This is a genomic window from Streptomyces sp. NPDC107454, assembly GCF_055582885.1.
In genome coordinates, this window is the sequence record NZ_JBVJPA010000003.1 from 168,199 (window position 1) to 281,780 (window position 113,582).

At 71.0% G+C, this 113,582-nt stretch carries 101 protein-coding genes and 1 pseudogene (2 of these 102 only partly in view); 52 read left to right on the forward strand and 50 right to left on the reverse strand.

Going from position 1 to position 113,582, the window contains the following annotated elements:
* Positions 1-254, forward strand: the 3' end of a protein-coding gene (pcaDC, locus tag ACZ69M_RS08395; protein WP_470047808.1) for a bifunctional 3-oxoadipate enol-lactonase/4-carboxymuconolactone decarboxylase PcaDC. Its footprint begins 880 nt before the window's first position; the window shows 254 of its 1,134 coding nt (coding positions 881-1,134); its start codon lies off the left edge, out of view; its stop codon occupies positions 252-254.
* Positions 255-302: 48 nt separating this feature from the next.
* Here the strand turns inward: pcaDC and ACZ69M_RS08400 are convergent, their stop codons facing one another.
* Positions 303-2,984 carry an ATP-binding protein gene (locus tag ACZ69M_RS08400; RefSeq protein ID WP_470047810.1) on the reverse strand — a complete coding sequence of 894 codons (2,682 nt, stop codon included), beginning with the start codon at positions 2,982-2,984 and terminating at the stop codon, positions 303-305.
* A 222-nt stretch (positions 2,985-3,206) separates the two neighbouring features.
* Here ACZ69M_RS08400 and ACZ69M_RS08405 point away from each other — a divergent pair, with 222 nt between their 5' ends.
* The 3 genes from ACZ69M_RS08405 (at position 3,207) to ACZ69M_RS08415 (ending at position 6,835) form a co-directional block, all read left to right on the forward strand.
* On the forward strand, positions 3,207-4,499 hold the full coding sequence (locus tag ACZ69M_RS08405) for an MFS transporter (RefSeq protein ID WP_470047812.1): 1,293 nt from the start codon (positions 3,207-3,209) through the stop codon (positions 4,497-4,499).
* A 4-nt stretch (positions 4,500-4,503) separates the two neighbouring features.
* Positions 4,504-5,658: an anhydro-N-acetylmuramic acid kinase gene (locus ACZ69M_RS08410; RefSeq protein WP_470047813.1), complete on the forward strand. Its 1,155-nt coding sequence runs from the start codon at positions 4,504-4,506 to the stop codon at positions 5,656-5,658.
* 172 nt (positions 5,659-5,830) lie between these two features.
* Positions 5,831-6,835: a DUF2510 domain-containing protein gene (locus ACZ69M_RS08415; protein ID WP_470047815.1), complete on the forward strand. Its 1,005-nt coding sequence runs from the start codon at positions 5,831-5,833 to the stop codon at positions 6,833-6,835.
* Positions 6,836-7,007: 172 nt separating this feature from the next.
* On the opposite strand, the gene ACZ69M_RS08420 is transcribed toward ACZ69M_RS08415, so the two are convergent.
* Positions 7,008-7,622 (reverse strand): TetR/AcrR family transcriptional regulator, encoded by a 615-nt coding sequence (locus ACZ69M_RS08420; RefSeq protein WP_054236092.1) that lies wholly within the window; start codon positions 7,620-7,622, stop codon positions 7,008-7,010.
* A 259-nt stretch (positions 7,623-7,881) separates the two neighbouring features.
* Between ACZ69M_RS08420 and ACZ69M_RS08425 the strand changes: the two genes are divergently transcribed.
* Entirely contained in the window at positions 7,882-8,784 is a 903-nt protein-coding gene (locus ACZ69M_RS08425; RefSeq protein ID WP_470047818.1) for a phosphatase PAP2 family protein, read from the forward strand.
* Entirely contained in the window at positions 8,781-9,740 is a 960-nt protein-coding gene (locus ACZ69M_RS08430) for a DMT family transporter (protein ID WP_470047820.1), read from the forward strand. The genes ACZ69M_RS08425 and ACZ69M_RS08430 overlap by 4 nt, the downstream gene beginning before the upstream one ends.
* Before the next feature lie 124 nt (positions 9,741-9,864).
* On the opposite strand, the gene ACZ69M_RS08435 is transcribed toward ACZ69M_RS08430, so the two are convergent.
* From ACZ69M_RS08435 to ACZ69M_RS08450, 4 genes are all read right to left on the reverse strand, one after another.
* Positions 9,865-10,710, reverse strand: a complete 846-nt coding sequence (locus ACZ69M_RS08435) for an LURP-one-related family protein (protein ID WP_470047822.1) — start codon at positions 10,708-10,710, stop codon at positions 9,865-9,867.
* Between the two features lie 52 nt (positions 10,711-10,762).
* Complete coding sequence (locus ACZ69M_RS08440; protein ID WP_470047824.1) at positions 10,763-12,814, reverse strand: phosphocholine-specific phospholipase C; 2,052 nt, start codon at positions 12,812-12,814, stop codon at positions 10,763-10,765.
* Between the two features lie 204 nt (positions 12,815-13,018).
* Complete coding sequence (locus ACZ69M_RS08445; protein ID WP_470047826.1) at positions 13,019-13,927, reverse strand: hypothetical protein; 909 nt, start codon at positions 13,925-13,927, stop codon at positions 13,019-13,021.
* Positions 13,924-14,328, reverse strand: a complete 405-nt coding sequence (locus tag ACZ69M_RS08450; protein ID WP_470047828.1) for a hypothetical protein — start codon at positions 14,326-14,328, stop codon at positions 13,924-13,926. The genes ACZ69M_RS08445 and ACZ69M_RS08450 overlap by 4 nt, the downstream gene beginning before the upstream one ends.
* A gap of 154 nt (positions 14,329-14,482) precedes the next feature.
* Here ACZ69M_RS08450 and ACZ69M_RS08455 point away from each other — a divergent pair, with 154 nt between their 5' ends.
* Positions 14,483-14,794: a hypothetical protein gene (locus ACZ69M_RS08455; RefSeq protein WP_470047830.1), complete on the forward strand. Its 312-nt coding sequence runs from the start codon at positions 14,483-14,485 to the stop codon at positions 14,792-14,794.
* Entirely contained in the window at positions 14,794-17,643 is a 2,850-nt protein-coding gene (locus ACZ69M_RS08460) for a CHAT domain-containing protein (protein WP_470047832.1), read from the forward strand. Before ACZ69M_RS08455 ends, ACZ69M_RS08460 begins: the two co-directional genes overlap by 1 nt.
* A 48-nt stretch (positions 17,644-17,691) precedes the next feature.
* Here ACZ69M_RS08460 and ACZ69M_RS08465 read toward each other — a convergent pair whose 3' ends face one another.
* From ACZ69M_RS08465 to ACZ69M_RS08485, 5 genes are all read right to left on the reverse strand, one after another.
* Entirely contained in the window at positions 17,692-18,126 is a 435-nt protein-coding gene (locus ACZ69M_RS08465; protein ID WP_470047834.1) for a hypothetical protein, read from the reverse strand.
* A gap of 2 nt (positions 18,127-18,128) precedes the next feature.
* Positions 18,129-18,329, reverse strand: a complete 201-nt coding sequence (locus ACZ69M_RS08470) for a hypothetical protein (protein ID WP_470047836.1) — start codon at positions 18,327-18,329, stop codon at positions 18,129-18,131.
* On the reverse strand, positions 18,326-18,754 hold the full coding sequence (locus ACZ69M_RS08475; RefSeq protein WP_470047837.1) for an ATP-binding protein: 429 nt from the start codon (positions 18,752-18,754) through the stop codon (positions 18,326-18,328). The genes ACZ69M_RS08470 and ACZ69M_RS08475 overlap by 4 nt, the downstream gene beginning before the upstream one ends.
* 336 nt (positions 18,755-19,090) lie before the next feature.
* The gene (locus ACZ69M_RS08480) at positions 19,091-19,876 is read right to left on the reverse strand and encodes a zf-HC2 domain-containing protein (RefSeq protein ID WP_470047839.1); all 786 of its coding nucleotides are present in this window, start codon (positions 19,874-19,876) and stop codon (positions 19,091-19,093) included.
* Positions 19,877-19,901: 25 nt separating this feature from the next.
* Positions 19,902-20,504, reverse strand: a complete 603-nt coding sequence (locus tag ACZ69M_RS08485; protein WP_352047675.1) for a sigma-70 family RNA polymerase sigma factor — start codon at positions 20,502-20,504, stop codon at positions 19,902-19,904.
* 744 nt (positions 20,505-21,248) lie between these two features.
* Between ACZ69M_RS08485 and ACZ69M_RS08490 the strand changes: the two genes are divergently transcribed.
* The 10 genes from ACZ69M_RS08490 to ACZ69M_RS08535 all read left to right on the forward strand — a co-directional run bounded on the left by ACZ69M_RS08490 (position 21,249) and on the right by ACZ69M_RS08535 (position 28,844).
* A complete protein-coding gene (locus ACZ69M_RS08490) occupies positions 21,249-21,542 on the forward strand; it encodes a plastocyanin/azurin family copper-binding protein (RefSeq protein WP_470047841.1) in 294 nt (97 codons plus the stop codon).
* Positions 21,542-22,543, forward strand: coding sequence for a metallophosphoesterase family protein (locus tag ACZ69M_RS08495; RefSeq protein ID WP_470047843.1), 1,002 nt, complete (start codon positions 21,542-21,544; stop codon positions 22,541-22,543). Before ACZ69M_RS08490 ends, ACZ69M_RS08495 begins: the two co-directional genes overlap by 1 nt.
* Positions 22,540-22,989 (forward strand): hypothetical protein, encoded by a 450-nt coding sequence (locus ACZ69M_RS08500; protein ID WP_470047845.1) that lies wholly within the window; start codon positions 22,540-22,542, stop codon positions 22,987-22,989. Before ACZ69M_RS08495 ends, ACZ69M_RS08500 begins: the two co-directional genes overlap by 4 nt.
* Before the next feature lie 128 nt (positions 22,990-23,117).
* Complete coding sequence (locus ACZ69M_RS08505) at positions 23,118-24,182, forward strand: aromatic ring-hydroxylating dioxygenase subunit alpha (RefSeq protein WP_470047847.1); 1,065 nt, start codon at positions 23,118-23,120, stop codon at positions 24,180-24,182.
* Positions 24,179-24,370, forward strand: a complete 192-nt coding sequence (locus ACZ69M_RS08510; RefSeq protein WP_470047849.1) for a hypothetical protein — start codon at positions 24,179-24,181, stop codon at positions 24,368-24,370. Before ACZ69M_RS08505 ends, ACZ69M_RS08510 begins: the two co-directional genes overlap by 4 nt.
* Positions 24,367-25,302, forward strand: coding sequence for a PDR/VanB family oxidoreductase (locus ACZ69M_RS08515; RefSeq protein WP_470047851.1), 936 nt, complete (start codon positions 24,367-24,369; stop codon positions 25,300-25,302). Before ACZ69M_RS08510 ends, ACZ69M_RS08515 begins: the two co-directional genes overlap by 4 nt.
* A 188-nt stretch (positions 25,303-25,490) precedes the next feature.
* Positions 25,491-26,462 (forward strand): ABC transporter substrate-binding protein, encoded by a 972-nt coding sequence (locus ACZ69M_RS08520; RefSeq protein WP_470047853.1) that lies wholly within the window; start codon positions 25,491-25,493, stop codon positions 26,460-26,462.
* Positions 26,459-27,232: an ABC transporter permease gene (locus ACZ69M_RS08525; RefSeq protein WP_470047855.1), complete on the forward strand. Its 774-nt coding sequence runs from the start codon at positions 26,459-26,461 to the stop codon at positions 27,230-27,232. The genes ACZ69M_RS08520 and ACZ69M_RS08525 overlap by 4 nt, the downstream gene beginning before the upstream one ends.
* A complete protein-coding gene (locus ACZ69M_RS08530) occupies positions 27,229-28,008 on the forward strand; it encodes an ABC transporter permease (protein WP_470047857.1) in 780 nt (259 codons plus the stop codon). Before ACZ69M_RS08525 ends, ACZ69M_RS08530 begins: the two co-directional genes overlap by 4 nt.
* Before the next feature lie 20 nt (positions 28,009-28,028).
* A complete protein-coding gene (locus ACZ69M_RS08535) occupies positions 28,029-28,844 on the forward strand; it encodes an ABC transporter ATP-binding protein (RefSeq protein WP_470047859.1) in 816 nt (271 codons plus the stop codon).
* Here the strand turns inward: ACZ69M_RS08535 and ACZ69M_RS08540 are convergent.
* The 13 genes from ACZ69M_RS08540 to ACZ69M_RS08600 form a co-directional block, all read right to left on the reverse strand.
* Entirely contained in the window at positions 28,816-30,969 is a 2,154-nt protein-coding gene (locus tag ACZ69M_RS08540) for a galactose-binding domain-containing protein (protein ID WP_470047861.1), read from the reverse strand. The genes ACZ69M_RS08535 and ACZ69M_RS08540 overlap by 29 nt on opposite strands.
* A 95-nt stretch (positions 30,970-31,064) precedes the next feature.
* On the reverse strand, positions 31,065-32,657 hold the full coding sequence (locus ACZ69M_RS08545) for a glycoside hydrolase family 13 protein (protein WP_470047863.1): 1,593 nt from the start codon (positions 32,655-32,657) through the stop codon (positions 31,065-31,067).
* Between the two features lie 30 nt (positions 32,658-32,687).
* On the reverse strand, positions 32,688-33,569 hold the full coding sequence (locus ACZ69M_RS08550; protein ID WP_470047864.1) for a carbohydrate ABC transporter permease: 882 nt from the start codon (positions 33,567-33,569) through the stop codon (positions 32,688-32,690).
* Positions 33,566-34,537 (reverse strand): carbohydrate ABC transporter permease, encoded by a 972-nt coding sequence (locus ACZ69M_RS08555; protein ID WP_470047866.1) that lies wholly within the window; start codon positions 34,535-34,537, stop codon positions 33,566-33,568. The genes ACZ69M_RS08550 and ACZ69M_RS08555 overlap by 4 nt, the downstream gene beginning before the upstream one ends.
* Before the next feature lie 8 nt (positions 34,538-34,545).
* Positions 34,546-35,895 carry an extracellular solute-binding protein gene (locus tag ACZ69M_RS08560; RefSeq protein ID WP_470047868.1) on the reverse strand — a complete coding sequence of 450 codons (1,350 nt, stop codon included), beginning with the start codon at positions 35,893-35,895 and terminating at the stop codon, positions 34,546-34,548.
* Between the two features lie 158 nt (positions 35,896-36,053).
* On the reverse strand, positions 36,054-37,052 hold the full coding sequence (locus ACZ69M_RS08565) for a LacI family DNA-binding transcriptional regulator (RefSeq protein WP_352047660.1): 999 nt from the start codon (positions 37,050-37,052) through the stop codon (positions 36,054-36,056).
* A gap of 82 nt (positions 37,053-37,134) precedes the next feature.
* Positions 37,135-37,830, reverse strand: a complete 696-nt coding sequence (locus ACZ69M_RS08570) for a GntR family transcriptional regulator (protein WP_470047870.1) — start codon at positions 37,828-37,830, stop codon at positions 37,135-37,137.
* 58 nt (positions 37,831-37,888) lie between these two features.
* Complete coding sequence (locus ACZ69M_RS08575; RefSeq protein WP_470047872.1) at positions 37,889-38,890, reverse strand: proline racemase family protein; 1,002 nt, start codon at positions 38,888-38,890, stop codon at positions 37,889-37,891.
* Positions 38,891-38,948: 58 nt separating this feature from the next.
* Entirely contained in the window at positions 38,949-39,845 is an 897-nt protein-coding gene (locus ACZ69M_RS08580; RefSeq protein WP_470047874.1) for a dihydrodipicolinate synthase family protein, read from the reverse strand.
* A 143-nt stretch (positions 39,846-39,988) separates the two neighbouring features.
* Positions 39,989-41,410, reverse strand: a complete 1,422-nt coding sequence (locus ACZ69M_RS08585; protein WP_470047876.1) for an FAD/NAD(P)-dependent oxidoreductase — start codon at positions 41,408-41,410, stop codon at positions 39,989-39,991.
* Positions 41,400-41,699 carry a (2Fe-2S)-binding protein gene (locus ACZ69M_RS08590; protein ID WP_470047878.1) on the reverse strand — a complete coding sequence of 100 codons (300 nt, stop codon included), beginning with the start codon at positions 41,697-41,699 and terminating at the stop codon, positions 41,400-41,402. The genes ACZ69M_RS08585 and ACZ69M_RS08590 overlap by 11 nt, the downstream gene beginning before the upstream one ends.
* Positions 41,696-42,847, reverse strand: coding sequence for an NAD(P)/FAD-dependent oxidoreductase (locus tag ACZ69M_RS08595; RefSeq protein ID WP_470047879.1), 1,152 nt, complete (start codon positions 42,845-42,847; stop codon positions 41,696-41,698). The genes ACZ69M_RS08590 and ACZ69M_RS08595 overlap by 4 nt, the downstream gene beginning before the upstream one ends.
* A 99-nt stretch (positions 42,848-42,946) precedes the next feature.
* Positions 42,947-43,603: an MmyB family transcriptional regulator gene (locus ACZ69M_RS08600; RefSeq protein ID WP_470047881.1), complete on the reverse strand. Its 657-nt coding sequence runs from the start codon at positions 43,601-43,603 to the stop codon at positions 42,947-42,949.
* A gap of 240 nt (positions 43,604-43,843) precedes the next feature.
* On the opposite strand from ACZ69M_RS08600, the gene ACZ69M_RS08605 reads away from it, so the two are divergent.
* The 4 genes from ACZ69M_RS08605 to ACZ69M_RS08620 are packed head-to-tail and all read left to right on the forward strand — an operon-like array spanning position 43,844 to position 47,713.
* Positions 43,844-44,500: a helix-turn-helix domain-containing protein gene (locus ACZ69M_RS08605; protein WP_470047883.1), complete on the forward strand. Its 657-nt coding sequence runs from the start codon at positions 43,844-43,846 to the stop codon at positions 44,498-44,500.
* Between the two features lie 32 nt (positions 44,501-44,532).
* Positions 44,533-45,063 (forward strand): toxin-antitoxin system, toxin component, encoded by a 531-nt coding sequence (locus ACZ69M_RS08610; RefSeq protein ID WP_382175775.1) that lies wholly within the window; start codon positions 44,533-44,535, stop codon positions 45,061-45,063.
* A gap of 15 nt (positions 45,064-45,078) precedes the next feature.
* Positions 45,079-46,281 (forward strand): MAB_1171c family putative transporter, encoded by a 1,203-nt coding sequence (locus ACZ69M_RS08615; RefSeq protein WP_470047885.1) that lies wholly within the window; start codon positions 45,079-45,081, stop codon positions 46,279-46,281.
* Positions 46,265-47,713 (forward strand): NAD(P)/FAD-dependent oxidoreductase, encoded by a 1,449-nt coding sequence (locus tag ACZ69M_RS08620; protein WP_470047887.1) that lies wholly within the window; start codon positions 46,265-46,267, stop codon positions 47,711-47,713. Before ACZ69M_RS08615 ends, ACZ69M_RS08620 begins: the two co-directional genes overlap by 17 nt.
* A gap of 64 nt (positions 47,714-47,777) precedes the next feature.
* Here ACZ69M_RS08620 and ACZ69M_RS08625 read toward each other — a convergent pair whose 3' ends face one another.
* On the reverse strand, positions 47,778-48,821 hold the full coding sequence (locus ACZ69M_RS08625) for an alpha/beta fold hydrolase (RefSeq protein ID WP_470047889.1): 1,044 nt from the start codon (positions 48,819-48,821) through the stop codon (positions 47,778-47,780).
* A 239-nt stretch (positions 48,822-49,060) separates the two neighbouring features.
* Here ACZ69M_RS08625 and ACZ69M_RS08630 point away from each other — a divergent pair, with 239 nt between their 5' ends.
* Positions 49,061-49,303, forward strand: a complete 243-nt coding sequence (locus ACZ69M_RS08630; protein WP_470047891.1) for a hypothetical protein — start codon at positions 49,061-49,063, stop codon at positions 49,301-49,303.
* Here ACZ69M_RS08630 and ACZ69M_RS08635 read toward each other — a convergent pair.
* The gene (locus ACZ69M_RS08635; RefSeq protein ID WP_470047894.1) at positions 49,300-49,986 is read right to left on the reverse strand and encodes a 4'-phosphopantetheinyl transferase family protein; all 687 of its coding nucleotides are present in this window, start codon (positions 49,984-49,986) and stop codon (positions 49,300-49,302) included. The two genes, ACZ69M_RS08630 and ACZ69M_RS08635, sit on opposite strands and share 4 nt — an antisense overlap.
* Positions 49,934-50,842, reverse strand: coding sequence for a metallophosphoesterase family protein (locus tag ACZ69M_RS08640; RefSeq protein WP_470047896.1), 909 nt, complete (start codon positions 50,840-50,842; stop codon positions 49,934-49,936). The genes ACZ69M_RS08635 and ACZ69M_RS08640 overlap by 53 nt, the downstream gene beginning before the upstream one ends.
* 288 nt (positions 50,843-51,130) lie before the next feature.
* Here ACZ69M_RS08640 and ACZ69M_RS08645 point away from each other — a divergent pair, with 288 nt between their 5' ends.
* Positions 51,131-52,309 carry an ATP-grasp domain-containing protein gene (locus tag ACZ69M_RS08645; RefSeq protein WP_470047898.1) on the forward strand — a complete coding sequence of 393 codons (1,179 nt, stop codon included), beginning with the start codon at positions 51,131-51,133 and terminating at the stop codon, positions 52,307-52,309.
* 146 nt (positions 52,310-52,455) lie between these two features.
* Positions 52,456-54,153, forward strand: a complete 1,698-nt coding sequence (locus ACZ69M_RS08650) for a carbohydrate binding domain-containing protein (protein WP_470047900.1) — start codon at positions 52,456-52,458, stop codon at positions 54,151-54,153.
* A 27-nt stretch (positions 54,154-54,180) separates the two neighbouring features.
* Here the strand turns inward: ACZ69M_RS08650 and ACZ69M_RS08655 are convergent, their stop codons facing one another.
* The 4 genes from ACZ69M_RS08655 to ACZ69M_RS08670 all read right to left on the reverse strand — a co-directional run bounded on the left by ACZ69M_RS08655 (position 54,181) and on the right by ACZ69M_RS08670 (position 60,432).
* On the reverse strand, positions 54,181-55,065 hold the full coding sequence (locus ACZ69M_RS08655; protein WP_470047902.1) for a sulfotransferase family protein: 885 nt from the start codon (positions 55,063-55,065) through the stop codon (positions 54,181-54,183).
* 174 nt (positions 55,066-55,239) lie between these two features.
* Complete coding sequence (locus ACZ69M_RS08660) at positions 55,240-58,287, reverse strand: alpha-mannosidase (RefSeq protein WP_470047904.1); 3,048 nt, start codon at positions 58,285-58,287, stop codon at positions 55,240-55,242.
* A 43-nt stretch (positions 58,288-58,330) separates the two neighbouring features.
* On the reverse strand, positions 58,331-59,668 hold the full coding sequence (locus tag ACZ69M_RS08665; RefSeq protein ID WP_351696338.1) for a 6-phospho-beta-glucosidase: 1,338 nt from the start codon (positions 59,666-59,668) through the stop codon (positions 58,331-58,333).
* Positions 59,665-60,432: a DeoR/GlpR family DNA-binding transcription regulator gene (locus ACZ69M_RS08670; RefSeq protein WP_470047906.1), complete on the reverse strand. Its 768-nt coding sequence runs from the start codon at positions 60,430-60,432 to the stop codon at positions 59,665-59,667. Before ACZ69M_RS08670 ends, ACZ69M_RS08665 begins: the two co-directional genes overlap by 4 nt.
* Before the next feature lie 126 nt (positions 60,433-60,558).
* Here ACZ69M_RS08670 and ACZ69M_RS08675 point away from each other — a divergent pair, with 126 nt between their 5' ends.
* From ACZ69M_RS08675 to ACZ69M_RS08705, 7 genes are all read left to right on the forward strand, one after another.
* Positions 60,559-61,596 (forward strand): carbohydrate kinase family protein, encoded by a 1,038-nt coding sequence (locus tag ACZ69M_RS08675; RefSeq protein WP_470047908.1) that lies wholly within the window; start codon positions 60,559-60,561, stop codon positions 61,594-61,596.
* Between the two features lie 148 nt (positions 61,597-61,744).
* Positions 61,745-63,031 carry an ABC transporter substrate-binding protein gene (locus ACZ69M_RS08680; protein ID WP_470047910.1) on the forward strand — a complete coding sequence of 429 codons (1,287 nt, stop codon included), beginning with the start codon at positions 61,745-61,747 and terminating at the stop codon, positions 63,029-63,031.
* Positions 63,031-63,993: a carbohydrate ABC transporter permease gene (locus tag ACZ69M_RS08685; protein WP_470047912.1), complete on the forward strand. Its 963-nt coding sequence runs from the start codon at positions 63,031-63,033 to the stop codon at positions 63,991-63,993. The genes ACZ69M_RS08680 and ACZ69M_RS08685 overlap by 1 nt, the downstream gene beginning before the upstream one ends.
* A 12-nt stretch (positions 63,994-64,005) precedes the next feature.
* Entirely contained in the window at positions 64,006-64,890 is an 885-nt protein-coding gene (locus ACZ69M_RS08690) for a carbohydrate ABC transporter permease (RefSeq protein ID WP_470047914.1), read from the forward strand.
* The gene (locus ACZ69M_RS08695) at positions 64,890-67,853 is read left to right on the forward strand and encodes a glycoside hydrolase family 2 TIM barrel-domain containing protein (protein WP_470047916.1); all 2,964 of its coding nucleotides are present in this window, start codon (positions 64,890-64,892) and stop codon (positions 67,851-67,853) included. The genes ACZ69M_RS08690 and ACZ69M_RS08695 overlap by 1 nt, the downstream gene beginning before the upstream one ends.
* A gap of 110 nt (positions 67,854-67,963) precedes the next feature.
* Positions 67,964-69,808: a LamG-like jellyroll fold domain-containing protein gene (locus tag ACZ69M_RS08700; protein ID WP_470047918.1), complete on the forward strand. Its 1,845-nt coding sequence runs from the start codon at positions 67,964-67,966 to the stop codon at positions 69,806-69,808.
* A 58-nt stretch (positions 69,809-69,866) separates the two neighbouring features.
* Positions 69,867-71,537, forward strand: a complete 1,671-nt coding sequence (locus tag ACZ69M_RS08705) for a histidinol-phosphatase (RefSeq protein WP_470047920.1) — start codon at positions 69,867-69,869, stop codon at positions 71,535-71,537.
* A gap of 26 nt (positions 71,538-71,563) precedes the next feature.
* Here the strand turns inward: ACZ69M_RS08705 and ACZ69M_RS08710 are convergent, their stop codons facing one another.
* From ACZ69M_RS08710 to ACZ69M_RS08725, 4 genes are read right to left on the reverse strand one after another with little or no spacing between them, the layout of a single operon-like run.
* On the reverse strand, positions 71,564-72,019 hold the full coding sequence (locus tag ACZ69M_RS08710) for a MaoC family dehydratase (RefSeq protein ID WP_470047922.1): 456 nt from the start codon (positions 72,017-72,019) through the stop codon (positions 71,564-71,566).
* Between the two features lie 14 nt (positions 72,020-72,033).
* Positions 72,034-73,542: an o-succinylbenzoate--CoA ligase gene (gene menE, locus ACZ69M_RS08715; RefSeq protein ID WP_470047924.1), complete on the reverse strand. Its 1,509-nt coding sequence runs from the start codon at positions 73,540-73,542 to the stop codon at positions 72,034-72,036.
* A gap of 10 nt (positions 73,543-73,552) precedes the next feature.
* Entirely contained in the window at positions 73,553-74,425 is an 873-nt protein-coding gene (locus ACZ69M_RS08720; protein ID WP_470047926.1) for an amidohydrolase family protein, read from the reverse strand.
* A complete protein-coding gene (locus ACZ69M_RS08725) occupies positions 74,425-75,342 on the reverse strand; it encodes an SDR family NAD(P)-dependent oxidoreductase (RefSeq protein WP_388301798.1) in 918 nt (305 codons plus the stop codon). The genes ACZ69M_RS08720 and ACZ69M_RS08725 overlap by 1 nt, the downstream gene beginning before the upstream one ends.
* A 293-nt stretch (positions 75,343-75,635) precedes the next feature.
* Between ACZ69M_RS08725 and ACZ69M_RS08730 the strand changes: the two genes are divergently transcribed.
* From ACZ69M_RS08730 to ACZ69M_RS08745, 4 genes are all read left to right on the forward strand, one after another.
* The gene (locus ACZ69M_RS08730; protein WP_067361645.1) at positions 75,636-76,064 is read left to right on the forward strand and encodes a MarR family winged helix-turn-helix transcriptional regulator; all 429 of its coding nucleotides are present in this window, start codon (positions 75,636-75,638) and stop codon (positions 76,062-76,064) included.
* Positions 76,061-76,828: an IclR family transcriptional regulator gene (locus ACZ69M_RS08735; RefSeq protein ID WP_352047631.1), complete on the forward strand. Its 768-nt coding sequence runs from the start codon at positions 76,061-76,063 to the stop codon at positions 76,826-76,828. Before ACZ69M_RS08730 ends, ACZ69M_RS08735 begins: the two co-directional genes overlap by 4 nt.
* Positions 76,829-77,018: 190 nt before the next feature.
* On the forward strand, positions 77,019-78,278 hold the full coding sequence (locus tag ACZ69M_RS08740; protein ID WP_470047929.1) for a L,D-transpeptidase: 1,260 nt from the start codon (positions 77,019-77,021) through the stop codon (positions 78,276-78,278).
* 186 nt (positions 78,279-78,464) lie between these two features.
* Positions 78,465-79,850, forward strand: coding sequence for a glycoside hydrolase family 16 protein (locus tag ACZ69M_RS08745; protein ID WP_470047931.1), 1,386 nt, complete (start codon positions 78,465-78,467; stop codon positions 79,848-79,850).
* 85 nt (positions 79,851-79,935) lie between these two features.
* On the opposite strand, the gene ACZ69M_RS08750 is transcribed toward ACZ69M_RS08745, so the two are convergent.
* On the reverse strand, positions 79,936-80,847 hold the full coding sequence (locus tag ACZ69M_RS08750; protein ID WP_470047933.1) for a helix-turn-helix transcriptional regulator: 912 nt from the start codon (positions 80,845-80,847) through the stop codon (positions 79,936-79,938).
* Between the two features lie 146 nt (positions 80,848-80,993).
* Here ACZ69M_RS08750 and tkt point away from each other — a divergent pair, with 146 nt between their 5' ends.
* From tkt to ACZ69M_RS08790, 8 genes are all read left to right on the forward strand, one after another.
* A complete protein-coding gene (tkt, locus tag ACZ69M_RS08755) occupies positions 80,994-83,069 on the forward strand; it encodes a transketolase (RefSeq protein WP_470047935.1) in 2,076 nt (691 codons plus the stop codon).
* Between the two features lie 19 nt (positions 83,070-83,088).
* Entirely contained in the window at positions 83,089-84,234 is a 1,146-nt protein-coding gene (gene tal / locus ACZ69M_RS08760; protein WP_470047937.1) for a transaldolase, read from the forward strand.
* Positions 84,231-85,916 (forward strand): glucose-6-phosphate dehydrogenase, encoded by a 1,686-nt coding sequence (gene zwf, locus ACZ69M_RS08765; RefSeq protein ID WP_470047939.1) that lies wholly within the window; start codon positions 84,231-84,233, stop codon positions 85,914-85,916. The genes tal and zwf overlap by 4 nt, the downstream gene beginning before the upstream one ends.
* Positions 85,913-86,851 carry a glucose-6-phosphate dehydrogenase assembly protein OpcA gene (gene opcA, locus ACZ69M_RS08770; RefSeq protein WP_470047941.1) on the forward strand — a complete coding sequence of 313 codons (939 nt, stop codon included), beginning with the start codon at positions 85,913-85,915 and terminating at the stop codon, positions 86,849-86,851. The genes zwf and opcA overlap by 4 nt, the downstream gene beginning before the upstream one ends.
* Positions 86,844-88,493: a glucose-6-phosphate isomerase gene (gene pgi, locus ACZ69M_RS08775; protein WP_470047943.1), complete on the forward strand. Its 1,650-nt coding sequence runs from the start codon at positions 86,844-86,846 to the stop codon at positions 88,491-88,493. Before opcA ends, pgi begins: the two co-directional genes overlap by 8 nt.
* 5 nt (positions 88,494-88,498) lie before the next feature.
* The gene (gnd, locus tag ACZ69M_RS08780) at positions 88,499-89,377 is read left to right on the forward strand and encodes a phosphogluconate dehydrogenase (NAD(+)-dependent, decarboxylating) (protein ID WP_470047945.1); all 879 of its coding nucleotides are present in this window, start codon (positions 88,499-88,501) and stop codon (positions 89,375-89,377) included.
* A 5-nt stretch (positions 89,378-89,382) separates the two neighbouring features.
* Complete coding sequence (locus ACZ69M_RS08785; RefSeq protein WP_470047947.1) at positions 89,383-89,988, forward strand: histidine phosphatase family protein; 606 nt, start codon at positions 89,383-89,385, stop codon at positions 89,986-89,988.
* An 82-nt stretch (positions 89,989-90,070) separates the two neighbouring features.
* Entirely contained in the window at positions 90,071-90,526 is a 456-nt protein-coding gene (locus ACZ69M_RS08790) for a tellurite resistance TerB family protein (protein ID WP_054234523.1), read from the forward strand.
* A gap of 53 nt (positions 90,527-90,579) precedes the next feature.
* Here ACZ69M_RS08790 and ACZ69M_RS08795 read toward each other — a convergent pair whose 3' ends face one another.
* The 3 genes from ACZ69M_RS08795 to ACZ69M_RS08805 all read right to left on the reverse strand — a co-directional run bounded on the left by ACZ69M_RS08795 (position 90,580) and on the right by ACZ69M_RS08805 (position 94,617).
* Positions 90,580-91,542, reverse strand: coding sequence for a hypothetical protein (locus ACZ69M_RS08795; RefSeq protein ID WP_470047949.1), 963 nt, complete (start codon positions 91,540-91,542; stop codon positions 90,580-90,582).
* 213 nt (positions 91,543-91,755) lie between these two features.
* Entirely contained in the window at positions 91,756-93,558 is a 1,803-nt protein-coding gene (locus tag ACZ69M_RS08800) for a bifunctional sugar phosphate isomerase/epimerase/4-hydroxyphenylpyruvate dioxygenase family protein (protein WP_470047951.1), read from the reverse strand.
* 183 nt (positions 93,559-93,741) lie between these two features.
* Positions 93,742-94,617, reverse strand: a complete 876-nt coding sequence (locus tag ACZ69M_RS08805) for a shikimate dehydrogenase (protein WP_470048382.1) — start codon at positions 94,615-94,617, stop codon at positions 93,742-93,744.
* A gap of 160 nt (positions 94,618-94,777) precedes the next feature.
* Between ACZ69M_RS08805 and ACZ69M_RS08810 the strand changes: the two genes are divergently transcribed.
* Both ACZ69M_RS08810 and ACZ69M_RS08815 read left to right on the forward strand, forming a co-directional pair.
* Positions 94,778-95,443, forward strand: a complete 666-nt coding sequence (locus tag ACZ69M_RS08810; protein WP_075025684.1) for a TetR/AcrR family transcriptional regulator — start codon at positions 94,778-94,780, stop codon at positions 95,441-95,443.
* Between the two features lie 295 nt (positions 95,444-95,738).
* Positions 95,739-97,091: an MFS transporter gene (locus ACZ69M_RS08815; protein WP_470047954.1), complete on the forward strand. Its 1,353-nt coding sequence runs from the start codon at positions 95,739-95,741 to the stop codon at positions 97,089-97,091.
* 158 nt (positions 97,092-97,249) lie between these two features.
* Here ACZ69M_RS08815 and ACZ69M_RS08820 read toward each other — a convergent pair whose 3' ends face one another.
* Positions 97,250-97,690: a PPOX class F420-dependent oxidoreductase gene (locus ACZ69M_RS08820; protein ID WP_470047956.1), complete on the reverse strand. Its 441-nt coding sequence runs from the start codon at positions 97,688-97,690 to the stop codon at positions 97,250-97,252.
* A 99-nt stretch (positions 97,691-97,789) separates the two neighbouring features.
* Between ACZ69M_RS08820 and ACZ69M_RS08825 the strand changes: the two genes are divergently transcribed.
* The 3 genes from ACZ69M_RS08825 to ACZ69M_RS08835 are packed head-to-tail and all read left to right on the forward strand — an operon-like array spanning position 97,790 to position 101,064.
* Positions 97,790-98,368: a TetR/AcrR family transcriptional regulator gene (locus ACZ69M_RS08825; protein WP_470047958.1), complete on the forward strand. Its 579-nt coding sequence runs from the start codon at positions 97,790-97,792 to the stop codon at positions 98,366-98,368.
* Positions 98,365-99,780 carry an MFS transporter gene (locus ACZ69M_RS08830; RefSeq protein ID WP_470047960.1) on the forward strand — a complete coding sequence of 472 codons (1,416 nt, stop codon included), beginning with the start codon at positions 98,365-98,367 and terminating at the stop codon, positions 99,778-99,780. The genes ACZ69M_RS08825 and ACZ69M_RS08830 overlap by 4 nt, the downstream gene beginning before the upstream one ends.
* A gap of 57 nt (positions 99,781-99,837) precedes the next feature.
* Complete coding sequence (locus ACZ69M_RS08835; RefSeq protein ID WP_470047961.1) at positions 99,838-101,064, forward strand: serine hydrolase domain-containing protein; 1,227 nt, start codon at positions 99,838-99,840, stop codon at positions 101,062-101,064.
* A 6-nt stretch (positions 101,065-101,070) separates the two neighbouring features.
* On the opposite strand, the gene ACZ69M_RS08840 is transcribed toward ACZ69M_RS08835, so the two are convergent.
* From ACZ69M_RS08840 to ribA, 5 genes are all read right to left on the reverse strand, one after another.
* On the reverse strand, positions 101,071-102,222 hold the full coding sequence (locus tag ACZ69M_RS08840) for a saccharopine dehydrogenase family protein (RefSeq protein ID WP_470047963.1): 1,152 nt from the start codon (positions 102,220-102,222) through the stop codon (positions 101,071-101,073).
* On the reverse strand, positions 102,215-103,297 hold the full coding sequence (locus ACZ69M_RS08845) for a saccharopine dehydrogenase (RefSeq protein ID WP_470047965.1): 1,083 nt from the start codon (positions 103,295-103,297) through the stop codon (positions 102,215-102,217). Before ACZ69M_RS08845 ends, ACZ69M_RS08840 begins: the two co-directional genes overlap by 8 nt.
* A complete protein-coding gene (locus tag ACZ69M_RS08850; RefSeq protein ID WP_470047967.1) occupies positions 103,294-104,439 on the reverse strand; it encodes an NAD(P)/FAD-dependent oxidoreductase in 1,146 nt (381 codons plus the stop codon). Before ACZ69M_RS08850 ends, ACZ69M_RS08845 begins: the two co-directional genes overlap by 4 nt.
* On the reverse strand, positions 104,436-105,413 hold the full coding sequence (locus tag ACZ69M_RS08855) for an ornithine cyclodeaminase family protein (protein WP_470047969.1): 978 nt from the start codon (positions 105,411-105,413) through the stop codon (positions 104,436-104,438). Before ACZ69M_RS08855 ends, ACZ69M_RS08850 begins: the two co-directional genes overlap by 4 nt.
* Positions 105,414-105,488: 75 nt before the next feature.
* Positions 105,489-106,178 (reverse strand): GTP cyclohydrolase II, encoded by a 690-nt coding sequence (gene ribA, locus ACZ69M_RS08860; RefSeq protein ID WP_470047971.1) that lies wholly within the window; start codon positions 106,176-106,178, stop codon positions 105,489-105,491.
* 49 nt (positions 106,179-106,227) lie between these two features.
* Between ribA and ACZ69M_RS08865 the strand changes: the two genes are divergently transcribed.
* Complete coding sequence (locus ACZ69M_RS08865) at positions 106,228-107,031, forward strand: creatininase family protein (RefSeq protein ID WP_470047973.1); 804 nt, start codon at positions 106,228-106,230, stop codon at positions 107,029-107,031.
* A gap of 125 nt (positions 107,032-107,156) precedes the next feature.
* Here ACZ69M_RS08865 and ACZ69M_RS08870 read toward each other — a convergent pair.
* The 5 genes and pseudogenes from ACZ69M_RS08870 to ACZ69M_RS08890 all read right to left on the reverse strand — a co-directional run.
* A pseudogene (locus ACZ69M_RS08870) lies at positions 107,157-108,275 on the reverse strand (lysylphosphatidylglycerol synthase transmembrane domain-containing protein); the annotation flags it as partial.
* Positions 108,218-109,162 carry a class I SAM-dependent methyltransferase gene (locus ACZ69M_RS08875; protein ID WP_470047975.1) on the reverse strand — a complete coding sequence of 315 codons (945 nt, stop codon included), beginning with the start codon at positions 109,160-109,162 and terminating at the stop codon, positions 108,218-108,220. The pseudogene ACZ69M_RS08870 and the gene ACZ69M_RS08875, both read right to left, overlap by 58 nt.
* A complete protein-coding gene (locus tag ACZ69M_RS08880) occupies positions 109,159-110,382 on the reverse strand; it encodes a glycosyltransferase family 4 protein (protein WP_470047977.1) in 1,224 nt (407 codons plus the stop codon). Before ACZ69M_RS08880 ends, ACZ69M_RS08875 begins: the two co-directional genes overlap by 4 nt.
* A complete protein-coding gene (locus ACZ69M_RS08885; RefSeq protein WP_060900963.1) occupies positions 110,379-110,777 on the reverse strand; it encodes a 6-pyruvoyl trahydropterin synthase family protein in 399 nt (132 codons plus the stop codon). The genes ACZ69M_RS08880 and ACZ69M_RS08885 overlap by 4 nt, the downstream gene beginning before the upstream one ends.
* A gap of 137 nt (positions 110,778-110,914) precedes the next feature.
* Positions 110,915-111,895: a zinc-dependent alcohol dehydrogenase gene (locus ACZ69M_RS08890; protein WP_470047979.1), complete on the reverse strand. Its 981-nt coding sequence runs from the start codon at positions 111,893-111,895 to the stop codon at positions 110,915-110,917.
* A gap of 106 nt (positions 111,896-112,001) precedes the next feature.
* Between ACZ69M_RS08890 and ACZ69M_RS08895 the strand changes: the two genes are divergently transcribed.
* Together ACZ69M_RS08895 and uvrA are read left to right on the forward strand one after the other, a co-directional pair.
* A complete protein-coding gene (locus ACZ69M_RS08895) occupies positions 112,002-112,850 on the forward strand; it encodes a CDP-alcohol phosphatidyltransferase family protein (RefSeq protein ID WP_470047981.1) in 849 nt (282 codons plus the stop codon).
* A 93-nt stretch (positions 112,851-112,943) separates the two neighbouring features.
* A protein-coding gene (gene uvrA / locus ACZ69M_RS08900; protein ID WP_470047983.1) for an excinuclease ABC subunit UvrA crosses the window boundary here: on the forward strand, positions 112,944-113,582 show its 5' end (the start). Its footprint extends 2,202 nt past the window's final position; only the first 639 of its 2,841 coding nucleotides appear in the window; the start codon lies at positions 112,944-112,946; the stop codon falls past the right edge of the window.

A 113,582-nucleotide genomic window follows, 5' to 3' on the forward strand; every position in this document is an offset into this window, starting at 1 on the left:
AGATCTGGACCGATCCGACGCTCTCGCGCCGCGAACGCAGCATGATCACCCTGACCGCGCTGGTCGCACACGGTCACTACGACGAGCTGGCCATGCACGTCCGGGCGGCGCGCCGCAACGGGCTGACCCCGGAGGAGATCGGCGCCGTACTGCTGCAGACGGCCGTGTACTGCGGTGTCCCGGCGGCGAACTCGGCGTTCGCGACGGCTCAGCGGGTGCTCGCCGAGGAGGAGGGCGACGACAGCACAGGGTGACCCTGCCCGTCCGCTCCAAACACCTCGTCCTCGCACCCGGCCCGGCGGCTACCTCAGCCCTCTCCCTGTCGCCAGGACCTCCTCCGCCCTCGCCACCAGCCCGTCCGCCCCGCACGAGCGCGCCAGCGTCAGGCCCTTGCCGAGCTCCGAGACCGAGCGCGCCGCGATGCCGTACTCGACGCGGGCCGCCGCGTGTTCGTACTGGCAGGGCGAGGCCTCCAGGTAGGTGACGGCCTGGGCGGCCAGGCGGACCGCACGCTGGCCCGATTCGAGGGCCGCCGCGCAGCGCAGCGCCTCACCGATCGCGGTGTCCGTGCCGAAGCGCTCGGCCTGGCGGCGGGCGTCGGTGGCCAGTGCGGCGGCGCGGGCCGGGTCGTCCGAGGCGAGCGCGCGGGCGAGGTCGAGCGACCAGGGCGCCATCACCGTGTTGTGGTGCCCGCGCGCGGCGGCGGCCTTCTCGGCGGCCTCGAGTTCGTTGATGCCGTCCTTGACGCGGCCGACGGCCAACAGCAGCCGTCCGCGTACGGAACGGGTGTCGGGCAGCACGATGGTGGACGGGTACGGCGGTGCGAAGCCGTACTGCTCGGCGATCGCCCAGGCCTCCTGGACGTCTCCGCGGGCAAGCAGGGTGTCGACGAGGCCGCAGGTGGCGGACCAGTACAGGGGCAGTCCGCGCCCGACCCGCTCGGCGATGCGCAGCGACTCGCGCAGGGTGGTCTCGGCGTCCCTGAGCCGGCCCCGCCTGCGGTAGGCGAGACCGAGGAAGGCGTGCGCCAGGGCGAGGTGGCCGCCGCTCCATCCGGCACTCGTGTAGGAGCGCAGCGCCTCGGAGAAGAGGCTCTCGGCCCGGTCGAGCCGGTCCGCATAGGCGTACGAACTGCCCAGCATCATGAGGAGTTCGATGCCCCACTCGGTGTCGGTCCAGCCGAGTCCGGGCGCGAGGCGGCCGTTGACGAGGGCACGGTCGCAGAGTTCCACGACCTCCTCCGCGCTCTCGCCGCGGGTCATCGCGTCGAAACCGCGCAGTATCAGCAGGGCGCGCTCGGAGTTGTCGCGTCCGGTGCAGGTCTTGACGAGTTCGGCGAGGCTTCGTGAGCGTCCCGGAACGTGGTCCTCGCCCGCGTGGATGCCCTCCCACATGTAGTGGACGGCCTGAAGCCGCATCCGGGCGGGGCCCACGTCGAGCCGGGCGGCCTCCGCGTCGACCGTGCGGACGGCCTCGTCCAGCTGGTCGTTGTGGACCAGGGCCTGGGAGAGGCGGAAGACGGCGTCCACCCGCAGATCGCCGTCGAGGCCGGACTGGTCGAGCGCGGTGCGCAGATGGCTGATCGTGGTGGCGGGAGCGGTCAGGAGGGTGGCACAGCCCAGTTCGTAGAGCACGCGCGCCTGGACCTCCGGAAGCGGGGGTTCCGCCAGGGCGCGCTCCAGGCAGCGCCTGGCCGCGTCGGGCGCGCCGACGGCGAGGTGTTCGCGGGCGGCCTCGCGCATCTGCTCGACGAGTTCGGGGTCGTCGTCCGGGTGCACTTCGAGGAGGTGGCGGGAGGCGGCAGCGGCTCCGCGGCCCGATTCGGTGACCGCCCAGGCAGCCTGGCCGTGCATCGCGGTGCGCAGCGCGTCGGGGATCGAGCGGTAGACGGCGCTGGCGATGAGGGGGTGTACGAACTCCAGGTCACCGCCAGCCAGTTCGCGGCTCACGGGTTCTGCCGGGGTGAGGATGCGGGCCGCGCCGAGCAGTTCGGCGCAGCGCACGGCCTCGTCGCGCTGCATCCCGGCGAGCTGGGCGGCGAGGTCGAGGGAGATCCCGGTGCCGAGGATCGCGGCCGCCCAGGCGAAGCGGGTGGCGTCGATGCCGAGCCCTTCGAGGCGGGCGACGAGTCCGCGACCGCGTGCCGAGCGGTTCAGGGCGCGCAGTTCGGCGGCCGAGGCCTCGACCGGTTCAAGATCGCTGTCCTGCACCTTGGCGAGCAGTTCGACGGTCTCGTACGGGTTGCCGCCGGTGACCGCCCACACCTCGCGGCAGAACGGGGCGTCCGCGTGCTCCCCGAGCGTGGCGCGGGTCAGTCCGGCGGTGGCGTCGGGTGTCAGCGCGCTGAGCGTGCGGATCGGTCGGGCCGCGGCCGCGACGGCCTCCAGCTGGCGGGCCCGCTCACCGCTGACGTCACCCGGCCTGCGGGCGACCACGACGAGGACGGGCAGGTCGTCGAGGCGCTCGGCGAACGCGACCAGCCACTGCAGGGTCTCCTGGTCGGCCCAGTGCGCGTCGTCGAGGATCAGGACGAGGGGCCACTCGCGCTTGGCCAGCCGCCGCACCGCCGCGACCAGTCCGTCGCACACGCCCTGCGGGTCGGCCTGGCGGTCGCCCGGTTCGGCGATGCCGAGCGCGGGTCCGGCGATGTCGTACCAGTCGCCCAGGTATTCGCGGGCCTCTTCGGGCATCAGCGAGACGATCGCGGGCTGGAGGAGTTGCCGTATGACGTTGAAGGGAACGGAGGTGACGGTCTCGCCGCCGCGGGCCGGCCACACCGTGCAGCCGTGGGCTTCCGCGATCCGGCGCGCCTCGGCGAGCAGCGCGGTCTTGCCGATGCCCGCCTCGCCACTGAACACCAGCAGACTGCCGGAGGACGAGGCGTCCGCGCGCAGGGTTTTGACGGCCTCCACCACGTCGGCGATCTCCGCCTCGCGCTCCCACAGGGAGGACGAGGCGGCCGGTCCCGGCCGTGCCTCCGTCATGCCGCTACCTCCCCAGGTCGCCCGTACGACGTACAGACATCGAGCCTAGCCGTCCGGAAGCCGATGTGGAGGTGGGTCGGCTCACCTGTTGCCGAGACGGGTGACGAGAGGTGTCCGCAGGCGACGCGCCGGGGCGCCGACCAGCCGTGGTGAAAGTTGTCGACAGTCAAAAGACCTGAAAATGGCGCTGATTTTCCAAGGAACAGCGAGGAGGAGGGACCCATGAGCGGCGCCCGCGTGCACGGCTCCGTCCCGCACACCACCGGTCCCCCGCGCGCGCGGCGCGGGGCCCTGCTGGCGGGCTCGGTCGGCAACTTCGTCGAGTGGTACGAGTTCGGGGTCTACGGCTACTTCGCGACCGTCATCGCGGCCCGGTTCTTCACCCCGGAGGGCGGCAGCGAGACCGAGGGGCTGGTGAGGACCTACGCGTCCTTCGCGCTGGCTTTCTTCTTCCGGCCGGTGGGCGCGGCGCTGTTCGGACGGCTCGGCGACCGGATCGGGCGCCGCCCGGTCCTGATCCTGGTGATCGCGCTGATGACGGGCGCCACGACGCTCATCGGCGTGCTGCCGACCTACGCCACGGTCGGTGCCCTCGCGCCGTGGCTGCTGACCGTCCTCCGGGTGGTCCAAGGGCTGTCCGCGGGCGGGGAGTTCGGGGGCGCGGTCTCGGTCATGACGGAGTTCGCGCCGCCGGGCAGGCGGGGGCTGTACGGGTCGTGGCAGTCGTTCACGGTGGCTCTGGGGCTGCTCGGTGGTGCGGGTGTGGCGACTGTGCTGGCGACGGTGCTGACCGAGGGGCAGTTGAGCGACTGGGGCTGGCGGGTGCCGTTCCTGGTGACGCTTCCGCTGGGGCTGGTCGCGCTGTGGCTGCGGCTGCGACTGGAGGAGACGCCCGCCTTCCGGCACGAGAGGAGACGCGAGCGCCCGCCCAGGCGCGAGGTCGCGCGGACCGTCGTCCTCGGAGCGGGACGCGTGATGGGCTGGTCGGCGGCCGGATACACCTTCCTGGTCGTGCTCCCCTCGTACCTCCAGAACACCCTCCACGCCGGCTTCCGGCAGGCGCTGCTCGCCACGGTCCTCGCCAATCTCGGCTTCGCGGCCACGATCGTCCCGGCGGGTCTGCTCAGCGACCGGATCGGGCGGCGCTCCGTGCTGCTCACCGGCGCCGGCCTGGTCGTGCTCCTTTCCGTTCCGCTGCTCAACCTCCTTCAGAACACGGGGACTTCGAACGCCGTGAAGGGTCTCGCCGTGTGCGGGGCGGGTGCCGTCGTCGGGTTGCTGGCGGGACCGGGGCCCGCCATGCTCTCCGAGATGTTCCCCACGAGCGTGCGCCACACCGGCCTGGGACTCGCCTACGCCCTGTCCAATGCCGTGTTCTCGGGCTGCGCGGGCCTCATCATCACCGAGACGATGAAGCGGACCGGAAGCGTGGACATCCCCGCGTACTACGCGGCGGCGACGTGCGCCGTCAGTGCGCTCGCCCTGGCCACGCTCCCCGACAACCGAGGGAGTTGAGCAGGTGCGGGTGATCGGCCTGATGTCCGGGACGTCGTACGACGCGATCGACGCGGCGGCGGCCGAGCTGACCCTCGAGGGTGAGGACCTCACTCTGCGGCCGCTCGGGATGGTCGGTGAGCCGTACGACGGCGCCCTGCGCGAGGCGCTCGCGGCGGCGCTGCCCCCGGCGGCCACCACGCTGGCCGAGGTGTGCCGCCTGGACACCCTGATCGGGCAGGCGTTCGCCGCGGCGGCGGTCCGGGCCGACCGCGAACTGTGCGGCGGCGGAGCCGAGTTGGTCGCCTCGCACGGGCAGACCGTCTACCACTGGGTCGAGGACGGGCGGGCGCACGGCACGCTCCAGCTCGGTCAGCCCGCCTGGATCGCCGAGGCGACCGGGCTGCCGGTGGTCTCCGACTTCCGCCCCAGGGACATCGCCGCCGGCGGCCAGGGCGCGCCCCTGGTGAGCCTGGTCGACCTGCTGTGGCTGCGCGGCAGGGCGGGGACTCCAGTGGCGCTGAACCTCGGCGGCATCGCCAACCTCACCGCGCCGGACGGCACCGCCTTCGACTCCGGGCCCGGGTGCGCCCTCGTCGACGTGGCCGTGCGGGGGTTGACCGGGGGACGTCTGCACTACGACGTGGACGGCGCCCTCGCCGCCCGCGGCACCGTGGACGAGGCGTTGCTGGACCGGCTGCTCGCGGAGCCGTACTACGCGCTGCCCGCGCCCAAGACCACCGGCAAGGAGCTCTTCCACCTCGGCCATCTGCGCGACGCGCTGACCGGATTCGGCACGCTCACCGCCGAGGACGTCATCGCGACCCTCACCCGGCTCACCGCCCGTACGGTCGCCGACGCGGTGCGCTCGGTGGGTGCCACGGAGGTGATCGCGTCCGGCGGCGGCACCCGCAATCCGGCGCTGATGGCGATGCTGGGCGCGGAGCTGCCGGGAGTGCCCGTACGCACGTCCGACGCTCTGGGTCTGCCGGCGGCGGCCAAGGAGGCGTACGCCTTCGCCGTGCTCGGATTCCTGACCCTGCACGGGCTCACGGGCACCGATCCGGTGAGCACCGGGGCCCGGCATCCGAGTGTGCTCGGCTCGATCACGCCGGGGCGCGGCGGGCTGCGGCTGCCGCCGCGGGCGGGAGCGGCGCCGGTGCGACTGGTCCTGGCATGACACCCGCTGGTCCTGGCATGACACCCGCTGGTCGTGGCCTGACGCCCGGTGGTCGTGGCCTGACGCCCGGTGGTCGTGACGAGGCACCCGGCGGCACTTCCGAGGGGTTCTTGAATCGAATCTTCCGGATCCCTCTCATCCGCCTTTCACCCACGGCTCATACGGTGGGTCCATGACGCAGGTGACTCCTCCCGGTTGGTATCCCGACCCGGGGCAGACAAATGACAGTCCCGCCACCGAACGCTGGTGGGACGGCAAGACATGGACGGACCAGACCCGCCCCGTCGGGTCCGCCGCCGCATGGGGTCCCCCGACGCACCCGCCGGCCGCCGGACCGTATCCGGCGCTCGCTCCGGGCGCCCCGCGGCGCGGACTGCGTACCGGCATAGCCGTCGCCGCAGCGATCGCGGTCCTCGCGGGCATCGGGGGCGGGGTGTACGCCCTGACCAAGAGCGACGGCAACGGCGGGAACAGCGCCACTTCCCAGGGCTCCGGCGGACAGAACGGCGGCCAGGGCGGATTCGGCGGCCAGGGCGGCGGCAACGGGGGCCTCGAGGGCGGACCGGGCGGCGGCTCCGGGGGCTCGGGCGGCTCAGGGGGCCAGACCCCGGCACCGGGCCAGTCCGGGCAGCCGCAGCTCGAGGACGGCTACGCCACCGACCTGATCAGCGGCATCAGCGTGCCGGTGCCCGACAACTGGACCGGCGGCAGCACCACGACGGGTGCCGTGCTGTCGACCAAGGACACCTACAAGTGCCCCGGCGACACCTCGCAGGAGTGCCAGCGGGGCGGCGCGTACTCGGCAACCGCCGCAGACCAGAAACTGAAGTCCACCACGGCGGAGGCGGCGGCCAAGGAGGACATCTCCAAGAACGCCGCCGAGTCGTACGGCAAGGGCTACGGCACGATCACCTCGCACACGGAGCTCGCCTCCAAGGCGGTCACCGTGGCCGGCGAGAAGGGCTACCTCGTCCGCTGGAAGGTCGTCACCAGCAAGGGTGACGACGGTTACGTCGAGTCGCTCGTCTTCCCGTCCCCCGCCGACTCCAAGTCACTGATCGTCGTCCGCTTCGGCATCGACGTCAGCTCCAAGGCGCCCAAGGAGTCCGTGATCGACGACATCACCAAGGGCATCAAGGTGGCGTCGGGAGCGGGCGGCAACGGGCAGAACGTCTAGCCCGTAAAACCGTGTAACCCGTAAGTCCGTCCCCCGGACATGGATCGGCCGGGTGGGGTGCCCCTCCGCTCAAGAGGAACCCCACCCGGCCGGGGGTGCGCGCCGCCCCCGTCCCCACGGTGCGGCGCGTGCAGGCCGACGTCCGGTCATCCCGCGGACGGCGACCTGGGTCTCAGGTCAGGCCGAGCGCCGGAATCACGACGGCCTCGACGAATTGTGTGAGATACGCCGCATCGGCGTTCCGCCCTTCCAGCACGGGACGAACCCGCACCACACCGAAGAGCTGCGCCGGGATGAACTCCAGCGCCGGGTGGTCCGCGGCGACCTCGCCGCGGGCGACCCCGCGGGCCAGGATCTCCTTGACCGCGCCGATCTCGGGCTCGACCAGCGCGTCGCGCAACGCCTCCTGCAGTTCCTTGTCCTGGAACACGGCGTGGCCCAGCGCCTGGTGCAGCTGGCTGTCGCGGCCCGACCAGTTCCCCGCGGCCTGCGCCATCGCGCGCAGGTCCCCGGCGAGCGTGCCGGTGTCGATGCCCGAGAAGCGGGGACAGCTGTTGGCGCGCAGGGCTGCGGCCACGAACTGCGGCTTCGTCTTCCACTGGCGGTAGAGCGTGGACTTGCTGCACCGGGTGCTCGCGGCCACGCCCTCCATGGTGAGCGAGTCGTAGCCGCACTCGCGGATCTGCTCGAGCACGGCGTCGTAGAACTCCTGCTCACGCTCGGGCGTGATCTTGGAGCGGCGCGAGGCGACGACCGTCTCCGGTCCGTCCGCGGCCTGCGACGTCATGGCTCATCTCCTCGCTCTTGTGGGTGGCTCGCCTGGTGTTCCGCTTCACACAGTGTATATCGATACGCCACTGTACCGGTACGCGTCCGTATCGGTACAGTGGCGTATCGGAACACCTTCGTATCGGTACACTTCCGTATCGATGAGCCTTGGACAGGACCCACTCCGCTGTCGAGTGAATCTCGAGTGATCGAGTGGATTCTGTCCTGGGCTCACCACGCACCACCCCAAGCAACACCGTCAGCAAAGGGGCCGGGGGATGGAATCCCGAACCGAGCCTGCGGAAGCAGAACCAGAGCCGGCCGCGGCGATACGGCGGCCGTCGCCGCACGACACCGCGGCACGGCCGCCTCTCGTACGTGAGCTCCTGCTCGTCGTGGGGCTCTTCCTCGTCTACAAGGTCGGCAGGCAGCTGGCCGACGGCCACACCGCCGAGGCCTTCCGCAACGCGAACCGCGTGTGGGACTGGGAGCGGACGCTCCACCTGCCGGGCGAAGGCTCCGTACAGGGCGCGCTGCTGCACAGCGACACCCTGGTGCACCTCGCGAACACCTACTACGCGACCGTGCACTTCCCGGCCACCGTGGCCTTCCTGGTCTGGATGTACCTGCGGCGCCCGGTCCACTACGTGTGGGCCCGCCGGGTCCTGGCCGTGGTCACCGCCGCCGCCCTGGCGCTGCACCTCACCTTCCCGCTCGCCCCGCCCCGGCTGCTGGCCGCCGCGGGTCTGGTGGACACCGGACAGGTGTACGGGCCCACCGTCTACGGGGCGCACCCGGCGACCGACGAGATGGCGAACCAGTTCGCGGCGATGCCCTCGCTGCACTTCGGCTGGGCCCTGATGGTGGCGATCGGCCTGATCGCCGCGACCCGCTCCCGTCTGCGCTGGCTGTGGCTGCTGCATCCGCTGCTCACCCTGCTGGTGATCGTCGGTACGGCGAACCACTACTGGCTCGACGCGATCGTGGCGACCGCGCTGCTCGGCATCGCGCTGGCCGTGATCCGTCTGCCGCGCGGAGCCGGGGCGACCGAGGCGCACGGCCTTGCCGCCGCCGCCGACGAGGCATCCGACGAAGCCGACGGAGCAGCCGGGAATTCCGGCGGGGCCGACGGTGCTGGCGAAAAGGAATCCGTACCGGAGCTCGTGGGGGCAAGACGATGAACGCCACACTCGCCGCCGTGGCCCTCTCGCTCTTCTCGGCCGTGGCGTACGCCGCCGCGGCCGTGGCCCAGGAGCGGCTGGCCTCCCGGACGACCGACGCGGGCATGCTGCGACTGCTGGGCAGCGGGGCCTGGTGGTGGACCGTCGTACTGAACGCCTCCGCCGCGCTGTTGCACGTCGCCGCGCTGAAGTACGGCACGCTCACGCTCGTACAGCCGCTCGGCGCGCTCACGCTGGTGGCCGCGGTACCGCTCGGCGCACGGGTCGCCGGACGGCGGGTCAGCGCGGTCGAGTGGCGCGGTACCGCGCTCACCCTGATCGGACTGTCCGCGCTGCTGGTCACGGCGTCCGGGCCCGCGCCCGACGACGTTCTGAGCGTGCCGCAGGCGCTGGGCGTGGCCGCCGCGACGGCCGCCCTGATCGGCCTCCTGTCGCGGCCCGGCGCCCGGCCGGGCCTGCGGCACGCGACCGCCTCCGGGTTCGCCTCGGGTGTCGCCTCCGCTCTGACGCAGACGGTGACCGTGGCCGTGACGGACCGCTCCGGCCCGCTGCTCAGCGCCCAGGTGATCGTGGTGGCCCTGCTCGTCGCCGCCTTCGCGGCGGGCGGACTGCTCCTGTCGCAGATGGCCTACCGGGGTGGTCTCGGCGCCCCGCTCGCCGTCGTGACGCTCGCCAACCCGGTCGCCGCCGCGGCGATAGGCCTCTTCCTGCTCGGGGAGCAGTTGCAGGGCGGCCCGGCCGGCCTGCTGCTGGCGGCCCTGGGCGCGGGCGTGGCGGCGTGGGGCGTGGTGACGCTGTCCCGCTCGGTGCCGGAGCCGGCGCTGCCCGGACCTCTGGTGGACGCCGGGGACGAGCACCCCGTCGCCGCGGTGCTGGCACTGGAGCCCGGATCGGCGGCGTACGAACCCTCGATGCTGCCGAAACAGCCCGGCTCGGGTCAGCTGACGCCCCTGTAGGGCTCCCGCAGGGCTCTGGGAAGGCTCCGGCTCCAGGAGCACGCACGACGACAAGAAGGGTGGCCGCGGAACTCTCCGCGGCCACCCTTCTTGTTGTGCGCCGGTTCAGCTGCTGTGCGCAGGTTCAGCCCAGCCCGCGGGCGTCCTGCTTGAGCGCCGTGTCGACGGTGAGCGCCGTCGCGATGACGAGGCTCAGCAGGGGCTCGGGAAGCTGGTAGTGGATCTGGAGGACGTAGTTGTCCGCCGTGGTGAACATCGTCTTGGCGAGGCCTTCCCAGGTCTTGGTGATCCGGGCGACCTCGTTGTCCGTGTGGTCGACGATGGCGAAGTTCCAGGCGCGCCAGTTCTCCGCCTTGATCGCGCCGACCTGCTGGCCGTTGACGTTGATCGCGAAGTTGATCTTCCCGATCATGTTCTGCTGCACGATCTCGCCGACGGGCTGTCCGTCCGGACGCTCCACGACCACCCGCGACTTGATGAACTTCGCGGGACGCGTGAGCCGCAGCACCGGCTGCCCGTAGGCGTCACGGATCTCCAGCTTGTGCGTCATGTACTGGTCGAGGCTGGAGACGAAGCGGATCGCCTTCTTCAGACCGCTCTGACCGACCTCGACGACCGCGCCGAGCTGGTTGCCCTGCTGGTCCATGACCTTGTACTCGTTGGTCAGCTCGATCAGCTTGGCCTTCTGGTTCACCACCAGGACCGGCTCGGTGAACAGCGTGCCACCACCGGCGCCGCCGCCCGTGACACCCGCCTGCCGCTGCACCTGCTGCTGCACGCGAGGGTCGGGAGCGGCCGCCGGCTGTCCGTACGGCTGCTGGGCCTGCTGCGGAATCGTCGGCCCCGCCGGGGCCGCCTGGTCCGCATTGGTGTGCTCGGTCCACTGCGAGCCGTCCCAGTAACGCAACGTCTGGGGCGCACCGTGCGGATCCGGGTACCAACCTGCAGGAGTGTTCGAATGCGTGGTCACCGGGGCACACTACCGTGAGCCGGCCGGAAATTGACCAGAGCCGAGATATCCATCAGAAGGTGACGATCGCCGGGTCGCTCACACCCGCGTGACCGTTCTCCACATGTCCGGCGAACCGCCTCAGGAACCCCGCGTCCGCCGTGGACACGACGGTCAGGTCGTACCAGCGCCGGCTCGCCCGCAGGTCCACCGTGTGCCGCACGGTCGCGCCCGCCCGCACCTTGAACGAGATCGGCCGCCCTCCGTAGCCGCCCGCGAGCTTGAGCTCGACCGTGCCGGAGCCCTTGTTGGTGAAGGTCAGCTCCACGTTCTCGCCGACGTGGCGTGCGGTGACCTCGGGTCCCGCGGTCTTGCCGGGGCCCTTGAAGACGCGCAGGAAGCCGTTGGGACCGTGCACCGTCAGGTCGTACGAGCCGCCGGAGTACGCCGAGTTCCAGGTGTCGGAGACGGTCTTGCCGGCCTCGGTGGTGTACGTCCAGGGGCCGTCGGCGCGGTTGCCGGAGGTGACGAAGAAGGCGGCGCCGGCCTTGGCACCCGAACCGAAGGTGAGCGTGAACTTCCCGGCCGCCGCGTCCGCCGAACCGTCCACGAGGGGCGCGTACTTGAGCGGGCGGGCCGGGCGCGAACCGCGCTCCTGCCGGGGCAGCACGGGGTTCGCGGGCGGGGTCGGCACATAGTCGGGGTGCCGGTCGTGGTCCGGCGGCTGGTAGCCGTCGGTGTCCGGCAGCACGACCGGCTTGGTGTCCTTGCACGAGAAGTCGAAGGCGGCGGTGAGGTCGCCGCTGATCGCGCGCCGCCAGGGCGAGATGTTGGGCTCGTGCACGCCGAAGCGGCGCTCCATGAACCGGATGATGGAGGTGTGGTCGAGGGTCTCGGAGCAGACGAAACCGCCCTTGCTCCAGGGCGAGACGACGAGCATCGGCACCCGCTGGCCGAGTCCGTACGGTCCCGCGGCACGGCCGGCGTCGCCCTTGTAGAGGTCCGGGCCGACGTCGACCGTGGACTTGCCCTGCGCGTCCGACTGCGGCGGGAACGGCGGCACGAGGTGGTCGAAGAAACCGTCGTTCTCGTCGTAGGTGATGAACAGGGCCGTCTTCGCCCACACCTCGGGGTTGGAGGTCAGCGCGTCCAGGACCTGGGAGATGTACCAAGCACCGTAGTTCGCGGGCCAGTTGGGGTGCTCGGTGAAGGCCTCGGGCGCGACGATCCACGAGACCTCGGGCAGCTTCTTGCCCTTGACGTCGGCCTTCAGCTGGTCGAAGAAGCCCTCGCCCTTGCGGGCGTCGGTGCCGGTGCGGGCCTTGTCGTAGAGCGCGTCACCGGGCTTGGCGTTGCGATACCGGTTGAAGTACAGCAGCGAGTTGTCACCGTAGTTGCCGCGGTAGGCGTCCGGGATCCAGCCCCAGGAGCCGTTCGCGTCGAGGCCGTCACCGACGTCCTGGTAGATCTTCCAGGAGACCCCGGCGGCCTCCAGCCGCTCCGGGTACGTCGTCCAGTCGTAGCCCACCTCGTCGTTGCCGAGGACCGGGCCGCCGCCCTTGCCGTCGTTGCCCGTGTAACCCGTCCACATGTAGTAGCGGTTCGGGTCCGTGGAGCCGATGAACGAGCAGTGGTACGCGTCGCAGATGGTGAACGCGTCGGCGAGCGCGTAGTGGAACGGAATGTCCTCGCGCGTCAGGTACGCCATCGTCGTCGACGACTTGGCGGGCACCCACTTGTCGTACTTGCCCGCGTTGAACGCGGTGTGCCCGTCGCTCCAGCCGTGCGGGAGGTCCTGGATGAACTGCAGGCCCAGGTTGTCGGCGGCGGGACGGAAGGGCAGCACCTCCTTGGTGCCGTCCGACTGGTGCCAGACCGACTTGCCGCTGGGCAGCGTGGACGGGCGGGGGTCACCGAAACCACGGACGCCTCTGAGCGAGCCGAAGTAGTGGTCGAAGGACCGGTTCTCCTGCATCAGCACGACGATGTGCTCGACGTCGTCGATCGTGCCGGACCCGTGGTGCGCGGGCAGGGCGGCGGCGCGCTCGATGCTGTTCGACAGCGCGGTGAACGCCGCGGTACCACCGGCGAGTTGGAGGAAGCGGCGTCGGTTCACTTGAGGCATGACTGAGTGACCTCTTGTCCTGACGTGGTGCTGTGGATGGGACCTGCGCGGGGGGAGTGTTCCAAGAGGAACGAATGTCGGGGAAGACCCCGTGGCGCCGGTGTGACGCACAGGGGTCTGCGATGCGAACACCAGCGCGCGTGCCGTCCGCGCCGATGCGCGGTCCCAGGCGCCCTTGCGAAGAAGGGCGGCCCAGGTCCGGATTCAGGCGCCCTTGCGGAGCAGGGCGGTGATCTCCAGGCCGGTTTCCCGGTCCAGCCTGCCCGGGCAGTCCACGCCCAGCGCGAGGGCCAGGTCACGGCCGTGGAGGTCCACCGTGGACTCGACCAGCTCGGCGAAGGCGTCCATCGCCGCCCGGCCCCGGCGTGCTCCGAGCATCGCCAGGCCGAACGCGATCAGGGCGGACGGCCACCACCAGACGGCGACCAGCAGGTACGGCAGGCTCCATGCGGCGAGGCGGACGGCGTCGTCGTAGACCTCCCGCGCGGTGCGCAGTTCGGTGCGGGTGTCGGCGGACAGGACCAGCCAGAGCCGGGACCAGGCGGAGTCGAGGTCGAGCCGGTAGGCCTGGTGGACGCGCAGGTCGAGGGCGCGGACGCGATCGCCGCTCCAGCAGGGGTGGGCGGGCTCCACCAGGGATGTCCGGTTGCGCACCGCGGCGAGTCGCGCGAGCTCTCGGACCGTGCCGGGGTCGAGGGGCGGCCCCTGCTCGACGGCTCGCGCGTCCACTCGCGCGTAGGCGTCCTCGGCCGCCCGCCACCTCCCTCGCCGACGCTCGGTCAGTCGCCCGCCGAGCGGCCGTACCGGTGCGGGCCAGTCCCCCGTCCAGAGTCGCTCCACCGCCCCGCCGAGCGCCTGGGCGAGGAGGCCGAGCCCGGCCGAGGCGATCACCGTCGCGGAGACCGCCAGCACCACGCCGCCGGTCGACCGGCTCGCGGGATGCCCGGCCAGGTCGTCGAGCGCGCGGGTGACCCGCCCGACGTCGTACCAGTGCGCCTGGCCCAGCAGCCGCCCCGCCCCGGCGACCGCGAGGAACAGCAGCCCCGAGGGGACGAGGTGGGTGAGCCAGCGCGCGGCCAGGTTCTTGCCCAACTCGGCGAGCACGGCGTTCATGACAGCCTGCGGCGGCGCATCGGCTCGCCGTACAGATGGCAGGTCTCCGGCACCGGCTGGTTGCGGGCCGGGGTCCGGCGGTCGCAGCGGCCCCCCGGGCAGACGTTCGCCTCCACCACCGGGTGCCCTTCCACGGCCGCCGGGAGCCCGCCGATGCCCGCGCCCCGGGTGAACGCGCGCAACCCGGCCGCCACCCCGCAACGGCGCAGCAGTCGGTGCAGGGCGGCCTGTGGACCCGCCGGGTCGCCGTTGCCGCGCAGCGCCCCGAGGATCTCCTCCAACTCCGGCCGGCGCTCGGCCGGCACAAAGCCCCTGATCTCGTCCAGCCGGGCGCAGATGACCGACCGCACCGCCCTCGACTCCACGTCCCCGTCGCCGTCTCCGGTGCGGATTTCCGCCATCCTTGCAACCTCCTTACATGGCAACCGAGTTGAGAGGATACTGGGCGATCACCGACGGTCACGGGGGGTGATGGCGATGTTCTGGCGTCGACGCACGCGGGCACGGGGAGCGGAACAGGACGGATCGGACGGACCGCGGTTCACGTTCAGAGTGATGCCCTCGGAGGCCGAGCTGCGCCGGGCGGCCGAGACGGGCGACCCGCAGGCCCTGAACCAGTACGGCATCAAGCTGCGGCTCGACGGGCGCCTCGAGGAGGCCGTCGAAGTACTCACCGCGGCGGCGGAACAGGGCAGCCAGGACGCCACCGCCAATCTCGCCCTGACCCTGCTCTCGCTGGGGCGCGACGACGAGGCCGCCGCATGGTTCGACCGGAACGGGCCGTTGGGCGAAGCGATGGCCCGACGCATCCGCGAAAAACGCGACGAGCGTGACGCTCCGGGCTCCACCGGGCAGCACGGTTCCTGATGTCCGCGCCGCACGACCTGTTCGGCGCACCCGGGTACGAGCAGCTGCTGGCGGTGCTCGGCGCCGCCGAGGAGTCGCACACCCGGTACGAGCGCACCGGCCGGCTCCCGGACCTGGAACGGGCCCTGGTCCTCTTCGACGCCGTGCTCGACAGGACGCAGAACATCGACCTCCGCGGCGCCGCCATGAACGGGGTCGGCACGGTCCTGTGGTCGCGCTACGAACGGTTCGGCGAACCGGCCGACCTGGACGGGGCCATCACCCTGTTCCGCGAGGCCCTGGCCCCGTACGGGGCGGAGGTCACCGTCGCCACGCCCTCCTATTGGACGAACCTCTCCGGCGCGCTGCGGCTGCGGTGGCTGCGCACGCACGACGCCCGGGACCTGACCGCCTCCGTCGACGCGATCCGCACAGCCCTCGACTCGACCTCGGCGCGGCGCTCCAACCGTCTGAACAGCCTGGGCGACGCGCTGCTGAGCCTCCATCACCTGCACGGCGACTCCGCCGCGCTCGCGGAGGCCGTCGAGACCTTCCGGGCGGCGGTGGCCTGCGCCGAGCTGGGCACGGAGGAGCAGACCTGGGCCCGCTCCAACCTCGCCGAGGCGCTGCGTCTGCATCACCACCAGTCCCCCGACGGCGCCCCGGAAGCGCTCGACGAGGCGGCTCTGCTGGCGCGGGCGGTCCTCGCCGCGGTCCCGCGGCGCCATCGGCTGTATCCGCGGTTCCTGTCGAACCTCGCCTCGATCCTGGCCGAGCGCCATCAGACCCGGGCGGACCCCGCCGACCTGCGCGAGGCCGCCAGGGCCGCCCGCCGGGCGGTCGCCGCGACCCCGGCGGGCCATCCCAACCTGGTGCAGCGCAACGCGGTACTGGCGACCGTACGGCGTCTGGAACTGATCGGCGCGACAGATGTCGCCGCGCCCGCACCCGGGGTTCTCGACGGTGGCGGCGGACGCCGTTCGACGCGCCGCGAACGGCGGGCCCTGCGCGCATGGGTCCGGGCCACCGCCGAGGCGTACGCCACCGCCCCCGAAGGGCACGCGCTGCGCGGGCTCGCCCTGCTGAACCACGGTTCCGCCCTGGGCATGCGGGCGGTGACCGAGGGCGATCCGCACTCCCTTGCGGAGGCGATCGGTCTGTACCGGAAGGCCGCGTCCGACCCGACCATGGACGTCAGCGTCCGGGTGGGCTGCGCGCACCTGTGGGCGCTGAGCCTCATCGGCGGCGGCGAGAGCGGCTCGCCCGACGGCCACGCCGCGGCCATGGAGCCGTTCCGGCTCGCGGTCGAACTGCTGCCGCGCACGGCGTCGTACCGCATCGGACGCATGGACCGCGCACGCCAGTTGGGCAGGTTCGCGGGTCTCGCGCAGGACGCGGCGGCCTGCGCGCTGGAGCTGGCCGACCCCGAACTCGCGCTGCGGCTCCTGGAACAGGGCCGTGGCGTGCTGCTCGCCCAGGCCCTCGGCGCCCGCACGGACACCACGGACCTGCTGAGCCGTCTGCCGGACGAACTCGCCGCCGAGTACGCCCGGTTGATCCCCCAGCTGGACCGCCCCGAAGCCGCCGCCTTCATCTCCTCCGGGCCGGCCGGGACCGGCCCCGGCCACCCGGCCCCTGGCACCCCGCTCGCGGGCGAGGACCGGCACGCCCTCGCCGAACGGTGGGACCGGCTCGTGGCGGCGATCCGACGCGAGCCGGGCTTCGGGGACTTCCTGCGACTCCCCCGCACCGCCGAGATGCTCGCCGGACTCGGTGACGAGGGCCCGGTGGTGATGGTCAACATCAGCCCGCTGCGCTGCGACGCGCTCGTCCTGCGCGAGGGACGGGTGCGGTGCGTACCGCTGACGGCGCTCAGCCATGCGGAGGTCGTCCGCCGGGCCGACGCCTTCCTCGTCGCCGTCCGAACGGCGGGCGACGCCGGGCGGCCCTTGTCCCGCCAGCGCGACGCCCAGTCCGAGATCCGGGAGACGCTCGCCTGGCTGTGGACGGCGGTGACCGAACCGGTCCTGGACACGCTCGGGCGCCGCGCCGACGAGGGGCCCGGCGGGGAGTCCCCGGGACGGATGTGGTGGATCCCCACCGGTCCCCTGTCCGCCCTGCCCCTGCACGCGGCCGGGCGCCACGAGAACGACCGCGACAACCTGCTCGACCGTGCCGTCAGCTCGTACGCCCCGACCGTCAACAGCCTCGTCCACGCCCGGCGCCGCCAGAGCGCACGACAGGACCGGCGGCCGACCGTCCCCACGGCCCCCCTGGTGGTCGCCGTGCCGGCGCCGCCGGGCACGGGGCTCGTGCCACTGGAGGGCGCGCGGGCGGAGGCCGCCCTGCTGGCCGCGCGACCGGGCGCCCGTCTGCTCCTGGGCGAGCAGGCGCTACGCCGGACCGTGCTCGACGCGCTCCCCCACCACCCCTGGGTGCACTTCGCCTGCCACGCCGTCGCCGCCGACGGCGGGGCCGCGACCGGCCAGGTCCTGCTGCACGACCACGACACGGCCCCGCTCACCCTCACCGACATCGCCCGGCTCCGGCTCCCGGCCGCGGAGCTGGCGTACCTCTCGGCGTGTGAGACCACCCGTGGCCGCGGCGAGTACGCCGACGAGGCGCTGCACATCACCGGCGCCTTCCACATGGCCGGCTTCACCCACGTCATCGGCACCCTCTGGGGCGTCGACGACGACACCTCCCAAGAGCTCACCGAACGCTTCTACGCGGCCTTCGGCCCTCGGCATCCCTTCCCACGGCACACGGCGTACGCGCTGCACGCCGCGGTACGCGCCCTGCGCGACGCCGACGAGGGCTACCGCCTGAACCCGAGCCTGTGGGCGCCGTACATCCATGTGGGGCCGTAGGCGTATCGGAGGGTCTCGTCGAGGCCAGCGGTCTGTGCGACCTCGACGTCAGCCCGGTCCAGGGCGACTCCCGCATGGGCGCCCGGCGGCCATCCATGCGGCGTACTCCTGGCGGACGTAGCGGCGACGGCCGGGGTCCGGAGTGAGGGCGTCGGGGTGGTGCGGGCCGGCCACCAGGCCGGGATGGCGACGGTCGTACAGCGCGAGCTGTTCGGCGGTCCGTGCGGCGGCGCCGACCGGGCCGGGGCCGGGGTTGTCCAGGGCCATCCGGTCCATGAGCGCAGCCCTGCGCAGCAGCCAGGCGCGTTCGGCGGCCGTCGCGTCGACCGGCGGGCCGGTGACGGTCCGGACTCGGCGGCCGTCGCGTTCGGCTCCGAGGGCGAGCACCTCGTGCATCTCGCGGCGCAGGCCGGGGGCGTACGCGTACGCCTCGTGCGGAGGCGGCGCGTCGATGACCTCGGCGGTATTCGGGGTGACCCTCATCCTCACGCCTCCGCCGGTGCACCGAGTCCGCAGCGTTTGCAGAGCACCGTGTCGTGGTCGTGGTCGCCGTAGTCGAGGGCCGACAGGTTCGCCGGGGAGGGCACGGGCACCTGCGCCGGGCCCAGGCAGCCATCGACGGGGCACGGCTTGTGGGTCGCGAAGGCGCAACCGGTACGGCCATCGGGCGATCCGGTGCCGGTCATGCCGAGCACCTCAGGCAGGCTCGGACTTCGCGGCCGCCGCGCGTCTGGTGGACCTCGGTGGACTGTGCGAGGTGCTCGACGATGCCGGTGCCGCGGCCGTGTTCGTCCGGGGCGATGTCGGGGCGAAGGTGCTCCACGGCCATTCCGGAGTCACGGACCACTATGTGCAACGTGCCGTGGTCGAGGACGAGCAGTAGCGTCATGCGCTCGCGTCCGTACTGGGCGGCGTTGGCGGCGAGTTCGTCGACGATGAGAACGGCGGAGTCCCGTTCGCTCGCCGGAACGCTCCAGGTCTCCAGCAGATCGGCCGCGAAGTGACGAACGGCGGAGACGTGCGCCTCCTGCGCGGGCAGGGTGAGCAGCGCCTGGTGGCGGCGGTTCCGGGTGAGCAGCGAGCTCGGGCGGGGGGAATCGGTTACAAACATGGTCTTCTGACTCTTCTGTGGATGTGCGGAGACCGGAAATGGGGGACCGCCAATGACTTCGAGGGGCGGTCGGTAGGCCGGATCCTGCATAGGAGCGCTCATCCAGTTCCACGGGCGGCGCATGCCGAACGGTTCGAGTCGTTCGCGCCTTTTGCTCAATTTCTTCTGGGTCAGGTCCATGCCGAGGCCAGGCCCTGTTGAGGCCAGGGCATCGCCTTTGACCTCCTCCCGGCGGGGGTTGAGGTGAACGCCGCACCTCCCGGCACACCGTCAGGAGTCGGCTCCGGATACGCAGGGAGCCCGCCCGACGCCACGTCGGGCGGGCTCCGTGCCCCCTCACGCCTGCATCGTGACCAGCTTCTGACCGTTGCCTGCGACGATCTCGAAGTGCTCGATGTCTCCCGGAGACAGGGCGACCGCCCCTGTGATCGTGGTGCCGGGAAGGTACTCGCCCGCCCGCCAGCTGGCGCCGTCCACCCTGGCCCCGCCGGGCCTGACCGCCTGCAGCCGGCAGGTGATTCCGGCCGGCGCCCCCTTGGCGGTGACCTGAAGGACACTGCCCCAGGCAGAGGGCGAGACCTTGACCGAGGCGGTGACGCCGGTGGCCGGATCACTTCCGGAGAAGGTGCGCCAGGCAGTCGGCGCGGTCGGCCCGGGCTGCGTCGCCTGACTGCCCACCGATCCGGTGGCCGCCAGCCAGGTGCCGCCGGCCGCTGCCGCGATGAACGTCAGGGAGGCGGCGGCGCCGGCCAGTTGCAGACGCCAGGTCCTGCGGCGCCGGGCCGCGGCCTGCTGGAGCAGCCTCTCCAGCACACCCGCCCGCGGCACCGCAGGCACGGCGGGCCGTGCGGGCGAGGAACCCTGAGCGCTCTCGGCTGCCCGCGCCACCAGCCGGTCGGCCAGGTCCGCGTCGGCCGCCGGCGCCGTCTCGCCCGCGGCTTCGGCTGCGGTCACCGTCGTCAGCAGCGCGGGCAGTCCCGCCAGCTGGGCGTGTTCGGCCCGGCACTCGGCGCATTCCTCGAGGTGGGCGCGCGCTTGTTCCGTCTCCGCCGGGGACAGCGTGCCCAGGACGTATCCGCCCAGCGCCAGCCGGAGGGCGTCGTGCTCCGCGCTCATGCTCATGGTCGCCACCTCCCGCATGCCACGGTCATGGCTCGATGCCCCGTTCCAGCAGCGCCAGCCGCAGGGCGTGCAGGGCGTAGTACGTCCGCGACTTCACGGTGCCCAGCGGGACGCCCAGCACCCGGGCGGCCTCCGCCATGGTCCGGCCCCGGTAGTAGGTCTCCAGCAGGACCGCGCGATGGTCCGGGGACAGCGTCCGGATGGCGTCGGCCACCGCCCAGCTCTGCAGTGCCTGCTCGATCTCGTCCTCGCCCGGCGCCTGCTCGGCGGCTCGCTCCAGCGCCTCGCCGCCGACCTCGGCCGGTCTGGCCTGCCGGGCCCGGTGGGCGTCGATGACCAGGTGCCGGGCCACCGTGCACAGCCATGCCCGGGCCGGGCCGCGTGCCGGGTCGAACGCGGCGGGATGCTGCCACGCTCGCAGCAGCGTCTCCTGCACGACATCCTCCGCCCATTGCCAGTCTCCTGAGGTCAGTCGCAGCACGTAGTGGAACAGGGGGCCTGCGTGCTCCGCGTACAGAGTGCGCAGCAGTTCCTCGTCTGCGGTCGAAAGGGTCCCTTTACCAGAGACACGGTGCGCGGAGTCATCCGGATCGGTCCTTTGGTCACGTTTTCGGGAACTCCAGGGCATAAGACGATCATCGCGTACATATATCGCTTTGTCGTGTAACGCACGGCGCGGTGCAGGTGACACTCCGCGAGCGGAGCACCCAGGGGCCGGCCGGTCTATGGCGATCGCCAAGAAACGTCATAAAAAGTGCATATCTACCGAACCGAGCGCCGCCGTCGCCCGTGGATCCAGACAAGAGCCGATTCACGCGGCACTCCTCCTCCACTCCCGACACTCCACTCCCCACACGACAAGGAGGGATCAGAGGTGACCGAGAGACACGACGCGGCGCACTCGCCCATGGCGCCCGGCCACACTCGCCCCGCGCACACCACGACAGCGGTCCTGCGGAGCGCTCGACACAGACGATGCGCCACTCGCGGCCCCGGAAGGGGAACTGCCGCATGCCACCCGCGACTTCGCGGCACGCGAGGGCGGACGCACAGTGCGGCGCACGGCTGGGCGACCGGCCGGCACATTCCCCGTCCCCGCCTTGATCAGTGAGGAACGAACACCATGTACCTGAACTTTCGTGCACCAGGCCGACGATCACGCGCCGCGGCCGGGTCGGCCGTCGCCGCCGCCGTCGCGTTGGGGCTCCTCAGCGCATGCGGCCAGTCGTCGCCTTCCTCGTCCACCGCAACCGGCGCCCTCACACCCGGTCCAGCACAGCACCGGATGGCCGGGATGCCCGGTGCCACCGGACCGGGGAACACGGCGGGCTCCGCTCCCGGCACCTCGCCGATGCCCAGCATGAGCATGCCCATGAGCCCCCCGAGCTCGGGCGCGCAGGCCGCGCCGGTGACCGGAGACGCCGTGGCGATCAAGAACTTCGCGTTCTCCCCGGCCACGCTCAAGGTCAACGTGGGCACGACGGTGACCTGGACCAATCAGGACACCGACGCCCACACCGTCACCAGCGCGGGATCGGGCGGCCCGTTGCATTCGGCAGCCCTGAACACCCACGCGACCTACAGCTACACGTTCACCAAGCCCGGCACCTACTCCTACCTCTGCACCATCCATCCGTTCATGACCGCCACCGTGGAGGTGACCTGATGACCGGTTACTACGACAGTCACGACGCCGCACCGGCCGGCGATGCCGAGCAGCCCGCCACGGAGCACGGCATGTCCCGGCGCCAACTCCTCCGCCACGCGGGGTGGTTCGGTGGCGCCGTGGTGCTGACCGTGGCCAGTGGAGAGGTGATCAGCCACATCGCCGACGCCCGGGAGAGCAACTCCCTGGCCCCCGTCGGCGCCGCCGCGGCAGCGAACGGCTCGCTGCGGTTCGTGCAGGTCTCCGACAGCCACATCGGGTTCCAGGGCCCGGCGAACATGGATGTGGCCGGCTCATTCACCGAAGCGATCAACCAGGTCAACTCGCTCGGATTCAGGCCCGACTTCGTCATGCACAGCGGCGACCTGACCCACCTGTCCACGGCCGGGCAGTTCGACCAGGTCAAGCAGATGATGACCGGTATGCAGACAGACCGTGTCTTCACCGTGCCGGGCGAGCACGACTCCATCGGCGACGCGGGCCGCGCCTACCGGCAGACCTTCGGCATGGGCACACTCGGCGATGGCTGGTACAGCTTCGACACCCACGGCGTGCACTTCATCGCCCTGGTCAACACGCTGAGCCTGGAGAAGCTCGGCCATCTCGGCAACGACCAGATCGACTTCGTCCGCAAGGACATCGCCGGCCTGTCGTCGGACACCCCCCTCGTGGTCTTCAGCCACATCCCGCTGTTCGCGATGTATCCGCAGTGGGGCTGGAGCACCGATGACGCCCTCAAGGTCATCGCCCTCCTGCGCCGCTTCTCCTCCGTGACCTGTCTCAACGGGCACGTCCATCAACTGTTCACCAAGACAGAGGGCAACATCACCTTCCACTCCGCCACCACCACCGCCTATCCCCTGCCCAAGCCGGGCCGCGCCCCCGCCCCCACACCGCAGGTCGTCCCCGCCCGGCAGCTCAAGGACGCGCTCGGCATCCGCACCGTCGGCTACGACCAAGGGGACCGCGAACTGGCCATCAAGGATCGGAGGCTGGCATGAGCACCCACAGACTCCTCGCCCCCGCCCTGCGATCGGCGAGCGCCGCCACCCTCGCCGCCGGCGGATTCATACACGCCCAGCTCTACGTCGGCGAGTACCGCTTCCTCCACATCATCGGCCCCCTGTTCCTGCTCCAGGCCAGCGCCTCCTTCGCCCTCGCCGCCCTGCTGGCGATGGGAACACCACCGCTGCTGCTGAGGGCCGCCGCGGCCGGCGTCACGCTCGGCGCCCTCGCCGGATTCACCGCCTCACGCACCGTGGGCGTCTTCGGATTCACCGAACACGGCCTGCAACCTGCCCCACAAGCCGTCCTCAGCCTCCTCACCGAAACCGCCACGCTGCTGCTCCTCGCGATCTGGCAGATGACCGTGGCAGCGCAACACCGCGCGGGATGGCCCGGAACCAAGGAGCATCCGCGAGCACCAACAGCCAGAGCAACCCCCTGAACAGCCATTTCACGGAAGCCCTTCCGCCTGGCAGAAGCGGCCTTGCCGAGTTGCCGCAAGCGTCACGACCCTGAGTCCAACCACGGCACGCGGGGCGACGGCGCCCCGCCGACAGGGACGGGAACGCCATGCCTCACATCACCGCCTTCGCCAGGAACCAGTGGTACGTCGCCGCCTACACGCACGAGGTCGGGCGGGAGCTGCTCGGGCGGACGATCCTCGGTGAACCGCTCGTCTTCTACCGGACGGAGGACGACGGGACGGCCGTCGCGCTGGCGGACCGGTGTGTGCACCGCCGCTTCCCGCTCTCGGAGAGCCGGCTCGACGGCGACAGGATCGTGTGCGGCTACCACGGGTTCACGTACGACACGACCGGCAGCTGCGTGTACGTGCCGGGGCAAAAACGCATACCGCGCACGGCCCGGGTCGCCTCGTACCCCGTCGTCGAGCAGGACTCCTTCGTCTGGGTCTGGATCGGCGACCCGGCGCTCGCCGACCCGGACAGCATCCCCCGCGCCCGGCACATGGACTCGCCGGACTGGACCACCGTCTGCGGCATGGAGCCCATCGACGCCGACTACGGGCTGCTGGTCGACAATCTGCTCGACCTCTCGCACGAGACGTATCTGCACGGCGGCTACATCGGCACCCCCGAAGTCGCCGAGACACCGATCACCACCGAGGTCGACGAGGGCGCGGGCATCGTGCGGGTCAGCCGGCACATGGACGACGCCGAGTGTCCCCCGTTCTACGCCCGTTCGACCGGCATCGAGGGCCGGATCACCCGCTGGCAGGACATCGAGTACCACGCGCCGTGCCTGTATCTGCTGCACAGCCGGATCGCCCCGGTCGGGGTGCTGCCGGAGGCGGACGGCGGCGACCCGAACGGCTTCCACACCGAGATCACCTACGCGATCACTCCGTCGAGCGACGGCCATGTCTACGACTTCTGGGCGGTCTCCCGGGACTTCGCGCGGAACGACGAGGAAGTCACCACGTTCCTGCGGGACTTCAACCACACCGTGGTCATGCAGGACGTCGACGCGCTCAACCTGCTGCAGAAGACCCTCGGCACCGAGCGGACGGGCTACCAGGAGCTGAGCATCAACATCGACACCGGCGGTCTCGCGGCCCGCCGCATCCTCGCCCGCCTGGTCGAGGAGGGCGACAAGCCGATGGAGAAGGTGCTGTGACCACGCCTCCCCGCTTCGCAACCCGCAAGATCTACCGCATCGACTGGATCCCGGGCACCGATGTGCTGCACGGGACCTGCCACTGCGGTGCAGAGCACAGCGCCCAGGACCCGATCGAGATGTGGGAGTGGATGCTCGGCCACCCCGAGGGACATCGGCCGCGGGAGTCACGGGGGCTTGGATCATGAGCTCCTACGAAGTCGAACTCGTCGTGCGGGAGAGGGAGTTCGTCGCCGATGGCGTGCTCTCCCTCACCCTGCGCCACCCGCTCGGCGAGGAACTCCCCGCCTGGGAGCCCGGCGCCCACGTCGACGTGGCGCTCGGGGCCGGCCTCGAACGGCAGTACTCGCTGTGCGGGGATCCCGCGGACCGTCGGGCGTGGCGGATCGCGGTGCTGCGGGAACCGGACGGGCGCGGCGGATCCTCGTATGTGCACGAGCAGTTGGGCCCGGGCGACAAGGTCCAGGTCCGCGGCCCGCGCAACCACTTCGCGCTCGCGCCCGCCGCCCGCTACCGCTTCGTCGCGGGCGGCATCGGCATCACCCCGATCCTGCCGATGCTCGCCGCGGCGCAGGCGGCGGGCGCCGAGTGGACGCTGCTGTACGGCGGGCGGACACGCGACTCCATGGCGTTCACCGGGGAGTTGGAGCGGTACGGGGACCGGGTGACCGTCGCTCCGCAGGACGAGTGCGGACTGCTGGACCTCGACTCCGTCCTGACCGGGGTCCCCGAGGGCACGCTCGTCTACTGCTGCGGTCCCGGCCCGCTGCTGGACGCGGTGGAGGCGCGCTGCCCCGCCGGGCTGCTGCGCGTCGAGCGTTTCCGGCCGAAGGTCCAGGAGACGGGCGGGGACGGCGAGTTCGAGGTGGAGCTCGCGCGCAGCGGTCGCACGCTGACCGTCCCCGCGGATGTCTCCGTGCTCGACACCGTGCGCGGCGCGGGCGTCGAGGTGCTCTTCTCCTGCACCGAGGGCACCTGCGGGACCTGTGAGACGGATGTCCTCGAAGGGACCCCGGACCACCGGGACTCGGTGCTCACGGACGAGGAGCGGGAGGCGGGCGAGACCATGCTGATCTGTGTCTCCCGGTGCCTCGGGAAGCGGCTCGTACTGGATCTGTGAGCCGCGGGGCCCTGGAGGCCCGCCTCGGCACGGCCCCGTCCCGGGCGGGCCCGACCCCAACCAACTGTCAACAATATCGTTGGCCAAAGCCATTGACCTCGCCGTACGAGGGCTCTACCTTCCCGCTGAGCACCCATTGCGGTGCGCGCGCAGCCTGTCGGAACAATGTCGTCTGCACAGGAGGAGCCATGCGTCGTCTGCTCGCCGGTCTCGCGGTCGGATCCTTTCTGGTCGCCGCGTCGGCCTGCGGTTCGTCCGGCGGCGATGGCGCCTCGGACAAGAACGCGTCGTCCGGCGGTACCACCACGGTCAAGGTAGGGGTCATCCCGATCGTCGATGTCGCGCCGCTCTACCTGGGCCGGCAGAAGGGCTTCTACAGCAAGCGCGGTCTGAAGCTGTCCATGACGACCGCGCAGGGCGGCGCGGCGATCGTGCCGGGAGTGGTCAGCGGCCAGTTCCAGTTCGGGTTCAGCAACATGACCTCGCTGATGATCGCCCAGAGCCGCAACGTGCCCGTGAAGGCCGTCGTCAACGGGGTCGCCTCGACGGGCGTGGCGGGCAAGGACTTCGGCGCCATCACCGTGAAGAAGGGCAGCCCGATCAAGTCCGCGAAGGAACTGGAGGGGAAGAAGGTCGCGGTCAACACGCTGAAGAACATCAACGAGACGGCGGTGCGCGAGTCGGTGCGCAAGACGGGCGGTGACCCGTCCAAGGTGAAGTTCGTCGAGCTGGCCTTCGACCAGATGCCCGCCGCCCTCGACAGCGGCCAGATCGACGCCGCGATGGTGGTCGAGCCGGCGCTCGCCACCGTCAAGAGCCAGGGCGCCACGGAGATCGCCTCGTCCCTGGTCGACGTCGCCAAGGACCTCACCGTGGCGATGTACTTCACCTCGACGCAGTACGAGCAGAAGAACCCCGACGTGGTGAAGAAGTTCCAGGAGGCGACCGCGGAGTCCCTCGCCTACGCCGACGCCCACCCGGACGAGGTCCGCCAGGCCGTCACCACGTACACGAAGATCCCGGCGGCGACACTGGCCCAGGTCACCCTTCCGAAGTGGCCGGCCGAGCCGAACCGTGCGTCGATCGAGGCGCTGGAGAAACTGGGCGAGCAGGACGGGCTGTTCAAGTCGACGCCCGACCTCGACAAGCTGCTGCCGTGAGGGGGGCGAACGCCGCGCTGGGCGCTGCCGGGCTCGCGGCCTTCCTCGCGCTGGGCGAGGCGGTGCCGCGGCTCGGTCTCGTCAAGGAGGCGTACTTCCCGCCGACCAGCCGCATCGCCGGCGCGCTCGGCCAGGAGGTCACCGACCACGCCTTCTGGACGGCGCTCGGCGACACCCTGACCGGCTGGGCGCTGGGCCTGGCGATCGCGGTCGGCGCGGGTGTCGTCGTGGGGCTGCTCGTCTCGGTCGTGCCGTATCTGCGCGAGGCCACCGCCTCGACCATCGAGTTCCTGCGCCCGATCCCCTCCGTCGCCCTGATCCCCCTCGCCGTCCTGCTCTACGGCACCGAACTGCGCTCCGTCCTCCTCCTCGTCGTGTACGCCTCGTTCTGGCAGGTCCTCGTCCAGGTCCTGTACGGCGTCCAGGACGTCGACCCGGTGGCCGAGGAGACGGCCCGCTCGTACGGCCTCGGCCCGTGGGCACGCGTCCGGCACGTCCTGTGGCCCACGGCCCTCCCCTACGTCATGACGGGCGTCCGGCTCGCCGCCGCGGTGGCCCTCATCCTCGCCGTGACCGCCGAACTCGTCATCGGAGCACCGGGGCTGGGCGCGCGCATCGCGGTCGCCGAGTCCTCGCAGGCGGTCCCCGACATGTACGCGCTGGTTGTGGTCACCGGTCTGCTCGGGCTGCTCATCAACGTGGGCGCCCGTACGGTGGAGCGCCGGGCGCTGGCCTGGCACCAGTCGGTGCGCGGGGAGGTGACGGTGTGAGGCACCTCCTGATGCGGCTGCTCTTCGTCGTCGCGCTGCCCGCGCTGCTCGTCGCGGTCTGGTGGCTGGCGTCCGACGGCAGTACGAACGTGTACTGGCCACCGCTGCGCACGATCCTCAGGACCTTCCCGGACGTCTGGACGAGCGAGCGGCTGCGCTCCGACCTCGTGCCCAGCGTGCTGCGACTGCTGGCCGGGTACGCGGCGGCGGCCGTCGTGGGCGTGGCGCTGGGCACGGTCATCGGCTCGTACCGGCGTGTGCGAGCCGTGTGCGAGCCGGTCCTGGAGTTTCTGCGCGCGGTACCGCCCCCCGTCCTGGTCCCCGTCATCATGCTGTTCGCCGGTATCGGCGACACGATGAAGATCGCCGTGATCGCGAGCGGCTGTGTCTGGCCGATCCTGCTCAACACGGTCGAGGGCGTGCGGGCGGTCGACTCGGTGATGGCGGAGACGGCGCGTTCGTACGGCATCACGGGCGTGGCCCGGCTGCGCAGCGTGGTCCTGCGCGCGGCGAGCCCGCAGATCTTCGCGGGCCTGCGCCAGGCCCTGTCCATCGGGATCATCCTGATGGTCATCAGCGAGATGTTCGCGGCCAGCAACGGCCTCGGCTTCACCATCGTCCAGTTCCAGCGGAGCTTCGCGATCCCCGACATGTGGACCGGAATCCTCGTTCTGGGCCTGCTCGGCTTCCTTCTCTCGGTCGTCTTCCATCTGGTCGAGCGCCGGGTGCTCGGCTGGTACCACGGTCTGCGCGCGGTGTCCCGGCGGTCTCCGTGAAGCTCGCGAAAGGGCGGTCCATGCACGCGTCTCTTGTCGTATCCGGTCTGAACAAGGTCTACGAGGGTTCCGGCCGCCAGGTGGAGGCGGTGCGCAACCTCACCTTCACCGTCGAGGCGGGCGAACTCGTCTGTCTGGTCGGCCCGTCGGGATGCGGCAAGACCACGCTCCTGAAGTGCATGGGCGGGCTGCTGACGCCGACGGCGGGCGAGGTACGGCTGAACGACCGCCCGGTGAGCGGTCCGCCGCCGGGGATGGCGTTCGTGTTCCAGGAGTACGGACGTAGCCTGTTCCCCTGGATGCGGGTCCAGGAGAACGTCGAACTGCCCCTGAGACAGAAGCCGTTGAGCAAGGCACGGCGCCGGGAGCTGGTCACGGACGCGTTGGAGTCGGTCGGGCTCACGGATGCCGCCGGGGCCTACCCGTGGCAGTTGTCCGGCGGGATGCAGCAGCGCGTCGCGATCGCCCGCGCGCTCGCGTACGAGCCCGACGTCCTGCTGATGGACGAGCCGTTCGCGGCGGTCGACGCGCAGACCCGGGCCGATCTGGAGGACCTGGTGCGGGGCCTGTGGCGGGAACGCGGCATCACGATCCTCTTCGTCACGCACGACATCGACGAGGCCGTCTACCTCGGCGAACGGGTCCTGATCCTCTCCGCCTCACCCACCGTCGTACAGGAGCAGCTGAAGGTCGATCTCCCGGACGAGCGGGACCAGTTGCACACCCGGGTCGCCCCGCGCTTCGCCGAGCTGCGGACCCATGTGTACGAGCAGATCCAGGCGGCGAAGCGCGGGGCGGCCTTCGGTCTCAGGACAGATACGCCTCCACCTCGCTGAACTGGGCCGCGGGCCAGCCGGTGTTGGCGGTGACATTGAGCCGGAGGTAGCGCAGGTTCGTGCCGCTGGGCAGGGGGAGCGTCACCGTGTTCCCGGTGGCCGGGTCGAAGCGGTAGTCCTTGGAGGCGACGACCGTCGAGTACGCAGAGCCGTCCGTGCTGCCCAGGACCGACAGGGTCTGGGTGCGCGCCTGCCAGACCGCGGCGGGCGGCAGCTTCAGTACGAGGCGGCGGGCGGGCTGGTTCGAGCCGAGGTCCACCGTCCAGGCCTGCGGGAAGGCGTTGTTGGTGGACTCCCAGTAGCTGTTCGCGTCGCCGTCGACCGCCTTGCCGGGGGTGTAGACGTCCTGCGATCCGGTGGCGGTGGCCGGGCGGCCCTTGGCGAGGTTTCGCGCCGGATCGGGGTCCGGGTTCCCGGCGCCGGGCTGGGGCCAGGTGGAGCAGTCCGCCCAGGTGGTGTCCCAGCCGGAGTTGCCGCCGCCGTTGGTGAGCGTGAAGGCGCCGGAACCGTTCGGGTAGGGGCAGTTGTAGATGCCCGCCGCGCCGACTCCCGTGGCCTGCACATTGCTGAACCTGGCCGCGCCCTGCGACTCGGCCTGGACGACGACCGTGCCGGTGTTCCTGACTGTCGCGCCGTCCACCGTGATGTTCTTGGTCGCGTAGCCGTGGCCGCCGCCCGACACGAACTCGAAGGCACTGTAGGGACTGTCGGTGATCGTCGTACCGGTGATGTTGACGGTCGCCTCGATGGCGCTGTCGTAGGAGTCGACGCGCAGCGCACCCATCGGGTGGTTCCAGTTGGGGTTCATCGCGCCCGCGCGCACGAGGGTGTTCCCGGAGACCGTGATCGTGCCCGCGAGCGGGGAGAAGGGGTCGAGGAACTTCTGGTTGGAGATCGCGATGCCGCTGCCGAGGGCGTTGGTGTCGGCGACCAGGTTGTTCGTCACCGCGAGGTCGGTGCCGCCGTAGATCGCGATGCCGTTGGCGAGGTTCGGCTGCGAGATGGTGTTGTTCTCGAAGCTGCTGTTGGTGTCGGGCGAGTACAGCGACCACATGGCGAGGGCGTCGTCACCGTTGTTGCGCAGGAAGTTGCCCCGCACCCGGACCCCGCGCGCGTTGCCGTTGAGGTTGAGGCCGTCGGCGGTGGTGTCGAGGATGCGGTTGTCCTCGACGACGAGGTTGTCGTTGTTGCCGGTCAGCCAGAGCCCGACCTTGAGGTGCTGGAGCCACATTCCGGAGACGCTGGAGTTCGGGCCCAGGGAGCCGTTGACGAAGTTGTCCGGGTTGGAGTCGACACGCTCGGTGACCTCACCGATGACGGCGAAGTCCTTGAGGTGGACGCCTCCGGACGAGCTGGTCTGGTCGATGAAGCGCGAGGTGTGGACGACGGAGTACCAGTTGCCGGCGCCCTGGAGGGTGACGTTCTGGACGCCGTTCAGCGAGGAGGTGACGCGGTAGTCGCCCGGCGGGATCCACACCACTCCCCCTTGCGCGGCCGAGATCGCGTCCCGGAACGCCTGGGTCGAGTCGCCCTGGCCGCCGGGGTCCGCGCCCTTGTCGGTGACGGACACCGATCCGGCGGGGCGCGTCGCGGCGGCGGCCACCTGCTCGAAGTCGGCCAGGTCCACGGTGACCTGGGTGGACGTCGCCTGCAAGGCCACCTTGTCGCCCGGCTGCACGTTCTGCCCGAGCAGCAGGCGGGCGTTGTCGAAGAAGTGGTGGGTCTTCGCGCCGGCGATCCAACTCGTGTCGACGTAGGAGTACTTGGAGGTGACGGCGAGTGTTCTGGCGAGCTTCTGGCCGTTGACGTAGACGTCGAGGGTGCCGGACTGCCCGTCGGGAACGTTGTAGGACACGTTCACCGCGTTGGCCGCGCGCGGCACGGTGAACTCGACGCGCTGGCCCCCGGTCAGCCGTACCGCCTGCCGTCCGGACGCCTCCGAGGCGAGGGTGCCCTGGGTGTAGTCGGGCCCGATCTTCGCGCCGGTGGTCGTGGCGGACTCCGCCTCGACCGAGGTGAAGGGCAGGTCGGCACCGACGGCCGCGTGTGCGGCGGGTGCGGTCATCACCAGCATGCCGGCCGCCAGGGCGACGGTGGTGGCGGTGACGGTGGCAAAGGTTGGCATGCGCCTGAAGGATCTGAAGCTGTTGTGCATGTGCTGATCCCTTCGTGGTGGGGGTGCGGGGATAGCGGTATGCGGTCGGCGCTGTCGACACGGTCTCAGCCGCGCAGCCAGACCGCCGTGTCCTTCGGCAGTCGCCCCTGTGGGTCCAGGGGACCGCTGCCGAGCAGGAGTCGGGAGTGGACGGGGAGGTCGGCGGGGGCGTCGGCGAGGTTCACGACGCACAGCAGCCGCCCCTCCTGCCCGGTCCGGGCGAAGGCGAGTACGCCTTCGGGCGTGGGCAGCCAGGTGAGCGGGCCGTCGCCGAACTCCGGCCTGATCGTCACGGCCGCGCGGTAGAGGGAGAGCATCGAGCCGGGGTCGGCGGCCTGGAGGTCGGCGGCGTACGCGGACCAGCCGCTCGGCTGGGGCAGCCAGGGCTCGCCGCCGAAGCCCGCGTACGGCGCGTCGGCCGCCCACGGGAGCGGGACCCGGCAGCCGTCCCGGCCCGGGTCGGTGCCGCCGGAGCGGAAGTGCATCGGGTCCTGGATGCGGTCGCGGGGTATCTCGGCCTCGGGCAGGCCCAGTTCCTCGCCCTGGTAGAGGTAGACGGCGCCGGGCAGGGCGAGGGAGAGCAGGGCCCCGGCGCGGGCCCGGCGGGTGCCGAGAGCGAGGTCGGTCGGGGTGCCGAAGGCCTTCGTGGCGAAGTCGAAGCCGGTGTCGGCGCGGCCGTAGCGGGTGACCGTACGGGTCACGTCGTGGTTGCACAGCACCCAGGTGGCGGGCGCGCCGACCGGGGCGTGTTCGGCGAGGGTCTCGTCGATGGACGTCCGCAGGCGTGCCGCGTCCCAGGGGCAGGACAGGAAGGAGAAGTTGAAAGCGGTGTGCAGCTCGTCGGGGCGCAGATAACGGGCGAAGCGCTCGGTGTCGGGGAGCCAGACCTCGCCGACGAAGATGCCGTCGTAGGCGTCGGCGACGGTGCGCCAGGAGCGGTAGATGTCGTGGAGTTCGTCGCGGTCGACGTACGGATGCGGGTCGCGGCCCTCGACGAAGTCGGGGAGATCCGGGTCCTTGGCGAGCAGGGCGGCCGAGTCGATGCGGACGCCCGACACGCCGCGCTCGAACCAGAACCGCAGGATCTCCTCGTGTTCCTGGCGGACGGCGGGGTGCGCCCAGTTGAGGTCGGGCTGCTCGGGGGTGAACAGGTGGAGGTACCAGGTGCCGTCGGGCAGCCGGGTCCAGACGGGCTCGGCGGAGCCTGCGAACTGGGACGGCCAGTCGTTGGGCGGGAGTTCACCGTGTTCGCCGCGTCCGGGACGGAAGTGGAAGAGTTCGCGTTCGGGCCCTCCGGCCAAAGCGGCCCGGAACCAGGGGTGCTGGTCGGAGACGTGGTTGGGCACGATGTCGACGAGGGTGCGGATGCCCAGCTCCTTCGCCTCGGCGATGAGCTTCTCCGCCTCGGCGAGCGTCCCGAAGGCCGGGTCGATGACCCGGTAGTCGGCGACGTCGTAGCCGCCGTCCTTCATCGGGGACAGGTACCAGGGGTTGAACCACAGGGCGTCCACACCGAGTTCGGCGAGATACGGGAGTCTGGCGCGGACGCCCGCGAGGTCGCCGGTGCCGTCGCCGTCGCCGTCCGCGAAGCTGCGGACGTACACCTGGTAGATGACGGCGGAGCGCCACCAGTTCTGGGCATGGGTGGGCTGTCCCACGGTGCCTGCCTTTCTGTTGCGGGGTCGGTGTCAGCCCTTCGTGCTGCCGGCGCTGATCCCGGCGATGATGTGCCGCTGGAACACCAGGAACATCAGGACCATGGGGATACTGGCGATCACCATCGCGGCGATGAGCACGGTCAGCTGGATGTTCTGCGACAGCTGGACGAGGGCCACGCTGATCGGCTGCTTGTCGGTGTCGGAGAAGACCATCAACGGCCAGAGGAAGTCCTGCCAGACGGCGACCAGGGCGAAGATCGACACGACGCCCAGGACGGGGCGGGACATGGGGAGCACGATGGACCAGAGGGTGCGCAGCCGTCCGGCGCCGTCGATCTCGGCGGCCTCCAGGGCATCGCGCGGGATCTGGTCGAAGAAGCGCTTGAGGAGATAGAGGTTGAAGGCGTTGGCCACGGCGGGCAGCCAGATGCCGAGCGGGTCGTTGAGCAGGCTGGTGTGGATCAGCGGGAGGTCGGCGACGGTCAGGTACTTCGGCACGACCAGCGCCTGCGCCGGGACCATCAGGGTGGCGAGGATGCCGCCGAGAAACACCTTGCCGAACGCCGGCTTCAGCTTGGAGAGGGCGTACGCGGCGGCCGTGCAGAAGACGAGCTGGAGCAGCCAGGCGCCGGCGGCCTGCACCACCGTGTTCCACAGGTGGGTGGGCAGGTCCATCAGGTCCCAGGCGTCGGTGTAGCCGCTGAGGTGCCATGCCTTGGGCACGAGGGTCGGCGGGGTCCGTGTCACCTCGTCCGGGGACTTCATCGCGCCGGTCACCATCCAGTAGACCGGGAAGAGGAAGGCGAGCGCGAAGAGCAGGACGACGGCCGTGAAGACGGTCCAGTAGAGGGCCTTGCCGCGGGGGCGGGCGAGGGTGAACGGGGAGACCAGGGTGCGGGTGCCGCTGCTCATGCGTACTCCTCCCCCGACGAGCGGGTCAGCCGCAGATAGACCGCGGAGAACAGGCCGAGCAGCACGAGGAGCATGACGCTCAGCGCGCACGCGCCGCCGAAGTCGTTGTAGAGGAACGCGTACTTGTAGATGAGGTAGAGGACGGTGACCGTGGCGTTCTCGGGGCCGCCGCCGGTGATGACGAACGGTTCGGTGAAGACCTGCATCGTGGCGATGATCTGAAGCAGCATCAGCATGAGGACGATGAACCGGGTCTGCGGGATCGTCACGTGCCGGATGCGCTGGAGGATGTTCGCGCCGTCCAGTTCCGCCGCCTCGTACAGCTCCCCCGGGATGCCCTGGAGCGCGGCCAGGTAGATCAGGACCGTGCCGCCCATGTTGGCCCAGGTCGCCACGACGACCAGGGAGACGAGCGCGGTGTCGGCGCCGTTGGACCAGTTCGAGGTGGGCAGGTGCAGAAAGCGCAGCGCCTCGTTGGCGAGGCCCGCTCCGGGATCGTAGAACCACTTCCACAGCAGGGCGCTGACCACCGGCGGGATCATCACCGGGAGGTACACCACGACCCTGAAGAAGGCCTTCGCGTGCCGGAGTTCGTTGAGGACCAGGGCCATCACGAACGGGACGGCGAAGCCGATGAGCAGGGCGAGGAGCGTGAAGGTGAACGTGTTGCGCCAGGCCGCGGTGAACTCCGGGTCGTGGAAGACACGGGTGAAGTTGGCGGTGCCGACCCACTGGGGCGATGAGCCCGGCGTGTACTTCTGGAAGGCGATCACGACCGCGCGGATCGCGGGGTACCAGGAGAACAGCGCGAAGCAGAGCAGGCCGCCGACGAGGAAGGCGTACGCGCGGGACTGGTCGGCCAGGCGCCGGCGCCACGGGCCCCTCGCCCGGCGCCCGGCCGACCGCGGTACCTCCGGCGCGCCGACGGCGGCCGGAGGGAGCACCACGGGCTTCGATGCGGTCTTCATATGCCTGGTCAGCCCCGGGCCAGGATGGAGTCGATCTTCCCTGAGGCGTCCTTCAGGAGCTGGTCGATGTTCGCGTCCTTCTTGGTGAGGACCGCGGAGACGGCTCCGTCGAGGACCGAGTAGATCTGCTGGGCCTGGGGCGGCTCGATCTTCATCTGCAGGCTCTGGTTGCCGTCCAGGAAGGCCTGGTAGTTCTCCACGGGCACATTGGCGTTGGCCTTCTTGACCTGCTGGTCCTTTGCGTCGGCGGCGCCGGTGAACAGCCGCGGCTCGGGCAGGCCGACAGGGGCGTTGTTCTGCTTGGCGCGGGCGTAGTCGCCGAGGAAGCCCTTTCCGGGGGTGAGGAACATGTGGTCGAGCCACTTCAGGCCGGCCTTGATCTGCTCGGGGCTGTCCTTCTTGTTGAACATGTAGCCGTCGCCGCCGATGAGTGTGCCCTTGCCGCCGGGCATGGGCGCGAGGGCGAGGTCGTCGTAGCTGCCGCCCTTCTCCTTGACGAGGATCGGGATGTTGTCGGGCGCGGAGAGGTACATGCCGAGCTTGCCGGAGCCCATCAGCTGCTGGACGTCGTTGATGACGAGGAGCTGCTTGCTGCCCATGGAGTTGTCGCTCCAGCGCATGTCGTGCAGGTTCTGCAGGACCGCCTTGCCCTCCGGGGTGTCGACACTGGCCTTCTTGCCGTCCGGCGTGACGACGTCACCGCCCTGCGAGTACATCTCGGCGGTGAAGTGCCAGCCGCCCTGGTTCTGGGCGCTGTAGTCGGCGTAGCCGACGGTGCCGCCGCCGAGCGCGGCTATCTTCTTGGCGTCCGCGCGCACTTCTTCCCAGGTCGCCGGGGGCTTGTCGGGGTCGAGACCGGCCTTCTGGAAAAGCTGGCGGTTGTAGATGAGTCCCATCGAGTAGCCGGTGCGCGGCACTCCGTAGATCTTGCCGTCGACGGTGTAGATGTCGCGCAGTTGCTGCTGGATGGTGCCGTAGCTCTTGAGGTCCTTGACGTACGACGTGATGTCGGCGGCCTGGTTGACGTCGACGACGTGCTTGGAGTCGGTGAAGTACGTGTAGAAGACGTCCTCCATCTGACCGCCGGCGAGCTTGGCGTCGAACGTCTTGGGGTCCTGACAGGGGAACGCGTCGTGCGCGACGACGTCGATGTCCGGGTTCTGCTTCTCGAACGCCTTGATGTCGGCCTCGAAGAACGAGCGGTCGACCTTGGCGCTCTTCGGAGGCATGCAGTTGACCGTGATGCGGGTCTTGCCACCCGCGGAGCCGTCGTCGCTGCCACCGCAGGCGGTGGCGGTGAGCGCGAGGGCGGACGCCGTGAGCACGACGAAGGTACGGCGGAACCCGGTACTTCTCATCGGTGGACCCCTTTGGGCAGGAGCGAGGAAGGCCCACGGGGGCGCACCACCTTGAGCTGGCGCACCGCCGTGTGCTGGCGCCGCACACTCAAGCACCGGCGACAAGGGTCCGCAAGATGTCGCGCAGAATCTGGAATTATTTGACAGTGGAGTGGATCTCAGGGGCGGGGCGCTTGCGCGGTGGACCCCCGGACCACCAACTCCGGTTCGAACAAGAGCTCTTCGGCGGTGACGCTGCTCCCGCCGATCTGGGCGTTGAGCAGTTCGACGGCCGCCCGGCCCATCGACTCGATGGGCTGGCGGACGGTGGTCAGGGGCGGCTCGGTGCAGTTCATCAGCGCGGAGTCGTCGTAGCCGACGACGGACACCTGTGCGGGCACGCCGAGTCCCTTGCGGCGGGCGGCACGTACGACACCGAGGGCGAGCGGGTCGCTGGCGCAGATGAAACCGGTGACCCCGCGGTCGATGAGCCGGGCCGCCGCCGCGTGGCCGCCCTCGATCGAGAACATGGCCCGCGCGATGTGCGCGTCGGGCAGCTCGGGGGCGAGCGCACGGGCCGCCGCCAGCTTCCGCGCCGAGGGCATGTGGTCGGCGGGCCCGAGGACCAGACCGATGCGCTCGTGACCGAGCGAGACGAGGTGGCGCCAGGCCTGCTCGACCGCCACGGCGTCGTCGCAGGAGACGCCCGGGAAGCCGAGGTGCTCGATGGCCGCGTTGACCAGCACCACCGGGATGTTGCGGTCCGCGAGCTGCCGGTAGTGCTCGTGCGGCGCGTCGGCCTGCGCGTACAGTCCGCCCGCGAACACCACGCCGGAGACCTGCTGTTGGAGCAGCAGCTCCACATAGTCCGCCTCGGAGACGCCGCCCTTGGTCTGGGTGCAGAGCACCGGCGTCAGCCCGAGCTGTGCGAGCGCCCCGCCGATCACTTCGGCGAACGCCGGGAAGATCGGGTTCTGCAGCTCGGGCAGGACGAGCCCCACGAGCCGCGCGCGTTCACCGCGCAGTTGGGTGGGCCGCTCGTAGCCGAGCACGTCCAGCGCCGAGAGCACCGCCTGCCGGGTGGAGTCGGAGACGCCGGGCTTCCCGTTGAGCACCCGGCTGACCGTGGCCTCGCTGACCCCGACCTTTTTCGCCACCTGAGCAAGTCGTCGCGTCATGCGCGCAAGAATAGCGCAAGAAATGCAAGCCGCTTGCGTAACCCTCACTTGGTCCGGTGGGACCCAGGGCCTGTCGTCTGGATCAGGCCTGGGCCGCCCACAGGCCACGGACATGGCCCAGGTGCCGGCTCATCACCCTCCGTACGGCCTCGGGGTCGCGGTCCACGAGGGCGTCCAGGAGTTCGAGGTGCTCCTCGGCGGAGTCCTGGAGGCGGCCCGCCTCGACCAGGGCGTTGAGGCCGTACAGGCGCGAGCGCTTGCGGAGGTCGCCGACGACCTCGACCAGGTGCGCGTTGCCCGCGAGGGCGAGCAGACCGAGGTGGAAGCGGATGTCCGCCTCGACGTAGGCGATGAGGTCACCGGCCGCCGCCGCGGTCACGATCTCCCGGGCGGCCGGGCGCAGCGCCTCCAGGGAGACCGCGTCCGCGGTGGTGGCCAGCTGCACGGTGGTGGGGATCTCGATCAGCGAGCGGATGTGGGTGTACTCGTCGAGCTGCTTCTCGGAGACCGCGGTGACACGGAAACCCTTGTTGGGCACCGTGTCGACGAGGCCCTCCTTGGCGAGGTCGAGCATGGCCTCGCGTACCGGTGTCGCCGAGACGCCGAAGCGGGCGGCGAGCGTCGGCGCGGAGTACACCTCGCCCGCCCGCAGTTCCCCCGCGATCAGCGCGGCCCGCAGGGCGTCGGCGACGCGCTCGCGGTAGCTGCTCTTCTTGCCGCCGAGGACGGGCAGGGCGGCGGGAGCGGCGGAGGGTGCGCTGCTGCGCGTGGCGGGCATGGGTCGACTCCTCGTACGGCAGGGCGGGTTTGTGCAATGTCACGTGACATCAGTATCGCTAGAGCACGAAACCCGCCGGGAAGGGGTCGGTCGGGTCCAGGAGGTACTGGGCGGTGCCGGTGATCCAGGCGCGGCCGGTGAAGCTGGGCAGCACCGCCGGGATTCCGGCGACCTCAGTCGTGCCGAGCAGTCGTCCCGTGAACTGCGTCCCGATGAAGGACTCGTTCACGAACTCCGTGTGCAGGGGGAGTTCACCGCGGGCGTGCAGTTGCGCCATGCGCGCGCTGGTGCCCGTACCGCAGGGCGAGCGGTCGAACCAGCCGGGATGGATCGCCATGGCGTGGCGCGAGTGACGGGCGGTGGCGCCGGGCGCGTACAGGTGGACGTGGTGGCAGCCACGAATGGACGGGTCCTCGGGGTGGACCGGCTCGTCCTCGGCGTTGACGGCCGCCATCAGCGACAGTCCGGCGGCGAGGATCTCCTCCTTTCGCGAGCGGTCGAAGGACAGGCCGAACCGCTCCAGCGGCAGGATGGCGTAGAAGTTGCCGCCGTACGCGAGGTCGTACGTCACCGTCCGGCCGTCGGGCAGGGTGGCCTTGCGGTCGAGGCCCGCCGAGAAGGACGGCACGTTCTGGAGCGTGACCGCGCGGGCGGCGCCGTCCTCGACCGCGACCTCGGCGACGACGAGGCCCGCCGGGGTGTCGAGCCGGATCGTGGTGACCGGCTCGACGACCTCGACCATGCCCGTCTCCACCAGGACGGTCGCCACGCCGATGGTGCCGTGCCCGCACATCGGGAGGTAGCCCGACACCTCGATGTAGAGGACGCCGTAGTCGCAGTCCGGGCGGGTCGGCGGCTGGAGGATGGCGCCGCTCATCGCGGAGTGCCCGCGCGGCTCGTTCATCAGAAGCTGCTTGATGTCGTCGCGGTGCTCGCGGAAGTACAGCCGCCGCTCGTTCATGGTCGCGCCGGGGATGGTCCCGATACCGCCGGTGATCACCCGGGTGGGCATGCCCTCGGTGTGCGAGTCGACGGCGTGCAGGACGAGTTTGCTGCGCATGGGATCTCCGTAACTCCTGCTGTTCGCGGGGGGGGGCGGCCCGATCGAGGAGCGGCGCTCAGACGAGGCCGGCGGCGAGGGCCTTCTCGGTGGCGGCGCGGACCGTGGCCTCCTGCTCGGGCAGCAGCGGGACGCGCGGTGGACGCACCCGCCCGCCGTGTCGGCCCACGACGTCCATGGACAGCTTGATGGCCTGGACGAACTCGACCTGGGAGTCCCAGCGCAGCAGCGGGTGCAGCCGGCGGTAGAGCAGCCGTGCCGTGTCGAGGTCGCCCCCGACGGCCGCGTGGTACAGCTCGACGCTCGCGGCCGGCAGCGCGTTCGGGTAGCCGGCCACCCAGCCCTTGGCACCCGCGACGGCCAGCTCCAGCAGAACGTCGTCGGCGCCGATCAACAGGTCCAGCTCGGGCGCGAGTTCGGCGATCCGGTAGGCGCGGCGGACATCGCCGGAGAACTCCTTGACGCCGTGGATGTACCCCTCCGCGTGCAGCTTCGCGAGCAGCTCGGGCACCAGGTCGACCTTGGTGTCGATGGGGTTGTTGTACGCGACGACCGGGACGCCCGCCTCGGCGACCGCCTCGTAGTGGGCGAGGACGGAACGCTCGTCGGCGCGGTAGGCGTTCGGCGGCAGCAGCATCACGGACCGGCAGCCGGCGTCGCGGGCCTGCTCGGCCCAGCGGCGGGCCTCGGCGGAGCCGTAGGCGGCGACGCCGGGCATCACGCGGGAGCCGCCGATCGCCGACACCGCCGTCTCGACGACCTTCGCGCGCTCCTCGGGCGTGAGCACCTGGTACTCGCCGAGCGAGCCGTTCGGTACGACCCCGTCGCAGCCGTTCTCGACGAGCCAGGCGCAGTGCTGCGCGTAGCGGTCGTAGTCGACGGAGAGGTCGTCGTTCAGCGGGAGCGCGGTGGCGACGAGGACGCCGCGCCAGGGACGGTTCTCGGTGGCGGTCATGAGCGGTTCCCTCTCCGTGGTGTGTGATCCGTGGTGTGTGTTCCGTGGTGCGATCCGTGGTGCGATCCGTGGTGCGATCCGTGGTGTGTGACATTTCACTGACGATCGGTCGCGGTGGGGCGGGGCGGGGTGTACGCAGGTGATCAGCCGTCCTCGGGATCCCCGGCCCTCGCCAGCACCCCGAGCGGTACCGGGCGCGCCAGCAACCGCCGCGCGGGCGTCTGTTCGCATCCGGCGAGTCCGGCGACGGCTGGCTCGCACATCCGGCCCTGGCACCAGCCCATCCCCGCGCGGGTGAGCAGCTTCACGGTCCGTACGTCGCCCGCGCCGAGTCCGTCGACGGCGTTCCTGACCGCGCCTGCGGTGACCTCCTCGCAGCGGCACACGACGGTGTCGTCGGTGACCTGTTCCGTCCAGTGCGCGGGCGGCGCGTAGACGGTGTCGAGCGCGGCGAAGAACTCCCGCGCTCTCCTGCGGGACCTGGCGGCGCGCGCCCACGTGTGCGGGTCGGGCCGCGTCCCCGTCAGCCGGGCCGCGGCCGAGCGTCCCGCGATGTGCCCCTCGGCGAGCGACAGTGCCGCGCCACCGATGCCGGTGGTCTCGCCCGCGGCCCATACGCCGGGCACGTCGGTGCGCTGCTCCTCGTCCACGGCGACGTTCAGGCCGTCGATACGGCAGCCGAGCGACTCGGCGAGGTCGAGGTGCGCCAGCATGCCGTGACCGACGGCGAGCGTGTCGCACGCGATGCGCCGTTCGGTGCCGGGCCCGACCCGTCCGTGGGTGTCGAGCGCGGCGACGGTCACGGCGTCGAGCCGCTGCTCGCCGTGTGCCGCGACGACGGTGTGCCGAGGGAGCAACTTGACGTGGTGCCGCAGGAGTTGGGCGCCGTACCGCACCCCCTCGGCGACCTTCCCGGGCTGTGCGGCCAGTGCCGCGCCTCGCCGCAGGAACGCCTTCGGGTCGGCGGACTCGACGAGGGCGGCGACCTCGACCCCCGCCGCGGCGAGCCCGGTCGCCACGGGCAGCAGCAGGGGCCCGGTCCCCGCCACGACCGCCCGCTGTCCGGGGACGACGAGCCCGCCCTTCAGCATGGCCTGCGCACCACCGGCGGTGACGACCCCGGGGAGGGTCCAGCCCGGGAACGGCAGCACCTTCTCGTACCCACCGGTGGCGAGAAGCACGGCGTCGGCGCGGACGGTGACGGGCTCCTCCTGGAGGGGGCCGAGCAGCGCGTGCACGACAAGTTCCACACGTTCCACAGGGTCCACAGAGTCCACGGGTTCGACGCACCACACGTGATGGTCCGCCAGATGCCTGATCGTGCCCGCCTCGACCCGCGCGGCCAGTGCGTCCTCGATGCGCCGCCAGGTCCGCCACCTGTGGTGCAGCGCCTCCGGGCGCCGGGCCCCGAGTTCCGCCGGGGGCCGCCGGTAGAACTGGCCGCCCACTCCGGCCGCCGAGTCGATCAGCGTGACCCGGACACCGTGCGCCGCGGCGGCCAGGGACGCGGCCAGCCCCGCCGGTCCCGCGCCGATCACCGCGAGGTGCGGTCGCTCAGTCGCCATGGCCGGTCCCCTCCTGCGTACGGATCGTGTCGCCCGCCCGGACCGGCACCAGGCAGGCCCGCTGGTTGGGGCGGTCGTTGACGGTCACCAGGCAGTCGAAGCAGACGCCGATGCCGCAGAAGACGCCGCGCGGGCGGCCCGCGCCGCGGGTGGCGCGCCAGGAGGTGACGCCCGCCGCCCACAGTGCGGCGGCGACGGTCTGCCCGGGCAGGGCCGTGATCGCGCGGCCGTCCAGGGTGACGGTGAACGCGGGGCCCGGCTCGGCCCCGACCAGCTCCAGAGGATTCACCCGGGCTCCTTCGGGAAGCGATCGGGCCGGAACGGCGTGAGGTCCAGGTCGGGCGTCCCGCCCGCGACGGCCTGCGCGATCAGCCGCCCGGTGCCGGTGGCGAGGCCGATTCCCGCGCCCTCGTGCCCGCAGGCGTGGAAGAGCCCCGGCACCCTTGGATCGGGGCCGATCGCGGGCAGGTGGTCGGGCATGTACGGCCGGAAACCCAGGTACGTCCGCAGGGCCCGTACGTCGGCGAGGAACGGGAACAGCCTCGTCGCCCCGGCCGCCAGCGCCCGTACGGCCGGCAGCGAGAACGACCGGTCGAAGCCGACCCGTTCACGACTCGCGCCGATCAGGATCGGCCCCGCCGCGGTGCCCTCCACGACGGGTGAGGTCCCCAGCGCGGCCGAGTCGCTGGCCACGTCGGCGACGTAGTCCGCGGCGTACACCTTGTGCCGCACCCGGCGCGGCAGTGGTTCGGTCACCAGCACGAAGCCGCGTCGGGGCAGCACGGGCAGAAAGACGCCCGCGAGCGCGGCCACTTCGGCGCCCCAGGTGCCGGCCGCGTTGACGACCACCGGGGTGTGGAGGTCACCGCGGTCGGTCCGCACGCCGCGTACCGCCCCGTCCGCCGTGCGCAGCACCTCGGTCACGGTCCGCCCCGTCAGCAGCCGCGCCCCCGAGGCCCGTACGAGATGTGCCGCGGCGAGCGCCGGCATCACCTGGGTGTCCTGGGGGTAGTGCACGGCGCCCGCGAGGCCGGGCGCCAAGTGGGGTTCCAGGATGGGAAGTTGGTCGGCGGCCACCGGCACCGCCTCGACCCCGGCGGCGCGTTGTCCCGCCGCGAAGGTCTCCAGCGCGGTGAGCCCCTCGGGCGTGGCGGCCACGACGACGCCCCCTTTGGCCTCGTACTCGAAGGCCTCGCCCAGCTCCTGCGCGAGGTCGGCCCACAGACGCCCCGACAGCAGGGCGAGGTCGAGTTCGGGCCCGGGTTCCTTGTCGGAGACGAGCAGATTGCCCTCACCCGCGCCGGTGGTCCCGCCGGCCACCGGGCCGCGGTCCACCAGAGCGACGTCGAGGCCCGCCCGGGCCGCGTACAGCGCGCAGGCCGCGCCGACCATTCCGGCTCCGACGACCACGACATCACAGGTCAGCCGCTCGCTCACGGCAGTACTATGTCACATACCTCATCGGCTGGGAACATCGCGAAAAGCCGCCGGACATCGTTGTCCGACGGCGTCACGACATGCTGTGGACGATGCGCTTCAGACGACCCTGAGGTGGCCCGCGCCGCGCCCCGTCCGAACGGGGCGGCCCGGCGTGGCCGGAGTGCGGCGCGCCTCGCGCAGGACCAGGGTCATCCGCGTGTACCCCATGTCCTGAAGGGCCTTGGGGGTCTCGCCGACGATCCGGCAGTCCGTGCGGCCCCAGCGGGGATCGGGGTGCACCAGCGGCCGTACGGCGCCGTCGTGCTCGACGGCGTCCGGGCCGACGGCGCGGATCCAGTGCGGCAGGCCCTGCCGGTAGGCGGCCTCCATGATCGGGTCCTGAGCGATGTCCCGGCGGATCGACTGGAGTCCGCGGTCCTGACCGTGCCGCTCCACCGCCGCGGCGAAGTGGGCCAGCATCGGCAGGCACCAGCTCGACTCGTGCTCGCCGAGGACCGTGGCCGCGTCCGGATGAAACAGGACGAACCGGAGGAAGTTGTCACCCGGCATGGCGGTCGGATGGGGGCCCACGCCGCCGAAAAGTGTCTCGAACGCGGCGTTGGACAACACGACGTCCCAGCGGTGGTCGAAGACGACGGACGGGAACGCGACAGCCTCCAGAAGAGCGGCGTAGTCCTGGAGATACGCCTGAGCCTCGAGACTCTCGGGGACAGGTCGCGGCTGGGACCGCTGCCATCCTGCCTGGTACGCCATCGGGAGGTCACCCCTCTTGCCTCTGCGGCCTTCACGCGGCGCCCCGATCCTGCTGCCCGGAGCTCAGCCATGTCAACTATCGTGGCATTTAGCGCTTGTTGACGGCTGATTCGCGCCACAGTTGTGGCGACAGCTGGATGTGAGTTCGAGCGAACGGCTAGTCTCCCGTTGGTCCCTGACCCGTGTGAGAGAGACCTGAGAGACCTGAGCGAGACTGAGAGAGACGTAGGAGATCAGTCGGTGACGGATGGCTTCGAAGTTCCGGGCGCCACGGCGACGGTTCTGCTGCCGGCCGTCGTGGCCCGGGTCACCGCACTCGCCGACCGGCTCGATGTGCAGCACTCCGAGGTTTTCGACGTCCAGCGCCTGTCGGCCGAGTCCGGCGTGCCCCAACCCGTGGTGCGGGCCCTGCTGGGCGGTCGCCCCGCCGGGGAACCCGATCTCCAGGCCCGCTTCCTCCAGCGCCTGGACCTGTTGCGCCGCACCCGGCTCAAGCCCAATGGGCGCAAATACACCCAACAGGAGATCGCCGACGGCGCCGGAATGTCGCGTCAACAGGCGGGCGCCCTCATCAACGGCGACCGGCGCCCCACCATGGAGCACTGCGACGCCATCCAGCGCTTCTTCCGGGTGCACGCGGGGTTCCTGACGGCCGAGGACTCCGAGGCGCTCGTGGGCGCCCTGCAGCGCTCGGAGCAGGAGCTGCTGCAACAGCTCGCCAACCGTGAGCGCGAGGCGGCTGCGGCCGCCGACGACCCGCTGGAGCGACTGCTCCAGGACCACGGCGTCCGCGGAATCGCCTGGCGAGCCGCGCAGTTGCCCACCGACCAGCACCGCGACAAGGTCGCCGAATGGCTGGACATGCTCTTGGAGAGCGTCAAGCGGCCCGAGTCGTGATCCGGGGGAGAACTGTGGGCATCGGAAGGGACATGCGCCGCCTGTGCGGCGAGCTGGTCGCGGAGCTCTCGCTCCCGGCCCCGGCGGAACCCGGGGACCTGTACGCCGCCCTGTGCGACGCCATGAGCAGACGCCGAGGACGTCCCGTCCAGTTCCGTACGGCCGCGTTCCCGCCCGGCACCGCCAGCGGACTGTGGCTCGACATGGCCGACCAGGACCTCGTCGTCATCGAGGAACGCACCGCCCCCGACCACCAGTTGGTGATCCTCGGCCACGAACTGTGGCACATGAAGGCCGGGCACTGCAGTCACCACGTCGAGGGCGCCGCCGTCGCGGCCCGCTTACTCAGCGACTCCGCCGATCTGCAGGCGACCGTCCTGAGGGTCGCCGCGCGCACCCGCTTCGACCTCGCGGACGAGAAGGAGGCCGAGAGCTTCGGTCTGCTGCTCGCCAGCAAGTGCCGTACGTGGCTGGCCGGTTCGCCACTGCGCGGGCCTGTGAGCCGGGACGGTCTGGCCGGTCGCATCGAGGCGTCCCTGGGGTACCGCGGACCGCAGGGCTGAGGCGCCTTCCCGGACATGGACGGATCCAGCTACTACGTCCCGGCCGTCGCCATGGGCGCCGCCCTCGCCGTCAAGGCACCCACCCTGATCCGCGGCTGGCGCGACCCGCTGCTGCGGTCGGTGGGCGTCCTGCTGGCCCTGGCCTGCCTGGTGTTCCTCTTTGCGGCCCCGCCGACCATCGCCGAGGTCAACGACCTCACCGGTATCCCCAACATCTCGGCGCCCCTGGTCTACTGCCTGCTGAGCGTGTTCAGCGCGTCCTGTCTGGTGCTGATCATCCACTGGCGCGGCGGACCCCCCGAGGTCACCCGCCGGCTCTCCCGCCGCTGGATCACCGGGTACGGCGTCGTCAGCGTGGCACTGGTCGTGCTCTACCTGCTCGGGGACTGCCCCGAGGAGCGCCTGCGGGACCTCGACACCTACTACGCGAACACCCCGTTCATCCGCGAGATGATCGTCCTCTACCTCGTGGCGCTGACCGTCGCGGGCGTCGCGATGAACGTCATGTGCTGGCGCTGGGCCCTTCAGGTGGACGGCTGGCTGCGCGCCGGGCTGCTGACGATCGCGGTCGGCTTCCTCTTCAACGTCCCCTACTCGGTGACCAAGTTCATCGCCGTCGTGGCCCGCTGGAACGGCGCGAACCTGGACGGTCTGAGCACCGACGTGGCTCCTGTACTGGCCTCCGTCGGGGCCCAGGTCAGCGCGGTCGGCTTCCTGCTCCCGCTGGCCTGCCAGCGCATCGGGGACAGCTGGACCACCTGGTCGACGTACCGCAGGCTCGGGCCGCTGTGGCGCGAGCTGAGGACGGTCTCGGCGCACGCGGACCACGCGGTGCGGATCTCCTGGTGGTCCTCCGCCGAACTCCAGGTCACCCAGCGGGAGTCCGACATCCACGACGGCATGCTCAGCCTGTACCCCTACTTCGACTCCGCGGTACGCTCCCTCGCCTACGACGCGGCCGTGACGGCGGGCTCCGAGCCCGCCCAGGCTCAGGCCGAGGCCGACGCGGCGATGGTGACGGCGGCGGTGCGGGCCAGGGCGGCCGACCCGGAGGGCACGGTCATCAGCGCGGCGGAGGCCGCCCCCGCCGCTTCCGCCGAGGGTCCACGCGACCTCGTACGGATGTCGATGGCCCTGCGTCAGTCACCCGTCGTCGCGGCCGTCCGAGGGCGGGCCGCTACCAGGTCAGAGAGCGACTTCCATGAGCAATCCCGCTAGCGCGGCAGCAGGCGACAGAGGTACGGCCCCCCGTCGGGCCGTCGTCATCGGCGCGGGGACGGCCGGTCTGCTGGCCGCCGCCGCCCTGGACCCGTACGCCGAGGTCACCGTCGTCGAGCGCGACGTCCTGCCGGACGGGCCCGCGCCGCGCAAGGGCCTCCCGCAGGCCCGGCACGCCCATCTGCTGCTGTCGGGCGGCGCCCGCGCGATGGAGGAGCTGCTGCCGGGGGTGACCGCCGCCTGGCTCGCCGCGGGCGCCCGCAGGATCCCGATGCCCACCGGATTCGTCTCGCTGACGGCGCAGGGCTGGCTGCGACGCTGGCCCGAGATGGAGTTCATGATCTCGTGCAGCCGTGATCTGCTCGACTCGGTACTGCGCGACCGGATCGCGACGAAGGACCGGGTGACCGTCGTGGACGGCACGGAGCTGCTCGCTCTGGAGGGCGACGCCTCACGGGTGACGGGCGTGCGCGTACGGATGCGCGACGGCGGGCAACGGGTGCTGCCGGCCGACCTGGTGGTGGACGCCTCGGGACGCGGCTCACGCTCCTCCCTCTGGCTCGACGCGCTGGGTGTCGCTCCGGCGCCGCTGGACGAGGTCGACTCCGGACTCACCTACGCCAGCCGGATCTTCCGAGCACCGGCGGGCACCGAGGACTACCCCGTGGTCGGTGTACAGCCCGACCCGGCGCAGCCCGTGCCGGGCCGCTCCGCGACCATCGTGCCCGTCGAGGGCGGGCGCTGGCTGGTGACGCTTTCGGGCACCCGCGACGGACAGCCGACGGACTCCGTCGAGGAGTTCGAGCCGTTCGCGCGCGGCCTGCGGCACCCCCTGGTGGGCGAACTGATCGCGCACGCGCAGCCGCTGACGGACGTCGCCGTCAGCCGCAGCACGATCAACCGGCGGCGCTTCTTCGAGAAGGTCAAGGGCTGGCCGGAGGGGTTCGTCGCGCTCGGCGACGCCGTCGCCACGTACAACCCGGTCTACGGGCACGGCATGACGGTGGCCGCGCAGGGCGCGCTGGCGCTGCGCGGTCAGCTCGCCGAGCACGGGATCGCTGCGCCGGGGCTCGCGCGGCGGGTGCAGCGGGCGGTGGCCCTTCCGGTGACGATCGCCTGGGAGCTGGCCACGGGCACGGACATCCGCTACCCGGGCGCGATCGGTGAGGAGCCCGGGGCCACGCGGAAGTTGCTGGGGCGCTATGTCGAACGGCTCCTGCGGACGGCGGCGGGACGCCCCCTGGTCGCTCAGGCGTTCCTGGCCGTGTTCACCCTCTCCGCGCCCCTGTCCGCACTGGTCAGACCGGAGGTCGTCTTCGCCGTGCTGCGCGGACCGCGCCGCCCTCCCCTGACCGCCCCGCCCCTCACGGCCGAGGAACGGGAAGCGGTCCTGAGCGTCCCGGAGCCGTCGGGAACGCCGACGGTGGGCTGAGCGGAGGGCAGGCGCCCAGCGGCGCCGGGCAGCGTCGGCGGTGGGGCACCGTCGGCGGTGGGTGTCAGGTCGCGCTGCGTTCGCTCGCCTCGCGCAGGTCGCGCTCCACCGCCCGGTTGTGGGCGGTGTCGGGCCGGCCGGCCGTGCTGCCGGGGCGGCCCGCGCGCAGCAGTTCGCGCCAGTGCTCGCGGCTCCAGTCGGCCGGGCTGGTGGTGCTGGTGAACTCCTCGACAAGGTCGAGGAAACGGGCCGGGTCGCTGTGGAAGGGGAAGTGGCCCGCGCCCTCGAAGATCTCCAGCCGGCTGCCCGGCATGGCCTGGTGCGCGCCGTACGCGTGCCGCACCGGCACCACGCTGTCCCGGTCGCCCCAGAGCAGCATCGTGGGCATGCCCTCGGTCAGATAGCAACGGTCGAGCATGGTCACCGCCTGCCCGCGCCAGTCGACGACCGCGCGCAGGGTGCGGATGAACGCGCTGCGGGAGATCGCGTCGGGCAGCGCGTCGACGAGGTTGAGCAACTCCGGTGCGTCCTGGCCCAGGTCGGTGTCCAGGAGCCTCATCAGACGCAGGAAGATGCCGACTTGGAGGCGCATGCCGGGCAGTCGCAGCGCGGAGAGCATGAGGTGGGCGCCCGGCAGCGAGACGGCCCGCAGCACGGGGTTGACCTCACCGCCGACGCCGCCCGCGCTGACCAGGATCAGCCGTTCGGTGCGCTCCGGGAACTGGTAGGCGAACTGCATGGCGACGCCACCGCCCAGCGAGTGCCCGACCAGGGTGGCGGACTCGATGTCGAGCGTGGTGAGCAGATCGCGGACCCCGTTGGCGTACGCGGCCACCGAGTAGTCGGCGCGCGGCTTGTCGGAGGAGCCGTGGCCGAGCAGGTCGGGCGCGATCACCGTGTGGGAGCGTGCGAGGTCGGGGATCAGGTCCGCCCAGGTCGCCGAGGAGTCGCCGATGCCGTGGATCAGGACGAGCGCGGGGCCCTCACCGGCCACGCGGTAGGCACGGCGGTAGCCGTGCACGACGCGGTGCCGCAGACTCAGCTCCGCGTCGCCCACGGAGCGCAGCCGCGGGTTGCGCCGCGGACGCCGAGGCGGTACGTCGACCACGGGCTCACCTCCTGTTCCGGGCCGCCGTGAAGGCGGCTTCCGCGCCGCCGAGAAGGCACTTCCCGGCTCTTCTCACCACCCTAGGGCCCCTGTCCCACAAGGGATTTCCGTGATGTTTCACCTCCGCTAAGCGGGCGAACCTGCACGCATCGAAACCGGATTGTCAGTGGCGGTTGGCAAGCTGGAGGCACGTACCGCCATGTACCGCTTCGACCAGCCGACCCGGGGAGAGCCGTCCGATGCCGACCGCCGTACTGACCGACCGCGAACGCGCCGCCGTGCAGGCCTATCTGCGTCTCCTCCAGACCGTACGAGCGGCGTTCGACGGTCCGCCGGACGGGTGTCGACCACCCGTGGTGCCGCCCGCCGCGCTCGCCGAGGCGGAGCGGGCGCTGGAGGCGGCCGGACTCGCGGGCAACGAGGAGGAGTTCTTCCGGCTGCTGCACAGCTGGTGCCCGGAGCCCGGAGGCCGCCTTGCCTAGGGCCTGGTGTGCGGGACGGTGACGGCCGTGGCCAGCAGGCCCCGGCGCACGGTCCAGCGGCCTTCGAAGGACTGTATGCGTCGCCCGTTCACGAGCGGTCCCGGCACGAGGAGTTCGGCGCGCAGGCCGCCGGAGCGTGCAGGGCCCTCGTCCGCGAAGAGTTCGATGTCCGCCTCGAAGAAGTCCAGCCACTTTCCGGTGAGGGGGTACCACGCCTTGTAGACGGACTCCTTGGCGCTGAACAGCAGCCGGTCCCAGTGCACGGAGGCGTCCCGCCGCGCCAGCTCACGCAGCCGGTCGTTCTCCGTGGGCAGGGCCACGGAGACGATGACGTCGTCGGGGAGTTCCTCGTGGGGTTCGGCGTCGATACCCAGCGAGGCCAGGTCGGTGGCGCGGACGAGGGAGGCCGCGCAGTAGCCCTCGCAGTGCGTCATGCTGCCGATCAGCCCGGCGGGCCAGACGGGCGCCCCGTGCTCGCCGCGCAGGACGGCCTGCGCGGGCACGCCGAGCTTCTCCATGGCCCGGCGGGCGCAGGCACGCACGGCGGCGAACTCACGGCGCCGCTTCTCCACGGACCGCGCCACGAGCTCCTGCTCCCCGGGGTACAGCGGCGCGCCCCAGTCCTGGTCGTCACCGTGTGTCTCCACGGTCACGACCGATTCCGGGAGCAGCTCCTCGATCACCGGTTCCGACCTCCATCGGCAGTACGTGGCGCAGGGTGTCCGGCGGGCCGGGGCGGGGCCGCCACTCCCGGGGGTATCCCACCGAGACCTCTTCGAAGCGGACGCCCTCGTGGTGGGTGGTCCGCGGGATGTGCAGATGACCGTAGACCATGACCTGGGCGCGGAAGCGGCGGTGCCAGTCGGCGGTCAGGCGGGTACCGCACCACATGGCGAACTCGGGGTAGCGCAGGATGTCGGTCGGGTGACGGTCCAGCGGGTAGTGGTTGACCAGGACGGTGGGCAGGTCCTCGGGCAGCTCGGCGAGCCTGCGCTCGGTCTCGGCGACCCGGGCCCGGCACCAGGCCTCGCGGCTCGGGTAGGGGTCGGGGTGCAGGACGTGCTCGTCGGTACAGATCACCCCGGTCCCCTCGGCGTACGCCATGCCCTCGTCCTTGGTCGCGCAACCCGGCGGCAGGAACGAGTAGTCGTAGAGCAGGAAGAGCGGTGCGACGACCGCGGGGCCGCCCGGCCCGTCCCAGACGGGGTAGGGGTCTTCGGGAGTCGTGACACCCAACTCCCGGCACATGGCGACGAGATGCTCGTAGCGGGCGACGCCTCGCAGTTGCACGGCGTCCTTGGGGTGGGTCCACAGCTCGTGGTTGCCGGGCACCCAGACGACCTTGCGGAAGCGTCCGCTGAGGGTTTCGAGGGCCCAGTGGATGTCGGCCACGATCTCCGAGACGTCACCGGCCACGAGGAGCCAGTCGTCGTCGGTGTGCGGGCGCATCTTCTCGACCAGGGCGCGGTTTTCCGCGTACCCGATGTGCAGGTCGCTGATGGCCAGCAGGTTTCCGTGTCCGCCGGCCGTCGACCGCACCCTTGCCACCTCCGAGAAAAGGACTGGAAACACAAGAACACATTCGTCCCCGCGGGACAAGGACGGCCCGCGCGCCGGGCCTCGCGCCCCGGCGCGTCGAGCCTGATTCCGGGGTGTCGGGAAATCCGTAACACGCCCGTAGCGTCACACCGGGCTCGCGCCCCTTATGATCGCCCCAACACAACCGCCACGAACCCTTCTCGGCGTATGACGGTTTGCTGTTCCTCCCTCTCCCCTGGCCGGGCACGGCCTGCTCCGCCGTGCCCGGAACCCTGAAAGGCGGCCTGCATGGGTTCTCGCGTACGCGTCTGGCTCAACCGCACGTACGCGGAGAACGTGTTCTTCATGGACCAGCTGCGAAGTAATCCGCAGCTCCGCCCGGTCGAGATCCATGCCACCCACGGCGATCCCGACTCCCCCGTGCTCGCCGCCGCCGACACCGCCGCCATGGAGCCGGAGGGCCTCTCCCCCGCCGCCTACGTCGAGTACGCCCTCGACCAGTGCGCGCGCCACTCCATCGACGTGTTCGTGCCCGTGCTGCACCAGGCGGCGATCGTGGCGCACCGCGCCGAGTTCGCGGCGCTCGGCACGGCCCTGCTGGCACCGCCTTCCGAGGCCGTGGCCGTCTTCCTGGACAAGGCCACCGCGTATCAGGCGGTGCAGGCGGTGGGCGTGCCGGTGCCGCCGTGGTGGCGGGTGCGTACCGAGGAGGAGCTCGTCGCCGCGGTCGAGACCCTGGAGGCCGCGGGTCACAAGGCCTGCTTCAAGCCGGCGGCGGGGGCGGGCGGAGTGGGCTTCCGCGTCATCACGCGCGCCCCCTTCTCGCTTGCGCACCTGAATGGATTTCCGAGCCCGTACGTGCCGCTGGACCTGGTCGTGGAGGCGGTGCGGTCGGCGGACGGGCCCGTCGACTGGCTGGTCATGCCGCTTCTGGGGCAGCCCGAGGTGTCCGTGGACTGCCTCACGGCGCCGGACGGCCGGGTCCGTATGGCGGTGGGCCGCACGAAGAACGGACGGCGTCGCGGTTTCACGCTGCACCCTTCGTTCATCGAGCCCGCGCGGCTGCTCGCGGAGGCGTTCGGACTGCACTATCTGACGAACATTCAGTTCCGGATGCTCGGTGACGACCCGGTTCTCATGGACGTCAACACCCGCCCGGCGGGCGGTCTGCACCAGCTCTCGCAGTGCGGCATCAACGCCCCGTGGGCCGCCGTGCGGTTGGCGCTCGGCGAGGAGCCGGGCGAGATGGTGCCGCCGCTGCTCGGGCAGGACTACACCGTGCTCGCGGGTCCCCGTCCGGTGCGTCCGGTCTCGCTGCCCCAGCAGCGCACCGACGCGCCCGCGTCCACCCTGCCCGCCGTGCCCGCCCCGGCCCCGGCCACGGAGGCCGCTCCGGCATCGGAGCCCGCGCCGGCCCATGCGCCCGAGGCCGCCGGCGCGACCACGGCAGCCATCGCCCCCGCCTGAGCCGTACGCCCGCTGACCCCACTCACCGGTCTGGACCAATTCCGCGCAACGCCTTGACAGCGGGATTGGTCCATACCAACTTGGTTGCGCACCTCTCAGCACTCCCGAAGCACTCCCGAACACCCCCATGCCTCAAGGGAGATCGCGTGCGCATCAACCTCAGAACAGACCTCAGGCGCTCCAGACATCGCGTCCTCGCGCTGCTCGGCACCGCCGCCCTGGCGCTCGCCGGAGCGGTCGCGCTGCCCACCACGGCCCAGGCTGCCAACATCCTGTCCAACCCCGGCTTCGAGTCGGGCAGCCTCTCCCCCTGGTCGTGCACCGGGAACCTCGGCTCGGTCGTCTCCAGCCCCGTGCACGGTGGCTCCAAGGCCCTGGCCGGGGCGGCGAGTTCGAGTGACAACGCCCAGTGCAGCCAGACCGTCTCGGTCCAGCCGAACACCACGTACAGCCTCTCGGGCTGGGTGCGCGGCAGCTACGTCTACCTGGGCGTGGACGGCGGTGCCTCGACGTGGACGACGTCCCCGTCGGCGTACAGCCAGCTCAGCGTCTCCTTCACGACCGGCGCCTCGCAGACCAGTGCCAAGATCTACGTCCACGGCTGGTACGCGCAGGGCACCTACTACGCCGACGACATCAGCCTGGACGGTCCGGGCGGCGGAGGCGGCTCCGACACCCAGGCGCCGACCGCGCCGACGAACCTGACCTCCACCGGCAAGACCTCCTCCAGCGTTTCCCTGTCGTGGGGCGCGTCGAGCGACAACGTGGGCGTCACCGCGTACGACATCTACAGCGGCTCGAACCAGGTGCTGAGCGTCCCGGGGACGAGCGCGACGGTCAGCGGTCTCTCGTCGAGCACCGCCTACACGTTCACGGTGAAGGCGCGGGACGCGGCCGGGAACACCTCCGGGGCCTCCAACTCCGTGTCCGTGACCACGGACGCGGGCGGTGGCGGCGGCACCGGCTTCAAGCAGGCGGCACCGTACCTCTACCTCGGCTGGGGCGACCCGCCGAGCGCGACCTCGGTGATGAGCTCGACCGGCGTCAAGTGGTTCACGATGGCGTTCATGCTGGACTCGGGCGGCTGCAACCCCGCCTGGGACGGCAGCAGGGCGCTCACCGGCGGCACCGACCAGACCGTCATCAACCAGATCCGCTCCGCCGGCGGTGACGTCGTCCCGTCGTTCGGCGGCTGGCAGGGCAGCAAGCTCGGGGCCAACTGCTCCTCGGCGAGCGCGCTCGCCGGTGCGCTCCAGAAGGTCATCGACGCCTACGGTCTCAAGGCGATCGACATGGACATCGAGAACACGGACGAGTTCGAGAACGAGGCCGTCCAGGCCAAGATCCTGACCGCGCTGAAGACCGTCAAGGCCAACAACCCGGGCCTGAGGACGATCGTCACCTTCGGCACCTCGACGACCGGACCGACCTACTACGGCAACCGGCTCATCGAGCAGGCGCAGTCGCTGAACGCGGGCATCGACGTCTTCACGATCATGCCGTTCGACTTCGGCGGCGGCTCCGACATGTACGGCAACACCGTGGGCGCCGCCGAGGGACTGAAGGCCAAGCTGAAGTCCACCTTCGGCTGGGACGACGCCACGGCCTACTCCCACATCGGCATCTCCGGCATGAACGGTCTGTCCGACCAGCAGGAGAACACCACCCCGGCGATCTGGACCCAGATCCGCGACTGGGCGAACTCGCACCACATCGCCCGTCTCGCCTACTGGGCGGTCAACCGTGACCGGCCCTGCCCCGGCGGCGGCGTGGTGAGCAACTGCTCCGGCATCAGCCAGAACAACTGGCAGTTCACCTCCATCACGGCCGGGTTCACGGGCTGACGCCCCCGGCGTGGGGGTATCCGGCCGTCAGGCGGTCGGGTACCCCCACGCCCGCGCCAACTCTGCGAGCCTGGGCCGGAGTTCGACGGTCGCCTCGGCTGCCTTGGCGGGCTGGATCCGGCCCGACCTGATGGTGTCGCTCCAGTCGCCGAGCTGGGGGCGGAAGGCACCGTGGTCCTGGCTGCCGTAGTCGAGCATGCCGCTCTCCCAGGGGACACCGAGGTAGTCGCACAGGCCCCGGGTGGTCGGCTCGGGGTCGGCGGTGAGTTCCTCGTACGTGATCACGTGGGCGTCGAGGTTCTGCCGGGCCTCCTCCAGCTTCTCGCTGTAACCGAGCACCTCCTCGTGGATGGCCTCGTGGTCGGGGTCCGAGCGGCGGTTGGTCAGCGAGGCGATGACCGCGCCGGGATGGCGCAGCAGCACGATGTAGCGGGCGCTGGGCCAACATCGGTGCAGACGGGGCCAGACGAGGGTGTTCGGCGGGGTCTTGTCGACGATGATCCGCTTGCCGCTGCGGGTGAGTTCGAGGTGCAGCAGCCGGTCCCACAGGGCGTGCTCCAGCTCGTCCTTGTCGAGTTCGAGGGCGCGCATGGCGTCCGCGGTGAAGTCCCGGGACAAGTGGACGTGGACGGTGCGCAGATGCATCTCGTGCGGGGCGCGGATCTGGCTGTGGCTGTTGAGCAGGACCCGCAGCAGGGTCGAGCCGGAGCGCACGGACGAGAGCACGAAGACGGGCGAGTCCACCAGCCGCGGGGCGGGCGGGGCGACGTACGGCAGGCCGTCGGCGCCCTCGGGGCTCCGGGGCGACGGCACGCCGTCGAGGATCCGCCGCGGCGGGCGCACCGCCTCCGCCATCAGCCTCCCCCGGCGCTTCAGTCCCTTGCCGATCGCGGACATACGCGGGTCTCGCACCGTGACACCTCTTTCTCGCTGGTCCCCGCATCACAAGGGGGAAGGGCGAACTCCAGGTGTCGCACAGAAGAAGCGCCGTGGTCACGGCGGGCGCGGAGCCCGCCGTGACCTGGCCTTTTACCCTTTCCTTAATTCTTCATGGGAAGTACCGTCACTTCCCCGGGGACAACAGGCTCACGCCTTCGCCACGGCCAGCCGCAGCGTCTGCACCTCGAAGGGGCGCAGCGCGACCGCGACCGCGTTCCCGTCCGTGTCGGCCGTGGTCAGCGGGCGCTCCAGGAGGTCGGTCACCTGGGCTCCCGCCAGCGGGAAGCCGGTGTGCAGGGTGCCGGTGGCGCGACCGCCGCGGGACTCGTAGAGGCGTACGACGACATCGCCCGAGGCGTCGTCGGCGAGCTTGACCGCCTCGATGGTCACGCCCTCCCCGTCCACGGAGACGACGGGCTCGGCCGGACCGGCCGAATCCGCCACCCGCAGCGGCAGGTTGAGCGCGTAGCCCTCCGCGATCGCGTCCTCGATGCTCGCGCCGGGCAGCAGCGCGTAGGTGAAGCGGTGCTTGCCCTGGTCGGCCTGGGGGTCCGGCACGCGCGGGGCGCGCACGAGGGACAGGCGTACGGTCGTGGTCGTACCGCCGTCCTCGCGGACCGTGCGGGAGACGTCGTGGCCGTACGTCGAGTCGTTGATGACCGCGACGCCGTAGCCGGGCTCGGCGATGTGCACCCAGCGGTGGCCGTAGACCTCGAAGCGGGCCGACTCCCAGCTGGTGTTGGTGTGCGTGGGCCGCTGGACATGGCCGAACTGGATCTCCGCGGAGGAGTGCGGGGCCCGGATGTCCACCGGGAAGGCCGCCTTGAGGATCTTCTCCGCCTCGTGCCAGTCGATCTCGGTCTCGACGTCGATCCGGCGGCTGCCGGCCCGCACGGTGATCGTCTGGACGATCCGGGAGCCCTTGCCGAAGGCGCGCTCCACCTTCAGCGCGCCGAGCAGCGGGCCGTCCTCGACGACCGTGACGGACTCGGCGTCGAGCAGGTCCGTGTAGCGGTTCTTGTAGTGCTTGTCGATGTCCCAGGCGTCCCAGTAGTTCGGGAGGTCGCTGTGCAGACGGAGCAGGTTGCCCTTGTCGGCGAGGACCTCGCGGTCGGCCGTCAGGTCGCGTACGGAGGCCAGCGTGCCGTCCTCGGCCAGCTCGACGCGGACCAGGCCGTTGTCGAGGACGCGGCCGTCGACGGTCACCGGTCGCGGGGGCTCCTCCGCGCCCAGCAACGCGCTTCCGCCCGCGGGGACTTCGGCGTACATCGGGATGCCGACGGAGGTGCGGACCACCTCGGCGCGGTCGACCGGGCTGGTGTTGAACACCCGGGTCTCGCCGGTGCCCAGCGCGGCCACGGCCTCGGCCGTGATCGCCTCGACCTCCTTCGCCACCCGCGCGTACTCCGCCTCGGCCTCCCGGTGCACCCAGGCGATGGACGAGCCGGGCAGGATGTCGTGGAACTGGTGGAGCAGGACCGTCTTCCAGAGCCGGTCGAGCTTCTCGTACGGGTAGGAGTAGCCCGGCGCGTTCAGTGCGGCGGTGGTCGCCCACAACTCGGCCTCGCGCATGCGGTGTTCGCTGCGCCGGTTGCCCTGCTTGGTGCGGGCCTGCGAGGTGTAGGTGGCGCGGTGCAGCTCCAAGTACAGCTCACCGGACCAGACCTGGTCCTTCGGGATCTCCTCGCGGGCGGTGGCGAAGAAGGCGTCCGGGTGCTCGACCCGGACCTTCGCCGAGCCCTCCAGGCTCGCCAGCCGCCGGGCGCGTTCCATCATCTCGCGGGTGGGGCCGCCACCGCCGTCACCGTGGCCGAAGGGGGCCAGGGACGTCGTACCGCGGCCCTTGTCCTGGTAGTTGCGGACGGCGTGCGCCATCTCCTTGCCGGAGAACTCGACGTTGTAGGTGTCGACGGGCGGGAAGTGCGTGAAGATGCGGGTGCCGTCGAGGCCCTCCCACCAGAAGCTGTGGTGGGGCAGCTTGTTGGTCTGGTTCCAGGAGAGCTTCTGGGTCAGGAACCAGTCGTTGCCGGCGAGCTTGGCGAGCTGCGGGTAGGCCGCGTTGTAGCCGAAGGAGTCCGGCAGCCAGACGCCCTTGGTCTCGATGCCGAAGTGCTCGATGAAGAACCGCTTGCCGTGGATGAGCTGGCGGGCCAGCGCCTCGCCGCCGGGCAGGTTGCCGTCGGCCTCCACCCACATGCCGCCGACCGGCGCCCAGTTCCCGTCGGCGACGGCCTTCTTGATGCGCTCCCACACGTGCGGGTAGTTGTCGCGCACCCACTCGTACTGCTGGGCCTGCGAGCAGGCGAAGACCAGTTCCTCGTACTCCTCGGCGAGCGCGGTGACGTTCGAGAAGGTGCGGGAGGTCTTGCGCTTGGTCTCGCGGATCGGCCACAGCCAGGCGGAGTCGATGTGCGCGTGACCGGCGGCGGAGAGGGTGTGGGCGCTGGCGTGCGCGGGCTTGGCCAGGGTGGGGGCCAGCACCGCGCGCGCGGCGGCGGCCGTCCCGGAGATGTCGTCCAGGTCGAGGGCGTCCATCGCCTGGTCCAGCGCGATCATGATCTCGTGCCGGCGCGGATCGGGCTCGCCCAGCTCCAGCATCAGTTCGCGCAGCACCTGGACGTCGAGGTCGAGGTGCCAGACGTTCTCGTCGAGGACGGCGATGTCGGCGCGCTTGAAGGTGTAGAGCGGCTTGTCACCGGCCGTGAGGCGGTCGCCGAGCGAGGTCGGGCCCGCGAAGTCGTTCGCCAGGATGTCGGGGTTGGAGGCCGCCTCGACCAGGTAGTGGATCTCCTCGCCGCCCGTGGCCGGGTGGGCGATCGGCACGTACTGGTTCTGCGGGTTGACCGCCTTCAGCGGGACCCCGTCCGGCAGGTGGACGAGCGCCTCGGCCTGGTTGCCGGGCCAGTCGCCCACGAAGCCGAGGTCGAAGACGGCCTCGACGCGCTTGCCCGTCCAGTCCGCGGGAACCGAGCCGCGCATCCGGAACCAGGTGGTGCCCCACGGCGGACCCCAGGGGGTGTCCATCGCGAAGGGCTTGTACGGCGCCGCGGCGGCCTCCTCGAAGGGGACCGGCTCACCGGGCGCCTGCCAGGCCTCGACCTCGAAGGGGACCGAGGCGGCATAGATCGCGGGCTTGATGCGCTGGTCGTGGACGCGTGCGACGCGCTCCTCGATCCGGCGGCGTTCGTCGTGCATGTGAGGTCTCCAGGAGCCAGGAAGCCAAGAAGGGGGTAAGCGCTTACTTAAGGTACGCCAGGCCCGGGTGGACCGAGGTGTACCCCTCGACCAGACGGCGGGCCACGTTCACGGAGTCGACGAGCGGGTGCAGGGCGAAGGCCTTGACGGCGGTCGTGCGCGAGCCGGACTCGGCGGCGGACAGGACCTCGCGCTCCACCGCCTTGACCGCGCAGACCAGTCCGCTGGCGTGGTCGGGCAGCGGGTCGACGGCGACCGGGTGGGCGCCGTTGGCGTCGACGAGGCAGGGCACCTCGATGACGGCCTCGGTGTCGAGCACGCCCAGCGTGCCGCGGTTGCGGACGTTGAGGATGAGCGTGGTGCGCTCGTCGCGGGCGATGGCCCTCATCAGGGCGAGCGCCACCTTCTCGTAGCCGCCGGAGAGGTCGTCGGCGTCGCGTTCGCCCGCGCCCGCCGCGTCCCGGTTCTCCGCCATGTAGGTGGCCTCGCGCTCGGCCCGCGTACGGTCCCAGGCGCTCAGCGCGGCGGTGTCCGGGCGCTTCATCTCGGCGTAGAACTGCTCCTGCTGGTCGCGCAGGAACGCGCCGCGGGTCTTCTCCGCCTGCTGGTAGGCCCGGACGGCCTCCCGGTTGAAGTAGTAGTAGTGCAGGTACTCGTTCGGGACGGCGCCCAGGGACTGCAGCCACTCCACGCCGAAGAGCTTGCCCTCCTCGAAGGAGCCGAGCAGCTCGGGGTCGGCGAGCAGCCGCGGCAGCTCGTCACGGCCCGCGACGCGCAGCCCGCGCACCCAGCCGAGGTGGTTGAGGCCGACATAGTCGATCCAGGCCTCGCGGGGGTTGGCGCCCAGGACGGTGGCGATGCGGCGGCCGAGGCCGACCGGTGAGTCGCAGATGCCGATGACGCGGTCGCCGAGGTGACGGGACATGGCCTCGGTGACCAGTCCGGCCGGGTTGGTGAAGTTGATGACCCAGGCGTCGGGGGCGAGCCGGGCCACCCGCCGGGCGATGTCCACGGCCACGGGGACCGTGCGCAGGCCGTACGCGATGCCGCCGGCGCCGACCGTCTCCTGGCCGAGGACGCCCTCCGCGAGTGCCACCCGCTCGTCGTCGGCACGTCCCTCCAGGCCGCCGACGCGGATCGCGGAGAAGATGAAGTCGGCGCCGCGCAGGGCGTCGTCGAGGTCGGTGGTGAAGGACACCTCGGGGGCGTCCGGCAGGTCCTTCGCCTGCTCGGCCAGCACCCGGGCGACGGCCGTGAGCCGTCCGGCGTCCACGTCGTGCAGCACGACATGGGTGACGCGGCCCTCGGCGCGGTCCCCGAGGAGTGCCCCGTACACGAGCGGCACCCGGAATCCGCCGCCACCCAGAATCGTCAGCTTCACGCCGTTTCCGCCTTTCCTGTCACGACCACTTGCACGCCCGCCTCTTCCAACGACGACCGCGTCGCCGGGTCCGGCGGACCGTTCGTCACCACCACGTCCAGCTCCTCGGGGCCGCAGACCCGCGCCATCCCCGTACCCGGGAACTTCGCGCGGTCGGCGAGCAGGACGACCTTGTCGCCCGCCTCGATCATGGCCCGCTTGACCGGCACCTCGACGACGGTGGTGTCCATCACCTGCCCGCCGGGCCGTACCCCGCTGGTACCGAGGAACAGCCAGTCGGCGTGCAGTTGTCGCAGGTTGTCCTCGGTGAGGAAGCCGACCAGGGAGCGGTACTCACGGCGGACCATGCCGCCGAGCAGCACCAGCTCTATGCCCTCGTCGTCCACCAGCTCCTCGTAGACCACCAGGTTGCTGGTGATCACGGTGATCCGGCGGCCGTGCAGCTGCCGGGCCAGCCGGTAGGCGGTGGTGCCGATGTCCAGCAGGACGGACTGACCGTCCTGGACCATCGAGGCGGCGCGCTCCGCGATGGCGTCCTTCTCGGCCACACGGACCTCGGCGACCTCGGCGAAGGGCTGGTCGCCCTCCTCCACGACCGCCCCGCCGTGCACCCGCGTGAGCAGGCCTTCCTCCTCCAGTTTCAGCAGGTCACGGCGGACCGTGGCGGGGCTCACGCCCAGCTGTTCGGAGAGATCGGTCACGGCTGCGGGCCCGCCGGAGCGCAGGGCCCGCAGGATGAGTTGATGTCGTCGCTCTGCCAGCACCCTGTGAACACTACTCGTCATTCCCAATCATTTCTATGCTCAGTTCTGCTCGACTCTTGCCAAATTGGCCAGAGACGCGCACGATCCTGTGCACCGCTTGCAGACTTTTGACGAGAGGATGTGCTCGTGGGTGACGAACGGCCCGATGTGATGCTGACCGGGCTGCTCTTCTACGACCTCGTTCTCACCGGACTGGGGAAGCCGCCGACGGCCGGCGAGGAGATCTGGACCGAGGGAATGGGCGTGAGCCCCGGCGGCATCGCCAACCTGGCGGTCGCGGCCTCCCGGTTCGGCCTGCGCACCTCCCTGGCCACGGTCTTCGGCGACGACTACTACGGCGCGTACTGCCGTGAGGTCCTCGCCGACCAGGAGGGCATCGACCTCTCCCTGTCCCGCACCGCGGACGGCTGGCACACCCCCGTCACCGTCTCGCTGGCCCACGGCAACGACCGGGCCCTGGTGACCCACGGCCAGGAACCGCCGTACTCGCAGGACGAGCTGATGGGCGACCCGCCCGAGGCGCGCACCGCCCTCGTGCACATCGAGGCCGAACCGCGCGCCTGGCTCGCCAAGGCCGCCGCGGCCGGCACGCAGATCTACGCGGATGTCGGCTGGGACCCCACACAACAGTGGTCCCGGGACCTCCTCGACCAGCTCTCCCTGTGCCACGCCTTCCTCCCGAACGAGATGGAGGCGATGGCGTACACGCGCACCGAGAGCGCGGTCGCGGCCCTGGGCACGCTGACCGAGCTGGTGCCGGTCGCCGTGGTCACCCGGGGCGGCGACGGCGCGGTCGCGGTGGACCAGACGACGGGCGAGTACGCGGAGGTGCCCGCCCTCCCCGTCGACGTCCTGGACGCGACGGGTGCCGGAGACGTCTTCGGCGCGAGCTTCGTCGCCGCCTCGCTCGGCGGCTGGCCGCTGGAGGAACGGCTGCGCTTCGCGGTGCTGGCCGCGGGCCTGTCCGTACAGCGGCACGGCGGTGCGCTGGCCGCGCCCGGCTGGTACGGCGTCCACCGCTGGTGGCAGACGCTCGAAGACCGTGAACTACGGCGTGCGTACGGCTTCCTGGCCGACCGCGTCCCGGCGGACCCGGGCCCTCCCGTCCGTCCCGCCCCCGTGACCCCGCCCGACGCCACGCGTCGGCCGGGCGCACCCCGATGACCCCACACGCAACACCCCGTAAGACCCCCCGCATGACACGCACGACGCGCATGACCCCACGCATCGCAACGCGAAACACCCCACGCACGACCCCCTGCAAGACCCCACGTACGCGAAGACCGAAAAGATCCGAAAGGCGGTGGGAGCTGTGCGGCTCTCACGAAGGGGCCTGCTGCGCGCCGGCCTGGCCGGTACGGCCGCCACGGCGCTGGGCGGCCTGGCGACCGGCTGCGGCGTTCCGACCGGCTCGACCGGCCGCAACATGGTCCTGTGGTACTGGAGCGGCGGGCTGAGCCCGAAGGTCGTCCAGGACGCCAAGACCCGCTACGACAGCGCGGTGAATCTGCAGGCCATCCAGATCGGCGGCTACTACCGCTCGAAGCTGATGACCACGATGACCGGACGCGCCCACATCCCGGACATCGCCGGGCTCAAGGGCGAGGACATGGCCTCGTATCTGCCCAACTCCGACCAGTTCGTGGACCTGCGCACGCTCGGCGCCGAGAAACTGAAGGACCAGTACCTGCCCTGGAAGTGGGATCAGGGCATCGCCCCGGACGGTTCGATGGTGGGCTTCCCGATCGACTGCGGTCCGGTCGCGCACTACTACCAGCCCGCCGTCTTCCAGAAGGCCGGACTGGCGTATGAGCCCGAGGACGTCTCCAAGGAGCTGGCCACCTGGGACCAGTTCTTCGCGGCCGGCGAGCAGCTGAAGAAGCGCCTCCCCGGCACGTTCATCCTGACCGACGCGCTCAGCGTCTTCGGCATCTCGGTCAACCAGACGACGAAGCGGTTCGTCGACAAGGACCGGCACTTCATCGGCGATCAGGAGCATGTGCGCACCGCCTGGGACCGTTCCGTCGAGGCCACCCGTCGCGGACTGGTCTCGAAGATCATCAACGGTACGGCCGACAACACCTCGGCCACCGAGCGGGGTCTGCTGCCCAGCCAGCTGAACGCCTCCTGGGCGGCCGGCGACATCAAGCTCAACGTACCGAAGACCAAGGGCAAGTGGCGGGTGGCCGCGTGTCCGGGCGGTCCCTCGAACATCGGCGGCTCGTTCCTCGCGATCACCAAGGCGTGCCGGGAGCCCGAGAAGGCCTTCGAGATGATCACCTGGATGCTCGACGCGAGCAACCAGGCCCAGGGCTTCGTCGACTCGGTGCTCTTCCCCTCGACCCCGGCGTCCTACGCGATGAAGAAGCTGCGCGAACCCGACGCCTTCTTCGGCGACCAGCTCACCATGGACGTCTTCGGTCCGGCGGCGCAGAACATCCCGGTCGCCTTCAACAGCCCGTACGACGTCGCGCTGAGCACCCCGATCAACGACGAGCTGCGGAACTTCTCCGTCCTCGGCAAGGACCCGGACAAGGCCTGGAGGGACGCCATGAGCAAGTGCCGGCGCATCGCGGACCACCTGGGGGTGACTTACTGATGGCTACCGCACCCGTGGTCGACGTGCCCCCCGCGGCCCTCGCCGAGACCCCCGTCATGCACCCCAAGAAGGGCGTCCTCAGCTACTGGCGGCTGTACGCCGCGATCTCCCCCTTCTATCTGCTGTTCCTCGCCTTCGGTCTGATCCCGGTCGGCTTCTCGCTCTATCTGTCGTTCCACCGCTGGGACGGCCTCGGCTCGATGGAGTTCGCGGGGCTCTCGCAGTACCGCTATCTGCTGTCGGACACCCAGTTCTGGACCTCGATCGGCAACACGATCATCATCTGGGCGCTGGCCACCTTCCCGATGATCTTCCTGTCGATGGTCACGGCTGTGATGCTCAACTCGGCCGTCCGCTTCAAGAACCTCTACCGGTTCGCCTACTTCCTGCCGAACGTCACCTCGATCGTCGCGGTCGCGATCATCTTCGGCTCGGTCTTCTCCACCAACTTCGGTCTGGCGAACGCCCTGCTCCAGGCGGTCGGCCTCGACCAGGTGGCATGGCTGAACACTCCGTGGGGCATCAAGGTCGCCATCGCCACGCTGATGACCTGGCAGTGGACCGGCTACAACGCGATCATCTTCCTCGCGGGGCTCCAGACGATCCCGGGCGAGCTGTACGAGGCGGCGCGGGTGGACGGCGCCGGACCCATCCAGACCTTCTTCCGGATCACGCTGCCGCTGATGCGTCCGGTGCTGCTGTTCGTGCTCATCATCTCGACGGTCACGGGCCTGCAGACCTTCTCCGAACCGCAGGTGCTGCTGCAGACCACGGACAACAACTCGTCGTTCGCGGGCGGCCCCGGCCACTCCGGCCAGACCATGGTCCTCTACTTCTTCCAGCAGACCTTCGACAACAACGACTTCGGTTACGGCGCCGCCGTGGCCTGGGGCATCTTCCTCGTCGTCATCATCTTCTCGATCATCAACTGGCGCCTGGTGCAGCGCCGGGGCGAAGACTAGGGAGGCCCCACCATGGCAATCCTCAAGGGTTCATCGGCCTCCATGAAGGGGGCGGGGCACACGTCGACCATCAAGGGGTCACGGCGCCGGGGCATCGGCCTCCACCTCTCTCTGATCATCGGTCTGCTGCTCTCGGTCTTCCCGTTCTACTGGGCCGTGATCATGTCGACGCACTCGTCGACGGAGATCTTCTCCTATCCGCCGAAGCTGCTGCCCGGCTCGCACTTCCTCGAGAACGTCCGCAACCTCTTCGACAACGTCGACTTCTTCGGGTCGATGTTCAACTCGCTGTTGGTCGCGTGCTCGGTGACCGTCCTGGTCCTGTTCTTCGACTCGCTGGCCGCGTTCGTGTTCGCCAAGTTCCAGTTCCCGGGCCGCCGGGTGCTGTTCGCGCTGATGATGGTCATCTTCATGGTCCCGGCGCAGCTCCAGGCGATCCCCCAGTTCGTGATCATGGCGAAGCTGGGCTGGATCGGCTCGATGACCGCGCTGATCGTCCCGGCGGCGGCCAACGCGTTCGGTATCTTCTGGATGCGCCAGTACATGAAGAGCGCGATCCACGACGAGCTGATCGATGCCTCCAAGCTGGACGGGGCGGGCTTCCTGCGCCAGTACTGGCACGTGGCGCTCCCGGTGGTCCGGCCGGGCCTCGCCTTCCTCGGCATCTTCACCTTCATGGGCCAGTGGAACGACTACGCCTGGCCGCTGATCGCCCTCACCAACCCGGACAACGTGACCCTTCAGGTCGCGCTCTCCCAGCTGAACGGTGTCCACGGCACCACCGACTACGGAATGGTCATGACCGGCGCGCTTCTCGCCCTCGTCCCCCTGCTGATCGTCTTCGCGATCGGCGCCAAGCAGATCATCGCGGACCTCGGCAAGGGGGCCATCCGCTGATGACGGACCCGCTGCTCGCGCTCCGCCCCTGGGAGGCACCTGAGGTGACCTCCTGGGGGCGGTTGCCCATGAACGCCGTCGACCGCCGGGCCGGTGCCCTGTCACTGGACGGCGCCTGGCGCTTCCAACTGCTCCCCACGCCCACCTCGGACCCAGGTCTCGCCTGGTCCTCGCTCCAGGTGCCCGGCTCCTGGACCACCCAGGACACCGACGACCTGCCGCGGTACACCAACTTCCGGATGCCCTGGGGCGAGTTCCCGCCCGCCTCGCCGGACGCGAATCCGACGGGCGTGTACGAGCGTGAGGTGGACGTCCCCGCCGCGTGGGCCGGCCGCCGGATCGTGCTCCAGGTCGGCGCCGCCGAGAGCGTGCTGCTGGTCCATGTGGACGGGCGGCCCGTCGGCGTGTCCAAGGACTCGCACCTCGCGGCCGAGTTCGACCTCTCCGACGTCGTACGGCCCGGAGAGCGCGCCTCGCTGCGGCTCACCGTCGTCAAGTGGTCGGACGCCTCGCACCTCGAGGACCAGGACCAGTGGTGGCACGCCGGGATCACCCGCTCGGTGCTGCTGTACGCGACCGATCCGCTGCGGCTGGCCGACGTGATCGTACGGACGCGGTGCGACGGCGGGCTGCGCGTCGACTGCCAGGTGCGGGACGCCGGAGGCGCGCTGCCGGAGGGCTGGTACGTCACCGGGGAGCTGGACGGCCAGCTGCTCACCCAGGACGCCGAGTACGAGCGGTTCAAGGAGGAGGACGGCCGGGTCTCCGACTTCCTCGGCGAGGCCCGTCTCACCACGGTCGTCCAGGGCGTCCGCGCCTGGACCGCCGAGACGCCCGAGCTGTACGACCTGACCGTACGGCTGCACCGCGCCGACGGCTCGGTCGCCGACACCTCGCACCACCGCGTGGGCTTCCGCGAGGTGGAGATCCGCGGCCGGGACCTGCTCCTCAACGGCGAGCGGGTCTACATCCGGGGCGTCAACCGGCACGACTTCCACCCGCTGACGGGCCGGACGGTGTCGTACGACGACATGCGCACCGATCTGGTGACGCTGAAGCGCTTCGGCTTCAACGCGATCCGCACCGCCCACTACCCGAACGACCCGGCCCTGCTCGACCTCGCGGACGAGCTCGGCTTCTACGTCGTGGACGAGGCGAACATCGAGGCGCACGACCACGCGCACGAGATCGCCGACGACCCCCGCTACCTCGGCGCCTTCGTGGACCGCGTCTCCCGCATGGTCCTGCGCGACAAGAACCACCCCTCGGTGATCATCTGGTCGCTGGGCAACGAGTCCGACTACGGCGCCAACCACGACGCCGCCGCGGGCTGGCTGCGCCGCCACGACCCGTCCCGGCCCCTCCAGTACGAAGGCGCGGCGAAGCTCGGCTGGGCCGACCCGAAGGTCGCCTCCGACATCGCCTGCCCCATGTACGCGCCGCTCGAGGACTGTGTCGCGCACGCCCTCTCCGGGGAGCAGACCAAGCCGCTCATCCAGTGCGAGTACTCGCACGCCATGGGCAACAGCAACGGCACGCTGGCCGACCACTGGGCCGCCATCGAGTCAACCCCAGGGCTTCAGGGCGGTTTCATCTGGGAGTTCTGGGACCACGGCATTCTTCAACGCGTGAACGACGGAAGACCGGCCGGGCGCGGTGGCGCCGGGCTGTATGACAACGGTGTCGCCGCGCCGGGCCACCGCTGGGCCTACGGCGGCGACTTCGGCGAGACGATCCACGACGGCGCCTTCGTCGCCGACGGGGTCGTCTTCCCCGACCGCACGCCCAAGCCGGTGATGTACGAGCACCGGGAGATCGCGGCGCCGGTACGCCTCGCGTACGTCGGGGGCGAGCTGCGGCTCACCAACCACCAGCACTTCCGGGGCCTCGAGTGGCTGACCGCCGAGTGGGAGCTGTCCCTCGCGGAGGGCGGCACTCCCCCAGCCTCCGGCCGGGGGCACCCCCATCTCGCTTCGCTCGCGGCCGCGGCCGAGCTGCCCGACGTGCGGGCGGGTGAATCGGTGGCCGTGCCGATGCCGTTCACGCTGCCGCAGGACGGCGGCGAGGCCTGGCTGACGCTGCGAGTGACCACGGCGGACGAGGAGGCGTGGGCACCGCGCGGCACGGAGGTGTGTGTGCCTCAGGTGCGGCTCAGGGCGGCCACCCCCGTGGGCTCTGCCGCCACCGCGGACTCCACTGTCGACGTCGAGGTCGACGAGGACGGGCTGCTCGTCCATCCGCTGCTCACCGCGGCCCCCGTGCTGTCGCTGTGGCGGACACCGACCGACAACGACGAGCTCGGCGGCATGGCGCTGTGCTGGCGGACCTGGGGACTCGACGCGCTGGAGCGCAAGCTCGTCGACGTACGCCGCGAGGACGCGAGCGTCACCGTGGTCGCCGAGTACGCGACCCCGGCGGGCGCCGTACGTCACGAGCAGGTGTTCACCCGTGTCGAGGGCGGGGTGCGGATCGAGGAGACCGCGCAGTTGCCGGCCGCGCTCGACGACGTACCGCGGGTGGGCTCGGTCTTCGAGACGGTCGCCGGGCTCGACGTCCTGGAGTGGTACGGGCAGGGCCCCTGGGAGTCCTACCCGGACCGGAGCACCGGCGCGCCGGTGGGCCACCACTCCCTCCCCGTGGACGAGTTGTTCACCCCCTATCTGCGTCCGCAGGAGAGCGGCGGGCGGCACGGTGTACGCCGCTTCACGCTCTCGGCGCCGGACGCCACGGGCTTCGCGGTCGCGCTCGACGAACCGCGCCAGGTGACCGTGACCCGCTACCGGGCCGCGGACCTGGCGGCCGCCACCCATCACGACGAGCTGGTGCCGCGGCCCGGCTGCGTGGTGCACCTCGACGCCGCGCACCGGGGGGTGGGCACGGCCTCGTGCGGGCCCGACACCTCGCCCGGCTACCTCGTCCCGGCCGGCACCCACCGCTGGTCCTGGACGCTGCGCGTGCTCTGACCCGCGCGCGGCGCGCCGCCCCTCCCACCGGCTCGACCCGTTCGACGTGACGCGACGCCCGACCTGACTCGAACTCCTCACTGACCTTTTCGCACCTTCATGGAGCAGACGTGTGTACTTCGCATGACCAGGCGACGGAGGCCGAGCAGGCCGGCGCCGGCAGACGCAACTTCCTGCGGGCCACGGCCCTGATCGGCGCGGCGGCCACCACCTCGGTCGCCCTGCCCGCGGTGACGGCACAGGCCGCGACGCGTGAGGCGAACTGGCGGCCCGACGCCGACAGCCGCCGCTTCACGCTCGCCGTCATGCCCGACACGCAGTACCTCTTCGACGGGCCGAGCATCAACCCCGCGCCGATCGAGGCCTCGCTGCGCTATCTCCTGGAGCACGGCAAGGACGAGAACATCGTCTTCCTCTCGCACCTGGGCGACCTCACCCAGAACGGGGCGCGGCCCGAATTCGCGGCCGCGGGTGAGGCGTTCGAGCTGCTGGACCGGCGCGGCGTCGGCTACAGCGTGCTCGCGGGCAACCACGACATCAGGTCGTCCACGGACGACCAGCGGGGGGCGACCCCCTATCTGGACGTCTTCGGCCCGCAGCGCTTCCGGAGCAAGCGCACCTTCGGCGGCGCCTCGCCGGACGGCTACAACACCTTCCACCTGTTCAGGGCGGCGGGCATGGAGTGGCTCGTCCTCGCCCTGGACTGGCGGCTGTCGGCGCAGGGCTACGCGTGGGCGAAGGACGTCATCGCCCAGCACCCCAGGACGCCGGTCATCCTCACCACGCACGAGCTGGTCGTGGACGACGACACCCTGTCCTCGTACGGGCAGCAGCTCTGGGACCAGCTGATCCACGACCACGACCAGATCTTCCTGACCCTGAACGGGCACTACTGGCCCGCCGCCCGCGCCACCCGCACCAACGCGGCCGGGCACGACGTCCACCTCCACCTGACGAACTACCAGAACCGCTACTACGGCGGCGCGGCGATGATCCGCCTCTACCGCTTCGACCTCGACCGCAACACCATCGACGTCGAGACCATCTCGCCGTGGATCCTGGGCCGGGCGGCCAAGGGCCTCAACGAGTTGGAGCGACAGGAGATCGAACTCAGCGGTGACGCCGACCGGTTCTCGGTCGCCGTCGACTTCGGGGACCGCTTCGCGGGCTTCGCTCCGGTGCCCGCCCGCTCGGCGCGCCCGGTCTCCGAGATGCTGGTCCGGGGCACTCTCGCGTACTGGCGCTTCGACGGGCACGCGGACGGTACGGCGGCCGAGGGCACGGTGCGCGACCGGTCCGGGCACGGCAACGACCTGACCGTGGTCAAGGTCGGTGACAGCGCCCTCACCTGGTCCTCCGCCCACCACCCCGACCAGCCGGGTCACGGCAGCCTCGTCTTCCAGGGCGGCAAGCCCCCGCTGAAGGGCGCGTATCTGCGCACGGTCGACGGGGCGCCCCTCAACTCGGCCACCTTCAAGCGCGGTTACACCATCGAGGCCTTCTACCAGCTCCCCGCCGACTGGGACGCCTCGCACCACGCCTGGGCCTCGCTGGTCAGCCGTACCGGCACGGGCGGTGGCGCGGGCAAGACCGCCGACGACCCGGACGAGCCGCTCGCCACGCTCTCCCTGTCCGACGGGCCCGGCCCGCAGTGGGCCGTCCGGCCGCTCAACCAGCAGGGCATCGTCACCAACTGGGGCGACGAGACGGCCCGCGAGCAGTGGTGGCACGTCGCCGTCGTCAACGACGGCTCGCACACCACGATGTACGTCCAGGGCTGTCCGGTCGCCCGCAACCCGCACACCGTCGCGGTCGGTCTCACCTCGCTCGGGCTGCCCTGGCTGCTCGGCGGCTACGAGTACGCGGGCAAGATCGACCAGATCCTGCACGGACGGCTCGGCGACGTACGAATCGTCGAACGGGCGCTGTCCGTGGCGCAGTTCATGAACCACTGAGCCGTCTCGGCCACCGGTGACCCGAAGACCTTCCGACTCCCCGAGGGAGAAGTTCCGCATGTCCGAGCAGCAACTGCCCGCCTGGGCCGATCCATCCGTCTCCCCCGCCGCGCTGGACCCGCAGGGCGTGTCACGGCGCGGGCTGCTGCGCAGCGCCGGCCTGTTCGGGGCTGCCTTCGCGGTGGGCTCGCTCGCCACCCCGGCGGCGGCCGACTCCCGGCGCCTCGGCGGCGACGACCCGCGCCTCGCGTATCTCGTCGGCGACCACCACATCCACTCCGTGTACAGCCACGACGCGAAGTACACGTTCTCCCAGCTCGCCCAGGCGAGCGCCAAGTACGGCCTGGACTGGATGGTCTTCAACGAACATGCCAACTTCGGGCACGCCGGCTACGGCGCCCAGCTGGAGCACCAGGAGATCCTGAAGGCGCGCGCCGAGAACCCGCGTCAGCTGATCTTCCAGGGTCTGGAGTGGTACATACCGGGCGCCGAGCACGCCACGGTCTTCGCGGCGCCCGGCCGGCACGAGGTGGATCTGCTCACGAAGTTCGAACTCGCCTACGACGGCAAGCTGCTGGGCTACACGGCGGGCTCGCCGACCAGTCCCGACACGGCCCGCAACGAGGCCCACGCGGTCAAGGCCATCAAGTGGCTCGCGGAGCAGCGCCGCACCGGTTACGTCGACGACGTGCTCGTCCTCGCCAACCACCCCACGCGCCTGGGCATCGACTCCCCGCACGAGATGCGGAACTGGCGGGACGCGGCGCCCGAGATCATGATCGGCATGGAGGGAGCGCCCGGCGCCCAGGGCGGCGGCATCCCCGGCTGGGTCGGCTCGGGCCAGCAGCGCGGCGAGTACACCAACAAGCCGTCCGAGAACTCCTTCGCCGGCTACCCGGAGAACGCGTACGTGCTGTACGGCGGCTTCGACTGGATGACGGCGACCGTCGGCGGCATGTGGGACGCGATGCTCGCCGAGGGCAGGCTGTTCACCATCACCACCAACTCCGACGTGCACCGCGTCGTCTTCGACACCTGGAAGAACGGCGACTGGGCGCCCGGGCAGAACTTCGACAACACCGGGCACATCCCCGACCCGGTGAACACCGACTCCCAGCAGCCGGGCGGCGACTTCTGGCCCGGCCAGTTCAGCCGCACCCACGTGGGCGTGACCCGCTACGGCTACCGCGCCGTGATGGCGGGCCTGCGCGCGGGCCGCGTCTGGCTCGACCACGGGCACCTGCTCGACGGGCTCGACGTCCGGGTGAAGCGGGACTGCGACCACGGTCCGGGTGTGACCATGGGCGGCCGGATCCGCGTCCGCAAGGGCGAGAAGCTCACCCTGTCGGTCACCGTGACGACCGCCTCGCGCGCCAACCCCCATGGAATCCTGCCGGAGTTGGCGCACGTCGACGTGATCCGTGGCACGGTGCGCGGCCCGGCCGCCGACCGCGACGACTGGCGCGCGCCCGACACCAAGGTCGTCCGTACGGTGGACGTGAGCGGCCGCAAGGGCACGTACACCCTGCGCATCCCGCTGGTCGCCGGCGACGAGTCCTTCTACGTCCGGCTGCGCGGCAGCGACGGCAACCGAAACGGTACGGGCTACCTGGGCGCCTCGATCGACCCGCACGGCCCGATTCCGCACGTGCCCGGAAACGGTGACCCGTGGGTCGACACGTGGTTCTACGCGAACCCCGTGTTCGTCGACGTGGTGGGCGGCCGGTAGGGAGAGCAGCCGTCCGGCGTGGACCGTCAGGCGTAGAAGCGCGACAGGCTCTGGAGGACGGCGGCGGGCTTCTGGCCGCCGTCGATCTCTATCGTCCCGTCGACGGCGATCTGCACCCCGCCCGGCACGTCCTCGACCGAGGCGAGCCTCGCGACCAGTCGGAGGCGCGAGCCGGCCTTCACCGGAGCGGGGAAACGCACCTTGTTCAGACCGTAGTTGACCTTCGTCGACACGCCCTCGACCTCCAGCAGCCCGGTGAAGAGCGGGATGAAGAGGGAGAGGGTCAGATAGCCGTGCGCGATGGGCGCGCCGAAGGGGCCCTCGGCCGCCTTCTGCGGGTCGACGTGGATCCACTGGTGGTCGCCGGTGGCGTCGGCGAAGGTGTTGATCCGCTCCTGGGTGACCTCGATCCACTCGCTGGTGCCGAGGTCTGCGCCGGCGAGCTTCTTGAGTTCGTCGAGACCGTTCACGGTGATGCTCATGTGCACTTCCTTGCCTACGAGTCGGTGGTCCCGTACCGCGTACGGACACGGGCCTTGAGGAGCTTTCCGGAGGCGGTGCGCGGGAGTTCGTCCACGACGACCACCGACTTCGGGATCTTGTACTTGGCGAGGTGTCCGGCGAGCGAGGCGAGGACCTCGTCCGGGTCGAGTTCGACGCCCTCGCGGGGGACGACGACCGCGCGCGGCACCTCGCCCCACTTGTCGTCGGCGACTCCGATGACGGCGCACTCGACGATGCCGGGGTGGCCGAGGAGCAGGTCCTCGATCTCGGCGGGGTAGATGTTCTCGCCACCCGAGATGATCATGTCCTTGATGCGGTCGACGATGAAGACATAGCCGTCCTCGTCGACCCGGGCGGCGTCCCCGCTGCGGAACCAGCCGTCGGCGAGCACCGCGGCCGTCTCGTCGGGCAGCCCCCAGTAGCCGGGCATGACGTGCGGCCCGCGGACGACCACCTCGCCCGTCTCCCCGATGCCGACCGGCGTGAAGTCGGGCCGTACGACCCGGACATCGCTGAAGAAGTGCGGCACTCCCGCCGAGCCCGCCTTGCCGACCGCGTGTTCCGCGTCCAGGAAGAGGGTGCCGGGCGAGGCCTCGGTCATGCCGTAGCCCTGGAGGAAGGTGAGCCCGCGCTCCTGGTAGGCGGCGATGAGCGGGGTCGGTACGGGTGAGCCGCCGCAGGTGAGGATGCGCAGCGAGGAGAGGTCGGCGTCGGCCCACCGGGGATGGCGGGCCACCTGGTCGAACATCGTCGGCACCCCGAACATGAAGGTGATCCGGTGGCGTTCGATCAGGTCGAGGGTGGCCGCCGGGTCGAAGGACTCGACCAGGACACAGGTGCCGCCCTTGAGCAGCACCGGCAGGGTCAGCATGTTCAGCCCTGCCGTGTGGAACAACGGGGCGGAGACCAGGGCGCGTTCGTCGGCGATCAGGTCGTGGTCGACGAGGACGTTGACCGCGTTCCAGGTCAGATTGCCGTGGGTGAGCATCGCGCCCTTGGGGCGGCCCGTCGTGCCCGAGGTGTACATGATGATGCACATGTCCTCGGCGGTGACGGGCTGGTCGATCGGCTCCTCGGCGGCTTGGTCGATCAACTCCTCGTACCAGGAGCCGACTTCGACGAACGTCCGGACGTCCGCGTTGCCCGGCAGCCCCGCGACGAGTCCGGCCAGCGAAGGCGCGTACACGAGGGCCTTGGCGCCCGAGTCGCTGAGCTGGTAGGCGATCTCGGGTCCGGCGAGACGGGGGTTGAGCGGCACGAAGACCACGCCGAGCGCGCCCGCCGCGAAGAGGGTTTCGAGGTAGGAGGGGTGGTTGGGGCCGAGATAGGCGATGCGGTCGCCGCGGCGCAGGCCGAGCGCGCGCAGTGCGTGGGCGAGGCGGGTGGTGCGGGCGTACAGCTCGGCATAGCTGACGGTGGTGCCGCCGTGGATCAGGGCGGTGCGGTGCGGGGTCTTGCGGGCCCGGCGTGCGGGCCACGACCCCAGTCCCTCGTTGCGCATCTGTGGCCCCTTACGGTGTCAGCCCGAGCAGCCGGGCGGCGTTCTCCTTGAGGATCTTCGGCTTGACCTCGTCCTTGATCGTCAGCTTGTCGAAGTCGGCGAGCCAGCGGTCGGGGGTGAGGACGGGGTAGTCGGAGCCGAAGAGCACCTTGTCCTTGAGCAGTGTGTTGGCGTACTGCACGAGCTGCGGCGGGAAGTACTTGGGCGACCAGCCGGACAGGTCGATGTGCACACCCGGCTTGTGGGTGGCGACGGCCAGCGCCTCGTCCTGCCAGGGGAAGGAGGGGTGCGCCAGGATGATCTTGAGGTGCGGGAAGTCGGCGGCCACGTCGTCCACGTGCAGGGGGTTGGAATACTTCAGCCGGATGCCGCCGCCTCCCGGAACCCCGGCCCCGATCCCCGTCTGCCCGGTGTGGAAGAGGGCGATGGTGCCGGTCTCCTCGATCACCTCGTACAGGTCGTACGCCACCGACCTGTCGTTGGGGAAGAAGCCCTGGATGCTGGGGTGGAACTTGAAGCCCTTGACCCCGTACTCCTCGACGAGCCGGCGGGCCTGCCTGACGCCCGCCCTGCCGCGGAAGGGGTCGATGGAGGCGAAGGGGATGAGCACGTCCGGATGCGCGGCGGCGGCCTCGGCGACCTCCTCGTTCGGGACGGGCGCGGTGCCGGTGGCGGACTCGGCGTCCACCGTGAAGATCACGGCGGCCATCTTCCGCTCGCGGTAGTAGGCGGCCGTCTCCTCCAGGGTGGGCTTCCGCTTGCCCTCGACCTTGAAGTACGCGCTGGAGGCTTCGTGCAGATCGTCGTCGAGCGAGGCGTGGCCCTTCGAGGACACCTCCGCGTGGGTGTGGACGTCGATCGCGACGAGTTCGTTCAGGTCCATCACGCCTCCGGAAGCTTCGGCGCGGGGATCCCGACGGTCTGCGGCTCGGCGCCGACCGACGTGGCCCAGGCGTCGGCCAGGGTGTCGGGGGTCCAGCCGCCGTCCGCGTACGCCGCCCTGACCTCCTGCGGGTGCGACCAGAGTGCCACCTTGTCGCCGCCGATGCCGATGGCCTGGCCGGTGACACCGCGGGCGGCGTCGGAGGCGAGGAACGGGACGAGGGCGGCGCAGTCCTCGGGGGTGCCGAAGCCCTCGCCCTTGCGGAGGAAGTCGGGCAGTGGCTCGCCGTTCCTCATGGCCTCGACGTACGGGGCGAACGCGGGGATGGTCTCGGTCATGGCGGTGGCGGCGACCGGCACGATCGCATTGACGGTGATGCCCGCGCGGCCCAGCTCCATCGACCAGGTACGGGCCATGGCGGCGATGCCCGCCTTCGCGGCGGCGTAGTTCGTCTGGCCGAAGTTCCCGCGCTGCCCGGCCGGCGAGCCGACCAGGATCAGCGAGCCGCCCTCGCCCTGCTCGCGCATGCGCACGGCGGCGGCGCGGGCGCAGGTGAAGGTGCCCTTCAGATGCGTGGTGATCACCGCGTCGAAGTCCTCGTCGGTCATCTTCCACAGCACCTTGTCGCGCAGGATGCCCGCGTTGGTGACCAGGATGTCGAGCCGTCCGAACTCCCGCACCGCACGGGCGACGAGCCGGTCGGCCGCCTCGGTGGTGCCGACCGGGACCACCTCGGCCACGGCCTTGCCGCCCGCGGCGGTGATGGACTTCACGGCCTGCTCGGCCACGGCCTCGTCGACGTCGTTGACGACCACGCAGGCGCCGACGGCCGCCAGGGCGTGTGCGTAGGCCAGGCCCAGGCCACGGCCGCTGCCGGTGACGACGGCCACCTTGCCGGTGAGATCGATGCTGGGCACGAGGGAGTCCCTTCGACGCTGAGGGTCCGGAGCGCGGCGTTGCGATGCCGAGCTGCGGCTACGAGATCGAAGCTAAGGACAATAATTGTTGACGTCAATAGTTGTTGCCGACTCATCCGTGCGGCATGCTGTGCGGAGTAGGGCGCGATGCTGTACGCAGTACGGCATGCCGTACCCGGCACGAATGAACCGCCCCGCCCGGGGCCCGGCCCAGGGAGCCCGTCATCGCAGGCCAGCAGCACGCCACCAGCCCGGCCACCGGCCCCGTCCCCATCGACGCCCAGGAGCCGTGGATGCGCGGACTGCACGCCGACACCGGCTATCTGCTGTACCGGCTGGGCCTTCGCTCGGGGCAGCTGTTCAACACCTTCCTCCAGGAGTCGGGGCTGCGGCTGCGCCACTACGCGCTGCTGCGCTTCCTGGCCACCTCCGAGGGCGCGCTCCAGCGGGAGCTGAGCTCGCGGCTCGGCTATGACCCGAGCGCGATCGTCGGACTCGTCGACGACCTGGAGAAGCTCGGTTTCGCCGAGCGCCGTCCGTCACCGGACGACCGCCGCAGCCGGATCGTCGTGCTCACGGACGACGGCCGGGCGTTCCTGCGCGACACGGACGAGGCGGGCCTGCGCGTCACGAACGACCTGCTCCAGCCGCTCGCCCCCGCCGAGCGGGACGCCCTGCACACGCTCCTGCAACGGGTCGCGGAAGCCGAACTCAACTCATGACCACGTTGTCCGCGCCCGACCGTCTGCTCGCCGTGCTCGCCGCCTTCGACCACCAGCACCCGGCGCTCTCCCTGACGGGAATCAGCCGCCGGGCCGGACTGACGCTCACCACCGCGCACCGGCTGGTCGGTGCCCTCACCGACTGGGGCGCGCTGGAGCGGGACGCGGACGGCGTCTACCACGTGGGCCTGCGCCTCTGGGAGATCGCGGCCCTCGCTCCCCGTGGCCTCGCCCTCCGCCAGATCGCGCTGCCGTACCTGGAGGACCTGTACGAGGCCACGCACGAGAACGTGCAGATGGCGGTCCGCGACGGCGCCGAGGTCGTCTACATCGAGTGGATCTCCGGACGCTCCGCGGTCGGTGTACGCATCCAGGTGGGCGCCCGCTGGCCCCTGCACGCGACGGGCGTGGGCCTCGCGCTGCTGGCCCACGGCGACTCGACGTCCCAAGAGGCCTACTGCTCAGGGCCGTTGGCCGCGTTCACCCCGCACACCCTCACCGACGGGGCCCGCCTGCGCCGCACGCTCGCCGAAGTCCGCCGCACCGGCGTGGCGGTGAGCAGCCGTCAGGTCACCGACGACGCCCTGTCGGTCGCCGCTCCAGTGCGCGGCGCGGGCGGCGCGGTGGTCGCGGCGGTCTCCGTCGTGGTCCCCGAACACGGCGCTCAGGTACCGGCGTTGATTCCGGCGGTACGGCTGGCGGCGCGGGGGATCTCGCGCGCCCTGGGGTGGCAGCCGCAGACACGACCCGAGCCGGGCACCTGAGGCTCCCTGGGGTATCACGAGGGCGAGCATTTCCCTTCTGGCCCGCCGCACGTACGCCGTTCCTTCAGGACGATTCTCAGGCCGTCTTCACGTAAATCTCAGGCGGCAGCCCCGGGTTTCAAAGAATCGCCCCAGGAACGCGGCGCAGGATGCACCAGCAGTCGTGGTGGTCATCCAGGAAAGGCGTGCCGTGGGCTTCGCGAAGAATTCGAACCGGTCCGAGCGGTGGACGGCGAACCGGTCCGAGCGGCAGGCCTGGTCGCGGCGCGGGGTGCTGGCCGCCCTCGGCGCCGTGCCGGCGGTGGGCATCCTCACGGGCTGCAGCGGCTCGGCGGACGCCTCGGAGGGAACGGACGCGAAGGCGGGCGCGAGCACGAAAGCCGAGGTCAAGACCCCGACCGTGACCGTCACCCCGGCCGACGGCACGAAGAAGGCCGGTTTCACGAGCCCGGTCGAGGTCACCGTCAGCGACGGCACGCTCGCGAGCGTCGAGGTCAGCGGAAACGACGGCTCCACCCTGGCCGGATCCTTCAATGACGCCCGTACGAAATGGACGTCCACGAAAAACCCCTACTCGGGCACCAAATACACGGTCACGGCCACACCGAAGGGCGCCGCCGCGCAGAGCGCGAGCTTCGTCACGAAGCAGCCCTCGGAAACGTTCGTGGGTTATTTCACGCCCGAGGCGAATTCGACCTCCGGTGTCGGCATGCCCGTGTCGATCAACTTCACCGAGGCCGTGAAGGATCGGGCCGCCGTGGAAAAGGCGATCACGGTGACGGCGGAGCCCGCGGTCGAGGTGGTCGGCCACTGGTTCAGCGACACTCGCCTCGACTTCCGGCCCGAGGAGTACTGGGCCGCGGGCACGAAGATCACGCTGAGCCTGCGTCTGAAGGACGTCGAGGGCACGACCGGCGTCTACGGCACCCAGTCCAAGGACGTCACCTTCCACATCGGCCGCCGTCAGATCAGCACGGTCGACCTGGCGAAGAAGACCATGACCGTCGAGCGCGACGGCTCCACCCTCGCCACCTACCCGGTGAGCGGCGGCGACGCCGACCACACCACCTGGTCCGGGATCATGGTGATCAGCGAGCGGTTCAAGCAGACCCGGATGGAGTCCTCGACCGTCGGGCTCGGCGACGAGTACGACATCTCGGACGTCCCGCACGCCCAGCGCCTGACCACCTCCGGCACCTTCATCCACGGCAACTACTGGGCCTCGACCTCGGTCTTCGGCTCCACCAACACCAGCCACGGCTGTGTCGGCCTGCACGACGCCAAGGGCGCGAACGACAGCTCCGTGCCGGGCTACAAGTTCTACGCCGGTTCGATGCTCGGCGATGTCGTCGTCGTCAAGAACTCGGGCGAGAAGACCGTCGAGGCGTCCAACGGCCTCAACGGCTGGAACCTGTCCTGGTCGGACTGGAGGGCGGGGAGCGCCCTCTAACGCGACGGCAGGCATGCGGCCCACCGCATCCCACTCTTCAATGCCTGAACTCCCGCACAGGGAAAGGAGTTTCTCGGCTTTACCTCTTGACGGTCGGAGTGACAGAGAGCACATTGGCCGCGCACCTTGCTTGAGAGCGCTCTCAGCAGCACCCGCGCACCCCCACTCCGTACCGAAGAGGCATTCATGAGTGAACCCTCCGGCACACCTGTCAGACGCGGCCCCCTGCGGCGCGTCATACTGGCCGCGGTCGGCACCCTGACCCTGGCCGTGGCCGCGGTCCTCCCCGCGAACGCGTCCGCGCCCACTCCCCCGGCCGGCTGGTCCCAGGTCTTCGTCGACGACTTCAACGGGGCGGCCGGCTCCGGCGTCAACACCTCCAACTGGCAGTACGACACCGGCACCAGTTACCCGGGCGGCGCCGCCAACTGGGGCACCGGCGAGGTCGAGACGATGACCTCCAGCACCAACAACGTGGCGCTCGACGGCAACGGCAACCTGCTGATCACCCCGCGCCGGGACGCCTCCGGCAACTGGACCTCGGGCCGTATCGAGACCACCCGCACCGACTTCCAGCCACCCGCGGGCGGCAAACTCCGCGTCGAGGCACGCCTCCAGATGCCGAACGTGACCGGCGCCGCCGCCAAGGGCTACTGGCCGGCCTTCTGGACGCTGGGCGCGCCCTACCGCGGCAACTACCAGAACTGGCCGAGCGTAGGCGAGCTGGACATCATGGAGAACGTCCAGGGCCTCAACACCGAGTGGGCCACCATGCACTGCGGCACCAACCCGGGCGGCCCGTGCAACGAGACCAGCGGCATCGGCGGCAACACCCCGTGCGCCGGCACCACGTGTCAGGCCGGCTTCCACACGTACGCCATGGAGTGGGACCGCTCGACGAGCCCCGAGGAGATCCGCTTCTACCTCGACGGCGTCAACTTCCACACGGTCAAGGCGAACCAGGTCGACGCCACCACCTGGGCGAACGCCACCAACCACGGCTACTTCGTCATCCTGAACGTGGCGATGGGCGGCGGCTTCCCCGGCGCGTTCGGCGGCGGTCCGGACAGCGGCACCGAGCCCGGCCACCCGCTGGTCGTGGACTACGTCCAGGTGCTGCAGGCCAGTGGGAGCGGTACCACGCCGCCTCCGACCGGCAACCGTGACGCCTACAGCGCCATCCAGGCCGAGTCGTACGACAGCCAGTCGGGCACCAGCACCGAGACCACCACGGACACCGGCGGCGGCCAGGACATCGGCTCGCTGGCCAGTGGCGACTGGGCGCTCTACAAGGGCGTCAACTTCGGCTCCACGGCGGCCACACAGTTCTACGGGCGGGTCGCGAGCGGTGCGGCGAGCGGGGTCAGCGGTCTGGTCGAGGTGCGCCTCGACAGCCGTACGAGCACCCCCGTCGGCAGTTTCGCGGTGGGCAACACCGGCGGCTGGCAGAGCTGGCGGACGGTCCCGGCCAACATCACCGGGGTCACCGGCACCCATGACGTCTATCTGACCTTCACCAGCGGCCAGCCGGCCGACTTCGTGAACGTCAACTGGTTCGACTTCGGCCACTGACGAGGCGGTCCCTCGACGAGCGGCACGAGGAGTGACGGGGCGGGCCCGCGGGCCCGCCCCTTTTCCTGCTTTCCTGGGCGCGGTCTCAGCGCAGCTCCGCCCGGAACACCACGGGACTCGTGCCCGTGTGCTGGTGGAAGAACTTGGAGAAGTTCGCCGAGTCGGGGAAGCCCACGGCGACACCGATGCGCCCGATGGGCATCTCCGTGTGGGCCAGCAGCCGCTTGGCCTCCAGGACCACCCGCTTGTCGATGAATCCCTTCGGGGTCTCACCGGTGGCCGCGCGCACCGCGCGGACCAGCGTGCGGCGGGAGTAGCCGAGGGCGTCGGCGTACGCGCTGACGCTGTGGTTGGTGGCGAAGTCCTTCTCGACCGCGTCCCGGAAGCGGGTGAAGGTGGTGTCGCTCTGTTCGCGGGCCGCTTCGGCGGAGCTGGCCGCGAGATGGGCGAGGCGCAGCAGGAACGCGGTGAGGGAGTGCCGCAGCACCGAGGTGTGCAGGCTGAGCGGCAGCGTGGTGGTGTCGACGTACTCGCGTTCCAGCTGGGTGAGCGAGTGCTCCAGGGCGGCCAGTTGGTCGGCGCCGGGGCGCAGCAGCGGGGGCTGGTCGTAGCGGTAGAGACCGGTCGCCTCGACGGTCGCGCGCGGCAGGAAACCAGGCTGCATGATCAGGACGGTGCCGCGGTAGCGGTCGGTGCGGGAGAAGCGGTGCACCTGACCGGGGCGGATCCACAGGATGTCGCCCGGGGACGCCTCGTACTCGGCGAAGTCGATCATGTGTCTGACCGGGCCCTCGTGAAAGAGCATCACGACGTGGAAGTCGATGCGGTGCACGCGCTCCAGCGGGGCGTCCGCGTGCCAGACGCGTCCGCTCCCCATCGCGCCGACCTGCATGCCGACGCCGGACAGGCTCAGATCGACCGGGAAGGGGAAGGTCCTGATCCCGTCCCGGGTCCCGCCTTCGCCCCCCGCACCGCCTTGGGTGGTTCTGTCTGTCATGTCCCTCTCGCGTCGGCTCGCTCCGGCACTCCGTGTCCCATTTTCACCGAAGGCTGACACACGGGCACCTTCCCCGGCAAAAGTCAGACTTTTAGGTTTGAAGGCGTTCCACCAGCGATTCCCGATCCAGTGAGGACTTCTTGAAGATGAGTACGCAGAGCCCCGACGGCTTCGAATGGACCGAGCTGGACCGCCGGGCGGTCGACACCGCCCGCATCCTGGCCGCTGACGCCGTTCAGAAGGTCGGAAACGGTCACCCGGGCACAGCGATGAGCCTGGCCCCGGCCGCGTACACGATCTTTCAGAAGGTGATGCGACACGACCCCGCCGACCCTGAGTGGACCGGCCGCGACCGGTTCGTCCTGTCCCCCGGTCACACCTCGCTGACCCTTTACACCCAGCTCTTCCTCTCCGGGTACGAACTCGGCCTCGACGACCTGAAGGCGTTCCGCACGCACGGTTCGAAGACGCCGGGGCACCCCGAGTACGGGCACACCGCGGGCGTGGAGACCACCACCGGTCCGCTGGGACAGGGTGTCGCGAACGCGGTGGGCATGGCGATGGCCGCCCGCTACGAGCGCGGTCTGTTCGACCCCGAGACGCCGGAGGGCGAGTCGCCCTTCGACCACACCATCTGGGGCATCGTCTCGGACGGCGACCTGGAGGAGGGCATCTCCGCCGAGGCCTCCTCCCTCGCGGGCCACCAGAAGCTGGGCAACCTGGTCTTCGTCTACGACGACAACCACATCTCCATCGAGGGCGACACCGCCACCGCCTTCTCCGAGGACGTGCTGAAGCGCTACGAGGCGTACGGCTGGCATGTGCAGCGCATCGAGCCCTCGGCCGACGGCGACATCGACGTCCGCGCGCTGTACACGGCGCTGACGGCGGCGCAGGCCGAGACCGGACGGCCCTCGATCATCGCGATGCGCACGATCATCGCCTGGCCCGCGCCGAACGCCCGGAACACCGAGGCCTCGCACGGCTCCGCGCTGGGCGCGGACGAGGTCGCCGCCACCAAGCGTCTCCTGGGCTTCGACCCGGAGCAGTCCTTCGAGGTCGCCGACGAGGTCCTCGCCCACGCCCGCCAGGCCCTGGACCGGGGTGCCGAGGCCCACACCGCCTGGGACAAGCGGATCGCCGAGTGGCGCACCGCGCAGCCCGAGCGGGCCAGGCTGTTCGACCGGATCGTCGCCGGTCAGCTTCCCGAGGGCTGGCAGGACAAGCTCCCCGCGTTCGAGGCGGGTACGTCCGTCGCCACCCGCGCCGCCTCCGGCAAGGTCCTGCAAGCGCTCGGCTCGGTGATCCCCGAACTCTGGGGCGGCTCCGCCGACCTGGCCGGCTCGAACAACACCACCATCGACAAGACGTCCTCCTTCCTGCCGAAGGGCAACCCGCTGCCGGAGGCCGACCCGTACGGCCGCACCGTCCACTTCGGCATCCGCGAGCACTCCATGGCCGCGGAGATGAACGGCATCGCGCTGCACGGCAACACCCGCATCTACGGCGGCACCTTCCTGGTCTTCTCCGACTACATGCGCAACGCCGTACGTCTGTCCGCGCTGATGCAGCTCCCCGTCACCTACGTGTGGACGCACGACTCGATCGGCCTGGGCGAGGACGGCCCCACCCACCAGCCGGTCGAACACCTGGCCTCGCTGCGCGCCATCCCGGGCCTGAACATCGTCCGCCCGGCCGACGCCAACGAGACCGCGATCGCCTGGGCCGAGATCCTCAAGCGGCACGCCACCCGGCCCGCCCCGCACGGCCTGGCCCTGACGCGCCAGGGCGTGCCCACCTACGAGGCCAACTCCGAGGCCGCCAAGGGTGGTTACGTGCTGCGTGACTCCTCCACCGGGACGCCCGAGCTGGTTCTGATCGCCACCGGCTCCGAGGTCCACCTCGCCGTCGAGGCGCGTGAGTTGCTGGAGGCCGAGGGGATCGGCACCCGGGTCGTGTCGATGCCGTCCGTGGAGTGGTTCGAGGAGCAGTCCCCGGAGTACCGGGCGAGCGTCCTTCCGCCGTCCGTGAAGGCCCGCGTGGCGGTCGAGGCGGGCATCGGGCTGACCTGGTACCGGTACGTCGGTGACCACGGACGCATTGTCTCGCTCGAGCACTTCGGAGCCTCCGCCGACGCCAAGACCCTGTTCGCCGAGTTCGGTTTCACCGCCGAGAACGTCGCCGCCGCCGCGCGGGAATCCCTCGCCGCCGCCCGCGGTTGATCCGATCGCACGAAGGAAGATGATCACTGTGACCGAAGCAGCCGCGACCGCGGTAACCCTGAAGCGCCTCTCCGACGAAGGCGTCTCCATCTGGCTGGACGACCTCTCCCGCAGGCGTATCGCCTCCGGCAACCTCGCCGAACTCGTTGAGACCAGGCACGTGGTGGGCGTCACCACCAACCCCTCCATCTTCCAGGCCGCCATCGGCTCCGGGGAGGGATACGAGGAGCAGCTCGGCGACCTGGCCGAGCGCGGCGTGACGGTCGACGAGGCCGTCCGGATGATGACGACGGCCGACGTCCGCGCCGCCGCCGACATCCTGCGCCCGGTCCACGACGCGACCGCCGGCCGTGACGGCCGGGTCTCCATCGAGGTCGACCCGCGCCTCGCCCACAACACCGGGGCGACCGTCGCCGAGGCCAAGCAGCTCTCCTGGCTCGTCGACCGCCCGAACGTGATGATCAAGATCCCGGCGACGAAGGCCGGCCTCCCGGCGATCACCGAGGTCATCGGCCTCGGCATCAGCGTCAACGTCACGCTGATCTTCTCCCTGGAGCGCTACCGCGAGGTGATGGACGCCTACCTGGCTGGCCTGGAGAAGGCCAAGGCGGCGGGCATCGACCTCGCCACCATCCACTCCGTCGCCTCCTTCTTCGTCTCCCGCGTCGACAGCGAGATCGACAAGCGGCTGACGAAGGTCGGGTCCGACGAGGCCCTCGCCCTCAAGGGCAGGGCGGCGCTCGCCAACGCGCGGCTCGCCTACGAGGCGTACGAAGAGGTGTTCGCCTCCGCCCGCTGGACCGCGCTCGCCCCGGCCGGTGCCAACAAGCAGCGCCCGCTGTGGGCCTCGACGGGCGTCAAGGACCCCTCGTACAAGGACACGCTGTACGTCGACGAGCTGGTCGCGCCGGGCACGGTCAACACCATGCCGGAGGCGACGCTCAACGCCACGGCCGACCACGGTGACATCCACGGCGACGCGGTGACCGGCGGCTACGCCCAGGCGCGCGCCGACCTGGCCGCCGTGGAAGGGCTCGGGATCTCCTACGACGACGTGGTCAACCAGCTGGAGGACGAGGGCGTCTCGAAGTTCGAGGCGGCCTGGGAGGATCTGCTCGACGCGGTCGCGACCTCGCTGAGCAGCAAGGGAGTTGAAGGGGAATGACGAAGCGTGAAGCGCTTCCCGACGGTACCCCGCAGGATGCGGCCACCACGCCGGAGGGATCTGGTGACACGACCGTGGAACCGGACGGTGTGAAGCCGGTCGACGTGAAGGCGGTCGGTGTGAAGGCGGAGGCCAAGAGCCTGGGCCTCGTTCCGGTGGCGGAATGGGAGAACCCGCTCCGTGACCCCCGTGACCGCCGCCTCCCCCGTATCGCGGGCCCCTCGGGCCTCGTCATCTTCGGTGTCACCGGCGACCTGTCCCGCAAGAAGCTGATGCCGGCCGTCTACGACCTCGCCAACCGCGGTCTGCTGCCCCCGGGCTTCTCGCTCGTCGGGTTCGCCCGCCGCGACTGGGAGGACGAGGACTTCGCGCAGATCGTGCACGACTCGGTGAAGGAACACGCGCGCACCCCGTTCCGCGAGGAGGTCTGGCAGCAGCTCGCCGAAGGCATGCGGTTCATCCCGGGCACCTTCGACGACGACACCGCGTTCAAGCAGCTGCGCTCCGCCATCGAGGAACTGGACGCGGCCCGGGGCACCAGCGGCAACTACGCGTTCTACCTCTCCGTGCCCCCGAAGTTCTTCCCGAAGGTCGTCAAGCAGCTCAAGAAGCACGGGCTCGCGAGCCCGCCGGAGGGTTCCTGGCGGCGCGCGGTCATCGAGAAGCCGTTCGGCCACGACCTCGAGAGCGCACGCGAGCTGAACGCGCTCGTGCACGATGTGTTCGACCCGGAGCAGGTCTTCCGCATCGACCACTACCTCGGCAAGGAGACCGTCCAGAACATCCTGGCGCTCCGCTTCGCCAACCAGATGTACGAGCCGATCTGGAACCGGTCGTACGTCGACCACGTGCAGATCACCATGGCGGAGGACATCGGCATCGGCGGCCGGGCCGGCTACTACGACGGCATCGGTTCGGCCCGTGACGTGATCCAGAACCACCTGCTCCAGCTGATGGCGCTGACCGCCATGGAGGAGCCGATCGCCTTCGACGCCGAGTCGCTGCTGACCGAGAAGCTCAAGGTCCTCAAGTCGGTGAAGCTGCCGGAGAACCTGGGCGAGCACACCGTGCGCGGCCAGTACGCGGCGGCCTGGCAGGGCGGCGAGAAGGTGCGCGGCTATCTGCAGGAGGAGGGCATCGACCCCAAGTCGACGACCGACACCTACGCGGCCGTCAAGCTGGAGGTCGACAACCGCCGCTGGGCGGGCGTCCCCTTCTACCTGCGCACCGGCAAGCGCCTCGGCCGGCGGGTGACGGAGATCGCGGTGGTCTTCCAGCGCGCCCCGCACTCACCGTTCGACTCGACCGCCACCGAGGAGCTCGGCCAGAACGCGATCGTCATCCGCGTCCAGCCCGACGAGGGCATGACGGTGCGCTTCGGATCGAAGGTCCCGGGTACGTCGATGGAGATCCGGGACGTCACGATGGACTTCGCCTACGGCGAGTCGTTCACCGAGTCCAGCCCGGAGGCGTACGAACGGCTGATTCTGGATGTCCTGCTCGGCGATGCCAATCTCTTCCCCCGTCATCAGGAGGTGGAAGAGTCCTGGAAGGTCCTCGACCCGATCGAGGAGTACTGGGAGACCCATGGCAGGCCCGCGCAGTACCCCTCGGGCAGCTGGGGTCCGAAGGAAGCCGACGAGATGCTCGCACGAGACGGACGGAGCTGGCGCAGGCCATGAAGATCGACCTGACCGACACCACGGCAAGCAAGATCAACAAGGCGCTCGTGCAGGGGCGCCGCGCCATCGGCACCCCCGCCGTGGGCATGGTCCTGACGATGGTCATCGTCACCGACGAGGAGAACGCGTACGACTCGATCAAGGCGGCCGAGGAGGCCTCGCGCGAGCACCCCTCGCGCACCCTGGTCGTCATCAAGCGACACGCCCGCACCCCGCGCGACCGCACCAACTCGCGTCTCGACGCCGAGGTCCGGGTGGGCGCCGACTCCGGTGCCGGTGAGACCGTCGTGCTGCGGACCTACGGCGAGGTGTCCGACCACGCCGACTCCGTGGTCCTGCCGCTGTTGCTGCCGGACGCGCCCGTCGTCGTCTGGTGGCCGGTGGACGCCCCCGCCGTACCCGCCAAGGACCCGCTGGGCGCCCTCGCGCAGCGCAGGATCACCGACATGTACGCCGTCGAGGCACCGCTCACGGCCCTGGAGGCCCGCGTCAACTCGTACGCGCCGGGCGACACCGACCTGGCGTGGACCCGACTGACGCCCTGGCGCTCGATGCTGGCCGCCGCGCTCGACCAGGCCCGTACGAAGGTGATCTCGGCCGCCGTCGAGAGCGAGGCCGACAACCCGAGCGCCGAGCTGCTCGCCCGCTGGCTGGGCGCTCGGCTCGACGTGCCGGTCGAGCGGGTCGTCACCGCCGGTCCGGTGGTGACCGCGGTGCGGCTCGGCACGGAGAACGGCGAGATCGTGATCGACCGGCCCGAAGGACCGCTGGCCACACTGTCGCTGCCCGGGCAGCCCTCCCGCACCCTCGCGCTGAAGGTGCGCAGCACTTCCGAGCTGATCGCCGAGGAGCTGCGCCGCCTCGACGCGGACGAGATGTACGCCGTCGCCCTGCGGGGCGAGAACGGCACCAAGGAGACCCCCCGTCATGTCTGACTCCCCCAAGCTCACGCGGCGTCCGCAGTGGGTGGCCCTGGAGGACCACCGCGCGGACGGTCTGCTCCACCCGCGGCTGCGTGAGCTGTTCGCCGCCGATCCCGCCCGCGCCGAGCGCTATGTCGTGCGGGTCGGCGATCTGCGGATCGACTACTCCAAGCACCTGATCACGGACGAGACCCTCGCCCTCCTCCAGGAACTGGCCACCGCCACGGACGTGTTCGGACTGCGGGACGCGATGTTCCGCGGCGAGAGGATCAACGTCACCGAGGACAGGGCGGTGCTGCACACCGCCCTGCGGGCCCCCCGGAACGCGGTGATCGAGGTCGACGGCGAGAACGTCGTGCCTGGCGTACACGCCGTGCTCGACAAGATGGCCGACTTCGCCGAGCGGGTCCGCGCCGGCGAGTGGACCGGTCACACCGGCAAGCGCATCAAGAACATCGTCAACATCGGTATCGGCGGCTCCGATCTCGGTCCGGCGATGGCGTACGAGGCGCTGCGGGCCTTCACCGACCGCTCGCTGACCGTGCGGTTCGTGTCGAACGTGGACGGCGCCGATCTGCACGAGGCCGTCCGCGACCTCGACCCGGCCGAGACGCTGTTCATCATCGCCTCGAAGACGTTCACCACCATCGAGACCATCACCAACGCCACCTCGGCACGGACCTGGCTGCTCGCCGCGCTGAACGGTGACGAGAAGGCGGTCGCCAAGCACTTCGTGGCGCTGTCGACGAACGCCGGGAAGGTGTCGGACTTCGGTATCGACACGGCCAACATGTTCGGGTTCTGGGACTGGGTCGGCGGACGCTACTCCTTCGACTCGGCGATCGGCCTGTCGTTGATGATCGCGATCGGCCCGGACCGGTTCCGGGAGCTGCTCGACGGGTTCAGGCTCGTCGACGAGCACTTCCGCACCGCGCCCGCCGAGGCCAACGCGCCTTTGCTGCTCGGCCTGTTGGGTGTCTGGTACGGCAACTTCTTCGACGCCCAGTCGCACGCCGTGCTGCCGTACTCGCACTACCTGTCCAAGTTCACGGCGTACCTGCAGCAGTTGGACATGGAGTCCAACGGCAAGTCGGTGGACCGCGAGGGCGACCCGGTGGAGTGGCAGACCGGTCCGGTGGTGTGGGGCACGCCCGGCACCAACGGGCAGCACGCCTACTACCAGCTCATCCACCAGGGCACGAAGCTGATCCCGGCCGACTTCATCGGCTTCGCCAACCCGGTGGACGAGCTGGAGCCCGAACTCGCCGCCCAGCACGACCTGTTGATGGCGAACTTCTTCGCGCAGACCCAGGCCCTCGCCTTCGGCAAGACGCCCGACGAGGTGCGCGCCGAGGGCGTGCCCGAGGAACTGGTCCCGCACAAGACGTTCAAGGGCAACCACCCGACGACGACGATCCTCGCGAGCGAGCTGACGCCGTCGGTTCTCGGCCAGCTCATCGCCCTCTACGAGCACAAGGTGTTCGTCCAGGGCGCGATCTGGAACATCGACTCCTTCGACCAGTGGGGCGTCGAGCTCGGCAAGGTCCTCGCCAAGCGCGTCGAACCCGCGCTCACCGAAGGCGCCGACGTACCCGGCCTCGACCCCTCCACCGCCGCCCTCGTGGCCGCGTACCGCACCCTCCGAAAGAAGTGACTGTCATGCAGCTCGGACTCATCGGCCTCGGCAAGATGGGCGGCAACATGCGCGAGCGGATCCGCCGCGCGGGCCACACGGTCGTCGGCTACGACCGCAACCCCGAGGTCACGGACGTGAGCAGCCTCACCGAACTCGTGAGCGCGCTCGAAGCCCCGCGCGTGGTGTGGGTGATGGTCCCCGCCGGCGCCGCCACGCAGTCCACCATCGACCAGCTCGGCGAGCTCCTGGAGCCCGGGGACACCGTCGTCGACGGCGGCAACTCCCGCTGGACGGACGACGAGAAGCACGCGGAGGAACTGGCCGCCAAGGGCATCGGGTTCGTCGACGCGGGCGTCTCCGGCGGCGTCTGGGGTCTCAAGAACGGCTACGCGCTGATGGTCGGCGGCGACGCCGAGAACATCGCCAAGGTGCAGCCGGTCTTCGACGCCCTCAAGCCCGAGGGCGACGCCGGCTTCGTGCACGCCGGCAAGGTCGGTGCGGGCCACTTCTCGAAGATGGTCCACAACGGCATCGAGTACGCCATGATGCAGGCCTACGCCGAGGGCTGGGAGCTCCTGGAGAAGGTCCACTCCGTCACCGACGTGCGCGAGGTCTTCCGCTCCTGGCAGGAAGGCACCGTGATCCGCTCCTGGCTGCTCGACCTCGCCGTCAACGCGCTGGACGACGACGAGCACCTGGAGAAGCTGCGCGGCTACGCGGACGACTCCGGCGAGGGCCGCTGGACCGTCGAGGCGGCCATCGACAACGCCGTCCCGCTGCCCGCCATCACCGCCTCCCTCTTCGCCCGGTTCGCCTCCCGCCAGGACGACTCCCCGCAGATGAAGATGATCGCGGCGCTGCGCAACCAGTTCGGCGGCCACGCCGTCGAGTCGGCGAAGTAACGACCATGGGCGACCTCCTGCTGGTCCGCCACGGTGAGACCGAGTGGAGCGTGTCGGGCCAGCACACCAGCTGGACCGACCTGCCCCTCACCCAGCACGGCGAGGAACAGGCCAAGTCCCTCGCCCCGCTGCTCGCCGGCCGGACCTTCGCCCTGGCCCTGACCAGCCCGCTCCACCGCGCGGTACGCACGGCGGAACTCGCGGGCCTGTACGGTGCCGAGGCCGATCCTGATCTGCACGAGTGGGACTACGGCGCGTACGAAGGCATCAGGACCGTCGAGATACATCGCACCCGGCCCGACTGGTTCCTGTGGAACGACGGCGTGCCGCCCGGCCCCGACGGCCATCCCGGCGAGTCACCGGCGGAGGTGGGAGAGCGCGCCGACCGCGTGCTGTCCCGCGTCGGACCGGCGCTCGCCGAGGGCGACGTGGTCCTCGTGGCACACGGCCACTTCCTGCGCGTGCTGACGGCCCGTCGGCTGGGGCTGTCCCCCGCGGACGGGCGGCTGTTCCAGCTCGCGACGGGCACCGTCAGCCGGCTGTCCACCGAGCACGGGCATCCTGTGATCGCAGAGTGGAACGCCACCGGAACTTCTGCGGCGGTTCGCTAGTTTCTACAGTGCTGTAGAAATCGATGAGGTCACGGCCCGCCCTCCGGAGCGGGCCGGGCCTCTCCCAACGTATGGAGCTCTCATGGCCCTGTGGGACCGCATCAAGGAGTCCGCGTCGACGATGCAGACCCAGCTCGTGGCGAAGAAGAACGATCTGAAGAGCGGTGCCTTCCGCGACGCGAGCATGGCGATGTGCGCGCTCGTCGCCGCGGCGGACGGGACGGTCGATCCCTCCGAGCGCCAGCGCGTCGCCCAACTCATCGCCACGAACGAGGTGTTGCAGAACTTCGACGCCGACGACCTGCGCCGCCGCTTCGACGACAACCTGAACAAGCTGACCGCCGACTTCGCCTTCGGCAAGGTCAGCGTCCTCCAGGAGATCGCCAAGGCGAAGAAGAAGCCGGCCGAGGCGCGCGCCGTCATCCAGATCGGCATCGTCATCGGCGGCGCCGACGGCGACTTCGACAAGACCGAGCAGGCCGTCGTGCGCGAGGCGTGCTTCACGCTCGACCTGCCGCCGCACGAGTTCGACCTGTAGTACCCCACCGGTCCCGGCCGTGCCACCTCGACGGCCGGGACACGTGAGGTGGCTCAGGCGCCGCGCGTGGCGCGCCTGCGCCACTTCACGAACTCCGCCTCCGGGTCGCCGGTGCGGGACCAGGGCATCCGGCTGGCGCGCACCCCCAGGGTCCGGAAGAGCGGGGCCGCGAGGTCCGGCAGGCCCGCGTAGCTGGCGGCGTGCGCCAGATAGTTGAGGTCGCGCACCTCCTCCGGAGCGGGCTGGCCGTCCGGGCGCGCGGCGATCCAGCGCTGCCAGGTACGCCGTACGTCGTCGACGGCTCCCTCGCTGTTCCAGTGCCCGTCGAGGTCGACGGGCACGTCCGGCCGCCCGTTCGCCTCCTCCTGGAGAAAGCGGTACTCCTCCACACGGGCGAACTGCACCAGGACCGGCAGCGCGCAGCCCGGCGGTGCGACGGCCGCCGCGTCGCGGGCGAAGTCGTACATCAGGCTGTGGGTGCCGTGCCACCGCGCCGAGTAGTAGCGCAGCACATAGAGGTGCCCCTCGACCGTGTAGGGGTCGCGGGCGTGCAACTCGTCCCACCAGCGGCCGAGTTCCTGGCGGCGTACCCCGGCGGCGTAGAGCCGGGCGACAGAGATGAGGCAGATCCAGGGGGTGGGGTCATCGGGGCAGGCCTCGGCGCCCTGCAGACAGGCCATCACCGCCCGGTCGACGCGCCGCTGCTCGACGGGTACCTGCCCGCCCACGGCGGTGGCGAGGGAGAAGGCCCTGGCCACCTCGGTCGCGGCCCGCAGTACCAGGGCGTCGGCGCTGCGCGGCTCCGCGGCGAGCCAGGACTCGACCGCCGAGTTGCCCGCGCAGGCCGGCGCGAGCAGCCGGATCCGGTGGGCGCGCACGGACCACGCGGGGCCGGTCACCCGCAGCAGATCCCGCAGACCCTGCCAGCGCCCGTTGGCGATGTCCTTGCGTGCGGTGGTGAGAGGTGCGTCCCCGTAGTCGGGGTCGAAGTCGGGGGTGAAGCGGTCTCCCGGCATGGGCTCCCTCTCAAAACGTGAAGCACTGAAACCGGCCTCGGAGCCGGAGGCCGATTGCTCCACGTCCTGGGCAGCAGACTGGGGGCGATACCGTGCTGCCGCTGTCATCGGCCGACGGTCGCTCCGCAGAGGTGTTCCGCGGGTGGTGTGATGATAGCGGTGGTCATGGGTGTTTCAATGTCAACTGGCGGGTAATATGCGCCGCCTGAGGCGTCAGCGCCCCGGTCGGCGCGGCAGGTGCTGCGCCGCCAGCCGTACGGGGGCGTTCTGCGCTCCGTAGCCCCGGTAGCCGCCGTCACGCTGGACGAGTTCGAAGAAGACACGGCCGACCGTCTCCGTGTAGCAGTGCCGGAACTCACCCTCCGCGTCACGGTCGTAGAGGATGCCGAGTTCGCGGTACGTCTCCGGCTCGCCGTCCGCGAACTCATACCGTGCGGCGAGGTCGTCGTAGTAGTTCGCGGGCATCGCCAGCAGTCGGCCGCCGGCCTCGCGGAAGCGGCGGGCCGCGGTGACCACGTCGTCCGTGGCGAGGGCGATGTGCTGGGCACGGGCGCCCTCGTCGGTGGGGGCGGGCCCGACGCCGAGGGCGATACGGACGCTGCCGTCGGCGTTGGTGACCGCGCGGCTGCGGTGCAGTCCGTACGGGTCGGCGACATCGACGCTGTCCTGTGCGCTCAGCCCGAGCACACTGCGGTGGAAGAGGGCCGCCTCGTCGAACTGGTGCCAGGGCTGGGTGAGGGCCAGGTGATCGATGCGGGCCACGCGCTGCGGAAGCCGTTCGTGCGGGACCGGCACGAAGTCGCCCGTCCACCCCGCGGGTTCGGGATGCCCGGAGCGATCCGTGACACAGAAGAAGAGTTCGGTGCCGTCGGGGGCGGCCACCGCGTCGAGCGGTGCGTCCTCGGGGGCGCGACGGCGGGGCAGGACCGGGGCGAGGAGGGATTCGGCGCGCCGGGCCGCGGCTGCCGGGTCCGGGGACTCCAGGCCGACGGCGGCGAGGGAGGTGCCGTCGCGCCGGGCGGCCGGTCCGGTGTTCACGAGGACACGGGCCTCGCCCTGCTGCCAGAGATCGACGGGCTTGCTGCGGTGCCTGGCCCTGCGGGTGAAGCCGAGGGCGCCGAGGAGCGCGGTGACGGGTTCGGCGTCGGGGGTGACGAGCTCGGCGAAGGCGACACCGGTCGGCACCACGGGCACGGGCGGCGCCGCGAGTCCCGTCGCCTCCTGGAGGACGAGGAGGGAGCGACGCGCGTCCACGGCGGTCGGCCCGGCCTCGGCCTGCCGGAAGACGTCGTTGAAGACCTCGAGGGAGAGCGGTCCCCGGTATCCGGCCCGCAGGACGTGTCCGAGGAACCCCGCGATGTCGAAGCCGCCCTGGCCCGGGAAGCAACGGTAATGGCGGCTCCACTGCAGGACGTCCATCGCCATCAGGGGGGCGTCGGCCAGTTGCAGGAAGAAGATCTTCTCGCCGGGGATGTCCTCGATGCCCTTGGGGTCGCCGCCGCGGGCGAGGATGTGGAAGCTGTCCAGGCAGGTGCCGAGGGCGGGGTGGTCCGCGGCTTCGACGATGCTCCAGGCGTGGTCGTACGTACTCACATGGCGGCCCCACGCGAGTGCCTCGTAGGCGACGCGCATCCCGAAGTCCTGAGCGAGGTCCGCGAGCCGGCGCAGCTGGTCGGCCGCGAGCGCGTCGTCGTCCACAGCGAGCGGGGAGACGCTGGAGCAGACCAGGACCGTGTCGGTGCCGAGGCGGCGCATGAGTTCGAACTTGTGCCGGGCGCGGCGCAGATTGCGGGCGAACTCCTCGTCGGGCACCGCTTCGACGTCCCGCATCGGCTGGTACAGGTCGATGCTCAGACCGAGGTCCGCGGTGCGGGCCCGGATCTCCTCGGGTGTGAGGGGGCTCGCGAGCAGATCGTTCTCGAAGATCTCCACCCCGTCGAACCCCGCTCGCCCCGCGGCCGTGAGCTTCTCGGTCAGGGACCCACTGAGTGAGACAGTGGCAATGGACGTACGCACGTCGATACTCCTTAGCTGTCGCTCCACATCGAGGCACGGTGAATGCCGCCGGCTCGGGCGGGCCCCGCACCCGCGACACAACCCGAGCCACCCGCCCCGCAAGGGGCGCGGGGAACTGCGCGACCAGCCCCCACCACCCCGCACCCGCCACACAGCCGAAACCACCCCACCCACAAGGCGCCCTCAGCCACCGACACCCGCACCTGGCACACCCGCCAGCTCAGAAATGTCCGCCAGCATCCGAACGGCATCCGGCTCCCGCCCCGTGAACAGCCGAAACGCGTCCGCCGCCTGGAACACGGCCATGCCCCCGCCGTCCAGCGTCGCGCACCCCACCGCCCGGGCCGTGCGCAGCAACTCGGTCTCCAGCGGCCGGTACACCACCTCGGCGACCCACAGACCGGGATGCAGCAGCTCGGCCGGGAACGGCAGCCCGGGATGGGCCGCCATCCCGGTGGGCGTCGCGTGCACCACCCCGTCGGCCCGGCCGAGCAGCCCGCCGAGCGCGTCCGGCGTCGCGGCCGCCGCCCGCCCGGCACCGAAGTGCCGGTTCAGCCCGGCGGCGAGATCCGCCGCCCGGTCCGCCATCGCGTCCACGACGGTGACGTGCCCCGCGCCCAGCGTCAGCACGGCGTGGGAGACGGCCGCCCCCGCCCCGCCCGCACCCAGCTGCACGACCCGCTCCAGCGGGACATCGGGCAGCCCGCGCGCGAAGGACGCCGCGAACCCGGTGACATCGGTGTTGTGCCCGACCGCGCGGCCCCCCTCGAAGACGACGGTGTTGACCGCGCCGAGGGCCGCCGCCTGCGGAGCGAGCTCGTCGAGGTGGTCGATGACCAGCTGCTTGCAGGGGTGCGTGATGTTCAGCCCGTCGAAGCCCAGGTCCCGCGCGGCCCGTACGAGATCGCCCACCGCCTCCGGCCCGACGCCGAGCACGTCGATGTCGATCAGCCGGTACAGATAGCGCAGCCCCTGCCGGTCGGCCTCCCGTTCGTGCAGCGCGGGGCTGAGCGAGGGGCCGATGCCGGAACCGATGAGGCCGACGAGATACGTGTCCATGGTCACGGCGGACCTCCTGAGCCCACTAATGTACGAACTAGTACGTTAGCTATATCAGCATCCCGAGCCCGCGGGAAGGCCCGCCCCGGAACTCGGGACCACGGCGGCAGACCCTGCTTCTACAATCGCGGGCACTGACCCCCTCGCCCGAAGGAAGCCGATGACCAGCGTCGAAGAACCTGCACGGCCCGTCGGGCGCATCCGCGACGCAGCCCGGACCAAGGCCGAGATTCTCGACGTGGCGACCCAGGAGTTCTCGCGCGCCGGCTTCGCCGGTGCCCGCGTCGACGAGATCGCCGCCCGCACCCGCACCACCAAGCGGATGATCTATTACTACTTCGGCGGCAAGGAGCAGCTGTTCACGGCCGTTCTGGAGCGCGCGTACTCCGTGATCCGGATGGCCGAACAGGAGCTGGACGTCGAGCACTTGGACCCCGTCGCGGCCATCCGCAGACTCGCCGAGCTGACCTTCGACCACCACGAGGCGCATCCGGACTTCATCCGGCTGGTCAGCATCGAGAACATCCACGAGGCGGAGCACATAGCCGCGTCCGAGGAACTCGGGAAGATCGGTTCGCCCGCGCTGGAGGTGATCCGCCGGATCCTGGAGACCGGCCGGAAGTCGGGGCTGTTCACAGCCGACGTCGACGCCGTGGACCTGCACGCGATGATCAGCTCGTTCTGCTTCTTCCGGGTCTCCAACCGGCATACCTTCGGCGCCCTCTTCGGCCGTGACCTGGTCGCCCCCGACCAGCGGGAGCACTACCGGACCATGCTCGGCGACATGGTCATCGCCTATCTGACGGCGGACCGCACGGAGGACTGAGAACGACAGGACCGTCACCCCCTCCCGTGCCCCGCTCCGGGGCCGGAGCGGGGCACGGCCGGGAAAGATCCTTCAGTACGACCTCTTGACACCCGGGAAACGTGGGCGCACCATCCGTAGCCATCCGCTACTAACTATCCAGTGGGTTAATTAGCCGGACGCGCAACGTTGAGCGGACCTCCCACCGTCAAGCAGACTCGTCGCATCCGGCACGGCCGACCCGTACACCCCCAGGGCCCCGGCACCTCACCCCTCCGTCACTCCCGTCCCCGGAGTTCCCTCGAAGGAGCACGCCGTGTCTGTCCCCGCCGTCCCGCTCGACGCGCCACCCGGCCAGCCCCGGAAGGCCGCCATGGCCGCCTGGATCGGCAGCGCCCTGGAGTACTACGACTTCTTCATCTACGGCAGCGCCGCGGCCCTGATCTTCCCGAAGGTCTTCTTCGACGAGTCGGATCCGGCCACCGCGACCCTCCTCTCGCTGGCCACGTTCGGCGTCGCGTACGCGGCCCGCCCGGTCGGCGCGCTCTTCCTCGGCCACTTCGGCGACCGGGTCGGCCGCAAGAAGATCATGGTCTTCACGCTCATCCTGATGGGCCTGTCGACGTTCCTCATCGGCTGTCTGCCCACCCGCGCCCAGGTCGGCGGCCTCGCCCCGGTCCTGCTGGTGCTCTGCCGCGTCCTCCAGGGCATCTCCGCGGCCGGTGAGCAGGCGAGCGCCAACTCCATGACGCTGGAACACGCGCCGCCTCATCGCCGGGGCTTCTTCACCAGCTTCACCCTCAGCGGCACCCAGGGCGGCCAGCTCCTGGCGACTCTGGTGTTCCTGCCGGTCGCCGCACTGCCCGAGGACCAACTGCTCTCCTGGGGCTGGCGCGTGCCGTTCTGGGCGAGCGTCGCGGTCGCCGTGGTCGGCTATGTCATCCGCCGCACCCTCCAGGAGACGCCGGCCTTCACCCAGCAGGCCGCGAGCGAGGGCGTTCCCAGACTGCCGCTCCTCGTGCTCCTCCGCGAGCACTGGGCGGACGTCCTGCGGGTCGTCGCGGGCGCCCTGATCGCCTCGGTCAGCACGATCTTCACGGTCTGGGCGCTGGCGTACGGCACGAGCGACTCCGTCGGGCTGTCGCGCACGCAGATGCTGTGGGTGGGCGCGCTCGCCAACATCGTCGCCCTCGGCGCGATCCCCGCCTGGGCCACACTGTCCGACCGCATCGGCCGCCGTCCGGTCTTCCTGATCGGCGCCGCGGGCAGCGCCGTACTGATGTTCGCCTACCTGTGGGCCATCTCGACCGGCTCGTACCCCCTCGTCCTCCTCTTCGGCATCCTCGCCTTCGGTGCCGTGTACAGCGCGGCCAACGGTGTCTGGCCGTCCTTCTACGGCGAGATGTTCTCCACCCGCGTCCGGCTCTCCGGTATGGCGATCGGCACGCAGATCGGCTTCGCCGTCGCGGGGTTCGCGGTCACCTTCGCCGCGCAGATCGCGGGCCCGGGCGGCGACGACTGGTCGTCCGTGGCACTGTTCACCGCGGCCCTGTGCGTCCCGCCGGTGCTCGCCGCACTCACCGCCCGCGAGACGCACACGGTGCCGACGGAGGAGCTGGGCGAGCGGGCGCCCCAGGACGCCGCGAAGCGCGAGGCCGTGACCGCCTGACCGTCCGGCGGGGACGCACGGTTGACAGCTGACGTTTTCGGCAAGAACATCGCCCGGAACAAGCGGAAAGAAACAGCGCGGTCACACAGAGCCACTCCGCGCACCCCGGCCGGGTTCAGGGGCGGCCGGTGTGCGCGGAGATCCCCTCACCCCTCGGCTCAGCGTCCGCGGGGAATGCCGTACGCGCGCTCCACGTGGAGCCGCAGGACGAGCCGGCCGTCACTGACCATGGCGGCCCGGTAGTCGTCCCAGTCGGGGTGCTCGCCCCGCACGGCCCGGTAGAGCCGCACCAGCTCCTCGACGGTCTCGTCGTGGGGGTCGCGGGCGACGGGAGTGAGCTCGGCGGCGCCCTCGGCGACCGTGTACGCCCAACGGTCCTCGGCCGTCACGTGGTAGGAGGCCCGCGGGTCCCGGCGCAGATTACGGGTCTTGGCGCGGTCGTCCGTGACCGAGACCCGGACGATCCGCTCGTCGGGATCGTAGGCGTGGTTCACGTTGGACAGCTGGGGCCGGCCGTCCTTCTTGAGGGTGACCAGCACTCCCCCGTCGTACTCGGAGAGCAGCTTGAGCAGTGTGTCCTGCGTCGCGTCCTGAGTCATGTATCGCTCAACCCCGGGGAACGCATGGCCATTCCCGTCACGTAGACACCGTCTATCAGAGCAGTAGACAGCGTCTACGCTGGCTGGTAGACAGTGTCTATGAGTGAAGCGGACACGGGGCTGCGGGCCCGGTTGATCGACGTGGGCGTGGACCTGGTGACCACGCAGGGCGCGCAGGTTCTGACCCTGCGGGAGATCGCCCGTCGCGCGGGCGTCTCCCACGGTGCCCCGCGCCGCTACTTCCCGACCCATCTGGAACTGCTCTCCGCCATCGCACGCCGGGGCTTCGCCGACCTGGGGGCCCGGGCGACCCAGGCGCTGGGCGACGGAGGGGCGAGTCCCCGCGCCCAGCTCACGACGCTGGGGAGGGTCTATCTCGACTTCGCCCTCGCTCAGCCCGGAATGTACGAGCTGATGTTCCGTCATGATCTCCTGGAGAGCGGTAAGTCGGGGCTCCGGGAGACCAGCCTGCCGCTGTTCGGCGTCCTGGTGGACCTCGTCGGCCGGGCACGCCCCGAGGCCGACGCCGCGCTCGTCGCGGGCGCCCTCTGGGCGAACCTGCACGGGATCGCCCAGCTGTGGGGCTGGGGCGGCCTCCAGCTCGCCACGGGAGCCACCGACTTCGTACCCCTGCTGGATGCCGCGCTGGACGCGCACCTCGGGCCGGAGGAGCGGTGAACCCCTCGGCGCGGCGCCGTCTCACACTGGCCAACAGCGTCGTCGGGGCCGTCATCGTTGCGCTGGACGGAACCGTCCTCACCGTCGCTCAGCCCACGCTGCGGCGCGATCTGGACGCGTCGTTCGCGCAGGTGCAGTGGACCAGTACGGGCTATCTCATCGCGGTGGCCAGCCTGTTGGTGTTCGCGGGGCGGCTCGGGGACCGGTACGGCCACCAACAGGTCTTCGCCGTGGGGATGGTGGGGTTCGGGGCGGCGTCGGCGGGGATCGGTCTGGCGCCCGGCATCGGCTGGGTGATCGGACTGCGGGTCGCCCAGGGGGTCTTCGGCGCACTGTCGCAACCCGCCACGCTCGGGATGCTGCGCGCGGCCTACCCGCCCGACCGGCTCGGCATGCCCATCGCGCTGCGCACCAGCGCCATCGGTCTCGCGGCCGCCGCGGGTCCTCTCCTCGGCGGGGCGCTGGTCACCCAACTGGGCTGGCGGGCCGTCTTCTTCCTGAACGTCGTCCCCGCGCTCGTCATGGCCGCCCTGGCCCTGACCGTCCGGGACGCGCCCCGGGGCAAAGGCTCGGCGGCCGGACTCGACCTGCCCGGCGCGGCGCTGCTCGCGGTGGCCCTGGTCGCCCTGGTGCGCACGCTCGTCGTGCTGCCGGAGACCGGCCGGCTCACGGAGACCGCGCTCGGGCCGGTCGTGGCGACGGTCGCGGCAGCCGCGTTCGTACGGCACGAACGGCGCGCGGCGAGCCCGCTGGTACCGCCCGGCCTGCTCGGCTCCCCCACGGTCGGCGCGGCGCTCGGCACCCTCGTGTGCGCCTCCGCGGCGCTGTTCGGCACGCTCTTCGTCAGCACCTACTACCTTCAGGACGTGCTCGGCCTCGACCCGTTCCGGAGCAGTCTGCGCGCGCTCCCGCTGGCCGTGATGATGGTGCTGGGCGCACCGGTCTCCGCCGTACTGCTGCGCCGCCACGGCCCGCGCCGCACGACCGGGACCGCGATGCTGCTGCTCCTCCTCGGCGTCCTGCTGCTGTCCAGGCTCGACCGCGCCTCGACGGACCTGGCGATCGGCGCCGGATTCCTGCTCATGGGCGCGGGGTTCGTCGCGGTGATGGTGAGCGCGACGGCCGTCGTCGTGCGCGGCGCGTCCGCCGGGTCGGCCGGGGTGGCGGGCGGGCTCCAGCAGACCGCGATGAACATCGGACCGACGGTGGGGGTGGCCGTCGCGACCACGCTGGTCGGCCTGACCGGCGTCGTCGACCTGGGCCCCGCGCTGACCGTCCTCGCGGTCCTCACGGCGGTCGGCGCACTGTCGGCGCTGCGGCTCCCGGGCCGCGCCGACGCATCGGTCGCCGAGCGGCGACCCGCCGGTCACCCACCCAGCGACGCCGCTCGCGAACTCCGTACGAGACGATGAGAACGAGCGGGACGATGAGGACGAGCGAGTCCGAGAGCCGCAGTCCGGAGGAGAACCATGGGACATCTGCGACAAGAGGTCGAGCCGAGCGAGGCCGGCCTTGACCCGAAGGCGCTGGCCCGCCTGGACCAGCACTTCTCCCACCTGGTCGACGACCTCCGGCTGCCCGGCTACCTCGTGTCCGTCTCCCGGCACGGCCGGGTCGCGCACCTCACCACGTACGGCCACCGCGACCGCGAGGCCCGACTCCCCGTCGAGACCGACACCTTGTGGCGGATGTACTCGATGACGAAGCCGGTCACCTCGGTCGCCGCGCTGATGCTCCTGGAGGAGGGACGCTTCCGGCTCGACGACCCCGTCGCCCGATTCCTGCCCGCCTTCGCCGACCCCCGGGTGTACGTCAGCGGGTCGGGCTCCGGCATGAAGACCCGCCCGGCCGAGCAACCCCTCCTGATCCGGCACCTGTTGACCCACACCTCGGGTCTGACCTTCGGCTTCTACCACTCCCACCCCGTCGACGCGCTCTACCGCGACGCCGGTCTGGAGTCGTCGGTGGCGCCGGGCGCGGACCTGGCCGGGACCTGCGACGTGTACGCGGGCCTGCCCCTGCAGTTCGAGCCGGGCACCGAGTGGAACTACTCGGTCTCCACCAATGTGCTCGGCCGCCTGATCGAGGTGGTCTCGGGGCAGGAGCTCGACGCGTTCCTCGCCGAGCGGATCTTCGGGCCGCTGCGGATGACGGACGCCGGGTTCTGCGTCACCGACGAGCAGGCCGGACGGCTCGCCGAGCTGTACGGGGAGGACGCCGAGGGCCGCATCACCCCGATCGCCGGGCTCCCGCTGCACGGCCGCCCGCGCTTCCTCTCCGGCAGCGGCGGAATGGTGGCCTCCGCGTACGACTACCACCGCTTCATGGAGATGCTCCGCCGTCGAGGCGAACTCGACGGGGCCCGGCTGCTGAAGCCGGAGACCGTGGACACGATGGCCGCCAACCACCTTCCGGGCGGCGCCGACCGCCGCGCCTTCGGCAGCGCGCTGCACCGCGAGCCCGGCAACGCGGGGCTCGGCTTCGGGCTCGGGGTCTCCGTCGTGGTGGACCCCGAGATCACCCGGTCACCGTCCAGCAAGGGCGCGTTCGGCTGGAGCGGGGTCGCCAGTACGACCTTCTGGGTCGACCCGCGCCACGACCTGACCGTGCAGTTCTACACCCAGGTCCGCCCGACCTCGTCCCACTCGGTCTATCCCGAGCTCAAGCGGCTCGTGCACGAGGCGGTGCTCGGCTGAGCCCGGCTACCCCGCGCGCAGGGTGAACGGCACTCCCTCCCGGGCGAGTTCGGCCAGCCACTGCTCGGAGCGCTCCGCCGTCTCCGCGGCGCGGCCGAGGCCCGGCGGGAGCGAACCGTCCAGGATGTGGCGGACCCCGAGGGCGAGCGTGCGGGAGACACAGCGGGCCATGGCGCTCTCCTCGGCCGTGCCCACGAGGTCGAGGAGGTAGCGCCCCGACCAGGTCGCGCCGGAGCCGCCGCGCACGTCGAGGGAGACGGCGAGGACGACTCGGTCACGATCCGCGTCCGTGGTCGGATAGGTCCTCGCCAGCTCCTGGGCGAGAGCGGTGATCCGCCGGTCGTCGCCCGCCTTCAGCTCCTCGAAGACCTCGTCCCAGGCCCGCAGCCAGCCGTCGAGGCGCAGGGTGCCGCGCACGAAGGTCTCCGGCTTCCAGGCGCCTGGAAGCCCGTACTGCTCGACGAAGGGCACACTGTCGCGGTTGGGGTAGACCTCGAAGGCCTCGCCGTCGATCACGTGCGTGCGGGTTGCCTCCCAGGGGCGGTCGGCGGTGGTCTCGGTGCCGTCCTCGACATATCGGGCGGGCGAACGCAGAGCGTTGAGGACGCCCGCGGGTGCCCAGCTGAAGCGGTACTTGAAGTCGTTGGGCACGGCGGGGATGCCGCCGCAGTACGAGGTGAGGCGGTACGAGGCGGCCGACCCGGCGCCGATCTCGGCCTCGGCGCGGGCGATCAGACTGTGCGCGAAGAGGTGGTCGATGCCCGGGTCGAGCCCGCACTCGGTCAGCACCACCACTCCCGCCGCCTCGGCCGCTGGCACCTGGTCGAGGACCGCGTCCGACACATAGCTGGAGCAGGCGAAGTGGGCGCCGCGCTCGACGCAGACGGCGAGCAGCGGGGCGTGTTCGGGCGCGGGCAGCATGGAGACGACGACGTCTCCGGGGGCGAGCTCGGCGGCGAGCGCCTCCTGTGTGTACGCACGGGGCTCGGCCCGCCCGGTCAGGCCCAGCGCCTGAAGGCTGCGCGCGGCACGCTCCTCGGTGCGGTGCCACAGGCGTACGCGGTCGGCGGCGTCGCAGGTGGCGGCGAGACCGCTGCCGGTGGACAGGCCCGCGCCGATCCAGTGGACGGTGCCGCTCGCGGCCGTCACCTCAGACATCACGCGACTCCCCTTCCTCTGCTTTCTCGACGTGCTCGGCTTCCTCGGCTTCGAGGGTGCGGCACGCCTCGTGGAAGCGGTCCAGGCAACGCCCCCACGGGCCGCCGGCCCCGAAATCCAGCAGCTGGGGCAGCAGCGCCGCCGAGAAGTCGACGCTCGCCTCCAGCGGCAGCAGCGACGGCAGATTGTCGATGGCGATCAGGTCGAGAGCGGGCCGCTCGCGGATGCGGCGGGCGGGGTGCGTCCAGTCCGTCGTGGTGTCGTAGACCGGCAGCACGTTCAGGGGAGAGCCGACGTCGCAGGTGACGTCGCACAGGGTGCGCAGCCGGCGGCCGGGCTCGTCGAGGTCCTTGTCCGTGAGGAAGGGCGGGATCGGCCGGGTGGTGAGCACGGTGTTGACCATCAACTCGTGTGCCAGCAAAGCCGGTCGGTCCAGCTCACGGGTCTCGGCGAGGTCCCAGCAGGTGGGCTCGACCCCGGCCACGCCCAGCGCCACGCGGGCACCCCGGCCGCTGCGGCCGAGCGCGCCGATGACAAGGGCCCGCAACTCCCCCTGCTCAGAGGCGAGTTCGGTGTCGAGCTCCTCCTTCGAGGTGGGCCGCAACGGGGCCTTGAGGCTGCCCCGGTGGTGCAGCACCGCCAGGGCGGCGCCCAGGTACCCGGCCCAGTAGCCGAACGCGGCGAGCCTGCGCCCGTCGTCGTGCACCAGGTACTCGATGTCCAGCAGGGCCCCGCCCCCGGCGAGGAACCTGCGGAGCAGCGCCGCCGCCCCCGGCTGCCGCTTGTAGGCGTGCCCGAAGAAGACATGGCGGTGGGTCAGTTCGGGTGGCCCGTCCGGGAGTTCCTTCAGTCCCACGACGACCGTGTCCGGCGGCGCCGACACCCAGGAGCCTGCCGTCGCGACCCGGCAGCCGGCGTCCTCGTACGCCTCGATGGGAAAGACCCGCTGCGGCGACTCCTCGACCGTGAGCGTCACGCCGCTCTCGATGAGCCGTCGGGCGTCCGAGGGCACGATCGGGGTACGCCGTTCGGTCGTACGGGTCTCGTGGCGCAGCCACAAGTGGAGCTCGGTCATACGAGGTTGACCTCCGGACGCGGGGCGTCGGCGGTGAAGCGCTCGACGCTCAGGGGGCTGATGTCGACGAAGGGTACGCGGCCCAGGTACAGATCACGGATCACCTCGCCGACCGCCGGTCCCTGGAGGAAGCCGTGGCCCGAGAAGCCCGTCGCGTACAAGAAGCGCGCGCACGAACGCGCCTCGCCGATCAGGGCGTTGTGGTCCGGCGTGATCTCGTACAGGCCCGCCCAGCCGCCTGTCCGGCGCAGGTCGAGCAGGGCCGGGGCGCGGCGCTCCATCGCCTCGGACAGGCGGGGGATCCAGCGGTCGTGGGTGCTGGTGGCGAAGCCGGGGATCTCGTCGGGGTCGGACATGCCGAGGAGGAGGCCGGGGCCCTCGGTGTGGAAGTAGAGGCTGGTGGTGAAGTCGATGGTCATGGGGAGGTCGGGCGGCAGGCCCGGGACGGCTTCGGTGACGGCGATCTGGCGGCGCAGCGGTTCCACCGGCAGGTCCACGCCCACCATCGCGCCGACCGACCGCGACCAGGCACCGGCCGCGCAGACGACCGTGTCGGTGGCGATCCGCCCCTGGCTGGTGACGACCGCGGTGATCTCGTCGCCGCGGGTCTCGATGCCGGTGACCTCGCGGTGCCGCAGCACGGTCGCGCCGTACCGGCGGGCCCCGGCCGCGTAGCCCTGCACGACGGACTCGGGCGTGCAGTGCCCGTCGTCCGGGGAGAACGCCGCCGCGAGCAACCCGTCGGTGGTGATCAGCGGGGACAGCCGCTGGGCCTCGGCCGGGTCGATCAGACGGCTGGGCACCCCGAGCGCGTTCTGCCGCCGTACGCCGTCCTCGAAGGCGGCGACCTCCTCGGGCGTGGAGAGCAGGAACAGATAGCCGACCCGGCGCAGCCCGATGTCCTGGCCCGGTTCCTCACCGAAACGGGCGAACGCCTCCAGACTCCGGGCACCCAGCTGGATGTTCAGCTCGTCGGAGAACTGCGCCCGGACCCCGCCCGCGGCCCGCGAGGTGGACCCGGAGGCGAGTTCGTCGCGCTCGACGAGCACCACGTCCGGTACACCGGCCCGGGCCAGGTGGTAGGCGATGCTGGTGCCCATCACCCCGCCGCCGATGACGACGACCCGCGCGCTCACGGTCATCGGCGTGCCTCCCGGGCACGAGCGGCCGCGATCACGGCCCAGGCAGCGGCGGCGTCCTGGATGCCGAGCCCGACGCTGTTGTAGAAGACGATGTCGTCGGGGTGGGTGCGGGCCGGGTGGCTGCCGGTGAGGACACCGCCGAGCGGGATCAGGTCGGCGCGGGTGAGTACTCCCTCCCGCAGCGCGTCCACGATCGGTCCCGCGTGCTCCGCCGCCGTCTCCGGGTCGTCGACCACGACCGCCGCGGCCCGCCGTACGACCTCCGTGTCGACCTCGCTGCGGGTGGGCTCGAAGGAGCCGACGCTGACGACCGCGCACCCGGGCGTCAGCCACTCGCCCCGTACGACGGGTGTGCTGCTGAGCGTGCAGGCGGCGACCATGGGCCGGCCCGCGACGGCTTCCTCCGCCGTGTCGACGGCCTTGGTCGCGACGCCGAGTTCCGTCGCGAGGCGCCGCGCCGCCCGCGCCCGTCGGGCCGGGTCCGGGCTCCACACCCGCACGGACCTGAGGTCCCGCACCCGGGCGACGGCCCGCGCGTGGGCGAGGGCCTGGGTGCCGGAGCCGAGAAGGCCCAGCTCCGCGCTGTCGGCGGTGGCCAGCACGTCGAGGGCGACGGCGCTCGCCGCGGCGGTGCGCAGGGTCGTGACCGCCGTGCCGTCCATGACGGCGGCGAGTTGCCCGGTCACCGGATCGAGCGCGTTGATCACGGCGTGCACCGTCGGCAGCCCGGCCGCCGTGTTGGCCGGGTTGACACTGCCGAACTTGGCGACGGCCCCGGTGTCGGCGGACAGCCGGGCGAGGTAGGCGAAGACGACGCTGTCGTCGAATCGGCTGGGGTGCATGATCTTGCCGGGGAGCTCGGCGGTGCCGTCACCGAGCGCGGTGAACGCCGCGCGCTGCGAGGCGATCGCCGCATCGGTGTCCAACAGCTCCGTCACCCGGTCCCGGGAGAGGTACAGGACGTCGTCGGTCATTCCTTGTACCTTTCCCCGCGCGCACCTCTCTCACCACAGCCGACGCCTCCGGGTGACGCCCTCGGGCGCCCGCGCTCAGGAGGAGTGGGAGACCACCACGTCCAGGTGCGGCAGGAAGTGGTCGAGGCGCTCCCGCTTGGTGCGCAGATAGGTGATGTTCTGCGGGCACGGCGGTATGAGCAGCGGGACCTGCTCGGCGACCTTGATGCCGTTGCGCTGGAGCGACTCCCGCTTGCGCGGGTTGTTCGAGAGCAGGCGTACGGAGCGGACGCCGAGGTCGTGCAGGATGTCCGCCGCGACGCGGTAGTCACGGGCGTCGACCGGGAGGCCGAGGGCGACGTTCGCCTCGACGGTGTCGAGGCCCTCCGACTGGAGCTTCATCGCCTGCAGCTTCGCGAGCAGGCCGATGCCGCGGCCCTCGTGGCCGCGGAGGTAGACCAGGACGCCACGGCCCTCCGCGACGATGGCGCGCAGCGCGGCGGCGAGCTGGTCACCGCACTCGCAGTGGGTGGAGCCGAAGGCGTCCCCGGTGAGGCACTCCGAATGAAGCCGGGTGAGGACGCCTTCCTTCGTGGCGCCTTCCCCGCTCTTGCCGAGGTCGCCGACCTCGCCGTAAACCAGGGCCACTTGCTCCTCTCCGCGATCGTGATCCAGGAAGCCGACCGCCTGGAAGTCGCCGTACACGGTGGGCAAAGGGGCATTCACGACTCGTTCGACACCTGTGAGGCGTGCGGTCCCGGCGAGTACTCCAAGGTTATCTGTCATGATCTGGTTCCTAAGCAGAGTCGAAAGCAGCGTCGAAAGGCCGTGAAACATGAGTGGTTCGGGAACGCGCTCGGCGGTATCCGGTCTGTTGCCGGCGGACACCACGGAGGATGTACGGGAGCGGGGGGCCGGTGTCGCCCGTGAGGTCGCCGTGCTTCCCGTCGGGAGTTTCGAACAGCACGGTGCCTACCTTCCGTTGGCGACGGACACCCTGGTCGCGTGCGCTGTCGCGGAACGGATCGCCGCCGCTCATCCGGTCCATCTCCTTCCTCCGGTGACGATCTCCTGCTCGCACGAGCACGCGGCCTGGCCGGGTACCGTCAGCATGTCCGCCGTCACGCTGCACGCGGTGGTGCGGGACATAGCCGCATCGCTGCGCCATTCCGGCGTCGACACCCTGGTGCTGGTGAACGGGCACGGCGGGAATTACGTGCTCGGCAATGTCGTTCAGGAATCCGTCGGCACCGGTACGCGTATGGCACTTTTCCCGGCCATGGAGGACTGGGAAGCCGCACTGGAACGAGCAGGTGTGGAGACCTCGTTGCTCACCGATATGCACGCCGGTGAAATCGAGACCTCCATTCTTCTGCACACGCATCCTGAATTGGTCCGGCCCGGTTACGAGACCTCCGACTTCGTCGCGGACGACCGGCGTCATCTGCTCACCCTCGGAATGGCCGGCTATACCGAGTCCGGTGTCATCGGCCGTCCCTCGAAGGCGTCCGCCGAGAAGGGGAAGGAGCTCCTGGCGGGGCTGACCGAGGCCTTCGGGGCGTACTTCTCCTTGGTGACGGCGAAGACGCTGCCCACTGCCTCCGACGCGGCCCCGGCCAAGGGGACTTCCGGGGCGTGAACTTCGGCGGTCTCTGACGCTCGGCATTGATCGTGCCCTCCTGCGTTCTGCTGCCGGGGGCGCCGCAGCGCCGCGAACCACCGGACGACCAGGACCACGACGCCGGGCAGGGCGGCGGCGAAGCTGAGCACTCCGTAGATCACCGCGACGCTCAGGCCCATGCCGGCGCCCAGCCCGGCGGCGCCGAAGGCCCAGGCCATGACGCCTTCCCTGGGGCCCCAGCCGCCGATGTTCAGCGGCAGGCCCATGGCGAGCAGGGCCAGCAGGGCGAGCGGCAGCAGTACGGCGGCGGAGGCGTGGGATCCGGCGACGCGGGCGGCGAGCAGGAACATCGCGAGATGTCCCGCCAGCACCACGACCGAGGAGATGAGCACGCCCGGCCAGTTGCCGCGGGCGAGCAGCGCGCCGCGCGCCTCGGTGAGCGCGGCGCGGACGGCGCCGTAGCGCCGGGACGGACCGGACTGGGCTCTGCCCCTGCGGACCGCGGCCGCCGCGACGGCTCCGCCCACCGAGACGATCGCCAGGATCAGGGCGAGTTGGCGGGCGTCCGCGAGGACCGGTGACGGGAAGGTGAGCAGGACCACCGCGCCGACGGCCACCAGGACCACCTGGCCCGCGGTCCGTTCGAGGACCACGGCGCGTACGCCGCGGCCGACGTCCCCGGTGCTCTGGCCGTGTCGTACGGCGCGGTGCACATCGCCGAGGACACCGCCGGGCAGCGCCGCGTTCAGGAACAGCGCGCGGTAGTAGTCCGCGACGGCGCCGCCCAGCGGCAGCCGGATCCGCAGTCCGCGGGCCACCAGGCACCAGCGCCAGGCGCTGAACACGGTGGTCAGCAGACCGAGCCCGAGCCCCGCCAGCAGGGTCGGGCCGTCGACCCGCCGCAGCCCGTCCAGGAAGACACCGGTACCGAGCCGCCAGAGCAGCACCCCGAGGATGAGGACGCCGGCGACGGAACCGATGTGCGTGCGCAGGGAGCCCCCCTTGCGGCGGGCGGGGGCCGGGTCGGCTTCCTGCCGGGCCGGGGCCGGGGCGCCGGCGGTCGGTGCCGTGTCCGCCGGGCTCATGTCGCCGCGTACCGAAACCAGGTCCGCGCCGGCGTGGACCCGGACAGCGGTCGCCGTACCGCGCGGGCGGGACGTGTCCGCGTCCGCGCCGACCGCCTCCGCCGTCCCCGCCCCGGCGCTCACGCCGCACCCCCGGTGGGCCGCGGCAGCGCCAGTACGTCGCTGTGGTGGACCCATACGCGCAGTTCACCCGCGGCGCAGGCGGCGAGCCGGGACTGCAGATACGACTCTGCACGGGCGGCCAGCGCGGGCCGCTCCTCGACGGCCGCGCCGACCCAGCCGCGCAGCCACTCCGCCGTGAGGTCGGCCTCGTCGGCGCCGAGCCGCCAGGGGCTCGGGTGCACCCGTACCGTCGCGCCGTGCCGGTCGAAGGCCTCGCAGGCCGCTGTGATCGCGTCGGGCCCGAGCAGTTCCCCGCGCCGCTGGTGGGCGTTGAACGCCTCGGCGAACTCGGCGTCCAGCGGATCGGCCGGGGTGAACTCGACGCGCCCGACGACGGAGAGCGTGAGCAGGGCGGGCACCCCGGCGCCCGCGCAGGCCACCGCGAGCCGGTCGATCTCCTCGCGGGTCAGCACGTCGAGCAGGGCGGACGCCGTCACCAGTGACGCCCCGGTCAGCGCGTCCGCGGTCAGCCGGCCGATGTCACCACGCTGGGTGGTGACCGTGACCCGGCTGCCGTCGGCGGCCGCCTGAGGTGCGCCCACGGTCGCGAAATGCAGCAGATAGGGGTCCCGGTCGTGCAGGATCCAGTGCTGGGCGCCGTCGAGCCGGGGGGCGAGCCAGCGGCCCATGGAGCCGGTGCCGCAGCCGAGGTCGTGGATCACCAGGTCGCCGCCGCGGCCCGGCCGGTTCGCCAGCCGGATGCGCAGCGGGTCGAGCAGTTCGGGCGCCCGTGCGGCGGCGTCCGCCGGCTCCCGCAGCTGGAGCCACTGGGGGGCGTAGCGGGGCACGTCGTCGTCGGGCGCGCTCGCGCGCTGCCCCGGAACCCCGGACACACCACCCTGCACGCCCACCTCCGACACGCCCTGTTCCGGAACTCCCGACGGAGTCGCAGTCCTACTCATGCCGCCCTCCGAGGCTGCTGCGGAAGACGTCCCAGCACACCGGCCAGGCTGCGGGCGGTGGTCGCCCAGCCGTCCAGTGCGGCCCGGCGACTGCGCGCGGCGGCCTTCAGCCGGCGGCGCACATCGGCCTCGCCGAACCAGCCGCGCAGCTCCGCGGCGAGCGCCGCCGGGTTCTCCGGGGGTACGAGGATGCCGGGGACCCCGCCGTCGGGCGCGCGCCCGACCGCCTCGGGGAGACCGCCCACGTCGGTCGCCAGCACCGGGATCCCGCGCGCGAGCGCCTCGGTGACGGCCATGCCGTACGTCTCGGCGTAGGAGGTGAGGACCATGAGGTCGGCCGCCGCGTAGCTCGCGTCGAGTTCCGCGCCCGCCTGCGGTCCCGCGAGGTGCAGCCGGTCGGCGAGCCCGTACTTCTCGATCAGGCCGTGCAGCTGGGCGACGTACGTCGGGTCCTGGGTGAGTCCGCCGACGCAGACGCAGCTCCAGGGCAGGTCGGTGACGGTGGCGAGGGCCTCGATCAGCCGGTGCTGACCCTTGCGCGGGGTGACCGCGGCGACGCACAGCAGCCGGGAGACGCCGTCGGTGCCGGAGGCGAGGGGCGCGATGTCGGCGCCCGGGGCGGCGACATGGACCCGTTCCGGGGCGAGCCCGTGGTGGGCGACCAGCCGACGGACGGCCCAGTCGCTGGTGGCGACGACGGCGGACACGGCCCGCAGCGTCGCCCGTTCCTTCGCGTCCAGCTCGGCGGCCACGGCGGGCGCGAGCCCGGTCTCGTCGCCGAGCGGCAGGTGCACCAGGACGGCGAGACGCAGCCGTTCGGCCTCGGGGACGATGATCTCGGGGACGCCGCAGGCGACGAGCCCGTCGAGAAGGACGACCGAGTCGTCCGGGAACTCACCGAGCGTGCGGGCCAGCTCCGTGCGGGCGGAGGCCGACGGCCGGGGCCAGCTGCCCGCGACGGCGTGCTTGTGGACCTGCCAGCCGAAGCCGGGCAGGTCGAGGCAGAGCCGCCGGTCGTAGGCGTTGCCGCCGCTGGGCGCGGACGCGTCGTCGACACCGCCCGGCATCACGAAGTGCACGGAGCGCAGGGACATGGGGATGATCTCGGCGTTCTTGAGAGCCGTGTGCTGCACGGGCACGTAGTTCAGGGAAGCCTGGTCGCCGTTCACGGCCGCCGGGCCGGTCTTCACAGACGCCTGGTCCATGGTCGTGTCGGTCACAGCGCACGCTCGTAACTCGCCCAGGCGATGTGCGACTCGTGCAGGGTGACCGTGATGCCCGCGAGGCCTTGGGCGCCCTCGCCGAGGGCCCCGGCGTGCACGCGCTCGGCGAGGCGGTCGGCGATGACCTTGGCCAGGAACTCCGTCGAGGTGTTGGTGTTCTTGAAGTCCGGTTCGTTGTCGAGGTTGCGGTAGTTCAGCGCGCTCACGACGGCGCCGAGTTCCTGCGTGGCCAGACCGATGTCGACGACGATGTTGTCGTCGTCCAGCTCGGCCCGGCGAAACGTGGCGTCCACCAGGAACGTCGCCCCGTGCAGGCGCTGCGCGGGCCCGAAGACCTCGCCACGGAAGCTGTGGGCGATCATCAGGTGATCGCGGACGGTGATGCTGAACAACGGACGACCCTCCAGGTGCGGCACGTCTGATCCCCTGCCGGGACCATGCCGTGTAGTACGGCTGCCCCGCTCTCCTTGTTCAGCTTCCTGTTCCCCTTTCTTTGCAGTTTTTGGAGGTCAGGCAGGTTGTTCAGTGCTCAAACGCCTTCGTAGACGACGCGATGGCACAGGCCGGGTATCGATCCGGAGGCCAACTTCGGCATCACGTCGGGCAGTTCGTCGAAGCCGCACTCACCGGTGACCAGCGCGTCGAAGGCAGGCTCGGCGAGCAGTTCCAGGGCGAGTGCCAGCCGATCGGCGTACGTCCGACTGGCGCGCCGCGCCGGTGAAACGGAACCCACCTGGCTGCTGCGCACGACCAGGCGCCGTGAGTGGAAGGCCTCGCCCAGCGGCAGGCTGACCCGCCGGTCGCCGTACCAGCTCATCTCCAGGACGGTGCCCTCCTGGGCGAGCAGCTCCAACGACCGGGTGAGCCCGGCCTCGGTGGCGCTGGCGTGCACGACGAGGTCGCACTCGCCGGCGGCGTCCGCGGGGAGCGCGAAATCGACGCCCAGCGCGCGGGCGATGACGGCGCGCGCGGGGTCGGCGTCGACGAGCTGGACGCGTACGCCCGGGAAGCGGGCGAGGAGCGCGGCGATGGAGCAGCCGACCATGCCGCCGCCCACCACGGCGATCCGGTCGCCGACCAGTGGTGCCGCGTCCCACAGGGCGTTCACCGCGGTCTCCACGGTCCCGGCGAGCACGGCGCGCGGGGCGGGGACGGAGTCCGGTACGACGGTCACCGCGCTCAGCGGCACGACGTAGCGCGTCTGGTGCGGATACAGGCAGAAGACGGTCCGGCCCCGCAGACCCGCCGGGCCCTCTTCCACCTGGCCGACGCTCAAATAGCCGTACTTCACCGGTGCGGGGAAATCCCCCTCCTGGAACGGTGCACGCATCGAAGCATGCTGACTTTCCGGAACGCCGCCGCGGAAGACGAGAGTCTCGGTTCCCCGGCTCACTCCCGAGTAGAGCGTGCGCACCAGCACCTCCCCCTCGGCGGGGGCCGGCAGGGCGATCTCGCGTATCTCGGCGTGGCCGGGCGAGCTCAGCCAGAAGGCACGAGCTGTGAGTTCCATGAGCGTCCCCCTGAACGGTTCAGCAGATCTTCACGTACGGAGCGGTGACAAGCCGCGCACTGTACGCGGCGTTGATCGACTCTGTCATACGGCCGGAGGATGTGCGGTGGCCCTGAACAACACGTACGACGCGAGGCTCTTGGCGCAGGAGACCACGGTGGGAGCGGGTCTGCAGCTCCTGGTGCTGGCACTGCTGGGCACGGCGATCGGGATGGGGCCCGCGGGCTGGCTGACCGGTCTGGCCTTCGCGCTCGCCACCTGGGCGGTTCTGACCCGTGCCCTGCGTCGCTCCCGGCCCCGTTCCTTCGGACCGGCCAATCGGGTGACGCTCGGCCGGGCCATCCTGGTCGGCGGGGTCACCGCCCTGGTCGCGGACTCCTTCGAGAGCTCGCCCCCGGTCAGTCTGCTCGTCGGTCTCACGGCGGTCGCCCTGATCCTCGACGGGGTGGACGGCAAGGTCGCCCGTCGCACCGGCACCTCGACCGCGCTCGGCGCCCGCTTCGACATGGAGGTGGACGCGTTCCTCATCCTGGTGCTGAGCGTGTACGTCTCGATGTCGCTCGGCCCGTGGGTGCTGCTGATCGGCACCATGCGGTACGCGTTCGTGGCGGCGGCCCGGGTGCTGCCCTGGCTGAACGCGGCCCTGCCGCACAGCATGGCGCGCAAGACCGTGGCGGCCCTTCAGGGGATCGTGCTGCTGGTCGCGGGCGCAGGCATCATGCCCGTGGAGGGCAACGCCGCCGCGGTGCTCCTCGCGCTCGCCTCGCTCATCTGGTCGTTCGGCCGTGACATCACCTGGCTGTACCGCCACCGCCACCCGGTCGAGGAGCGGGAGCAGGCACAGGCGCGGGAGACGGAGCGAGTGCAGGAGCAGGAAGGGGTGCAGGAGCAGGAGCGGGAGCGGGAGCGGGAGCAGCTGGTGCGGGACGGCGTCCGCGAGCTCGTCGAAGCGTGAGGCCGCGGCGGTCGGCGGACCGTCACCGAGGGCGGAACCAGTCGATAACGATTCGGCAACCGCACGCTCTACCGCGTCGTAGGGTTCGGACATGTGAAAGACCGACTCGTCATCAAGGGCGCCCGCCAGCACAACCTGCGTGACATCTCCGTGGAGTTGCCCAGGAATGCGCTCATCGTTTTCACCGGAGTATCGGGCTCGGGTAAATCCAGCCTGGCTTTCGACACGATTTTCGCCGAGGGCCGGCGGCGTTACGTCGAATCGCTTTCCGTCTACGCCCGGCAGTTTCTCGGCCAGTTGGACAAGCCCGATGTCGATGTGATCGAGGGCCTGTCGCCGGCCATCGCGATCGACCAGAAGACGACCGGTCGCAACCCGCGCTCCACGGTCGGCACCCTCACCGAGGTCTACGACCACCTGCGTCTGCTGTACGCCCGCGTCGGACGCCCGCACTGCCCCGAGTGCGGGGAGCCGGTCGAGCGGCAGACGCCCCAGCAGATCGTGGACCGGCTGCTCGCGAAGGGCGACGGGGTACGCGTCCAGGTGCTGGCTCCGGTGGTCCGGGACCGCAAGGGCGAGCATGCGGACGTGTTCAGGCAGTTGCGGGCCGACGGGTTCAGCCGGGTACGGGTCGACGGGAAGGTCCATCCGCTCACCGGGCCGCCGCCGCTGGACAGGCGCAGGAAGCACTCGATCGACGTGGTCGTGGACCGGCTCGCGGTGAAGGCGCGT

What these genes read in the sequence shown, in the direction of transcription:
- ACZ69M_RS08620 (WP_470047887.1), top strand. Translation starts at nt 46,265, where the DNA reads ATGAGCAATCCCGCTAGCGCGGCAGCAGGCGACAGAGGTACGGCCCCC.
- ACZ69M_RS08475 (WP_470047837.1), bottom strand. Translation starts at nt 18,754, where the DNA reads ATGTTTGTAACCGATTCCCCCCGCCCGAGCTCGCTGCTCACCCGGAAC.
- ribA (WP_470047971.1), bottom strand. Translation starts at nt 106,178, where the DNA reads ATGACAGATAACCTTGGAGTACTCGCCGGGACCGCACGCCTCACAGGT.
- ACZ69M_RS08645 (WP_470047898.1), top strand. Translation starts at nt 51,131, where the DNA reads ATGGGTTCTCGCGTACGCGTCTGGCTCAACCGCACGTACGCGGAGAAC.
- ACZ69M_RS08710 (WP_470047922.1), bottom strand. Translation starts at nt 72,019, where the DNA reads ATGAGCATCACCGTGAACGGTCTCGACGAACTCAAGAAGCTCGCCGGC.
- ACZ69M_RS08570 (WP_470047870.1), bottom strand. Translation starts at nt 37,830, where the DNA reads ATGCCCGCCACGCGCAGCAGCGCACCCTCCGCCGCTCCCGCCGCCCTG.
- ACZ69M_RS08865 (WP_470047973.1), top strand. Translation starts at nt 106,228, where the DNA reads ATGAGTGGTTCGGGAACGCGCTCGGCGGTATCCGGTCTGTTGCCGGCG.
- ACZ69M_RS08790 (WP_054234523.1), top strand. Translation starts at nt 90,071, where the DNA reads ATGGCCCTGTGGGACCGCATCAAGGAGTCCGCGTCGACGATGCAGACC.
- ACZ69M_RS08580 (WP_470047874.1), bottom strand. Translation starts at nt 39,845, where the DNA reads ATGACCGCCACCGAGAACCGTCCCTGGCGCGGCGTCCTCGTCGCCACC.
- ACZ69M_RS08600 (WP_470047881.1), bottom strand. Translation starts at nt 43,603, where the DNA reads ATGGCGTACCAGGCAGGATGGCAGCGGTCCCAGCCGCGACCTGTCCCC.
- ACZ69M_RS08405 (WP_470047812.1), top strand. Translation starts at nt 3,207, where the DNA reads ATGAGCGGCGCCCGCGTGCACGGCTCCGTCCCGCACACCACCGGTCCC.
- ACZ69M_RS08615 (WP_470047885.1), top strand. Translation starts at nt 45,079, where the DNA reads ATGGACGGATCCAGCTACTACGTCCCGGCCGTCGCCATGGGCGCCGCC.
- ACZ69M_RS08575 (WP_470047872.1), bottom strand. Translation starts at nt 38,890, where the DNA reads ATGCGCAGCAAACTCGTCCTGCACGCCGTCGACTCGCACACCGAGGGC.
- ACZ69M_RS08735 (WP_352047631.1), top strand. Translation starts at nt 76,061, where the DNA reads ATGACCACGTTGTCCGCGCCCGACCGTCTGCTCGCCGTGCTCGCCGCC.
- ACZ69M_RS08515 (WP_470047851.1), top strand. Translation starts at nt 24,367, where the DNA reads ATGAGCTCCTACGAAGTCGAACTCGTCGTGCGGGAGAGGGAGTTCGTC.
- ACZ69M_RS08720 (WP_470047926.1), bottom strand. Translation starts at nt 74,425, where the DNA reads ATGGACCTGAACGAACTCGTCGCGATCGACGTCCACACCCACGCGGAG.
- opcA (WP_470047941.1), top strand. Translation starts at nt 85,913, where the DNA reads ATGAAGATCGACCTGACCGACACCACGGCAAGCAAGATCAACAAGGCG.
- ACZ69M_RS08445 (WP_470047826.1), bottom strand. Translation starts at nt 13,927, where the DNA reads ATGAACGCCGTGCTCGCCGAGTTGGGCAAGAACCTGGCCGCGCGCTGG.
- ACZ69M_RS08490 (WP_470047841.1), top strand. Translation starts at nt 21,249, where the DNA reads ATGAGCCCCCCGAGCTCGGGCGCGCAGGCCGCGCCGGTGACCGGAGAC.
- ACZ69M_RS08500 (WP_470047845.1), top strand. Translation starts at nt 22,540, where the DNA reads ATGAGCACCCACAGACTCCTCGCCCCCGCCCTGCGATCGGCGAGCGCC.
- ACZ69M_RS08520 (WP_470047853.1), top strand. Translation starts at nt 25,491, where the DNA reads ATGCGTCGTCTGCTCGCCGGTCTCGCGGTCGGATCCTTTCTGGTCGCC.
- ACZ69M_RS08480 (WP_470047839.1), bottom strand. Translation starts at nt 19,876, where the DNA reads ATGAGCATGAGCGCGGAGCACGACGCCCTCCGGCTGGCGCTGGGCGGA.
- ACZ69M_RS08660 (WP_470047904.1), bottom strand. Translation starts at nt 58,287, where the DNA reads ATGCACGACGAACGCCGCCGGATCGAGGAGCGCGTCGCACGCGTCCAC.
- tal (WP_470047937.1), top strand. Translation starts at nt 83,089, where the DNA reads ATGATCACTGTGACCGAAGCAGCCGCGACCGCGGTAACCCTGAAGCGC.
- ACZ69M_RS08540 (WP_470047861.1), bottom strand. Translation starts at nt 30,969, where the DNA reads ATGCCAACCTTTGCCACCGTCACCGCCACCACCGTCGCCCTGGCGGCC.
- zwf (WP_470047939.1), top strand. Translation starts at nt 84,231, where the DNA reads ATGACGAAGCGTGAAGCGCTTCCCGACGGTACCCCGCAGGATGCGGCC.
- ACZ69M_RS08550 (WP_470047864.1), bottom strand. Translation starts at nt 33,569, where the DNA reads ATGAGCAGCGGCACCCGCACCCTGGTCTCCCCGTTCACCCTCGCCCGC.
- ACZ69M_RS08425 (WP_470047818.1), top strand. Translation starts at nt 7,882, where the DNA reads ATGGAATCCCGAACCGAGCCTGCGGAAGCAGAACCAGAGCCGGCCGCG.
- ACZ69M_RS08560 (WP_470047868.1), bottom strand. Translation starts at nt 35,895, where the DNA reads ATGAGAAGTACCGGGTTCCGCCGTACCTTCGTCGTGCTCACGGCGTCC.
- ACZ69M_RS08695 (WP_470047916.1), top strand. Translation starts at nt 64,890, where the DNA reads ATGACGGACCCGCTGCTCGCGCTCCGCCCCTGGGAGGCACCTGAGGTG.
- ACZ69M_RS08610 (WP_382175775.1), top strand. Translation starts at nt 44,533, where the DNA reads ATGCGCCGCCTGTGCGGCGAGCTGGTCGCGGAGCTCTCGCTCCCGGCC.
- ACZ69M_RS08400 (WP_470047810.1), bottom strand. Translation starts at nt 2,984, where the DNA reads ATGACGGAGGCACGGCCGGGACCGGCCGCCTCGTCCTCCCTGTGGGAG.
- menE (WP_470047924.1), bottom strand. Translation starts at nt 73,542, where the DNA reads ATGCGCAACGAGGGACTGGGGTCGTGGCCCGCACGCCGGGCCCGCAAG.
- ACZ69M_RS08890 (WP_470047979.1), bottom strand. Translation starts at nt 111,895, where the DNA reads ATGGAACTCACAGCTCGTGCCTTCTGGCTGAGCTCGCCCGGCCACGCC.
- ACZ69M_RS08460 (WP_470047832.1), top strand. Translation starts at nt 14,794, where the DNA reads ATGTCCGCGCCGCACGACCTGTTCGGCGCACCCGGGTACGAGCAGCTG.
- ACZ69M_RS08850 (WP_470047967.1), bottom strand. Translation starts at nt 104,439, where the DNA reads ATGACCGTGAGCGCGCGGGTCGTCGTCATCGGCGGCGGGGTGATGGGC.
- ACZ69M_RS08805 (WP_470048382.1), bottom strand. Translation starts at nt 94,617, where the DNA reads ATGGACACGTATCTCGTCGGCCTCATCGGTTCCGGCATCGGCCCCTCG.
- ACZ69M_RS08795 (WP_470047949.1), bottom strand. Translation starts at nt 91,542, where the DNA reads ATGCCGGGAGACCGCTTCACCCCCGACTTCGACCCCGACTACGGGGAC.
- ACZ69M_RS08745 (WP_470047931.1), top strand. Translation starts at nt 78,465, where the DNA reads ATGAGTGAACCCTCCGGCACACCTGTCAGACGCGGCCCCCTGCGGCGC.
- ACZ69M_RS08555 (WP_470047866.1), bottom strand. Translation starts at nt 34,537, where the DNA reads ATGAAGACCGCATCGAAGCCCGTGGTGCTCCCTCCGGCCGCCGTCGGC.
- ACZ69M_RS08785 (WP_470047947.1), top strand. Translation starts at nt 89,383, where the DNA reads ATGGGCGACCTCCTGCTGGTCCGCCACGGTGAGACCGAGTGGAGCGTG.
- ACZ69M_RS08470 (WP_470047836.1), bottom strand. Translation starts at nt 18,329, where the DNA reads ATGACCGGCACCGGATCGCCCGATGGCCGTACCGGTTGCGCCTTCGCG.
- gnd (WP_470047945.1), top strand. Translation starts at nt 88,499, where the DNA reads ATGCAGCTCGGACTCATCGGCCTCGGCAAGATGGGCGGCAACATGCGC.
- ACZ69M_RS08495 (WP_470047843.1), top strand. Translation starts at nt 21,542, where the DNA reads ATGACCGGTTACTACGACAGTCACGACGCCGCACCGGCCGGCGATGCC.
- ACZ69M_RS08875 (WP_470047975.1), bottom strand. Translation starts at nt 109,162, where the DNA reads ATGAGTAGGACTGCGACTCCGTCGGGAGTTCCGGAACAGGGCGTGTCG.
- ACZ69M_RS08450 (WP_470047828.1), bottom strand. Translation starts at nt 14,328, where the DNA reads ATGGCGGAAATCCGCACCGGAGACGGCGACGGGGACGTGGAGTCGAGG.
- ACZ69M_RS08730 (WP_067361645.1), top strand. Translation starts at nt 75,636, where the DNA reads ATGCGCGGACTGCACGCCGACACCGGCTATCTGCTGTACCGGCTGGGC.
- ACZ69M_RS08440 (WP_470047824.1), bottom strand. Translation starts at nt 12,814, where the DNA reads ATGCCTCAAGTGAACCGACGCCGCTTCCTCCAACTCGCCGGTGGTACC.
- ACZ69M_RS08485 (WP_352047675.1), bottom strand. Translation starts at nt 20,504, where the DNA reads ATGCCCTGGAGTTCCCGAAAACGTGACCAAAGGACCGATCCGGATGAC.
- ACZ69M_RS08415 (WP_470047815.1), top strand. Translation starts at nt 5,831, where the DNA reads ATGACGCAGGTGACTCCTCCCGGTTGGTATCCCGACCCGGGGCAGACA.
- ACZ69M_RS08535 (WP_470047859.1), top strand. Translation starts at nt 28,029, where the DNA reads ATGCACGCGTCTCTTGTCGTATCCGGTCTGAACAAGGTCTACGAGGGT.
- ACZ69M_RS08835 (WP_470047961.1), top strand. Translation starts at nt 99,838, where the DNA reads ATGGGACATCTGCGACAAGAGGTCGAGCCGAGCGAGGCCGGCCTTGAC.
- ACZ69M_RS08825 (WP_470047958.1), top strand. Translation starts at nt 97,790, where the DNA reads ATGAGTGAAGCGGACACGGGGCTGCGGGCCCGGTTGATCGACGTGGGC.
- ACZ69M_RS08465 (WP_470047834.1), bottom strand. Translation starts at nt 18,126, where the DNA reads ATGAGGGTCACCCCGAATACCGCCGAGGTCATCGACGCGCCGCCTCCG.
- ACZ69M_RS08685 (WP_470047912.1), top strand. Translation starts at nt 63,031, where the DNA reads ATGGCTACCGCACCCGTGGTCGACGTGCCCCCCGCGGCCCTCGCCGAG.
- ACZ69M_RS08565 (WP_352047660.1), bottom strand. Translation starts at nt 37,052, where the DNA reads ATGACGCGACGACTTGCTCAGGTGGCGAAAAAGGTCGGGGTCAGCGAG.
- ACZ69M_RS08505 (WP_470047847.1), top strand. Translation starts at nt 23,118, where the DNA reads ATGCCTCACATCACCGCCTTCGCCAGGAACCAGTGGTACGTCGCCGCC.
- ACZ69M_RS08845 (WP_470047965.1), bottom strand. Translation starts at nt 103,297, where the DNA reads ATGACCGAGCTCCACTTGTGGCTGCGCCACGAGACCCGTACGACCGAA.
- ACZ69M_RS08840 (WP_470047963.1), bottom strand. Translation starts at nt 102,222, where the DNA reads ATGTCTGAGGTGACGGCCGCGAGCGGCACCGTCCACTGGATCGGCGCG.
- ACZ69M_RS08750 (WP_470047933.1), bottom strand. Translation starts at nt 80,847, where the DNA reads ATGACAGACAGAACCACCCAAGGCGGTGCGGGGGGCGAAGGCGGGACC.
- pgi (WP_470047943.1), top strand. Translation starts at nt 86,844, where the DNA reads ATGTCTGACTCCCCCAAGCTCACGCGGCGTCCGCAGTGGGTGGCCCTG.
- ACZ69M_RS08690 (WP_470047914.1), top strand. Translation starts at nt 64,006, where the DNA reads ATGGCAATCCTCAAGGGTTCATCGGCCTCCATGAAGGGGGCGGGGCAC.
- ACZ69M_RS08585 (WP_470047876.1), bottom strand. Translation starts at nt 41,410, where the DNA reads ATGGCGACTGAGCGACCGCACCTCGCGGTGATCGGCGCGGGACCGGCG.
- tkt (WP_470047935.1), top strand. Translation starts at nt 80,994, where the DNA reads ATGAGTACGCAGAGCCCCGACGGCTTCGAATGGACCGAGCTGGACCGC.
- ACZ69M_RS08420 (WP_054236092.1), bottom strand. Translation starts at nt 7,622, where the DNA reads ATGACGTCGCAGGCCGCGGACGGACCGGAGACGGTCGTCGCCTCGCGC.
- ACZ69M_RS08630 (WP_470047891.1), top strand. Translation starts at nt 49,061, where the DNA reads ATGCCGACCGCCGTACTGACCGACCGCGAACGCGCCGCCGTGCAGGCC.
- ACZ69M_RS08705 (WP_470047920.1), top strand. Translation starts at nt 69,867, where the DNA reads ATGTCCGAGCAGCAACTGCCCGCCTGGGCCGATCCATCCGTCTCCCCC.
- ACZ69M_RS08820 (WP_470047956.1), bottom strand. Translation starts at nt 97,690, where the DNA reads ATGACTCAGGACGCGACGCAGGACACACTGCTCAAGCTGCTCTCCGAG.
- ACZ69M_RS08810 (WP_075025684.1), top strand. Translation starts at nt 94,778, where the DNA reads ATGACCAGCGTCGAAGAACCTGCACGGCCCGTCGGGCGCATCCGCGAC.
- ACZ69M_RS08855 (WP_470047969.1), bottom strand. Translation starts at nt 105,413, where the DNA reads ATGACCGACGACGTCCTGTACCTCTCCCGGGACCGGGTGACGGAGCTG.
- ACZ69M_RS08430 (WP_470047820.1), top strand. Translation starts at nt 8,781, where the DNA reads ATGAACGCCACACTCGCCGCCGTGGCCCTCTCGCTCTTCTCGGCCGTG.
- ACZ69M_RS08455 (WP_470047830.1), top strand. Translation starts at nt 14,483, where the DNA reads ATGCCCTCGGAGGCCGAGCTGCGCCGGGCGGCCGAGACGGGCGACCCG.